Below are 115,343 nucleotides of genomic sequence, written 5' to 3'. Positions count from 1 at the left end.
AAAGGTGGAAACTACAGTCTGGATAAGATTAAACAAGATTTAAAATTACCCTATTTTGTAAAACCAAACAGTGGTGGCAGCAGCATCGGCATGAGCAAAGTGAAACATGCTGATGATCTTGAGGGTGCGATTGATAAAGCGTTTCAGGAAGATGACCAGATTTTAATCGAAGAATTTGTTAGCGGGAGAGAGTTTTCAATCGGCGTTTTTGGTGCCGAGGGTAATATCACGGTTTTACCTACAACGGAAGTAATCCCTCAGAATGAATTTTTTGATTTCGAAGCCAAATATACACCAGGATCTACTGAAGAAATTACCCCGGGGAGGATGAGCGATGAAGAACTGGTTCGCGTGCAACAGGTAGTTACAGCCGTTTACAAAAAGTTGAATTGCAGAGGTGTGGTAAGGGTTGATTATTTCCTGGAGCACGAAACTGGCAAGTTTTATTTTATTGAGATCAATACCATTCCAGGCCAAACCGCTACCAGTTTTATTCCTCAGCAAGTAGCTGCAATGGGCATTACATTAAAAGAATTTTATACACGTTTGATGAAAGAAACACTTGGCTAGTTTTGTTCGTTCGAAGTCATAAGCCTTATAGTTTGAAGATTAAAGCGAATAAGGAATTCAGAAATTCATAGATTAATCAAACTACTCAATGACATAATTTGTTGAAAGATTATGGCGGTATTATCGAAATTTCAAGCTTTTATACAATGTAAATGTCCACGCTGCCGTAAGGGAGATATCTTTAACGGGAGTGCCTATGCTTTTAAATTACAGAAAACAAATGTGCACTGCCCACATTGCAATTTAAAATTCGAGCGCGAACCTGGTTTTTTCTACGTGGCAATGTTTGTAAGTTACGCCATGAATGTTGCTGAAATTATCACCATCGGTGTTGCATCCTATGTTTTAGGTCTTGATTTGGTTTATGAAAACCTCTGGTATTATGTAGGTTTCATATTGGCCGGTGTTTTATTGCTCTCCCCAATTAATTATCGTTATTCGAGGGTTATTCTATTGCATTACCTCACACCTGGCTTGCATTATGTGCCCGGAAGTGGCGATTAAGTAGTATTTTGATAAGAAAAGCGACAAAATTTATCGTTTTACGTGCTATTTCTTAAGGATAAACGTTAAATATGTTTGGCTAAAGAATGCTTTCGTTTGGTTAAACCAGCAATTAAATTAATAATAGGTGAAAATTGAACAAGTATAAAGCCAGAAACTGCTACCATAATTTGTGTGTTGTAATGCTCGAAGTAATCAATCGAATTTTCATTTGTTAATTCTGCCAAAGCAAATAACTTACTCAACCGGTAACTCATAAATGATGCAGCAAAATATAGCGAAATTGATAGTATAATATGTATCCAGCTTAATGTGTTCCAGGCTAAATAGGGGCTCAGTAGTTTATATAACAAAGCGATAATAAATAAGAAAATAGCTAAATATCTTATACAATTGATGTTTGTAATTACATAATAAGTATCATATAGATTAATATCCAGATTGAATAAAGGAATGAAAAATGAAATAATTAGAAGCAAAACGGCTAAAAGCACAAGAAAGTTGTAAGTTTTAAAAAGTAATTTCATTTTTGGTCTTTGTGTATCAAATATATAAACATATTGTCAGCTTGAGCATAGTCGAAGACGGCTTAATTCATCGTCATCGTTTGTAACGAGGATGATCGAGAAAGGCGATTTTATCGCCATTAATCCTCATTACAAACGAAGACTATTTACATAATAATAAATTTGTCAGTCTGAGCGTAGTAGAAGATCTTATCAAATACCTCTTAAACGCTCAATACAACTTCCTTTTCTACTGCTTAGCTAACAACTTCATTTATACAATCAACCAAAGCCTTAACTTTTTTTTCTGAAGTGAGCTCGTATTGGTATTCATCTTCAATGCTACCCATTTTGGTTTCGGTGTTTCGGAACTTCATTTTGCTGGCTACAAATTCTTTCGCCGAAGCATGAAACTGCGTTGCACCCGTTAGTTCCATTAAGTTTTTAATGTTGTTTTCGTTTATGCCTGCGCCGGGCATAATGATGATGCGCCCATCTGCTTGTTTTACGAGTTGAGCAAGCTTTTCGGCACCAAGTATGGCAGAAGGAGCGCCTCCTGAAGTGAGCAACCGCTTAATTTTAAGTGAAATTAAATCTTCCAGAGCCTGATCCATATCATTACTCATATCAAACGCACGATGGAAAGCAACTTCCATCGGTTTCGCAAGTTCAATAAGTTCCGCACATCTCTCTATATCAATCGAACCGTTTTCTTTAAGTATTCCTATAACCACGCCTTCGCATTTTAATGACTTACAGATTTTTATATCCTCTTTCATTAACTCATACTCCATGTCGTCATATAAAAAATCGCCACCTCTCGGGCGGATAATTGGCCACACCTCGATTGATAAATTTTTCTTTGCCAAAGCAATCTGAGCATAACTTGGTGTAGTACCACCTTCGGCAAGGTTATCGCAAAACTCAACCCTTTTGGCACCACCATTTTGGGCAGCCAATGCCGAACGGTAAGAATTTGCACATACCTCCAAGCAACCAATTACTTTTTCACTCTTCATATTTCTGTTTAATTGATTAAGATTATTCCTTTGGTCCTGCCGGACCTAAAACCACCCATCCCTTTGGCGATTTGTAAGTATTAAGCAGTTGTACCGATTTTCCTCCGTCAGGGTACCAGCAAACCTCAGTAATCAGGTAATGGGTATCGTCGATTTTTTTACGTTCAGGAAAAGCATTTTGTACGGTAGAGAAATCTGGAAAACCATGTTCTTCGATGCTGTTTATGAAAGATAATTCGAGCACTTCAGCGGTTTCATTGATAATGTCATGGTCGATTTCCATATTCATTACCGAAAGCAGTGATTTAGCTTCCTCATAAAAATCTTTACAAACTAATGCTGCATTTAAATCTTGATTGATGTAAGCCTGTTCAATTGCCAGAATAGCACCTTCAGGTGTATCGAGATTTGCTTTAAAATGATCTATGCCTTCGTCAATGTATAAGCCTATGCTATTGTCAAAAGCTGCTTTATCTTTTTCCGGAACGCCGTCTCGTATCGCCCTTATGGTATATCCCCCTATTAAACGGCCATTTTCTATACTCATCCAGTCTGAGATCAAATTGCGGTTAATTCCAATTTTTTGATTCAAACGAACAGTTTTTACATCTACAGGTTCATTGCCAACTGTACCGAAAAGATTGCCTTCATCATCAAAATGCGGCTCTGTTAACCAAATATGTTCACTGTTTTTGCCATCGATAATATGAACCTTAACCGAGAAATAAGCATGGTGTGGTTGTGGGTTGGCAAGGCTTTCTTCGAAATACCAAAGTGTTAACCTGGCTTTTTCTATTGCCCATTTCATGCGTTCATCTTCGTTGGGGATGTAAACCAGATCAGGTTCACCCTTACGCTCCTCCACATTTTTTTTGCCGAAAATTTTAGATAATAATCCCATCGAGCGTTTTTTTTATATTTTTTGGGATGTTACTTAATAATAACTTTTACCTTTTATTAAAAGATCTTGTTTCTCTGCATTGCAAACCGCATAACTGAAACCTTGTTGAATGGCATAGGCACCATATTCGCCCTTTTTGTTGATGGCCAAAAAGCCCACCTGAATATTTTTGGCTGTTTCTGGTTTCTTTTTGATAATTCGCATAACTGCCTCTTTACAAGCTGCTTCTGGCGTATAACCCTGGCGCATTAATTCTACTACTAAGAATGAGCCAACATTTCGCACCACTTCCTCGCCAACACCTGTTGAAGTTGCTCCACCTACCTCATTGTCTACATATAAACCAGCCCCAATAATCGGACTATCGCCAATACGGCCATGAAGTTTGTAGGCCATGCCACTTGTAGTACATGCACCAGAAATATTTCCTTTGGCATCAATTGCCAACATGCCAATGGTATCGTGGTTGTACTGGTTACCTGGCAATTTTTGTGGAGCGGCTTTTTCGTAAAGTTTATTCTCGATATTCATTACCGGCGCATACTTCGCTGTTTTTAACCACTCTTTCCATGCCTTTTCGCTGGCAGGCGTAAGCAGGTTTTCTTTTTTAAAACCCTGTTCCAAGGCAAACTGTAATGCTCCATCACCAGCCAACATTACATGTGGTGTTTTCTCCATAACCTTGCGGGCTACTGAAATTGGATGTTTAATGTGCTCTAATGCCAAAACAGCGCCACAATTGCCCAGTTCGTCCATAATACAGGCATCAAGTGTTACATTACCATCGCGATCAGGCAAACCGCCATAACCAACTGATTGATTTTTTTCATCAGCCTCAGGCACCCAAACACCTTGTTCAACAGCATCTAAAGCTCGTCCGCCAGATGAAAGTACTTTCCAGGCATCGGCATTTGCCGCAATTCCGAAATCCCAGGTAGAAATTACAATAGGATAGTTTTTTTCCTTTGAATCTTTCTTAGGCACTATTTCGGCAATACTACTTTTATCAATAGCCAGTAATCCGGCAGATAGGGCAGATGTTTTAATGAATTTACGGCGGTTAAACATGTAGGTGGTTAATTGTTAGAATGGGGGTTAACTGGTTAAATTGTTGAAATTAGTTAATCGTTTAACTGATTGCTGGGTTTTTTAAGGCTAAATTATGAATTTGCTCATTGGTATTGTTCAAGCTGTTGATTAATTTTTTTGATCATCAGTTACTCAATGGTAAACCTGTCTGCATCTTTAAGAAAAGGGAATTGTCGTCTGATTTTTACCAGTTCCTCATAATTTATGCTAAAGGTATACAAATCTTCATCTTCAGGTTTGTAATAAACGGTATTGCCATAAGGATCTAAACACATGGATAATCCGCTGTGATAAATCTGGTTTCCATCATGACCAACGCGATTTACAGCAATTACATAACTTTGGTTTTCTATCGCCCTTGCCGGAATTAACGCCTTCCAGTGTGCGGAACGTTTATCAGGCCAGTTGGCAACCAAAAGCAGGATATCATATTCCTGGTCTACATTGCGCAACCATACAGGGAAACGGAGATCGTAACAAATGGCCAGCCTGATTTTCCATCCTTTAAGTTCAACAATCAATTTTTCTTTACCTGGGCTAAAATAATCGTCTTCATTGCCCATACCAAAAAGATGGCGTTTATCGTAATGCTGGTTTTTACCATCTGGTTCCATCCAGATTAATCTATTGTAATATTGGTTGTTTTCTTTTATAATTAAGCTGCCGGTAACCACACAATTGTATTGGTGGGCCATTTTTTGCATCCATTGCATGGTTTTTCCACCCATTTCTTCTGCCAGTGTTTCCGAATTCATACTGAAACCAGTATTAAACATCTCTGGCAAAATAATGATATCTGTTTTCTCCCGAACACCCATCGATAAACGTAGGGCCAGGTTTAACAGGTTTTTTTCTATGTTTTCCCAAAAAAGATAAGCTTGAAAGACAGTTACTTTCAGGTTTTCTATTTGAGTGTAAACAGGTGCTTCCATTTTTATTTATTTGGGATGGTTAAACATTTTTTAATTTCTCTGCAGCCAAAGCAAGCGTTGCATTTTCTTTGGCAAAGCAAAACCTGATAATTTTATGGTCGGTAGCTCTTTGATAAAATGCAGAAACCGGAATAGTAGCTACGCCAAATTCTTTAATGAGCCTCATACTGAAATCGGTATCTTTTTCATCACTGATATCGCTGTAACTAACGCATTGAAAATATGATCCGTTGCAGGGCAGGAGCTTAAATCTGCTATCTGCTAAAAGTGTTCTGAAATAGTCGCGCTTTTGCTGAAAGAAACCAGCGATTCCGTTATAATTTTCAGGTTCTTTAATGTAATTTGCAATAGCCTGCTGCATGGGACTATTAACGCTGAAAACATTAAATTGGTGTACTTTCCTAAATTCTTTCATCAGTTTCTCTGGCGCTAAACAATAACCCAGTTTCCAACCAGTGGCATGCAAAAGCTTGCCAAAAGAAGCTATAATGAAGCTGCGGAGTTTTAATTCAGGGTAGAGCATCACACTTTGATGTTTTTGTTCATCGTATATTAAATGCTCATAAACTTCGTCGCTTAAAATTAAAATATCGGTGCCAGTAACAAGTTTTATCAGCGATTTCATATCATCTGATGATAAAATACTACCTGTAGGGTTATGTGGGGTATTTAAAATAATCATCCTGGTATTGGCGGTAAAAAGTTTTTTTACCATGTCCCAATCTATGCCATAATTTGGTGGGGCAAGCTCATAAGTTTTAACCAAACCGCCTAAAAGTTTTACCGTGGGCGCATAACTATCGTAAGCTGGTTCGAAAATAATTACCTCGTCGCCAGCACTGATAATTGAGGCCAATGCCGTAAATATCGCTTGTGTACCGCCAGCGGTAACGGTTATTTCTGTTTCAGGATTATATTTTACATTGTAAAGTTTTTCAACTTTCTCAGCAATGGTTTCTTTCAAAAAGTTAGCTCCCGGCATTGGCGCATACTGATTAAAACCATCTTTCATGGCCTCATTTACCAAATTTATCAATTTTGGGTCGCAGGCATAGTCGGGAAATCCCTGTGATAAATTAATGGCATTGTGTTCTGCCGCAAGTTTGCTCATTACCGAAAAAATGGTAGTGCTTACACCAGGAAGTTTAGATTGTATATTCAGCATCGTATAAGCGAAAATAGGAAAAAAAAGCTTAAACCTTAAAAATAGGAGGTAAAAGCTGCTTAGAAATTGGCGCTGACTGGAAAAAGATAATCAAATTTTGAAAAAGTGGGTAAAAAAATTCTGAATTGTAATTAAACCCTTGATTGATATGGTGGTCAATAAATTTTAATAAGAGTAATTGATTTAACCCCTATAAAAACGAGCTGATTGTATTATTTAAAATATATTTTCATCTTATTTAAAATTATTCCAAATAAACTATTTTCTTTGTATTAAAAATCTCCAAATTATCCATAACATATGAAGTTTAGACATCTAGTCGCAGCCTTTTTAGTGGTAATAACTGCATCAGCGTTTGTTAACCCGAAAAAAACCTTAAGAACATACGTTTCCAACTATGAAAATGTATTGGGAACATCATTAGAATTAAAATTTAAAGCAAACAATCAGTCCGATGCAGATCTGGCAGAAGAAAATGCTTTGAATGAGATCGATCGTTTAGATAATATTTTAAGTGCCTATAAAACAACTAGTGAGTTTAATAAATGGATAAATAACGGAAAACAAACAACTAAAATCTCCGCCGAATTATTTGAAGTGTTGCAACAGTTCGAAAATTATAAAGGTTTAACCAATGGTGCACTCGATGCTTCCGCTGCTGTAATCGGTAACGTTTGGAAAAAAGCAGCCAGCGAAAATCATTTGCCATCTGCGCAATCGCTTCAAGTTGCGGTTAATCAGGTTAAACAACAACACTATGTGCTCGATGAAAAAAACAAAACCGTTACCCGATTGGATGATGTGCCTTTGGCATTAAATTCTTTCGCAAAAAGTTACATCATTAATAAAGCTGCTGAAAAGGCAATGCAAACCTCAGGCATCGAAAACGTTGTGGTAAACATTGGTGGCGATATGGTTATTAAAGGAAATCAGCCAGAAGCCATTGAAATTGCCAACCCTAAAGCCGACACTGAAAATGATGCTGCGCTAACAACCATCAAAGTTTCTAATATGGCTGTTGCTACCAGTGGTAATTACCGCAGGGGTTTTAGTGTAAATGGAAAGTGGTACTCGCATATTGTTGATCCGCGTACTGGAAATCCAGCTACAAACATTATCAGTGCTACTGTGATTGCAGCTAATGCAAGTGAAGCAGGTGCGCTGGCAACTTCATTCAATGTGCTCTCGGTTTCTGAAATCGAAAAACTAACCGCAAATAGGAAAGATATTGCCTATTTATTGGTTACCAAAGATGGAAAAGAGCTTAAAAGCAGGGAGTGGGCAAATTACGAAGTGGCCTTAAATAAACCTGCACTTGCCATAACCAAGGCAAATAAACCAGAAAAACCATGGAATACGAAATATGAATTGGTCGTTAATTTAGAGATTGCCAATATCGAATCAACTGATGGTAAGCGTGTTCGCCGTCCATTTGTTGCTGTTTGGGTTGAAGATGCTGCGAAAACACCAGTGCGTAATCTTGCAATCTGGTACAATAAACCACGTTGGTTGCCTGATTTAAAATCGTGGAGCCGTGCAAATGGCGACGAATTTAAAAAAGGAGCAGAAGGCAAATTAAGTTCTACAAGTTCGGCTACCCGTGGTCCTGGCAAATACAGCCTTTCATGGGATGGAAAAGATGATAGCGGCCAATTGGTAAAAGCCGGAACATATACCGTTTTCATCGAAGTAGCCCGCGAACATGGATCATACCAGGTAATTTCGAAAGAAATGAAATTTACCGGTTCAGCACAAAAAATAGAATTAACCCCAAATACAGAATTAGCATCAGCATCCCTTGACTACAGAAAAATCCCAAAAAAGTAATCCAATAGCCGTACCAAGTAGCCTTGGAAAAAAGCCGGTTAAAAAGGATAGCGGAAAAGGAAAAGGTAAGAAACGTTTAGCCGGACTATCTCGATGGCTGCATATTTATTTGTCGATGGTGAGTTTTACCATCCTGCTGTTTTTTGCAGTATCGGGTTTAACACTTAACCATGCAGACTGGTTTACTTCTGGAAAAGAAGTGGTAACCAAAGATTCTGGATCGGTTGATTTGAAGTGGGTGAACCAAGCAGATACCAATAAAATTAATAAGCTTCAGATTGTTGAGTTTTTTAGGAATAAGCACCAGGTTAAGGGTGCTTTGAGCGATTTTAGGATGGATGACAGAGAATTGAGCTTAACCTTTAATGGCCCGGGTTACCTGGCTGATTCTTTTATTGATCGCGAAACCGGTAAATATGAATTAACAACAACCAGATTCGGAGCTGTAGCTGTAATAAATGATTTACATAAAGGAAGAGATTCTGGTAAGGCCTGGTCGTGGATTATTGATATTTCGGCAGTGCTGATGACATTGGTGTCCATTTCAGGAATTATCTTAATCTGTTTTATTAAAAAGAAACGATTAAGTGGCTTTATCATTGCAGCAGTAGGTACACTTGTTTGCTATCTGATTTACAAGTTATTTGTACCATAATAAAAACCACAAAGGCACTTAGAAAATTGCCTTTGTGGTTAAAAAATTAATGCGCAACAACAGCCGAATCAGCAGAGGCTTCTACTTCAGTGGTTATAAATCTTCTGCCGATTAATAAACAACCTAAAGCAATAAATGCAGCAGCCGTCATTACCAATGGCATAGGCACAACAGAATGTTCGCTGAATAAACTTACCATTACAGATGCTAAAGCACCCAGGCCCATTTGCAGGGCACCCATTAATGCTGAGGCACTTCCTGCATTTTTGGTAAATGGTGCAAGTGATAAAGCGGCAGCATTTGGATTGATTAAACCTAAACAGGCTAGAAATAAAGCAATAAAGCCAATGGTTGAGTATAAATTTAACCAGTTGTTTAAAGCAAATATCAAAAATATCAGGCTAAAAATACATTGTGCAATAAGCGCATAGCTTACAATTTTTTTGCTCGTAAACCACCTCAATATTAAGCTGTTTACCTGGCTCGATCCAATAAAAGAAACAGAAAGCAATGCAAAAATCCACCCGTAACCCGTTTTGCTTACTTCATATATCCTCATAAAAACCTGAGGCGAAGAAGATACATAAGCAAATAACCCTGAAAAGGTAATCGAACTGATTAAGGCATAAGTGTAAAATTGAGGTTCTTTTAAAACCGTTAAGAAATTGGTTAAAATAGGCTTTGGCTTTAATGAATAGTTCGGATCAGGTTTGTAACTTTCTGGCAATTTAAAAATAGATGCCAAAAGCATCAATATGGCCATTAATCCTAAAAATACAAACACATATTTCCAACCTAAGGCCGAAATTAAATAGCCGCCAGCCGTTGGGGCCAGCATTGGCGAAACAGCAATAACCAGCATTAACGAAGCAAACACTTTTGGGCTTTCCTCAACAGAAAAAAGATCCCGTACAATCGCTACAGATGCCACAGCAGTTGCACAACTCCCAATAGCCTGTACAAAACGTAAAACAATCAGTTGGTTTACATCTGTTACAGCCAGGCATAAAAAGGAAGCAACAATGTAAAGGGCCAAACCAAAGTATAAAGGTTTTTTTCGGCCAAATTTATCCAATAGCGGACCATACAATAACTGCCCGGCAGAAATTCCGATAAAAAAGCTCGATAAGGAGAGTGCTACAGTAGATTCTGTGCTTTTTAAATCTTTTGCAATATCAACAAAACCAGGAAGGTACATGTCAATTGAGAAAGGGCCAAGTGCTGCCAATGAACCTAAAATGAGTATAAGATAGAAGTGTTGTTTTTTAGCCATGAAATTACCGGTTTTGAAGGCGCAAAGATTGCGAGATTTAATTGGTTAACCTATTTTTAAGGTCGAATGATTGTAAAAATCATATTTTTAGTTAAAATAGCTGATATATGCGTAATCTTTGTGTTATCTCTGTTAAAAATACATTAATCAATATACTAAATAGGCTATTTATTTCTAGATTTATAGTCTATGACTTTTAAAACGAAAGAAAGCCGTTTGCTCCTCATTCTGGGAAGCTTTTTTGTGGCAAATGCTATATTATCAGAATTTATCGGGGTTAAGTTGTTTAGTGTTGAAGAAACACTTGGGATTAAAAAGTTCGATATCAATCTGTTGGGGGTGCCCAATTTGTCATTTGTGATGTCTGCAGGCGTATTAACCTGGCCCATCATTTTTATCATGACAGATATAATAAATGAATATTTTGGCGTAAAACAAGTCCGTTTCCTCTCCATTATGACTTCGATTTTAATTGCTTTTGCTTTTTTGGTCGTATGGGGATCAATGCATTTGAGTGCTGCCGATTTTTGGGTGCATCAAAAAATCAATGGTGAAGATTTGAATATGAACAATGCCTTTGCCGGCATTTTCGGACAGGGAATGTGGATTATTGTAGGTTCAATCACCGCTTTTATAATCGGACAGCTGGCAGATGTGCTCATTTTCCACCGGATAAAAAAAATTACCGGAGAACGTGCCTTGTGGTTGCGCGCAACAGGATCAACGCTGGTTTCGCAGCTAATTGACAGTTTTGTGGTGATTTTTATTGCGTTTTACTTAAACCCGCAATACCATTACAGTTGGCAAATGGTTGCTGCAATTGGATTGGTTAATTATACCTATAAATTTGTGGTAGCCATTTTAATGACACCAATATTGTATGTGGTGCATACTATTATTGATGGCTATTTGGGGAAAGATCTTGCACACAAATTAATTAAGATGGCTGGGAGGGGATAATTTTAAGAATACTTATGAGATTAAATATTGTAATGTTACTTGCTGTGCTTACATTGGCCTCTTGTGCCAATAAAGATAATAGCAAAAAAGAGAATCTTGATATTCAAGGTACCTGGCAGTTATTTTCTGCTACAACCATCGAAAATGGAAAAAGCCAGACCACCGATTATTCAGGCGACTTAAAAATGATCAAAATGTTTAACAATACACATTTTGCATTTTTAAGACATAGCATTAACCCTAAAGACACAAGTAGTTTTGATGCTGGAGGGGGAACATTTACCTTAAACAAGGATGATTATACCGAACGCCTTGAATATTATAAAGATAAAAACTGGGAAGGCAAAACCTTTAAATTTAAACTGGCCGTTCATCAAGATACGCTGATTCAAAAAGGTATTGAAAAAGTAGAAAAAGCAGGGGTTGACCGGGTAATTATTGAAAAATATATCAAAATTAAGTAGAAATTAATTCGACCCCTGTTGTTTAATATCAGGTTCTCTGTAATGGGAATAATAAAAAATTTATGGGGTTGATTGCGTTGTTCTATAATCCATCATTATATTGTTTTATATTAAAACATTTGTATCTTTGGGTATGGGATACGAATTATCAAAAAAAGAAATCGGAGAAAGAATTGCTAAACTTCGATTAAATAAAGGCTTTTCTCAAGAAGATTTGGCTAAGAGTATCGCCATTTCAAGATCATCATTAACTCAGATAGAATTGGGCAATAGAGTGGTGAGCCTGAGCGAAATGCAGAAATTATCGATGGTGTTGGGCTTTTCTCTTGATGGTTTTATGGCTAAAGATTTTCTGATCTCCCAGGATTTAAATTTATCCGAAGAGCCAAACGAAGATGTTATTGAGGAACGTATTTCTGTTCCAACCCTGAATGTAAATAAATTCAAAAATGTTTTGCTTTACATTTTAGAACGTTGCGCAGGCAAGCCTAATGTTGGTGAAACTGTACTTTATAAATTGCTTTATTTCTCTGATTTTAATTACTATGAGTTATATGAAGAGCACTTAACAGGAGCAAAGTATAAAAAATTACCTTATGGCCCGGTTCCTCAAAAACTAGATGCAGTTATAAACCAAATGATTGATGCCAATATGCTCCAAAGGATTAAAACGGAGTTTAAGGGCTATCCACAGAAACGTTACTTACCATTAGAAAAAGCAGATTTAACCGTACTTAAAGCAAGTGAGAAGGATGTTATTGATAAAGTGATCGAACAAATGAGTGATTGGTCTGCCACGGCGATAAGTGATTATTCACATAAAGATTTACCTTGGGAAGTTACAGAAGAAGGCAAAGATATTAGTTACGAATTGGCCTTTTACCGGGAATTGCCATATTCTGTTAGGGTGTATGATGAAGATGATAATTAAATTATGCACTTCAATTCGCTCAATGAATTTAATAGAGATTTAAAGTTTTTATTAAAAAAATATAGAACATTAAACGACGACTTAGAAATGGTTAAGGCAATTATAAATGTCAGGCCAAGTCAGCAGCCACCATTTAGTTTTACCATAGATAATTTGGGTATTCAAACCTGTGTTATTAAAATAAAACGGATGGCTTGTAAATCTTTAAAAGGCCGGGGTGTAAATTCGGGATTGAGGTTAATATATGCCTACTTCGCCGAAGAAAAAAGATTGTTTTTATAGAGCTTTACCATAAAAACGACAAACAAAACGAAGATAAGCAACGCATTTTAGAAAATTTCAAATAAACGCAAAAGGTCGGAATCGCTCCGACCTTTGTACTTAACAACAAAACAAATAAAAAAAATAACCCTAAAATAAATTATAGGCTTGCCAGCTCCTGGGCAAAAACATTCTCACTTAATTGCTCTTGTTTGTAAATCTGCCTGCCGGTATATGCCACAAAAACAGATTTATCCAAAAGCAAGTCGCGGTTTTTAATTAAGCTTTCAAGCTTAACGGTTCCAACCACATATTTATAGCTGCTGGCAGCATAACGTTCGCTAATGGTATCAAATTCCAATAGCGTAATCAAATCTTCATCTGCATAACGCAAATAGATTTCCAATAAAATTTCTTCAGTATGTTTCACACCATTTTCCGAATGGTACTTTTTATATTCATAACGGTAATCATAGCGTAATGCTGCAATATCCGAAAGTACAGCTGCGCCAGTTGGATGGCCGCCAGCACCTTTACCATAAAAAAACTGTTTATCTGCAAAAGCAGCCTGAACAGCAACCGCGTTGTATTCATTCTCTACATTGTATAGAAAATCATCTTTAGCTACTAGTTTTGGCAATACATAAGTCACTATGTCCTTTGTGTTCACTTTACGTGCTGTAGGAACTAATTTGATTTTAAAATTCTTCTCACGTGCATATTTAATGTCGTATTGAGAAAGATTCTGTATTCCGATGTTCAATATAAAATCAGGATTTACAAATAATCCATAAGCGTGCGCTGTAGCGATAGCCAATTTGTATTTCGGATCGTAGCCTCCTACATCGAGGATTGGATCTGTTTCGGCGAAACCTAAATCCTGTGCTTCTTTTAAAGCAGAATCATAACTTTGGTTTTCGTTAAAAATTTTCGATAAAATGTAATTGGATGATCCATTAAAAATGCCGCTTAATGCATGGAAAAGCTCATTGTCGTAATATTCTTCCAGGTTTCGAATAATCGGAATACTACCACAAACAGCTCCTTCGTATAATAAAGATGTACCATGTTCCTGCTGCAAATCAACAAGTTCTTTCAAATGTGTAGCAATCATTTTTTTATTGGCCGATACTACATTTTTGCCATTTTTTAAGGCTGTAGTTACAATTTCGTAAGCTGCATCAGCATCATTGATTAACTCTACAATTGTATTGATCTCTGTATTGTTCAGTATTTCGTTACGATCGGTAGTAAACAGATTTTTATTTAGGGTACGTTTCTTTCTTGGATCTTTTATCGCAATTTTAATAATCTCCAAATTCAGGTTCTGGCTTTGGATAATATCCAATAAACCTTGTCCTACAACTCCGAAACCAAATAAACCGATTTTTAAATTCTTACTCATTATTGTATTTATGATTACGCAGATAGATGGTTTATTCCCACACTAACTGCTTTTATTTTGTGATTTGTTTTAACTTGTGGCATCTGGTTTAACCTTAAATCTTTACACCCTCAGCCTTCTAGATTTTTAAGCCGTATGCTGTAATTTGATTATCTTTTTATTACGGCTTTCTTTAATAAAATTCCCGATTACATTGGTAAGCGCATCGGTTTCAATTAGAAAACCGTCATGTCCATAATCAGAATGCAAAGCGATAAATTCTGCACCATCAATATGATCAGCTAAATATTTTTGTTCGGATAATGGAAACAAAACATCATTTTCTATTCCTATTACCAGCGTATTTGCCGTAATTAGTTTTAAAGCTTCGGCAATGCTTTTGCGGTTTCGGCCTACATTATGACTGTCCATAGCTTTAGTTAAATAATAGTAACTATATGCATTAAAGCGGTTGATCAGCTTTTCTCCCTGATAATTCTGGTAAGAAGACGACCTGAAATTATCGGTTTTATCGTTTACGCTTTCTACCTGGGTACTGCCATAAGCACTGTACGTTCTATAACTCAAAAGCGCAATACTACGTGCAGTTTTTAAACCTTTGCTGCCTCCGTTTGGCTGGTTGGCATAAAAAGTTCTGTCGGTTGTAATGGCTAAACGCTGACTTTCGTTAAAAGCAATTCCCCATGGTGAATGTGCAGCATTAGTTGCTATCAAGATCAGGTTTTCAATTTTGGCAGGTTCAGAAATACTCCATTCAACAGCTTGTTGCCCACCTAAAGAACCACCGATCAACAGTTTAATGTAATCAATACCCAAATGCGCAGCCAATAATTGATGAGCTGATACTAAATCTCTTATCGTAAACTGTGGAAAGGACAAGTAATAGGGCAGGCCATTTACAGGATTTGTACTTAATGGATTTGTACTTCCATAATGCGAACCCAAAACATTGGCACAAACGATATAATGATCTTCCGGATTAAATAAAGCATTGTCTCCAAATAGGCCTTCCCACCATTCAAAAACATCTGCATTGGCTGTAAGTGCATGGCAAACCCAGATTACGTTATCCTTATTCGCATTTAATTTGCCATAAGTTTGATAAGCAATCTGAAGGTTGCGGATCTTTTTCCCGCTTTCTAATTTGAATTGTTTATTGTAATTATATGTAGCACCGAAATTTCCCGAAGAAGATTTTGGAGTATTATCATTTTTAGCGTTATGCATTTTGTAATGTTGTTGTTTTAAATCGCTTAAGCAGGGTTGGGTTAAGCTTGTAAATGAGCTGCAGTAGTTAAATTATTGATACTCGCGAATGCCTGTTCGAAATCGGCTTTAATATCATCTATATGCTCAATACCGACCGAAACCCTTAATGCGTTTGGTTTTACGCCTGCCGCCAGCTGTTCTGTTTCACTTAACTGTTGATGGGTGGTTGCTGATGGCTGAATAATAAGCGTTTTCGCATCGCCCACATTTGCCAGGTGAGATACCAGTTTTAAATTATCAATAACCTGTGTTGCGTTTTCTTTGCTTCCGGCCAACTCAAAAGATAAAACCGCGCCAAAACCATTGCTTAAATATTTTTTAGCCAGATTGTTGTATTTACTACTCGCTAAGCCCGGATATTGAACTTCTTTAACCAGCGGATGGTTTTCTAACCAGGTGGCCAATTCCAATGCATTATCTACATGGCGTTGAACGCGGAGCGATAGCGTTTCTAATCCCTGCAACAAAAGAAAAGAATTAAAAGGTGATAGGGCAGGGCCAAGATCTCTTAATCCCTCAACCCTTGCACGGATGATAAACTGAATATTGCCAAATGGTCCACCGATGCCAAAAACATCGCTGAAAACCAGTCCATGGTATCCTTCAGCAGGTTCTGAGAACTGCGGAAATTTCCCGTTGCCCCAATTGTAGTTTCCACCATCAATAATAACACCTCCAATACTTGTACCATGACCACCAATCCACTTTGTTGCAGATTCTACAACAATGTTTGCGCCATGTTCTAATGGTTTAAATAGATAACCACCTGCGCCAAAAGTATTGTCTACAACCAAAGGAAGTTCATATTTTTTAGCAATTGAAGCAATTTTTTCAAAATCGGGGATACTAAAAGCAGGGTTGCCGATGGTTTCGAGGTAGAGCGCTTTGGTTTTATCCGTAATTTTATTTTCAAATTCTTCAGGCACATCCGGGTTGGCAAAATCAACATGTATGCCCAATCTTTTAAATGCTACTTTAAATTGGTTGTATGTTCCGCCATAAATATGAGAAGAGGAAACGATGCTATCTCCGGCTTCTAAAATATTGTTTAATGCAATAAACTGAGCCGCCTGACCAGATGCTACCGCTAGTGCTGCAACGCCACCTTCTAATGCAGCGATACGTTTTTCGAAAACATCATTTGTTGGATTCATAATCCTGGTATAGATATTTCCGAACTCTTTTAATGCAAATAAATTTGCGCCATGTTCTGCATTTTTAAACCCATACGATGTGGTTTGGTAAATAGGTACTGCTCTGGCACCTGTTGTTGGATCTATTTCCTGACCAGCATGTAATTGTAAGGTTTCAAATTTATATGAAGTTGACATAATTTCTTTTTTTTAATGTTGATTGATGAGCTACAGGTATAGCCTTAGCCTAATATTAACCTAACAGGGCGTATCCCGATTTCCCGGGACCTTCCAGTTTGAATGAAACAAAAAAGGAAGATTTTTAAACTACTGTATGCAACAGCACATACAAGTAACCTTACGCATGTAGCAACAAATAAAAGAAATAGAATTTTTTTCTGACTTTTTCAGGTTTGCAATGGGCTCGCTTAGCGATTGAAGATTTAATGTTTTCATCAGTTCTAATTTATATCTCCAAATAACACCTTGTTATCCGGTCAGGAATTGGCACCTTCTCTCTCTGAGGGTTGCCAGTGGGTCGTCGAGCCAGTCTCTCGCCACTTCTTTATAAATCAACCTGCGAAGATTGACTTTTATTTAGCTTTCCGCCAAATAATATTTCAAATGTCTGAATTTAATTTTAATTCACAAAATAAAATTCCGAATTAAAGTTAACTTTCTGAAAATGAGGTATGTATTTTGTGTTAAATTATTGGCTTAAAACTTTTAATATAAAATTAACGCTTAAAATTCTAAGTTTGTGTTACCTATCTAAATTTAATCATGATGAAAAATACAAAATCCCTATGTTTAGTGCTACTATTTGCCATAGGAAGTTTAAACAATGTAAGCGCTCAATTCGGAGGTTTAAAAGATAAATTATTAAAAGTAGGCACGGCCCAGGGTGCTAAAGCTTTAGGTGTAGATAGGTTTTTGAAACAACCAGCAGCCATTACAACTAATTTTGAAGATGTAAACAGAGCGGGCGAAAAACTTCCGGATTTTATCACCACTTTAAATTTAAAAGCACAACCTTTATATCTATTGCCGAAAAATCCTGATGGAGGATTTGTACTATGTGAAGGCCTTTACGAAATGACCAATAAAAGTTATTGCTTAAAAGCAGGAACTTTTGCTCCATCAAAAGGAGATGGTTATATGTTTGCGCCTGTTTTAGGCCCGAAAGAGGAAATTGTAGTATCTATTTTAAAAAGTGCTGAAAAACATCCAGATGTAGAACAACACGATATTCAGGCTTTATTATGGACAATAATTGCAAGAACTAAATTTGCTGATTATAACGGTCAGGTTAAATTAACTGCAATTAAATTATTAACACCAAAACAGCTTACTCAGCTGGAAGGTGGTGCATTAGGCGTGTTGCCATTTGATGTGATGGAAAAAGCAAAGGATCAATTGCCATCTGGTGTCAAGGCGGTTTTTGAAGCTGAAAATAATATCCGCCAATTGGTTGCTTCTGGAAATTATACCTATGCGGATCTTGAAAAATATGCAATTGTTGCGGGGATGGCTCCGCCAAGAAGTGATGTGCCAAGTGGCATCTGGACGAAACATCCTGATGGTTATTATGTACGTTATTTTCCTTCAGGATACTCAATTACCAAAGTACAGGTATACGTACCGAAAGAATTGTTAGCTAATGGAACCAAATTAATTTACGATGCAGCTGGAGATATTGCCTGTCCTGCCAATACAGGTTCGCAACGTTTGGCACAAACTAACGAACCATTGGAAGCAAACTATTCATTAAAGTTAACTACGGTTTGTAATCCAAAATAAATTTTAAGACCACGCAGGTTTTAAAACCTGCGTGGTTTACTTAAATTAACCCAGTGCCTGCGCTAAATCGGCTATAATATCATCTACATGCTCTAGGCCTACAGAAATTCGAAGTAAATTTTTAGGGGTTTTACTATCCGGTCCTTCTACTGAATAGCGGTGTTCTATTAAACTCTCCACGCCACCTAAACTGGTTGCCTGAGCAAATAACTGAACTTTGTTTACCACCTCACGGGCAGCTTCAACATCTCCTTTAACCAAAAACGACATCATTCCGCTAAAATCTTTCATTTGTTTTTTAGCAATTTCGTGCTGTGGGTGGCTTTCCAGTCCGGGGTAAAAAACAGCCTCAACTTTTTGATGGTTATTTAAATAATCGGCTACTATTTTTCCATTTTCGCAATGGCCTTTCATGCGATAAGCCAGGGTTTTGATGCTCCTGGTTAATAAAAAACAATCAAAAGGAGAGGGAACAGCCCCACCAGTTTGTTGAATATTTTTAATTCGCTCCCATAACTCATCTTTTTTTGCCGTAACTAAAATTCCACCAAGCACATCACTATGGCCACCAAGGTATTTAGTGCTGCTATGCATCACAATGTCGGCACCTAATAAAATCGGGTTTTGCAAAATTGGAGAGGCGAAAGTGCTATCGCAAACCAATGTTATGTGATTTGATTTGGCTATGTTAGCAATTGCTTCAATATCAGTTACTTTTAATAACGGATTTGATGGTGTTTCAATCCAGATCAGTTTGGTATTGGTTTTAATGCTCGATTGTATCAGATTTAAATCAGTTTGATCTACAAAATCGAATTCCAGGCTATCATTAAAAATGGTTAATAACTGTTTTTTAATTCCCCAGTACATATCATCGGGTGCAATAATATGACTACCCGGTTTCAGTACTTGGAACATGGCCAAACCGCAGGTGTTACCAGAAGAAAAAGCTGCTGCATCTTCGCCATACTCTAATTTAGCCACAGTGTTTTCTAAAGCAGACCGGTTTGGGTTACTTACCCTGCTATACATGTGCCCGCCGGGATAACCGCCATCTTCTCCACGAAAAAAAGTTGTTGATAGATTAATTGGAGGCGTTACATCACCTGTGGTACTTTTTACTAGATTAGAAGCGTGAATAGCAAGGGTTTCGGGTTTCATGATGATTTATATTTATCGAAATATTATTGGAATACAATTTAATAATTTGGTGCTAATTTAAGGTTCGTAATTGTTTTGGCAAGATTTATGTATAAAGTTTGACGAAAATTAAATTAAACAAAAATGAAAAGATTATTTATAGCTATCGCAATAGCATGTTCTACTTTAGTAATGTTACAAAGCTGTAATACCGCAAAAAGAGTAACTGCAGGTGTAACGGGTAGCAGGGGTACTGTTGTTCGTGAGTGGGTAGTGAGTAATGTTGCTTTGGAAGGTTTACCAGATGGTGCTGTTCAAGGATTATTTGGAGAAAAATCATACAAATGTTTTCAGGGAAGTACCTGGAATTTAACCAATAGCGGTAATGGTTCTTACACTTTACCAGCATCAAGTGCATGTGGTTCGGTAATGCAAACCATTTTCTGGTCGGCAGCACCTAAAGACCAGACTTTCCAGTTCAAGAAAATATTTGAAGGAGATAAAGCTAAAAATGTAACAGAAGGTTATCGTTTGGTATTAACTGATCTTTCTAGCACACAAATGATCTTAAAATCACCAATTGAATTCGGTGGTAAAACGGCAAACATCGTACTTACATTTGTACCTGCTGCAAGATAGTAGCTTAAACATATACCTGTGAAAAACATATAAGAGCACCTCTGTAAAGAGGTGCTTTTTTGTTTACCATCTTTTGGAGTTGCCACGGAAACACGGAGTTTCTTAGACTCTTTGTAGTAGGTTTTTAACCACAGATATAAATTAGAATCAGGTTTGGTCTTACATATCTTGCCATCACGCTGGGGAAACATCAATTTATACTAAAGTTTGACTGTTATTTTCCGTGACTTCCGTTTTTCCGTGGCTAATATTAACGCTACAGCTAAGCTCACCTAAAAAAGCAATCAATATCTGTGTTTATCCATTTTCATCTGTGGCTAATAATCAAGAACAACATTCAAAAATCGCGGTTTGTTACAAGAAAATGATTTTCAAATCGGCTCATTATTGTATTTTTGTTCAAAATAAATCAGGAATGAATACAACTGAGCAAGTTGAAAAAATATTAGCTGATACCAATTTATCAACTGAATTACAAAACATAGCACACAAAGTTCTTCACGGAGAACGGATTACATTTGATGAAGGTGTGCATCTTTACGAGCACGCCGAACTGGGTTACCTGGGTGTTCTCGCAAATTATATTCGCGAAAAAAAACACGGTGATAAAACATATTTTAATCGTAATTTCCACTTAGAACCAACAAATCTTTGCGTTTACGACTGTAAATTTTGTTCTTATTCTCGTTTAATCAAGCAAAAAGAGGAAGGTTGGGCATTAACCATGGAGCAAATGCTCGATATTGTTAAAAAATATGATGGCGAGCCTGTAACCGAAGTCCACATTGTAGGTGGTGTACTTCCTCAGTATGATGTAGCATTTTATTCTGCTTTATTTACCGCAATTAAGCAACACCGTCCTGATTTACATGTTAAAGCCTTAACACCTGTTGAGTATCATTATATTTTTAAGAAAGCCAAAATCGATTATGCAACAGGTATGCGTTTGATGAAAGAAGCCGGATTGGAATCGATACCAGGTGGTGGAGCGGAGATTTTTCACCCTGAAATAAGAGAGCAGATTGCCAAAGATAAATGTACCGGACAACAATGGTTGGATATACATGAAGAATGGCATAAACTTGGTATGCGCAGTAATGCAACGATGCTATACGGACATATCGAGAAATACTGGCATAGGGTAGATCATATGGAAAAACTGCGTGAGCTGCAAGATCGTACGGGTGGTTTCCAGACATTTATCCCATTGAAGTTTAGAAATCAGAATAACCAGATGAGTAATGTGGCTGAATCTTCAGTAATTGAAGATTTAAGAAATTATGCCATTGCCCGTATTTATATGGATAATTTCGACCACATTAAAGCCTATTGGGCAATGATCAGTCGTGAAACAGCGCAGCTATCTTTAAACTATGGCGTTGATGATATTGATGGCACTTTAGATGATACCACCAAAATTTATTCAATGGCCGGTGCAGAAGAACAAACCCCTGCTATGAGCACCAAAGAGTTGGTTAATTTAATTAAACAGGTAGGGCGAAAAGCAATTGAACGGGATACTTTATATAATGTGGTTACGGATTTCGAAAATGTAGTTTTTGAAGAAGAAAAAAAGCCACAGTATTATAAGTTACCTGTTGTGAATTAAGGATTGATTGAATTTAATAGGCAATTCCCATTAAATTATTCAAAATTCTCTAATTCAATAATTAATAACTCAACTATTCAAAATCAATCATTATTAATGAAGGAAATATACATCATACGCCACGGCGAAACGGAACTTAACAGGCAAGGCATAGTACAGGGCAGAGGTATAAATTCTGACTTAAATGATCTAGGTAGAGCACAAGCTGAAGCCTTTTATCAAACTTATAAAGATATTCCTTTCGAGAAGATTTATACTTCAGATTTAAAACGTACCTGGCAAACCGTTCAGAAGTTTATCGATTCGGGCTTGCCTTGGGAAAAACTTTCTGGGCTGGATGAGCTTGCCTGGGGTGTTTGGGAAGGAAAGCCGAATACTGAAGATGCACGTGATGCCTTTCGTGAGATGTTACAAAGCTGGCAGGATGGCAATTATACAGCTCATTTTGAGGGTGGCGAAAGTGTTCAGGATGTTTACGAACGTTTAAAACAGCCCATGGAAGTATTGATGAGCAGACCTGAAGAGAAAACAGTTTTAGTTTGCATGCACGGCAGGGCAATGCGTGTTTTCTTATGTTTATTGCTAGGAAAACCTTTAAGCGAAATGACTGAATTTCCACATCAAAATACAGTACTTTATAAAATGGGTTTCGAAGATGGGAAATTTTCTGTTCTCGAATTTAACAGTGCCGTTCACTTAAACGGCTTAGTAATTGAATAATACGCTTATTGCAAAACGCGAAGCGCAAAATATAATACCTTGAATAAGATTAAAATATCGGCTGTTGCCTATACCAATACCAAAGCTTTTATATACGGATTAACACATTCGGACATTATTAATAAAATTGATTTAAGTTTAGACATTCCTTCAGATTGTGCTGCCAAAGTGATTAACGGTGAGGCAGATCTTGGTTTAATGCCAGTAGCTGCAATCCCTTTGGTTCCGAATGCAAATATTGTGGCCGATTACTGTATTGGAAGCGATGGGGGAGTAAATTCGGTATTCATTTTTAGCGATGTAGCCGCAGAAGAGATTAAAACAGTGAGGTTGGATGCCCATTCGCGTACATCTAACAATTTAGCCAAAGTTTTACTGAAATTTTATTGGAAAAAGGAAGTGGAGTTTACTACAGATCCAACTGCAAAAACAGATGCATTCGTTTTAATCGGCGATAGAACTTTTGGTAAAAAAGACGATTTTACTTACGCTTATGATATGGGTGAAGAATGGAAAAACTTTACGGGATTACCATTTATGTATGCCGCCTGGGTGGCAAATAAAGAAATCTCAAAGGAATTTAAAGAAGAGTTTAATGCCGCTTTAAAATTTGGACTTGAGCATAGAAAAGAAGTTTTGCATGAACTACCAATAACGCCAAATTTTGATCTTGAGGATTATTTATACAACAAACTTCAGTTTGATGTTACAGAAGATCGTAAGAAAGCATTAAATCTATTTTTGGGTTATATTGAGCAGTTGTAGAATTTGATGTTTGAGAGAGCGTCATTCCCAACTTGATTGGGAATCTTAATGCGTTTGCTTTTAGTGCATTAAGATCCGCCTGTGCAGAGAATGACGTCCGTACTATAGTTATTTAGTGACTTTTCATTTTTCCAGCCACTTTTTCCAATGCGCTTTTCAATTTTGTTAATGCTCCGGTAATGGCTAAATCGTAAGTATTGCCTAAATTGGTAACAGCAACAGGTTCTTTGCCAGAAATTCTGGCCTCCAACAAGCATCTTTTATCGTCTAATCCTTCTTTGCTTCCGTTTTCATCTGATAAATGCACCTCCAAGCGTGTAATCAAATCACTATATCTACTCAAACCTTCATTAAGCTGAGTTTGAATTTTTTCGTCGTATTCCTGGTGGATGGTTAAATTTTTGTCGGTATTAAGTTGGATCGTCATAATTAAAAAATTAGGTTAAATTTATAATAGTTTAACATACAAGTAGGTGAATTGTTTAAATTGTTAAGGTTGCTTAATCTATTAATCTTTTATATCGGTTAACTGTAATATCCTACGATAAACCAATTCAAATGGTTAAACAAGCATTTTTTTTAACTTTTCAACAAAACAGTTGTAAAATGCTTATTCGTGTTATCTTTATGGCTTTTGTAAATTAATTTCAATTTTGGCTAAAGACACGAATAAAGAAACCCCGTTAATGCAGCAATACAACGCAATTAAAGCGAAGTATCCGGGCGCACTTTTACTATTTAGGGTTGGCGATTTTTATGAAACCTTTGGCGAAGATGCCATTAAAACGGCACAAATTTTAGGTATAGTACTCACCAGAAGGGGTACTGGCCCAAATGGCGGTGCATTGGAGCTGGCTGGCTTTCCGCATCATTCTTTGGATAACTACCTTTCCAAACTGGTAAGGGCTGGTCAAAGGGTAGCCATTTGTGATCAGCTCGAAGATCCAAAAACTACAAAAACCATTGTTAAACGTGGTGTAACAGAGTTGGTTACCCCTGGTGTAGCTTATGGTGATAATATTGTAAATCAAAAATCAAATAATTTCCTAGCCTGCGTTTTCTTCGATAAAACACAATTGGGAGTTTCTTTTTTAGATATCTCAACTGGTGAATTTTTAATTGCACAGGGCAACAGCGATTATATAGATAAACTTTTACAAGGATTTAAACCTACAGAAGTTATTTTTCAGAAATCAAAGCGACAAGTTTTTACAGAAAACTTCGGCGATCGTTTTTACACCTTTGGCCTGGATGAATGGCCATTTACTACTGATTTTGGGAACGAAACCCTGATGAAACATTTTGAAGTTTCTTCCTTAAAAGGTTTTGGTGTAGAGCGTTTGCAAAGCGGTGTTGTTGCTGCCGGGGTTATTTTACATTACTTAGGAGAAACTGAGCACCGCAACTTGCAGCATATCAGCTCAATAAGCCGTATCGAAGAAGACCGTTACATGTGGTTAGATCGTTTTACCATTCGTAACCTCGAACTGGTGAATTCGCCAAATGATAATGCGGTAACCTTATTCGATATTTTAGACGATACCTGTACCCCAATGGGTGCACGTTTGCTGCAAAAGTGGATTATTATGCCACTTAAAGAATTAAAACCAATCCAGGAACGTTTAGGAATGGTGGATTATTTTGTACAGCATGAAGAACTTCAAGGTGAGTTTATAAATAACATTAAACAAATAGGGGATCTGGAACGCCTGATTTCTAAAGTAGGTTTACAACGTGTTGGTCCCCGAGAATTGGTGGCTTTAAAACGTGCGTTATACCATATAGAAGCAGTTAAAAAACTGGCTGCTGATTCGAAAAATCCATTTCTGATCAAAATAGCTGATCAGTTAAATCCATGTTTGGCCATTAGAGAAAGAATTGAAAAAGAGTTACAGCCCGAGCCGCCAGCCTTACTGATTAAAGGAAATGTTATCGCGGATGGAATTGATGAAGATTTAGACCGCTTGCGTAAAATTGCTTTCGGAGGTAAAGATTACTTGGTTCAGATTCAGAAACGGGAGGCAGAAGCAACTGGTATTCCATCGTTAAAAATTGCTTTTAATAATGTTTTTGGTTATTATCTGGAAGTTACCCATACCCATAAAGATAAAGTACCCGAAGGTTGGATCCGGAAGCAAACCCTTGTAAATGCCGAGCGATACATTACCCCCGAACTTAAGGAATATGAAGACCAGATTTTAGGGGCGGAAGAAAAAATTCAGGCTATTGAAATCCGTTTATATAACGAACTGATGTATGAAACGGCCAATTACATCAAGCCAATTCAACTCGATTCCTTTTTAATTGCCCAGCTGGATTGTTTATTGTGTTTTGCGCAATTGGCAGTTAAAAACCATTACAATAAACCTAAAGTTACTACCGATAAAGTTCTGGATATTAAAGGTGGTCGCCACCCGGTAATAGAAAAGCAATTGCCTGTAGGCCAAGAGTATATTACAAACGATGTTTACCTGGATACCGAAAGTCAGCAGATTATCATGATTACCGGTCCCAATATGGCAGGTAAATCGGCTATTTTAAGGCAAACTGCTTTAATTGTGCTTATGGCGCAGATGGGCTCATTTGTTCCGGCGAAAGATGCAGAAGTGGGTATTGTAGATAAGATTTTTACCCGTGTTGGGGCTTCAGATAACATTTCTTCCGGAGAAAGTACGTTTATGGTTGAGATGAACGAAACGGCCAGTATTTTAAATAATATTTCTGATGACAGTTTGATTTTATTGGATGAGATTGGTAGGGGAACCAGTACTTATGATGGAATTTCAATTGCATGGGCCATTGCAGAATTTTTACATCAGCATCCTACCGCCAGACCGAAAACACTTTTCGCAACCCACTATCACGAATTGAATGAGCTGGCCAATACCATGCCGCGCATCAAAAACTTTAACGTTTCAGTAAAAGAAATGACCAATAAGGTAATCTTTTTAAGAAAGTTGATTCCTGGTGGAAGCGAGCACAGTTTTGGTATACATGTAGCGAAAATGGCGGGTATGCCATCCAAATTAATTGGGCGCGCAAATGAAATATTAAAGAAACTGGAAATAGACCGTACAGAAGGACAAAGCATTAAAGACAGTATTAAGAAAGTGCAAAATCAGGCTTACCAGTTGCAGATGTTTGCTATTGACGATCCTGTTTTGGTGAAGATTCGCGATACACTAAATAATTTAGATGTTAACGCATTAACCCCTGTAGAAGCATTATTAAAGCTGGATGAAATACAGCGATTGATAAAAAATTAACCAAAAATTCGAATGATGAATACAGCAGTTCATTAAAAGAGTTGAGTGAATGTTGATCAAGGAATTAAAAATTATGCTAAAATCTAAATATTCTTTTTCTATAATTTTAGTGCTCTCTATTTTTATAACTTCTTGTGGAACAAGGAAGTATACCGTTAAAAGTGATACAAAAGCTTCCAAAGCCGCCGATGCCATGGCGAATTTAAAAAGTAAACCACTTTACCGTTTTATCACCGATTGGACAGGGGTGAGGTACCGTTTTGGCGGACTGGATAAAAGTGGTATTGATTGCTCTGGTTTTGCTTTTTTATTGGAGAAAGAGATTTATGGCATTACGCTTCCACGCATATCACGCGATCAGGCCAATGCAGTAAGAAGAAAAGATATCGATAACTTAAAAGAGGGAGATCTGGTATTTTTCTCATTCGGTGGTAACGATGTAGATCATGTTGGTGTTTACCTTAATAACGGTTTTTTTGTGCATGCCAGTACCACAAGGGGGGTAATTGTTGATGATTTAATGTTGCCCGCCTATCAAAAGGTTTTGGTTAAATCAGGATCGGTGAACTAATCATTTTCGTAATTTCGACTGGAGTGCGCTTCCTATGAAAAATAGGTGACCTCAGTAGAAATGACTATCGCTTTCTAGGTTACAATCAATAAAACAAACCCTATCATTTTTCGTTATTCTTTTATGCGTATATTTTTTATAATCTGCTTATCTTTAGTTACTTATTCAGTTAATGCACAGGTTAAACTGCTTAAACTTGATGATTTGGATAAACGCATTGCCAACGGGAAAGATACTACCTATGTCATCAATTTCTGGGCAACGTGGTGTTCGCCATGTGTAGCCGAATTGCCAAATTTTGAAAAATTACGTTTAGCCAATTTAAAAAAGCCGGTTAAAGTACTCTTAGTGAGTTTAGATTTTAAATCAAAACTGCAAAAGGAAGTAACTCCATTTGTGAAAAGTAATAAAATTAATGCTGAAGTATTTCTTTTAAATGAGCCTGATCAACAACAATATATAGAAAGGATCGATAAGAAATGGTCTGGTGCTATTCCGGCTACTCTTTTTGTAAATAAGAAAATCAGGCGTTTTTATGAGCGGGAATTTACAGAAACAGAACTTAAAAATACTTTGTTAAACTTAAAATAGATGGCAATGAAAACAATTATTTTGATGGCATTTATGCTGATTTCACGATTCGCATTTGCACAAACTGAAGGCTATAAAGTGGGCGATGTAGTTAAAGATTTCTCGCTGAAGAATGTAGATAACAAAATGGTAACCTTGGCCGATTACAAGGATGCAAAAGGATATATTGTTGTTTTTACCTGTAATACCTGCCCTGTGGCTAAAGCTTATCAAAACCGTATCGCTGCTTTAAATGAAGTTTATGCGCCAAAGGGTTATCCAGTTATAGCGATTAATCCAAATGATGCTGGCACTGTTCCTGATGAAAGTTTCCAAAAAATGCAGGTGCTGGCCACAGAAAAGAAATTTAATTTTCCTTATCTCTTAGATCCTGACCATTTGGTAACCAAACAATTTGGTGCTTCAAGAACGCCACATGTTTTTGTGCTGAATAAAACCGACAAGGGTAATATAATTGAATATATCGGAGCGATTGATAATGACCCGGAAGAAGCCAGCCCAACAAAAATCGAATACGTAAAAAATGCCGTTAACGAATTATCTGCTGGTAAAAAACCTATAATATCATCCACTAAGGCTGTTGGTTGCAGCATAAAATGGAAAAAAGCTTAAACATAGCTTAACCACCACTGTTTGTGTGTTTCTTTGTATTTCTTAAACCATTTACATGGTAAATAAAGGGATGCTACTGCACAAAACCATATCAGGTATACAATAGGGAGATTAAAACCAAATGTTGCCGGCCTAAACCAGAACGGAATTTGTACAATTTCTTTATTGGTATGCCCTGTGGCAAAAAATACGATTACTAGTAGCGTATGCAGCAGATAAAAGTGTAGCACATAATAAAAAAATGGCACAGCACCATATACAGATGTGATTCTGGTAAACCAGTTGTTTATCTTTTCAGTAAAGGCCAAAATCAGCATTGCCGGGCCCAAAGTCATTGTTGCATATTGTAATGATGGCGGGTATTTATTGACGTTAAAAAAAGCAAGCAGGTTTTTAAATAGATCATGGTAATCTTTTCTCGGCACAGGATCGCCATATAAATTGATCAATCTTAATGCTATAAATGTAAAAAGAGTGAGTGACCCAACTATTAATAAATTACGTTTTCTACGGTCAATATTATAGTCTTTTTTGTACCACGCGCCAATGCCATAACCCACAAACATAATTCCCGTCCACGGGAGTATGGCATAAAAATCGCCGATAAGATGGTTATTGGATAAGGGAATTACAGTTCCTGAGGCCGTAAAAAACACTTTCAGAAATAAACCGCCATTGGCATCCGCTGTTGCAGGGAATACATTAAAAAGATTATGGCCAAAAACCAATACCAAACCAGTAATTAAAACCATTTTATAAGAAATACGGCTAAATAGTGCCAAAAAAATCATGCTAAAGCCAATAGCCCATATTACCTGAAGGATAATAAAATTGTAAAAAGGATTAAAGGTTAAACCAAGCGTAATCAATGCAATTTCTATTACAATTAGCCATAAGCCACGCTTCAATAAAAATGAGCTTGCTTGGGCTGGGGTTTTACTTTGGGCAGATAAGTATGCGGATAATCCGGATAAAAATACAAATGTGGGTGCGCAGAAATGAGTTATCCAACGGGTAAAGAACAAAATTCCGGTCGTGGTATCAGGATTTAATGGATCAGCAATCATTGCACCAATGTGGAAGAAATCTCTGGTATGGTCTAAAGCCATAATGATCATAACTAAGCCACGCAATATGTCAATGGATAATATGCGCTTTGATGGGGTACTGCTGTCGGCACTCATAGCAATTAGTTTGGTTGCTTAAAGATAACAATTCACAATTATTTATAAAGCCTTAATTTATTACCTTTAAATTTACCATATTGATCTTTACAGGTATTATAATGTATTGTTTAAGAAAATCGATTTAGGAATAGTTTAATTGCTGTTAATGATTTTGATGTTCCAAAAATTATAATAATATTTGTTAAGCGCTAACCGAATAATATCTTATCCTTAAATTGATCATAATCAATACCAGATGGATTTCGGTTATTTAAAATTGACCAAATTATCATAACACATCATAATGAAAAGAAGAACATTTATACAAAACACAGGCTTGTTGGGAGCAGGCGTAGTCGCATCGAAATTCTCCTTTGCGGCTAATCTCGCACCAGAATTTCCTGTGGTACGTGTGGCTGCTGCTAAACGACATTTCCAGAGTAAAGCTGTAGATGCAGCAATCAAAACTTTTCAGGCAAACGTAAAAAACCCTGAGCTTGCCTGGTTATTCGAAAATTGTTTCCCGAATACCCTAGATACTACCGTTTATCATTCTGAAAAAAATGGCAGACCAGATACTTATGTAATCACTGGTGATATTGATGCAATGTGGTTGCGCGATAGTTCTGCACAGGTTTGGCCTTATCTGCAATTTGTAAACGAAGATGAACCACTTAAAAAGGTAATCGCAGGGGTAATCATTCATCAAACACAATGTGTTTTGAAAGATCCTTATGCCAATGCATTTTACGGGGATGCTACTAAAGTTGGCGAATGGAAAACAGATAAAACCACCATGCAGCCCGGCGTACACGAGCGCAAATGGGAAATAGATTCTTTATGTTATCCTATCCGTTTAGCTTATCATTATTGGAAAAAAACAGGTGATAAAACCCCTTTTGATGCCGATTGGAAAAAAGGAATTGAAGCAACTTTGAAAACTTTCAAAGAGCAGCAGCGCAAAACAGACAAAGGTCCATACCATTTCCAGAGAGAAACTACCCAACCTACAGATTCGTTGCCAATGGCCGGTTATGGTTTCCCGGTAAATCCGGTGGGCTTAATCTGCTCTGCTTTCCGTCCGAGTGATGATGCCACAATTTTCCCTTTCCTGGTGCCTTCAAACTTTTTTGCAGTATCTAGCTTAAAACAAGCAGCAGAGATGATTAAAGCTTTGCAGCCTGATAAAACTTTGGAGAGCAATTTGTTAAATCTTGCCGATGAAGTTAATGCAGCCTTGCAAAAGCATGCAATAGTTAACCATCCAAAATACGGTAAAATTTACGCTTTTGAGGTTGATGGTTTTGGAAGTTCATACCTGATGGACGATTCGAACGTACCGAGTTTACTCGGCTTACCATATTTAGGAGCAATGAAAGTAGAAGATCCCATATACCAGAATACAAGGAAATTCGCCCTTTCAAAAGATAATCCTTACTTTTTTAAAGGTACAGCAGCAGAAGGTATTGGTGGTCCGCATGCCGGGCAAGATATGATCTGGCCAATGAGCATTACCATGCGTGCCTTAACCTCAAAAGATGATGCAGAAATTAAATACTGCATCGATACTTTACGTAAAACACATGCTGGTAAAGGTTTCATGCACGAATCTTTTAATAAAGACAATCCTGCTAATTTTACCAGGGCCTGGTTTGCATGGTCTAACACCTTATTTGGTGAGTTGCTTTGGAGAACTTATCATGAAAAACCAGCTTTATTGAAGGCTTAAAATCAAGACGGTATTTATTCAAAATCGATTGCCAATAAATACAGCGTGTTCATATAATTTTAGAGTGGAATTGAATTAATTCCACTCTTTTTGTTCGTGCGCCGGGCATGGCAATCGACTATAGGGTTCAAGTCCCGAACACGCTTAGCAGTAGGAAGTGTTAGCTCGAGACAAGGGTGTCGTGGGTGACTGCGAATCTGAAGGAAGTCCGCGGCAAATATGGGGGCTTACGAACAGAAACTGTATACGAGGCGGATTTAGTCCGGGTGATGTTGCGAAACAAACAGAAGCCCAATACTGCACGGGGACTATTACGCAGATACAGAGGCCACATCCATAGGAAGTAGATTGTCTTACCCCGGGAGATCTGAATGAGTTCTGTCAATTGTAAGCGCGATTACAGGAGAAGAAACATTTGGCAGAGATGTTAAATGCCTCAATCAGAAGTCAGCAGCGGTCGTAGTACTGCATTTTTCGGATGCAGAAAGGACCAAATGTTAGGATGGCAAAGGAAACAGGAAGTTTATGGCAGAGCGTTTACAGCGGAACCACATTAGAGAACTGCTTATATGAGGGTAGGACGGAATCCGAGAGTAAATTATAAGAGGAGCTGAGCCGAGCCGTGCAACCAATGTACACAATGCCTGGGAAGGAGTTTTTTTTTTTAGTATTATGCTTGAAGAAATATTAGACATCCGAAATGTACAAAGAGCCTTTAGGCAGGTTACTGCCAATAAGGGTGCTGGTGGTATTGATGGTATGCAGACCGATGAACTTCGCGACTACCTGAATGCTAACTGGCAGGCATTACGGAGTGATATTTTATCAGGCCATTACCGACCGAACGCTGTAAGAAAGGTAGAGATTCCCAAAGGCAGTGGTGGTAAGAGGATGCTTGGCATCCCAACGGTCATTGACCGGTTGATCCAGCAGGCCATCTCTCAATGGCTGAGCCCCAAGTACGAGGGCGACTTTTCCTCTGAGAGTCATGGTTTCCGGCCAGATCGCAATGCCCATCAGGCAGTGTTAAAGGCTCAGGAATATCTTAACACAGGTTACACCTGGATTGTGGAACTTGACCTGGACAAATTTTTTGACCGGGTAAACCATGATAAACTTATGCATCTGCTGTCAGTAAAGATAAAGGATAAGCGGACATTGAAGCTTATTCGTCTTTATTTGAGTGTGGGGATCATGGAGAATGGATTGGTCAGCCCAAGAAAAGAAGGAACGCCACAAGGCAGTCCATTAAGTCCGTTACTATCAAATGTTATCCTTCACGAACTCGATGTTAAGCTCGAGGAGCGTGGGCACAGGTTCGTGCGATATGCTGATGATTGCAGTATCTATCTAAGAAGCAGGAAATCAGGACACCGGGTAATGAGAAGTATTTCAGTATATCTGGAAGACTGCCTGAAACTGAAGGTTAACAGGGAAAAAAGTAAGGTTAGCAGGCCAAGCCAAAGTAGTCTGCTCGGGTTTTCATTCTATGGTAGCAAAGAGGGATGGAAGATGCGAATTTCATCCAAATCTCTAAGAGCGATCAAGGAGAAAATCCGGGAGCAAACTAAACGTAGCCAACCAGTTCCATTCCAAGAAAGAATATTAACGCTTAAGGAAATCATTCATGGTTGGGTTAATTATTTCTCTATTGCAGAAGCAAAGAGTCATATGACCAGACTGGACGAGTTGATGAGGACCAGACTGCGGATTGTTCTTTGGAAGCAATGGAAGAGTATAACGGGTAGAGCGCGGAATTTAATGAAGATGGGGTTGGTAAAATCAAGGGCCTATCAATTGGCCAATACCCGTAAGGGGTACTGTAGGACTGCAAACAGCCCGATATTACTTACAACCCTTGACAAGAAGTTCTTTTTGAGGCATGGACTTGATGGATTTACCAATTATTACTATTGGAAAACGACACACCAAACGAAGTTATTCTAACAAACCGCCGTATACCGAACGGTACGTACGGTGGTGTGAGGAGACAGCAGGGAAACTAATTCCCTGCTTCTTACTGGATTTATCTGATTCTGAATTTTTTTTGTTCTGATCGTTTTGAAGATGCAAAGTCCTGTTACGAATACTTTATATTTTCATATATTTTATATCCAAAATGTTACATTATTTGGTCGAATTGTGTTATTTTTATTCAACATGAATTGACCGTCTATCCGTTCACTGTAAATAGGTCTGCTTAATTTGTGATGACTTTAAACAGAAAAAGGGCGAACGTAAATAATGTTTGCCCTTTTTTGCGTTACAAATTGTTGCAGAAAGTATATTATTACATTGCAGTTCAATAATAGACCTTAAATAATACCATTTATAAGTTGATTGATACAATAATTTATCCTATTCGGGTTTTTACCTTTGGTAAACGAATTTCATTATGGAAAACACCATTAACAATCAATTCTCAGATTTAAAATTAAGTAATCAAAAACCTGCGGTTTCTCAATGGAGTGGTTTTATTCATTCAAAATGCCCAAGGTGTAGAATGGGATCGGTTTTTACCGGAGCAGTTTACGGACTTAAAATTCAAAAAATGAATGAAGTTTGTAAGGTGTGTGCATTAAAATTTGAACGTGAACCTGGTTATTTTTATGTATCAATGTTTGTGAGTTATGCCATGAATGTTGCAGAAATAATTTCGATTAGCGTTGCAGCCTATATTTTAGGTCTTGATATTGTTTATGAAAACCTGTGGTATTTCGTTTTGGTAATATTTACTGGGGTTGCTTTGCTTTCACCTTTTAATTACAGATATTCCAGAATGGTATTGTTGTATTGGCTTTCTCCGGGATTGCACTATGATCCAAGTCGTATTAATGAGCATACCGTAAAAAAATAATTTCTAATTGAAGCGCTTTCTTAAATGCATTACCTTCGCAATTGTTAAATTTGCGAATGAGAGACGTTATACCAATTCTGGATTCCTGTACATTAACTGATGGCAATCATGGTGATATTTTAGTAGATCACCTAAAGCATTATTTAGCGGTACACCAGAATCTGATCTTTCCACACCGCCACACTTTCTATCATTTCGTTATTTTTACCGCAGGCTCCGGCACTCATTCTATCGATTTTAATAAATATAAAGTTACGCCCTGGCAAATTTATTTTATGTCGCCAGGACAGGTGCATACCTGGAATTTTGATAATAAGGTAGATGGTTACATTTTCAATTTTGAAAAGGATTTTTTCCAGTCTTTTTTGTTGAAACCAGATTATTTGGAAGGTTTTTCTTTTTTTGCAGGGGCGGACCAAGGAAATGTGAAAGATTTACCGCCAGGAATTAGAAATGATGTAGAGGTACTATGTAATCAATTATATACCCAGGTAAACATAAATTCAAATAAGAATACTGATTTTCAAAGGGTGTTGCTACTTTCTCTTCTGCATTTGGTAGAACAGCAAACGGCTGTTACACAATTGCAGCAATTTCAAACCCATAACATGGTGGTATTGCGTAATTTTCAGAAACTGGTTGAAGAAAACTACTTGCTGAAAAGGATGCCAAAAGATTATGCCGAAATGCTGTTTATCACTCCAAACCATTTGAATGCAATTTGTAAAGAATTAATAGGAGCACAGGCAGGAGAGGTTATCAGGGAACGTATTCTACTTGAAGCTAAACGTTTGCTGGTGAGTGGTGAAGTGAATATTTCTCAAATCGCTAATGAACTTAACTTTAACGACAATTCTTATTTTACTAAATTCTTTAAAAAATACTCAGGTTTAACTCCAGAGCAATTTAAAAGGGATTACACCAAATAGGTTATTATTAGAAGGATGTTTTGAATAAAAAGCTATCCTCATCAAAATTATGCCAATATCAATAAGCTACCAGATCTATCTGAGCGCAATTTAACCGCCTTTTGTTAGCAGATTTATAGGCTCATTTTAAAGAAACCGCATTTATAAACATAAATAAGAAATTATTCAACCTCATTTTCAGTTGATTGATAAATTGCCCTTGTGGTTATGAGATAGGTTTTTATTTTTGCACACATGGTGGTTACGGTATTGGCTATCCTGGAAACTGATTTTGTTCCGGATAAGGCGCTTTCGAAGTTGATGAATGAACGGTTACAGCGGGCAGCAGAAGAATTGCGTGATAAACATCTTGAATTCCTATCCGATGTTGGAGAGCGTAATGCAGACCTTATTATCTATATCAGTTATAATCCTAAGTATAAAATACGTTTTCGCGTTGTAAATGATGTGCCTGCAAAAATTGAAGAGCAAGTAATCGAAATCTGTGGCAACCTGGGTTATCTGCATTGGCGAACAGGAGTACTAAACGTAGTCAGGAATCTTGGTGTTGCTTCCAACGATGATGAAGCAGGTTCGTAAAAATAAATTGTAAATCAAGACCAAAACCCCTTAATGCGGATATTGGCATGCCCTAAGCTTTTTAATAATTTGCGCAATTTCGTAACGAAATGGTGGTTACCAACAAGGTAAAACCAGGTGTGTGTTGTGCAATATCCTTGTTTTAACAGCCAATCTGTAATTTCTGTAACTGTGGTTAAGGTATTTAAGGATACAGAAAAATATTCAGATAGCAATTTCCCGCAATTTAGGTTTGGAAGCAGTACAGCACCCTCAAAACGGGCTTTTGGCATGGTGAGTTGTTGCAAAGCAAGCAGATGACCAAGGCTGCTGGAATCGCCCAATCCCACCACAAAATCTGTTGGATGTGGTGCCTGGCGCGTACTTTCCATTTTTAAATAGTGAATGGTATCACCGTTATGAAGTGCTTTTGCCCAACGACTCCCCGGACCGTCATGATCAGTATCAATCAATAGCGAGCAGGTTGCTGTTTCTACATCCCAGCCAAAAGGTGTATAGTCACGAAAAGTAAAATCATCCACACAAAGTTTGATGTATGGAATCTGGTTCCAATTTTGCATTTCTGCATAGGGAAGGTGGAGATCAATTTCAATCATATCAGAAGATTCCCAATACCGCACATCCAATACGCGTCCTGGTTTAAGCAATTGGCTTTCAATTATTCTTCCTGCCTTTTTTCTGATTTGTGTTAATATAGAGGTTTCCATTTCGTATGTTTTTACACTACAAAGAAACCTGGTTTTTAAGATGGATAAAATAGCCGAATCGTTGTAATGATAGGATTATTTCCGGTATTGCTGTCTAAACGCTATTGCTGGGGTTCCCGTTACCTTTCTAAATAAACGGCAAAAGTACGAGTGATCGTTATAACCTAAACTATGGGCAATTTCTTTAACTGTGAGTTCGCTGTAGTATAACAATCTTTTAGCTTCCATGATCACTTCCTGCTGTATCCAATAACTTGCATGAAAACCAGTATGCTTTTTAAGGGCTTCACTCAGATAAGATTCAGAAATATTTAAAAGCGAGGCATACGCTGCCGGACTTTTATTAGAATGCATTTCAGCACTCAGCAATTGTTTAAACTGCGAACTGATCTGCGCCGGACGTGACAAATTAAGGTTTAACCCAGTATGTTGACTGTAACAGCCTGCCGCCATCCCGATAAAGGATTGAAATAAAGAATGTACAATGGTGGTGTAAAACGGACTGTTGGTATCATCACTTTGCTTTTCGGTAAGAAGAAGCAATAGCTCGTGACATTGCCTCAGTTCGTTGGTATTGAGTGGGTAGGGCTGCTGAAGTGATAACTGCCCCTCAAAAACATTCCTGCATTCTCGTGGAATGAGGGAAGTATCTACAGCCACAAACCATCCTGTTGCAGCTTCATTCCGGATTCGGTGATGCACCTGAGCAGGTAAAACATAATATAGCATATTTCCCGACAAGTGCACTTCATTAAAATCAATCATTAATGATCCAATACCTTCTTCCAGCAGAAAGAAAATATAGTGGTCATCACGGTGCGCACCAAGTGTTATTGCATCATCATTCGGCAGCTCATCTTTATTAAAATGTTTAATCTGCAAGCCATGTGCAGTTCTGTCCTGTAACGAATGTACCGGGATGTAGTTCATGCCCAAAGTTACTTGTTTTGTACGCTAATTAATTTCTAATTAACTGAATTTGATTCCCCATATCGATTAACAAATTCACATTTTTGATTCTAAAACGATATAAACTTTAAGGTGAATTCACCACATATTGGCATGGTTTATGAATAAGTAAATGAAGAGCAAATAAACTTTATGAACAAATTGATCAGTGCAGAAAAACTACTTTTTGAATGCCTTATGGAACTTTCTTGCAAAGATGGGCACGAACAGCTTGAGGTAAGTAGTGCAATTAATGAGGCTGTTTTATGCGCCATGCACCGCCATACCGAGCAATTTCTTCTTCCTTTATCAAAGCTATTGAAAAAGTTTTCGAAGTTAAAATTGATGAAATCTAACTCAACCATCAAGGAGCTTGAACGCTTTCGGAAAAAGATTAAATCTTATCTTGGAGATAAAGATCCCAAAGAACAAAAGGCAGAATAAAGCTAATTGAATTCTGATAATCTGTTAAAGTCAGTCACAAATTATTTATGCAGTTCCAGGTTCAACAAAGTACAAAAAATCGCCGCTTTTAGCGGTTGTTAACAAAATATTAAATAGCAGTATATAATTTACATATTTTAATGCAAAAAAAGCATTCAGTTTAAATAACTTTGTTTTTGAATAAAGAATCGGGAAATCGATTTAGCTTGTTTTAAACCAAATAATTTAAAATGCTTTTAATTATCCTTAACATTATTTTTTGTATCTCGTTTTTAGGTTTTGCTTATGTAAACTTAAATGATAACGATGCTTTTCTTTGGGTTTCCATCTACTTAAGTGCCGCTATATCATGTGGATTGGCTGCTGCAGGTAAATTTTATCCTTTTGTATACCTTTTTTTAATCGCCTTTTACCTTATTTATGCCATCATTCTTTTTTTTGCAAAGGATGGGGTACGCGATTGGATTACAAAATACAGGCGCGAAAGTTTAGTGCAAAGCATGCAGGCAACAAAACCCTATATTGAGCAAACACGTGAATTTTTTGGCCTACTGATTATTGCAGGAGCTTTGCTGATCAATTATTTTGTTTCAGCCGGAATGACAAGTTAAAAAAGCGTTTATGATGATGAGAGCGGATGATAAGAAATTGATCGATGAAATTTTATCGGACATTGTAAAAAGTAACGTAAACGATGAGTGCAAAAACTGGCTTGAGGTAACCCTGCAATCAACCGATAGCAATGCACAGATTAGCAAGGCTTTTGTAATGGTGCCGCGAAAGACAGGGAAAGCCAGTATTAAAATTAATGATGCACAAAAAGTTTCGTTGGATAAAGCTGGAATCGGCTACATTGATACGTGGACAATTGATAGACTCAGCAGGGTATGGCTATTAAGTACTTTAAATTCAGAAAATCAGGATCAGTTATATTCCACCATAGATAGGTTGTTTTTATCGGCCGAGATGAATGAGGCCGTGGCATTATATTCAGCATTACCGTTTTTAGCTTATCCCGAAATTTGGGTAAAGCGTTGTGCAGAAGGAATCAGAAGCAATATCGGTTCTGTATTGGAAGCTATTATGGAAAACAATCCATATCCATCAGAAAACCTTAATGAAGCCGCCTGGAACCAATTGGTGCTAAAAGCCTTTTTTACCGAAAAAAATGTTAAACTGATTGTTGGTTTGCAAGAACGTGCTAATTTAGCACTGGCTTTAACGCTTACCGATTATGCAAAAGAACGTTGGGCAGCAGGGCGAGATGTAAACCCACAACTATGGCGCCTTGTGGGCAAATTTATCAATGCAGAAATTTTTGAGGCCTTAAAAATTGGTTTACAGCGTTATAATCAATCCGAACAACGTTCCATAGCGCTTGCAGTTGATGAATCTGAGTATCAACCTGCTAAGGATTATATAAATACTTTTCCGGAACTTAAAATCGCTCTTGCTGATGGGCAGTTAAACTGGAATTCATTTTAAAGATTAAAAAATCAAAATAGATAGTATATGTGTTGCAGTAGTTCAATTGAAAGAGATAAAGCATTAATGGGAACGCCTGAGGCTTTTGATATCAGTGCAGTTAAGGGGATGAAGTTTTTCGATCCGCATGTGCATATGACTTCTAGAACAACAGATGATTACCAGGCGATGGCCGATGCAGGAGTTGTTGCGCTGATAGAACCTGCATTTTGGTTAGGCCAGCCACGTACAGGATTGGATAGCTTTAGAGATTATTATAGTAGTTTAATTGGCTGGGAACGCTTCCGTTCATCACAGTTTGGCATTAAACATTATTGTACCATTGGCCTTAATTCAAGGGAAGCGAATAATGAAAGTTTAGCCGAGCAGGTGATGGAGATATTGCCTTTATTTATTTATAAAGAAGGTGTGGTAGGTATTGGTGAAATTGGTTTCGACGACCAAACCGCTGCCGAAGAAAAATATTACCGCCTGCAACTAGAACTGGCTAAAGAAGCTGGCTTGCCTGTGCAGGTACACACCCCTCACCGCGATAAGAAAAAAGGAACACAACGGAGTATGGATATTGCTTTGGAGCATGGCCTTGATCCTTACAGCATAATTATTGACCATAATAATGAAGAAACCGTAAAAGAAGTATTAGACAGAGGTTTTTTTGCTGCTTTTACCATTTACCCTTTTACCAAAATGGGAAATGAAAGGATGGTAGAAATTGTAAAACAATACGGAGCCGAACGCATTATGGTTAATTCTGCTGCCGATTGGGGCATCAGCGATCCATTGGCTGTGCCTAAAACAGCTGCCTTGATGAAAATGCGTGGTTTGAGCGATCAGGACATCGAGTTGGTTACTTACCGAAATGCGATTACTGCATTTGCTCAGAGCGGACAGATTGACGAAGCTGATTTTAATGCACAAAAAAATGTAGACCTAACCGAGAAATTTGAAGGTAATACCATTTTACGTGGCGGACAGCAACCAAAACCAGACAAATCTTCGATTATTATTAGTTAAGCGTATTGAAAAAAATAATTGTTTATCTGCGCATGATGCGCCCAGCCAATATTGTTACTTCAGTAGCCGATATTTTGGCCGGAATTGCTATTTCTGGCATTTTAAGTAACGGTTTATCCATTCCATGGCTATCCATTGTACTTTTGGCCGTATCTACAGCCTGTTTATATGGAGGTGGAATCGTTTTTAATGATGTTTTTGATGCCGATCTTGATAAAATAGAACGGCCCGAACGTGCAATTCCAAGCGGATTAATCAGCCTAAAAAAAGCTGCTGTTTTAGGGAGCTTTTTGTTGATAACTGGTATAGTTTTGGCTACATTAAATAGTGTTACATCGGGCATGTTTGCTGTTTTAGTCGCAGTTTTTGCTTTGCTTTATAATAAATTTGGCAAACACCATTCTTTTTTTGGTCCATTAAACATGGGATTATGCAGAGGCTTTAATTTACTTTTAGGCTTAAGCATTGTTCCGACTATGCTATACAGCCATTACTATTTGGCCATTATTCCGGTAATTTACATTTTTTCTATCACCATGACCAGTCGTGGAGAAGTGCATGGCGGCAATACTAAAAATTTGTATCTGGCTGCAGTTTTGTATGCCATTGTAATTTGTGCCATTACATATTTCGCTTTTGTAAACGACAGGCTGTTGTGGTCGCTATTGTTTTTGGTTCCTTTTACCTTTATGATTTTTAAGCCTCTTTTAAAAGCAATAAAACAGCCTGTTGGTAAAAATATAGGTGCTGCGGTGAAGGCAGGCGTAATATCCCTCATTTTAATGGATGCTGCCTGGGCAGTAACTTTTGATGCCCTTATTTTAGCTTTTATAATTGCTGCATTGTTGCCACTATCCATGTGGCTATCTAAATTATTCGCCGTTACTTAACAGAACATTACATTATCCAATAAAAATGGAACATTTACAACAATCTTTTACGGCACAGTACAATTACAATGTATTTTTTACTTCAGCACTTTTCTCACCTGAAAACGAGTTGCTGAACAGTTTCTTAGTGAACCTAAATCCAGCTGTTACCATAAAAAAAATCCTTTTTGTTATAGATGAAGGCGTAGCAAACACACACCCAAACCTAAATAATCAGCTTAAAGCATATTTTTCAAAATATGCTCAAACGCAGCTTATTCAGGATATTTTAGTAATTCCAGGCGGAGAGCTGGTGAAAAACGATACAAAGTATTTCGACCAGGTTTTGGAGGCGATCAATGTTCATGGTATAGACAGGCATTCTTTTGTGGCTGCAATTGGCGGCGGGGCTGTACTCGATATGGTGGGTTATGCTGCTACAGTTGCCCACAGAGGTATAAAACACATCAGGATACCAAGTACAGTGCTTTCGCAAAACGACTCTGGTGTAGGCGTAAAAAACGGCATTAATTATTTTAATAAAAAGAATTTCCTGGGCACATTTTCACCTCCGGTTGCTGTTTTTAATGATGAATTATTTTTGAAAACATTATCCGACCGCGATTGGCGTTCGGGCATTGCAGAAGCGATTAAGGTTGCATTGATAAAAGATGTCGAATTTTTCGAATGGCTTGAGGCCAATGCTGCTGCACTTGCGGCCCGCGATATGGCTGCAATGAATTATCAGATCTGGAAATGTGCCAAACTTCATATGGAACATATCCGTAGCGCCGATCCTTTTGAAAACGGTTCGGCAAGGCCGCTTGATTTTGGTCATTGGAGTGCCCATAAACTCGAATACTTAACCAATTTCGAAATCAGACATGGTGAAGCGGTTGCCATGGGTATTGCCTTAGACACTGTATATTCCAATTTATCAGGAAGGATCAGTGCTGAGGATGCACAAAGGGTAATTGCCTTAATTCAGGTGCTTGGTTTCGAATTAACCCATCCATTATTGCAGGTTACTGAAGGCAACAGTCCGATTTTGCAAGGATTGGAAGAATTCAGGGAGCATCTTGGTGGTGAGTTAACCATCACTTTGTTAACGGCATTGGGTAGTGGTGAAGAAGTACACGAAATAGATACCGAAATTTTGAAAAAGGCAGCCGGAATTTTAAATAATCAAGCACTATTTATCCAACAATAAATACATGAAATTAACTTCCGGACATTTAACTTTCTGTACCAATATTTATGCAGGCGAAAACTGGATGGCACATTTTGAAGTGTTAAGGGATAGTTTTTCCATATTAAAAGCACAAATATCGCCCGATTCACCCATGGGTATTGGTTTGCGCCTATCTAACCTGGCCAGCATAGAACTATTGCAGGAAGATCATTTAATCACCTTTAAGCAATGGCTTGATGTAGCGGGTGGTTACGTGTTTACCATGAATGGATTTCCGTATGGTGGTTTCCATAATACAAAGGTGAAAGATCAGGTACATGCACCCGATTGGACCACTAGAGCACGGGTAGATTATACACTTCGTTTGGCTGAAATCCTTACGCAGATACTTCCAGAAGGTATGGATGGTGGCATTTCTACCTCACCATTGAGCTATAAACCCTGGTTTAAAGATGATCAGGAAAGGCAGGCAGCAACAACTACTGCAACATCTAACATAGTAGAAGTTGCCACTGGTTTAGCAGTTTTGCATAAACAAACCGGTAAAATTATCCATTTGGATATTGAGCCAGAACCCGATGGTTTTTTAGAATCGGGAGCCGAATTTATCAACTGGTATCAAAATGAACTTTTACCCGCCAGTAAGGCTCATGATGGAGAAACGATAGTTAAAACACATATTTGTTTGTGTTATGATGTTTGTCATTTTGCCATTGGTTACGAACCGCATACCGCCATCATAAATGAGTTGAACGAAAAAGGCATAAAAATTGGGAAAATACAGATTAGTGCTGCCCTGAAAGCGAAGTTACCAGCAATTGTTTCTGAACGGACGGCAGTTTTGGATCAATTAAGGGGTTTTGATGAGCCAACTTATCTCCATCAGGTAATTGCCAAAAAGAAGGATGGTAATTTAGTGCGGTACCCCGATCTTCCCAATGCATTGCTTGAAGGAGGAGATACAACAGTAGAGGAGTGGAGAGCGCATTTTCATGTGCCGATTTTTGTTGAGGATATGGGATTGATCCAATCTACACAATCAGACATTACAGAGGTTTTAAATTTGCACAAAAGCAATCCCTTTACCAACCACCTGGAGGTAGAAACCTATACCTGGGAAGTTTTGCCTGCTGCTTTAAAAGCACCTTTAAACGATTCAATTATCAGGGAACTGGCCTGGGTGAAAAATTTATTAACATCTTAAAATCATGCACAAAACAGTTGTTATCGATATCGTAGGTTTATCTGCTTCCGTAATTGGAGCACATACACCTTTTATTCAAAAATACATTTCTGAAAATCATTTAACTCATATCGAACCTTTATTGCCAGCGGTTACAACAGCGGTTCAATCCAGTTATCTAACGGGTAAGTTTCCTGCTGAAAATGGCATTGTAGGCAACGGATGGTACGATCATGCAGATGCAGAAATTAAATTCTGGAAGCAATCCAATAAACTGGTAAATGCCGAAAAAATATGGGATCAGGCTAAAAAAGAAGATCCGGATTTTACCTGTGCCAATATGTTCTGGTGGTACAATATGTACTCTACTGCCGATTATTCGGTAACACCACGGCCAAATTACCTTGCTGATGGTCGTAAACTGCCTGATTGCTATTCACAACCTGCCGAACTCCGTGATCATTTACAAAATAAACTCGGGCAATTTCCATTGTTTCAGTTTTGGGGACCAGGTGCCAATATTAAATCTACTAAATGGATTGCTGATGCCTCAATGGAGACTGAAAAGCTTCATAATCCAACACTAACACTGATTTACCTGCCACATTTGGATTATTGCCTGCAAAAATTTGGTCCGGATTTGGAGAAGATCAGTACAGAACTCACAGAAATTGATCAGGTGGTAGAAGAGCTGGTGCGCTTTTACGAAAGCAGAGGTGCTAAAATTATGCTGCTTTCCGAGTATGGTATTTCACCAGTAAATAACCCGATCCATTTAAACAGTTTGTTGAGGGAAAATGGTTTACTACAGATCCGTGAAGAAAGAGGGTTAGAACTTCTGGATGCAGGGGCATCTAAAGCTTTTGTTGTGGCCGACCACCAGATTGCGCATGTGTACATTAACGATAAAAGTGTAACCGAAAAAGTGAAGTCGATATTAAAAGGTATTGCTGAGATTGAGTTGGTACTTGATAAGGAAGAACAGAAAAAACATCATATTAACCACGAACGTTCTGGCGATTTGGTGCTGGTAGCGAAGGAGGGGAGTTGGTTTACTTATTATTTCTGGTTGGATGATGCCAAAGCCCCTGATTATGCGAGGGTGGTAGATATTCATAAAAAACCAGGATATGATCCGGTAGAAATGTTTATGACCTCCAAACTCAGGGCAGGCTATAAACTGTTAAGAAAGAAAGCCGGATTCCGCTATGTGATGGACGTTATTCCGCTTGATGCTACCTTGGTTAAAGGATCTCACGGTCGTACAAATGTTGAAGATGCATTTAAACCTATTCTTGTGACTTCAAAAGCGGTAAATAAAAAGTTACAGGCACCCGATGTATATCAGGTAATTTGGGATAGTTTAATAAGATAATTAAATGTTTTATTATTTGCTTATGTTGGTGCTAAGCCTTAGCTACGGGCAAACTTAATTTACCACAGATAAAAAGAATGGACACAGGTGTAAGATCCGTGTTAATCTGTGACCATCCGTGGCTAAAAAATGCTTATTTGATTGGTGTTAGGCCCTAGCTACGGACAAATTTAGTTTAACCACAGATAAAAAGAATGGACACAGATATAATCCGTGTTTATCTGTGTCCATCCGTGGCTAAAAAAACACTTATTTAATCGCATTAGTGCCTCGCCAACCGAAACTTAGTTTTATTGTGGTTATATTTTAAGCTTGAGAGATTGCTTCACAGGCTGAAAAAGCCTTACAGCAATAACGACGCCTTGATGGGATTTGATCTATATGTTTGTGCTAAGCCTTAGCTACGGGCAAATTTAGTTTAACCACAGATAAAAAGAATGGACACAGATATAATCCGTGTAAATCTGTGTCCATCTGTGGTTAAAAAAATGCTTTTATTCTTTCTACCAAGATAATCCGCTTTATCATTTTAAGTTAAATAGTCATATTTGATTATGAAAACTAGTGATGAATACAATGGTTACAGGATACCAGTGCCAGCTGAATTTGACGAATTGATTTCACATTTCTACTTTGCCGAAAACAAATCAAGCAATCCCATCATCCATACCTTTTTGCCCACTTTCCAATCAATAATGGTATTTAACTTTGGTGCGGCAATTTCGCTTATTACAAAAGAAAAGGAAGAAATATCAATGGATAAATGCCTGGTTTTAGGACCCGTTAAGCAAGCTTTTACGTATGTGATGCCACCAGGAGGTGAAATGCTGGTAGTGAATTTTAAAGATGATGCTTTTTTCCGTTTTTTTGGTACAGCGTCACTAATTGAACATGTTCATCCGGATGATTTGTTAAATGATAATTGTTTCACCATGCTTTGGGAAAGCCTAAGTAAAATGGATCAGGTTAGTGATAAAGTTACGCAGTTGCTCCAATTTAGTAAACTTTACATCCAAAACCGGCATCCACTAACCGAACAAATTATTGCTTTTGGCAATAGTGCGGTTAGCCCTGTGAAACAAATCGCTGATCAGCAAAAAATATCAGAACGATCGGTACAAATGAAAGCAAAAAATCATCTGGGCTATTCATCTAAAGAGATTGGCCGTTACATGCGTTTTTTAAAAGCGGTTGAGCTTGTTCAGCAATTGACTGTAAATAACAATGACGTAAATTGGTTTGTAGTAATTGAGCGTTGTGGCTTTTACGATCAAAGTCAATTAATTCATGATTTTAAACATTACCTTGATTTAAGTCCATCCAGGTATTTAAAATTTCAACAAGGTATTTGTAATTCGAGGAGCTAATGCTGTTTTTACGTTATTCTTTCACAAATTTATAGCCGCATCCCTCAAAGCAGGGAGGATTTAGTTCCAATGCTTTTGCTGAAACTTTGTAACGATAAATAAGCGGCTTTTTATAGGTATTATTATAAACTTCCATTTGAACACTGTCTAAAATCTTAAAAGAAGATAAGTCTGGAAGAGCATCTCCCTGAAGTTTTCCTGATTTCTCAATTGTGAGGTATTTTGCATCGCCCATTACTTTTCTATATTTACCACTTCCATCACCGGGATCTTGATAAGTTTCTGTTAGTTTCCATTTGCCATAAACTTCACCAGGTCCGTCGGTACTATTTGTTTTTTTACAGGATAAATAAAGAGTGCAGGCAATTGCAAAGAGAGATAATAATATTTTTTTCATAAGGCATTAATTTAAAGCTTAAACGGTTGTGAAATGGAATACGCTACATAAGCACTAAACTTTTGTGAATATACATATTCTTTTATTCCTCCAAAGTTTGGAGAGGTTTAATGGTGGTTATAAATAAAGAATTTGTTGCAACCATAATTTTAAGCGTTTTTTCGTAACTATTGTTTCCTTTTAGCAGGTAATTACTTTCCATGGCGTTGCACCAGCCAGTAATGTGATCTATATGGTAAAACCCTGTAGAGTTTATTTCAGTAAGTTGATTCCCCGTTTTCTTAAGCCAATTATTGAAATCGGTGATATTCATGAGGTTTTCACATTCACCAGAAAAGGTAATCAAATGGCCTGTTGCTGAGGTTTGAAGTAGCCACTTCTCATTAAGTTTGATAGGGAATGGGCATAAACCATGTACTGTTCTTTTACAAGTAAAGGTATCTTGTTGAAAGACGGCATCATATACCGCCCTAAAATATTCGTTAAGCAATAAATCTTCCATAATATAATTTGTTATGGCTGCCCCCGGCAACATTTTCTGATCAATCTCTTTCAGCGCAAAATCAATCCAATTTCCAGTAAAGCTATCTGCCAGGTTAGCTCGTATAGCCAACCAATTTAACCAAAGTTCATTTTGTTGTTCAATACCTATTGGCATTCCATTATGACCTAATTTAAGGGTGATCTGATGTAGCGTTGTAGAAACCTGTTGCATAAATGCATCAGCAACATTATGGGCTAAATCATTTATTGAATTAAGTCTTCGAATTATTTTTACGCGCTGATTTCCTGTCCAAAAAGAAGTTTCATCTGGTAAAATATCTATTTCATAAAGCCTTGTTGTATTTTCAACCTTTAGAGGCGTTTTTTCAGAGATTTCTACATTAAAAAATAATTTTAGCGGGCTTAAAAAAGGTTTGTAGGAGATTCTATCCATTGCTACTCGTTGTTTAATATTATTATGCTAAAAATATCAAAGAAATTCCTTCAACGTCGGAGCTTGGATTTAACTTCTTGCTCTTCATATTACTTTGAATCATCTTCCTCAATACTTTTATCCTCAATAGATTCATATTCGCCATATACAACTTTGGTTCCGCTCTTTAATACCACTTCTTTGGCAGCATTAAAACTTATATTTCCATTTGTGGCTACCCATTTAATACTTCCTGCATTTTCGGTTATGGTTTTAGCAATATATTTAATAGTTCCCATTTTAAAACAGCTTTACTTTACTACCACTTTTGTTTGTAATCTCTTTAGAACTGTGAAATTCAATGTTCTCCTTAGTACTGTTTATATTAATTTCTTCGGCATTTTTTTCAATTTGAGTGGCAGTTTTACTAACGTTGTCATTCGCAACCATCATGATGTTTTGGGCCATTAATGAATAATTTTCGCCGGCATTACTCGCAATATTTTCTGCAGCATTGTTATAAATATGGTTTCCTGCTGATAATGAAATGTTTTGCTGGGCATTAATATCTATATTTTTAGCTTTAATACTAATGTTTTCAGGTGCAGATATCTCAATACTTGAGGCATTGGTATCAAACCTGATGATGTTCTTATTTTTATCCGTTATAGTAATGGTTTCAGCACCTGATGTATCGTTAAATTCCACCAAATGCCCACTTTTGGTCGAAATCGATTTTAAATGATTGTTTTCATAACCTCCAGCACCATTATTGCCATGAAAAATACTTCCCATTACAATTGGTCTGGCAATATTCCCTTCTTCAAAAGTTACCGCTACCTGGTCGCCCACTTCTGGAACAAAAACAAAGCCCCTGTTCGTATTTACATGTACGCTTCTGCCAGCATCTGGTGTTATAATTCTCAGCCATTCGGTAACATCATTGCTTAAACAATCCCATTTAAATTTCACTTTAATCCTGCCTTTCCCTAGTGGGTCATTATTATCTACCACATCAGCCAGATGCGTATCCGAATGAGGTTTTCGGAAATTTTTAACTGAAATACGTTCAGTTGTTGCCACTAAACCTTCAAATGTGTTGTGGTATTTACCCGCAACATTGATGTGGTGATTAATGCTTGTAATCAGAAATTTACCTAAACTTTCGTTCATGAAATCAGCATCTTGCTTAAAGCTCATTATAATTTCTGCAATACAACCAATGCCGAGTGCAGCATTATCACCTTTGGCATTTATTTTTAAAAGCTCCGAAACAGTCGCTTTTTCTAAATCATCTACATGGTTTTGTATTTCATTATGGTTATTTGCCCTAATTAATGATGATTGATTAAAGCTTTTGCTGAAAGTATTATTTGATGCCTGTATTGCATGAGCAAGATTTGGTAGATTATCACTTTCAATAGTACCTTCACTTTGCAACATTTCATCTTCGGTTGGATGGTAGGAAAAATGTTTTGATTTGATCGGGGCAACTTCCATGGCATATTGCAGCTGCTGCACATCGCGACCATAAAATAGAGAAACTTCCTTCAGTTCGTCTGGTTTGCCAAAATTAAGTTGCTTGCCATCATAAAAAAGCCATTCGTGGTACTCTCCAGATATACGGTTAAGAAATTCAAAATCACTTTCCTTATACTGGATAATATAATCTATAGGTGTTTTGCGCCGTGTATTGCAAACAATTTTAAGGTCATTAACAGGAGTATCCTTTGCAATTAAGACAGCAATTTCATTTAAATCTTTACCAAGATAGGAACCTAAATCTGCTCCGCGATCTATTAAAATGGTTGGACTATATCCACTTACAATCAATTCACCATGATAACCATGGCTTTGGCTGAGCTCCACCTTGGTAATGAGGCCTGCAAATTCCTGCATTTTCTCTGCATGATAACCAAATGAAATGGTAAGTGTTTTGCCAACATAATCCCGACTATTATCAAGGGTAATTAAACCGGGCAGGCCAATTTGGTTTGGCTTAAACCGAAGTTCGAAATGGTGGTGACTGTTAAATTGTTGTTTTAAATCAAAAGAATCGAAATGGGTAATGCGTTTGCCTTCAATATTAATTTCAGTAATGAGTTTATTTTCCATGAGCGTTAGTTAGAACAAATTAAGTTAGTGTGCATCATTTGCTAGCTATCTCTAAACAAACCTTTAACCAGTTTTGAAATCCGAAGGATATAAAACCGTTTTTGAAGCAAATTAGGCACTAAATTTCCAGTAAAATGTTCATTTGTTGTTCGCAAATGGTATTTATAGACTTTTGCTAAGACTATGAAAAAATAATAACATTGACATTTTTGCTTTTGAGATTTATTGCAAATGGAGCTGATTTTCCCCGATTGGGTTTGTAGTTGTGGAAATACTTCTACATGTTTTAATTATGGAATTGTATTATGACTAAAGTATTTTGGCTGTTGCAAAAAATTAGTCAATCGTTTGCGCTGTGATTTATGTTGTTTTGCTCATTTGCTTGTTCTACTTTTAAAAAATACAAATCAACAAAACCGAACAAATGCGTTATCGTTTGCTTAAAACATCTTTACACCGGTGCTATAATATAATTGATGCATTTCCGTATGACAGAAGCAATTCAGTCAACATGTTCAGGCTTAGTGATTATTAATATATGGAATAACCTGTGCGAAGTTAATTGTCAGAAAAAATGCTTCAGCAAGGAATGGATACAAGCTTAACTTACGCAATTGAAAGATTAAAATTATTGTAATGACGGATATTGCAAATGGAAGGTAAGATGTTAAAGGGAATACTTTAAAATAAACACCACTTAAAAAGAATTTAGCAGAATAAAAAGCGCGAAAGCAGAGTTAGTAAAACGTTTGTTCAGCACATTAAGGGATCAGTTAAAAAACTAAACAATAAATATTAAACAACACAAATGGAACGTAGAGATTTTATCAAAAATGGGGCATTTACGGCTGCTGGTTTAACCATCCTGCCAACCGGAAGTTTATTTGCTTCATCAGACAGTGGGAAAGTAAGATTGGGATATATCGGAGTAGGGGCCCGTGGAATGAGCCATATTTCTGAAGGTGCACTAAGAGATGATGTAGAAATTGTTGCAATTTGCGATACACAAGAAAGCTCACTTAAAGTTTGCCGTGCATTTATTGCCAAAAAAGGCAGACCAGCTGCAACCGAATATACAGGCGGTACCGATGCCTACAAAAAATTAATCGAGCGTAAAGATATTGATGCCGTAATTATTGCTACACCATGGCAGTTTCACCGCGACCAAGCCGTTGATGCCATGAAAGCAGGTAAATATGTAGGCTGCGAAGTTATTGCGGGTTTAACCGTACAAGATCATTGGGACATTGTAAATACATCCGAAAAAACCGGTATGCCTTACATGACTTTGGAAAATGTTTGTTACCGCAGAGATGTGATGGCAGCTTTAAATATGGTTAGACAAGGTCTTTTTGGCGAATTGGTACATTTAGAAGGTGGCTATCAGCATAATTTACGAAATGTTCTTTTTAACAATGGTAAAGATTATTATGGTGGTGGGGTAGAGTACGGACCTAAAGCACTCAGTGAGGCGCAATGGCGAACCCAGTTCAACATCGATCAGGATGGCGATTTATACCCAACACATGGGGTAGGGCCACTCATGCAATACGCCAACATTAACAGAGGTAACAGCTTTACCAGTTTGGTTTCATTCAGCTCTAAAGCAAAAGGTTTGGCTGCATATGTAGAAGAAATGTCGCCAGGCCACCCAAATGCCAAAATCAATTATAAAAATGGTGATGTAACCACTACAATGATCAATTGTGCAAATGGAGAAACCGTTTTATTAAGTCACGATACCCATTTACCGCGGCCATATTCTATTGGTTTCAGGGTTCAGGGCACAAAAGGTTTATGGATGGATGTAAACAAATCTGTTTATATCGACCACAAATCGAAAAAGGATGATGTTTGGGATCCGGCTCAGGAATGGTTTGCTAAATATGACCATCCACTTTGGAAAAAATACGAATCAGAAGCTGTGGGTGCCGGGCATGGCGGTATGGACTGGTTTGTGTTTAATGGATTTATCCAGGCGGTTAAACAGAAAAAACAAACGCCAATTGATGTTTACGACTCGGTTACCATGAGTGTAATTATGCCACTTTCTACAAAATCGTTGAAAGAAGGAAATATGCCACAGAAATTCCCTGATTTTACAAAGGGAAAATGGAAAGACAGAAAAAATACTTTCGCTTTAGACGATAGCGGCTTTTAGTCTCGTTTGCGGGCAATGCTTCAGGGCTTGCCCGCACTTTTTAACAAGAAACTTTATCCAGTTACCTGGAACTATTTTTATATAAATATATCACCATCTTATGTTTCAAGCAGTATTAGGTGCTTATGGACTTAACGCAGAACAATTTAAAATTGAACCTTTCGGCTCGGGTTTAATTAACCATACCTGGAAAGTTTACAACGAACAGCAGGCCTACATTTTGCAAGAGGTTAATACGGAGGTTTTTCGTGAACCTCAGCACATTGCACATAATATAGAAACCATCAAAAAATATCTTGATCAAACCGCACCAAAATATTTATTTGTTGCACCAATCGAAGCAACAAATGGCGGTGATTTTATTGTGATTGATGATCACTTTTACAGGATTTTCCCTTTTGTTGAAAACTCTTGCTCCATTGATTTCGTGCACCATCCTGAGCAGGCTTACCACGCTGCAAAGCAGTTTGGTAAATTTACAAGGATGCTTTGTGCTTTTAATGTGAAAAAGTTAAAAGCCACCATCGAAGATTTTCATAACCTGCCGCTGCGGGTTGAGCAATTTAAAAAGGCTTTGGAGCAGGCTAGTAATGAAAGGATTAGTAAAGCAAAATTTGCCATCGAAGAAATTATCAAACATTACCACATTGAGGAACAATATGTGCACATGGTTGATAGTGGCGCATTGAACCTGCGTGTAATACACCACGATACCAAAATTAGCAATGTACTTTTACAGGTAAAAACAGGTTTGGGTTTGTGCGTAATTGATTTGGATACGGTAATGCCTGGCTATTTTATTAGCGATGTAGGTGATATGATGCGTACTTATTTATCAGAAGCGAATGAGGAGGAAAGGGATTTTAACAAAATAGCCATCAGAACAGATGTATTTGCAGCCATCCATAAAGGTTATATGGAAGAAATGGACCAGGTTTTGGGTTTTGCCGAGAAACAGTTCTTCATTTATGCTGGTAATTTTATGATTTATATGCAAGCTGTACGGTTTATTGCCGATTTTTTGAATGGTGATATTTACTACAAAACCACATATCCTGAACACAACCTGGTAAGGGGTTTAAACCAGATCGATTTATTGAATAAATACATTGCTAAAGAACCGGAATTTGAAGAAATCATTAAAAAGATTAACGAAGATAGACTTAGCGATTCTAAAACAATATTAAATTAATAAGGTAATTTAAGGTGTTCAGTTTTTTATGCTTCATCGTTTGAGCTGGACATCCTTTTGCCTTTTTTAGCTAATTATTTCGATTTTTTGCATCAAAATCAAGTTCTTATACTCAATATTCTTGCTTTTAAGATTCATTCATCAAGCGAAAAATCTGCTCAATAATTACGTCATTTCGATAACAATCATTTGCTACGTATTTAACATAAGCTAATGGTTTGAAAAAAGCGCAAACGTTTGATGGGGCTAAATTATGTGTACTGAAGAGGGTAGAAGCATATATTAAGCCCTTTGTTTTTCGCCAAGCTGCTCATAATAATCTTCTTCGTCAGCCTCATAATCGCTGAATTTATTGATCTTGAATACCCAATATTTCATTAACGGATAATTAAATCCATAAGAAACCACGCTATCAATTAAAAGTCTGCCGATTTTATAATCCACATTTAAAGTTTGCTGGAGCAGGTAAGTTCCACCGGATTTTAATGAGATACTTCCTAAAACCACGGTAAAAAATCGAATCAACTGTCCGCTTGTAGAACTGCAATAGCCCTCATTGCTTTTAAATGCCCAGAAACGGTTGATGCAGAAATTAACAATGCCTCCCATCGTTCCTGAAATTAAAATGGAAATAGTAAAATGAATGTGCAACCATTCTGTGAGCAAAATCATTAAGCCATAATCGGTTACACCACCAGAAAAAGCCGATACTTGTGCCTTGAGGAAAAGTTTAACTGAAGCCCAGGTCATGATATTTTCTCCTCTTTATCTTTAGCATCGCCAGCTTTTAAAAGCTTAAACGTATCGCTAATATTGATAACCAGTAAAAGTGCTACCATAGCAATTGCAAAATAAGTAATGGAACCTGTAAACAAGGTTTCGGCAATTAAGACAAGTGAAATAATTACCCGCAATTCCGTCGGACCTAAAGCACCTGCATCGATTTGATAAAAGCCTGTAATTTTATAACGAAGTTGAGAAATAATCATCGACCAGCCGTATAATACCACAAAGAGAAACGCAAAAATCTGTGTGCCGCCATCGGCATAATAATAGTAGCCTAAACCAATCAAGATAATGCTCAGCCAATCCATCACAATATCGAGGGCAAAGCCATACCATTTTCTAGGAATTTTACGAAAATAAGCCAATCGGCCATCAAGCGAATCGCCAAGCCAATTAATCACAAAGCCTAAAATTCCGATTAATAAACAGCTTTTTGCATAAAAACTTGCCAAAATAAAGCTTAAAAACACAATCAGTGAGCCAAATATGCCAATTCCGGTCATTATATTTGGCGTAATCCACGCAGGAACCCTTTGAAGCAAAAATAAAATCAGTGCTTGTTCACCTTTGCGTAAAACATTCGTTCTTTCGCGGTCTGCAAATACCCTTTTGCCATCTAGATGGTCTTTTTTTAGTTTAATAATAGCCTCCAATTTAAGTGCCAACCAAAAATACACCAAAGAGGATGGCTGTTTCCGGTCGGTAAAATTTTAAACTGATCTTCTTAGGAATTCCTTTAGAATAATCAGTTATTCGCTTTAGCTTCCCCGATCTGACCAGGTAAGTAAACAATAGGGCAAATAACATAAAATTATTTTACAATTCCGGCGAAGCGCTGATAAAATACTGTTGGACTATTCTCATTTTTTGGGGCATATTTACCAGCAATGATCGGTACATAAATTACACGTCTTCTACTTTCTTCACCACGTATTGCAGATTCTGCAACCCTGTGCCATAACCTTCCATCATGAATGGTTAAATCACCTGCTTCTGGTAAAATCGATACTTCTTCAGCATCTGGTTTATTATCCAGGAAATATTTTTTGCGGAAAAGCATCTGGTAAATACTTTGTTTGTGTGTGCCCGGAATAATCTTCAATCCGCCATTTTCTGGCTTTAAAGTACTCAGGTGGATTCCAACATTCAACATTGGGTTCAGTTTTGCGCCATAAAAAATATCCCTTAAACCATCTGTATGCCAGCCCATTTTACTGAATTTGCTATCTGGTCCGTTAATGTAATGGTTAAAAACCATACCGTCTTTTTCTTCGGTACCCAGGCGTGCACCATCACCAGCCAATTGCAATAAGGCATTAAAGCGTGGGTCTAACAGCAATCCGCTTAAAGTTTGATGTTGTTGATTAATAAAAGCGAAACGTTGTACAATTGCTGAGCCATCAAGATCTTTTCCATACTTAATCGGTACGCCATTTATTTTTTTAATATCTTGTTCAATCCATTTTTGCTCTACCTGTTTAGAGGCATCAATAATGGATGATACAGTTTCTGGTTTAATGAAATTTTTGAAATGGATAAACCCATGTGTGTTAAAAAAATCGAGCTGCTCTGCTGTTAATTGTTCAGATAAGGTGAAGGTTGGATACGATGTGGCCATGTGTAAAAAGTTAAAAGATTAAAGGAAATAATAGATAGAAAATAGAATTATGCGCAGCAACAGCACATTCGCATTCGCAAGTGGTTCGGTACTGAAGGAAAATAAAACAGGGTTGTTTTATCCGACATAGTCTATAGAATTAGTAGTGTTTAATACAAACGTAACATAATTTTAATATTCCAAAGAATTTTATTTAAAATATTTTAAAAATAATTTCTTCTTGATTGAAGTGATGGCCAAACGATAGTTGCTTTAGGGCACGATGATAATCGAATAATTGATTTTATGGATACCTTTAAACTTAGACTATTTGTCATGAAGGTAACATCTTGCAGCACGAAATCTCGACTTGACTTATGTACCCACACAAGCCAAACTTGCAACTCTTTACATCCAACTAGCAGTGTTTTATGTCTTATATATTCTTGCGGCCATTTTTTCTATAAACCCTTTTGGTAAAATCCTGTTGGCATACACACTAACGATATTGGTGAAACCTGGAATAATTTCTGATTTTTTAGCGAACATACCATTTAAGGCAATTTCGGCTACATCATCCGGTTTCATGTTAAATTTCTCGGCCATTTTACTAAAAGCATCCAAGCCTGCGCGGTGTGCAAAACCAGTATCAACAGGGCCAGGACTCAAACAACTAACCGAAACAGGTCCATCTTTAAGTTCAAATCTTAATGCCCTTGTAAAGGATAAAACATATGCTTTAGTTGCCGAATAAATGGCTAATGTTGGCACCGCCTGATAAGCTGCAGTGCTTGAAATATTAAGGATATAAGCTTCATGGTGTTGTGTAAGTGCAGGAAGAAATAAATGAGACATTGAGGTAACGGTATTCATATTTAACTGACACATTTCTAGCTGGCTGGCCAAACTAAGCTCGCCGAATTTGCCCCACAAACCATAACCGGCATTGTTAATCAAAATATCAACAGCATATCCTTTTTCCGTTACCCAGTTTGATACGAGCTGTGGTGAATCTGGTAGACTAAGGTCTGTTGGTAAAATATCTACCTGAACGCCATATTGCGCAATAATGTCTGTTTTGAGCGCATTTAATTCATCAGCTGAACGGGCAATAAGCAACAAATTTCTTTTTCTTTTGGCCAGGGCAATGGCCATCGCTTTGCCAATGCCTTTACTAGCTCCGGTTACCAGTGCATACTTAATTTCTGTTTTCAACATCCTTCTTAAATCAATATGGTTGATGCACAAATATCAAATAAATAAAATCTTATGCCTTATTTATTTTCAAATGTTGTGCAATTACTTTTGATCTTTTTTAACTTATTATTTTTAACCAGTCTAAATAATGTTAGCTTTGCCGAAAATTCCAACTTCATGAAGCACTTATACCTCCGATTTTTATCTATATCGCTTTTCACATTATTGTCGATTACCTTATTTGCACAAACACAACAGGGAGCAATTAGCGGTAAGGTGGTTGATTCGTTAGGAAACAACATTCCCTTTGCCAACGTACAGATCAAAAAGCAGAATTTAAAAACCACTTCAAACAAAGCAGGAGCTTTTAAATTAGCCGCTGTGCCTGCCGGATATCAGGAGGTTAGGGTTTCGATAACCGGATACGATCAGTTTGAGCAGCGTGTTATGGTTGTTGCAAATGATACCGCCCAGGTTACTTTTATTTTAAAAGAGCAGCATTCAGAACTGAACGATGTAATTGTTTCTGCAAGCAGGCGACCTGAATCTTTATCGCAAACACCATCATCAGTAACGGTGCTTACGGCAAAAGAACTTAACACTCAATCTACCATCAGTCCTAATTTAGCCAATATACTTTCTTACAGCGTACCGGGTTTGGGTTTTTCTACCAACCAAACAGGTAACTCTGGTCAAACTTTACGTGGCCGGAATGTTTTGGTATTGATTGATGGTATTCCACAATCTACACCTTTAAGGGCAGGAGGGAGAGATATCCGCAGTATTGATCCTTCGGTTATTGAGCGGGTTGAAGTAATTAAGGGCGCAACTGCCATTTATGGCAATGGTGCAGAAGGTGGTTTGATCAATTATATCACCAAGAAAGCAGATAACGGCAAATCATTTGGTGGATATACACAGGCCGGTATCACCGGAAACTTAAAAGGCGATAGCACTATAGGGTACCGTTTTTCTCAGCAATTATATGGCAAGGAGGGTAAATTTGATTACCTGGTAAGTGGTATGTTCGAAAAAACGGGCGTTTTCCGTGATGCAGATGGTTTGGTACTTTCACCTGAGTATGGTTTAGGCGAAACCAAATCATACAATGGTTTTGTAAAGCTGGGCTTTAATTTTACGCCAAAACAACGCTTACAGGTAATGTACAATTATTTTAGCTCGAGGCAGCATTCTAAATATGTTACCAAAGATGGTGTTTATGGTCAATCGCCTGCCATTGGTATTTACGGTACGCGTTTGGGCGAAGATGAAGGTACAAGGTTTAACCACAATGCCAATTTACAGTACACCAACCAGCAAATTTTTGGCAAAACCGATTTAACGGCCAATGTATATTATCAGGATTTTTATACCATTTATTCCAATTCTGCATCATTTTTTGGAAGCGGTCAATCGGCCATTACCTCCACTAAAAAGGGAGCAAGGGTAAACTTAAATACACCATTTAACATTACCCCACAGGTACCAATGCAGTTAAATTACGGTTTGGATTTAATGAACGATAAAACAGCTCAAAGTTTAACTGATGGCCGTTTATGGGTTCCCAACATGAATATGATAAACTTTGCACCTTATTTACAGGCTTCGGCAACTTTAATAAACGATTTAACAATTAAAGGTGGTTTAAGGGTAGAAAATATCAATATTGATGTAGATGATTTTAATACGCTTGCAACTGGTGCAAATGGCGCAGGAAGCATTGCTGTGCAAGGTGGTAAATTAAACTACAATGCTTTGGTATTTAATGCTGGTGCGCGTTATTCTAAATTCAAGTTTTTTAACCCTTTTATCAGTTATGCACAGTCGTTTTCGGTGTTTGAGCTGGGCAGGGTTTTAAGGGCTGCAAAAAGTAATACTTTATCTCAATTGGAAACCAAACCGATTATTGTAAACAATTACGAGGCTGGTTTTAGCAGTACAATAGGCAAATTAAATTTTAGTGCCGCATACTATTACAGTACTTCTAAATTGGGTGCAAACTTGTTGGAAGTTAACGGAACATACATTTCTCAACGGATACCTGAACGTGTTTATGGATTTGAAATTCAGGCAGATTACCAAATTTTACGCGATTTAAGCATTGGTGGTAATTACGCCCAGGTAGAGGGTAAAGGTGATGTAGATAATGATGGCAAATTTGATGGCGATAAAGATGTGTACCTGAATACCACAAGGATCCCACCATCTAAAACCACAGTATACCTTAAATATTCGGGCATTAAAAACTTAAGTGTGGATGTAAACTGGATGCGTGTAGGCAACCGCGACCGTTTTAAAACCAATGCTGCGGGTAAATACTTAATTGGAGAAGGACCGGTAAAGGCCTTTAACTTATTTAATGTTGCTGCGGTTTACCAGGTAACGCAACCTTTAAAACTATCTTTAGGGGTAGAAAACTTATTAAATAAAGTTTATTATCCTGCTATATCTCAATTTTATGGCAGCAATGTAAATTATGTACGCGGAAATGGCCGGAGGTTTAACCTTTCTGCCGGCTATGCTTTTTAAGCAATGAAAAACAAGAAATTTAAAAATGCCATCAGGAACATTCACCTTTGGCTTGGCCTCGTTACTGGCCTGGTGGTTGTTATTATTAGTATAACGGGAGCGCTTTACATCTTTGAAGAAGAAATCAGGGAAGCTACCCAAAAAGATTTCCGATATGTAAAAGCTCAGCCGAAACCTTTTATAGGCTTGGATAAAGTTATTTGGAGTTTCGATAAACTTTCGCCTAAAGATCCCCTAAGGTTGATCAGGATTGAGGATGCTTTGCCAAATGCTACGGTAGAGCTAACGAGTAAAAAGGGTAAGGTTTATTATTTTAATCCTTACAATGCCGCTTTGGTAAAAAAGGGAAGTGAAGATTGGCTGGAAACTGTTGAGCATATTCATACTTCGCTATTATTGGGTAAAACCGGGCAATTTATTATGCAGTGGTCGGTGGTTATTTTTGTGCTGATGCTGATAACGGGGCTCATACTTTGGTTCCCCGGGCAAATGCGTTTGCTAAAACAATCTTTAACCATTAAAAGGAAAGCCTCTTTTAAAAGGCTCAATTACGATTTGCATAATGTGCTGGGTTTTTATGCATCTGTAATACTATTGGTAACTGCTTTAAGTGGTTTATATTTTGCCTTTAAGGGTGTAAAAAATGCAGCAAGTTTTTTTACAGGCAGTAAATTAAGTCAGGGGAAGGCTATTGTTGCTGCCAAACCCCTACAAATTGATCCGATACCTGTACGGTACAATAAAATTTATACTGATGCTAAAGCCAAGTATCCAGGTGCGGTTTCTACCAGTTTTTCGCTGCGTGGTAAAGGTGAATTGCGGTTAAGAATGGTTTATCCTTATCGATGGGCACGAAACCAAAATACCTTTTTTTACGAAGAAGCTACGGGTGCTATGACTAGGGCCAAACTCTATAAGGATTTTAACGGTGCCGACTTGATAGAGGCTACCAATTATGATCTGCACACTGGCAGGCTCCTTGGATTGCCGAATAAAATACTTTCCTTTTTGGCTGCTTTAATTGCAGCTAGTTTACCCATTACAGGTTTTATCATCTGGTTAAAAAAGAGAAAGAAAACTAAAAAGAAGCCTGTTATAGTTGCTCAGCATAAGCTTTAAGCTGATTAAGCCCCGACTGGCAAAATTCCTGTTGCATTTTAAGATCAAGATTTGCAACGGGTTCAAAAATCTCGGTAAGTGTTACCAGGTTATTCCCTTCAAAAATGATCAGGCTTTTTCTATGATCATCCAATGTATAGGCAATGCGCTGATGTTCAATAATCTCAGTATAGGTGCCTCTGAATTCGAAATTTTCACTGCCATCTTTTTTGGCCATAACGTACAAAAAGCATCCGCCCAGGCTGAGGTTATTTTCAATGCTCTTGTTTACCCACTCGTAAGCAGGTGCATTCCATTTGGCAATGTGCTCTGGTTCATTCCATACTTTCCATACCAGATCGATTGGTTGGTTTATGGTAATGCTTGCTGTTAAGGTATCTCTGTTCATATTGAAAAAATATGTCCTAAATTACATGCTATCGTTTTAATTTTGATGGTCATTACAGACAAATAAGGGGTTGTTTGGGTAAACTTATTTAATTTTATTGCCTTGCTTTACCGCTTGGTTAAAATGATATTCCTTTTGGTTGTATGTTGAGTATTATTTTTATTGGTTTTCTTTCATTAAAGGCATCAATCTATATTTTAGCTGTGTAATGCTTCAATAAAGGTAATTTTAATCGGCTTTACGCCAAATGCCAATTTAGTTGGCAGTATAATTGTTGAGAAATGAAATCTTCTGCTTTCCCTGAGCATTGGATTTCCTTCAAAAAGATAGTCAGAAATGTCAGATAAAAGAAACTATGATGCAGAGTTCTGCGGAAATTTACCTATTCACCACATCAATTCTATCCAGGATTATGGATACCTCCTCGTATTGGATAATAAAACATTAAATCTTATTCAACTGAGTGAAAACCTAGTCGAAGTTACCAACCAGGTACCGGCACAAATGGTGAATAAGCATTTGTCATCATGGTTTAGCCAACAGGATGTAGATCAGATTGCGAAATTGATTAGGGGTGATGCCAAGGATAGGATTCCAATTACACTAAGCTCGGATATTGAAGGCAAACAACTGCGTTTTGACGGTTTGATTCACATAAAAAAAGATTTTACCTTATTGGAAATAGAAGCGGCTTCAACGGATGGACAAAAAAGTTTTTCGGATGTTTTTCAAGAAGTAAGGCAGTTTATATCGGCGATGGAAAGTGCAGCTACGCTTGAGGAAGTGTGTAGTGTTGCCATTAAGCAATTGCGTAAAGTTTCGGGCTTTGATGGCATAAGAATGTATCAGTTTGATGCTGCCTGGAACGGGACGGTAATTGCGGAGGAAATTTCTGGTGAGCTGGAAAGTTATCTTGGGCAAACTTTTCCAGCTTCTGATGTACCAAAGCAGGCGAGGGCCCTTTACCTTAAAAACCCCTTCAGGCTAATTTCCAACAGGGCATATAAAGCCTTTAGGTTATTCCCGGTTATCAACCCTATATCCAATGCATTTATCGATTTATCTGATTGCAACCTGCGTGGTGTGGCATCAGTGCATCTGGAGTATATGCAAAATATGAATGTTAGCGCGTCAATGTCTATCAGGGTGCTGCGTGATGGTAAACTTTGGGGCTTAATTTCCTGCCACCACATCGAACCAAAACATCCAAATGTGGATATGCGTTATATTTTTGAATGGCTTTCGGTAGAAATTTCCAACCGGATTACCGCTATCATAAACCAGGAAGATTATCAGGAATCGGCATTGAGACTTGAGAAAAGAACTTCAGTTACGGATCTTATTTATGCTAAAGATGATATTATTGAAGGTTTGCTGGAAGATGAAAACCTAAACATTCTTTCTTTGTTTAGTGCAGGTGGCGTTGTGGTAAAAATCGGTAACCGGATCGAATCGCGTGGCGATATACCCGATAAAAGTGAGGTTTATAACCTGATGCTCTGGCTTGAAGGAAAAGGAATTGAAAAAGTGTATTTCAGCGATCAGCTGAGCGGCCAATATGAAGAGGCAAAAGCTTACGAAAAACTGGGAAGCGGGATTCTCGTAATCCCTATTGATGGCAGAAATGGCGATTATATAATCTGTTTCAGGCCGGAGGTTATCCAGCAGATCAAGTGGGGCGGCGATCCTGAACAGGTAATTAATTTTGATAAAGATGGTAAAAACTATCATCCAAGAAATTCGTTTAACCTCTGGCTGCAAACTGTATATGGCCAATCATTACCATGGCATAATAATGAGCTGGAAATAGCAGAATCGTTGAGGAATTTTATATTTGAATTTAGAACAAAGCAACTTTATAATTAGCTTAATGGACAACAAGCAGGAAAAGGAAAAGCAAGAACTGGTATTAAATAAGCGTTACGACAAATATATTGTTGCCATTGGCGCATCGGCCGGGGGCTTGGAAGCTATTCACGAATTCTTTGATCACATGCCGGCAAATTCGAGTTTCTCGTTTGTCGTAATCCAACACCTTTCTTCAGATTATAAAAGTTTACTGGTTGAGCTTGTAGGTAAACACACCCATATGAAGGTGTTCGAAGCTGCAAATGATATGGCTATTCAACAGGATTGTGTGTATATCATTCCAAATAATAAACTAATGACTTTGGTTAAGGGTAGGCTCAGACTTGCAGAGAAATCGCAGATTAAAGCTCCTAATACCGCTATTGATCATTTTTTACATACCCTCGCAAAAGATAAAAAAGAGAAAGCCATTGCCATAATCCTTTCAGGTACAGGTACTGATGGCACAAAAGGCATACAAAGTATAAAAGAAAACGGAGGGATGGTTATCGTTCAGGATCCATCTTCTGCCAAATTTGATGGCATGCCTAATTCTGCCATCGCATCAGGCAATACCGATCATGTAATGATCCCTTCGCGGATGCAGGAAGAACTTTTTAGCTATGTAAATGAAGAGCCTGTTAAGGTGCTCGAAAACGGCAAAATTAATGAAGAACTGCTTGATGAGGTGTTTAAACTTGTGCATAACAGTAGCGGCAATGATTTTAACCTTTACAAAACCCCAACCATCATCAGGCGTATTGGCCGGAGAATGAATGAACGGGGCATAAAAAAGCTCGATCGTTATGTTGATTTTTTGCGCAGCAATGCTGAAGAAGTAAAAATTTTAGCTCAGGATTTTCTTATTGGTGTAACTAAATTTTTTAGAGATGACCAGGCTTTTGCGCAACTTAATGAATTTGCCATTCAGGATATCGTTAACCGTAAGGAAGATGGTGATGTAATTAAAATCTGGGTTTGTGCCTGTAGTACCGGGCAGGAAGCATATTCTATTGCTGCTCTTGTAAACGATTGCGTAGAGCGATCGGGTAAAAAGATTGATATTAAAATATTTGCTTCTGATATTGACGAGAAAAGCATCGAAATTGCTTCGAAAGGACAATACCCGATTTCGGTAAAGAAAGAGATACCGGCTAAACTTTTTAAAAAGTATTTTATACAGGAAGGAAAATTTGTTAGCGTAGTGGCCAGCTTGCGTAAACAGGTGGTTTTTGCCAAACATGACGTAATTAAATCGCCTCCTTTTATTAAAAATGACCTGGTTACCTGCAGAAATATGCTAATTTATGTAAATAGCATCCTTCAGGAAAAAATACTTTCGATTTTCCATTTCTCCCTCTTACCAAACGGATACCTTTTTCTTGGATCGAGTGAAACGGCTTCTTCTATGAAGGCCGGCTTAACAGAAGTTTCGAGTAAATCAAAAATTTATAAGAAAACCGGAAAAATCAACTATTCTACGTATAATACTTACAATACGGGTGCTAAAACTGCCCTGGGCCAGGAGCGTAAAAAAGGAAGTATTACCGAAGCAATTCAAAGTCCATTGGAAAAACGTTTGGCCGATTTTCTTTCATCAGATCTTGGTTATGTTGCGGTATTTATTGATAAAGGGTACATAATGCAGGATGCCGTTGGCGACTACCGCAAATATTTATCCTTGCCTGAGCAAAGTATCGAACTTAATATTTTAAAAATGGTACCGCGTGAGGTATCTATTGTAATCAATACGGGTTTAAGAAAAGTTTGGAAAGAAAACATTAAAATAGAGTTAAAAAAGATTCGCTTTAAGCAGGGTGCTGAAGATGTTTTTGTGGATATTTCCATAGTGCCTGCATCCACAGATCATACCAATGGTTTCACGATGGTTGTTTTTGCAGAGCATCTTTTAGAAATTGTTGCCGACAGGGATGAATCTGCCGTGCCTGGTTTCCATGATGCAACGCATTCTGAATATGTATTTGAGCTCGAAGCGGAACTGAACGAAACCCGCTCTAACCTACAGATGGCTGTAGAAGAGATGGAAACCACAAATGAGGAACTCCAATCGAGCAACGAAGAACTGCTTTCTGCCAATGAAGAACTGCAATCGAGCAATGAGGAACTGCAATCATTAAACGAAGAACTGCATACCTTAAATACTGAACACCAGTTAAAAATCAAAGAACTGATTGAGCTAAATGATGATTTGGACAATTATTTCAGGAGTACTGATATCGGACAGATTTTTCTGGATTCAGGCATGTTTATCCGCAAATTTAACCCTGCGGCAATAAGTATGGTAAACCTTATTGAGGCTGATATAGGCCGTTCGATAGAGCATATTTCGAATAACATTAAAGCTGAAAACCTTACCGGCGACATTAGAAAGGTGTTGCTGAACGGGCATGTGATTGAAAAGGAGGTGCAACTGAAAAACAATACACGCTGCCTGATGCGGGTGATGCCTTATTTAAGAAAAGATAAGCGGGCAGATGGTGTGGTGATTTCTTTTGTGGATATTTCTAAAATTACCGAGCTTAACAACATCATCAGCGGTGTTTTTAATGCAAGTTTGAATGGTATTTTAGCATTTAAAGCGGTTAGGGATGCCAAACATTTCATTATCGATTTTGAGTGCAGCACCTTCAACGATTCTGCTTTAACTATTTTAAAGAAAACAAAATCAGAGCTAACTGGTGCAAGGATAATGAAATTGATTCCTGAGCTTACGGTTAGTAATCTTTTTAACAAATATGTTGGAGTGGTAGAAAACGGTAAGGTGCTCGAAATAGAGCTTCAGTTTTCTAAAGAGCAATGGTGCCAGTTAATTGCCGTAAAAATGTCTGATGGTTTTGTAGCGACAATAACCGATATCAGTCAGCAAAAGTTGGCCGAACATAAGCTGAAAAAGAATTATAACGAACTTTTAGGTACGCGGGAAAACCTGCGCCAACTTAACACCGATCTCGAATTGAAGGTGAAGGAGCGTACAATGAAACTTTCAGAAAGTGAAGAACGTTTCAATCTTGTATCACATGCCACCAACGATACCATTTGGGATTGGAACCTGGCACATAATACCATGTGGCGCAGCGATAATTTTACTTTAATGTTTGGTTATCCGAAAGAGCTGCAAACGGAAAGTGTTGCATTTTGGTTTGATAAAATTCATCCGGAAGATAGGGAACGTGTTAAAAATAGTGTTTACGATGCTATAAACCACAACGAAACCCAGTGGACAGCCCAATACCGCCTTGAAAAAGCTGATGGAAGTTATGCTACATTGCTTGATCGTGGGAGTATTTTGCTCGATGATCTGCAAACGCCTTATCGTATGGTGGGCTCTATAGTAGATATTTCAAAACTGGTTGATACAGAGGTGAAATTGAATTCTACAGAACGTAAATTCAGGAAAATTTTCGAATCAAATGTGATTGGCATTTTGTTCAGCGATATTGAAACCGGAAGAATTGAAGATGCAAACGATATTTTCTTGAAGCTATTGGGTTATTCGCGGTCTGATTTCGAAGATGGAAATATCGATTGGAGGCAAATCACACCTGAATCTTTCTTACCGATTAGTAATATATCAGCTAAATTGTTAAAGGAAGAGGGCTTTTGTCCGCCGTTCGAAAAACAATACCTCACTAAATCAGGCACCCCTGTTGATGTTTTGGTTGGTTCGGCTTTATTGGATGAAGAAGTTGTGAATGGTGCAGTAACCTATGTAATCGATATCACGAAACAAAAACATACAGAGAAAAAACGGAGTGAACTGCAAAAGCTGATCAAAAAACAGCAAGATGAGTTTTACAGTATCTTTAAAAATGCTCCGGCATTAATTACCATCCGTAGGGGAAAGATCTTAAGTACGAATTTGTTAACGAAGCTTTTAAAACCTTTGATGGCGGTACCGATTATATCGGGAGATCAAGAATTGGAAGTGGTTCTAAATTCGAATCGCCTGAGTTGTTGGAAATAGAGAAAAACGTATTGGAAACCGGCGAAACTTATGTGGCTAACGCTTACCGGATTGAACAGGTAAACAATGCAACAGGTAATGTAGTAGAAAAATGGTTTGACATTATTTTAAACCCGGTTTTTTCTGATCATGGGGTAATTGACGGGATCGCTTTCTTTGGGTTTGAAGTAACCGATTTAATGAAAGCGCAACAGGCTACCAAAGAACTGATGCACCGTAAGGATGAGTTTATGAGTATTGCCAGTCATGAATTAAAAACACCGATTACGAGCATTAAAGGCTTTTTGCAGTTTGCTTTGCGAATGGCTGAACAACAGAAGTTTGAGAAAATTTATGAGTTTGTAGATAAAGCAAACCGCCAGATTGGAAAACTGACTGCCCTTGTTGAGGATTTATTGGATGTAACTAAAATACAGGCTGGTAAAATGACTTTCAATTTCTCTGATTTTAACATTGCGGGTGTTATTGAAGATGCTATTGATGGTTTACAGGAAAGTATGCATGGACATAACATTATTCAGGATATTACTGATGTTGAGGTGCATGCGGACCGAAACCGTATTGAGCAGGTGCTAAGCAATTTTATGTCTAACGCGATTAAATATTCGCCAGATGCTGATAAAATTATTGTGCAGGCCAAAACAGAAGGTAATTACCTGATGATTTCGGTACAGGATTTTGGAATTGGTATCCCTCAGGATAAATCGCAGTTTGTGTTCGATCGTTTTTTCCGTGTGGAAGCTTCTTCTTATAGTTTTTCTGGTCTTGGTTTAGGATTATATATTTCAGCAGAAATTGTAGAGCGCCATGGAGGTCAAATTGGGGTAAACAGTAAAGAAGGTGAGGGCTCTGTATTCTGGTTTAAGATTCCATTAAAAGATAAATAAGCGTGTATTTATTTTCAGACCAACGATGTATGATGATCTAGATGAAGCAAACAAAAAGTGCTTAATAAATGTAATTATAATTCCTCTAACACGGGAGTAATTAGAAAGGGGTAACTATGGATATGGTTACCCTTTTCTATTTTGACAACAGTTTATGTAAGCAGTTGTTTAGTTCATTTTGTTCAGTTATCAGTCTAGCTTACCCTCTCAGGTTGTATATAATTCTCAACTATTCATTAATAGTGGTGTTGTTTAGGTATGGACGACAGGGCAAATTTAATTTTAGGGATTATATTTTTATTGGCAGGTATATTTGTTTTCTATATTATTTTTAAGCCTGATCGAGAGAAGAGGAGGTGATGGTTTGGTATTGAAGGGTTTTATAGTATGACTTTTTTGGTAGTCATATCCGCGCATGCGGGAATCGTAATATGATGACCATGTTTTAAATATTTTTTTGCCCCTATTCCCAAGGCGATCGTCATGCTGATCCGATAGCTATCGGATTTATTTCAGCACTTTTTATGCTGTGTTTAAAACGTGAAGGGGACGTATAAATTCGTCATTGCGAGAAGGCTTTTTCAGCCGACGAAGCAATCTTTGTTGTAAATTTCTAACACGGCCGTCATTCTCGCGCATGCGGGAATCGTAATGCTTTCGCTATGTTTTCGCTCCGCTCGGGCTTGCCTCGGTTAGCCACCGAAGGGCTCTTACTTTTGGCTTGGCCCAAAAGTAACAAAAGTCCAAGGCTTGGAACTGATGTCGGATAAATTCGTTAAAGCTTTTTGGTCGTCAGCACAAGTTCCGCCGAAGGGGCGGAAAGTGTGTGCTGCCTCAAATTCAACGATGTAATTAAAGGTAATGATAAAGCTTTAACGCTTTCTCCTTCCATCATTTCCTATGCCGGAAGCAGGGAGCATATAGCGAGGTTCAAATAGCGAGGTGCAAATAGCATGATGCAGGAAATGCGTTAAATCCGTCATTGCGAGGCTGGGAGAGAGCGAGCTTAAGCAATCTTTGTTGTAATGTTTCTAACTGGATATTCCGACCCATACTACACCACCCATTCCGAGGCATAGTACACCAGTCATTCCGAGCCAAAGTACACCAGTTTTTGTTTGAGGTAATAAAATATTCCGAGGCAAAGTGCACCATTTTTGGTTCATTTCAGGATTATTTTTCTCTGCCATTCCGACACATACTGCACCACTATATTTAACCATATCACGCAATTGGGCATAGTTTAACCCGTCAATTATATAGGTTTGGTAAGCATCAAGCTTACCCCTTTAGATATGGCGAACAAACTGCTCAGCATGAATAAGATTAGACAGATACTCATTTTCCTGGATCAGGGTGTCTCCCAACGGAAAATAGAGAAAGAGGTACGGGTCAACAGGCGTACGATCGCGAGTTACCTGGAAAAGTTCAGATCGACGGGTTTGACCTTTGATGGCTTGCTAAAGCTCTCCGATAGGGATATCGATGAGATTCTTGGCCTTGTAAAGGAAGAGGTAATGGAGGATGCTGACCCCAGGCGGGTTCATTTTCTTGAACATCTGGAATATCACAATGAACAGCTCGCCTCCAAAGAAGGCGTAACCAGGTTATTGCTGTGGGAAGAGTATATTACCAATTATCCGGAAGGGTTTCAATATTCCAGATTCTGTGATCTGCTGCAGGAACATAACCGTGCCTCGAAGGCCGTTATGCATTTTGAGCATAAGCCAGCTGAGATGATGCAGGTAGATTTTGCCGGTGCGCCACTGCATTATCTGGATACTTCTACAGGAGAACTCGTTAGCTGTCCGGTTTTTCTTGCCATTCTTCCCTTTAGCGGTTACGGTTATGTGGAAGCGCTTGTGGATGCGAAGTTACCCCAGGTTGTATCAGCATTGAACAAAGCACTCATCTATATCGGTGGTGTGCCCAAAGGCGTAAAATCGGATAACATGAGGCAGTGGGTATCCAAAAGCTCAAAGTATGAACCTGTCTTTACCGAGATGCTGGAGCAATGGGCCAACCATAATAAGATTGCGCTTTTTGCTGCACGCCCGTACAAGCCAAAGGATAAACCAAGCATAGAGAACTTTGTGAGGATAGCTTATATGCGCATCTATGCGAAACTTAGGAACCAGACCTTCTACAGCCTTAAGGAATTGAATGAGGCAATCAGGATTAAGCTCAATGAACATCACCAGCTTAGTTTTCAACGCAAGAGTTTCAGCCGCTATGAGCTATTCCACAATAATGAGTCCGCACTTTTACAACCACTTCCCGAATCATCTTTCTTTATCCAGCACTATACCAAGGCAAAAGTTCAGAAGAACTATCATGTTGTTGTAGGTGAAGACTGGCACTATTACAGCGTTCCCTTCAGGTATATCGGCAAAGAGGTCAGGATATCATATTCTATGGACAGCGTTGAGATCTTCCATAATTGCACGCGGATTGCCATACACGTCCGGAGTTTCAGAAAACACCATTTTACCACGGTAAGGGAACATATGCCTGAAGCTCACCAATCTTTCTCAGATGAAAAGGGATGGGACCCTGAATATTATCTGAAACAGGCTGAAAAAGCGGGTCAGAACACTTATGACTTTATTCAAAAGCTGATGCAGAGCAATCCCGTCATCCATCAATCATATGCTGGCTGCGCTGGACTGATGCGGCTCTTGAAAGCCTACGGGGCGGCAAGAATGGAAGCTGCCTGCAAAAGAGCACTCACCGGGCACAGGTTTAAATACACTGTAATAAAAAACATCCTTGACAATAATATGGACATGGTCAAGGAAACAGAACAGAAAGAATATAAGACACCACTACACCAGAACGTGAGAGGAGCCGAAGCATACAAAACCAATTAATAAAGATCAATATGAATACACAGAACACAGCAGAGCAGATGAAAAGCCTAAGGCTCAGCGGAATGGCCAGGCGCTATGAGGCAACACTACAATTGCCAGTACACGAAATCCAAGACCCACATTCAATGCTCGCTATGCTTATCCAGGCAGAAATCGAGTACCGTGAGCATGCAAGAACAGAAAAATATCTCAGGTTCAGTAAGCTCAGGTATCATGCACTTCCCGAAGATATACTCTGTACCTCCGAGCGTGGCATTACCCGTGAACAGGTACTAAGACTATCGGACGGCACTTTTATTGAACGTGGTGAAAATGTGCTAATTACGGGCGCTACCGGGTGCGGCAAAAGTTTCCTCGCCTGTGCACTGGGACGCAGTTCCTGCCTACTTGGATTCCGTACACTATATTTCAGTATGAATAAGTTTCTGGATGCTCTTGCCCAGGCAAGGCTCGATGGAACTTACCTCCGATGGATTAAGGGGATATCCTCAAACAGGCTACTGATATTAGACGACTTCGGGCTTAAGCCCCTGAGCAATGATGCCAGGATTGCAATACTCGATATTCTGGAGGATAGATATGGCAACGGTGCGACAATAATAACCTCGCAGCTGCCAGTGGATAACTGGTATAACTTTATAGATGAACCCACACTTGCAGATGCAATTATGGACAGACTGTCAGCATCTGCTCACAGAATTGCACTTACGGGCAAATCCATGAGAAATAAAAAAAATCATTAAGTTTACAGAATATCGCTTTGTCCAAAAGTGATATGGTTTAAAGTTAGTGCTAAAGCCAGAACCAAACTGGTGCACTATGCCTCGGAATGTGGTGTACTTTGTTCGGAATAATCATCTAACACGGCCGTCATTCTCGCGCATGCGGGAATCGTAATGCTTTCGCTATGTTTTCGCTCCGCTTGGGCTTGCCTCGGTTAGCCACCGAAGGGCTCTTACTTTTGGCTTGGCCCAAAAGTAACAAAAGTCCAAGGCTTGGAACTGATGTCGGATAAATTCGTTAAAGCTTTTTGGTCGTCAGCACAAGTTCCGCCGAAGGGGGCGGAAAGTGTGTGCTGCCTCAATTCAGTGATGAAATAAAAGCTAACGATAAAGCTTTTAATGTTTTATCCTTCCATCATTTCCTATGCCGGATAGCATGGAGGAGATAGCATAATTCAAATAGCGAGGTTCAATAGCATGATGCAGGGAATGCGTTAAATTCGTCATTGCGAAGCTGGGAGAGAGCGAGCTGAAGCAATCTTTGTTGTAATGTTTCTAACACGGTCGTCATTCTCGCGCATGCGGGAATCGTAATGCTTTCGCTCCGCTCGGGCTTGCCTCGGTTGGCCACCGAAGAGCTTTTACTTTTGGCTTGGCCCAAAAGTAACAAACCTGAGCGCAGCGAAAGCATGACTACCTATAAAAACAACAAACACCAAGGCATAAACCCAAGGCTTGGAACTGATGTCGGATAAATTCGTTAAAGCTTTTTGGTCGTCAGCACAAGTCCCGCCGAAGGGAGCGGAAAGTGTGTGCTGCCTCAATTCAACGATAGAAGGAAAGGTAATGATAAAGCTTTAACGTTTTCTCCTTCCATCATTTCCTATGCCGGATAGCAGGGAGCAGGGAGGAGATAGCGAGGTTCAAATGGCGAAGCGCAGATTCGGGCATCCGTAAATTGATTCTTTTCAAACTATTAGAGAACGCATTCATCCGTCATCTCGACCGTAGTGGAGAGATCTTTGGATTTACTATCTATATAAATTCGTCATTGCGAGGCAGGGAGAGAGCGAGCCGAAGCAATCTTTGTTGTAATGTTTCTAACACGGTCGTCATTCTCGCGCATGCGGGAATCGTAATGCGGTCGCTATTTTGGCCACTTTGCTATATTTTCGCTCCGCTCGGGCTTGCCTCGGCTCACCGCCGCCGAGGGGGCTCTTACTTTTGGCTTGGCCCAAAAGTAACAAACCTGAGCGCAGCGAAAGCATGACTACCTATAAAAATAACAACTACCAATACATAAACCCAAGGCTTGGAACTGATGTCTGATAAATTCGTTAAAGCTTTTTGGTCGTCAGCACAAGTTCCGCCGAAGGGGGCGGAAAGTGTGTGCTGCCTCAATGCAACTATGGAAGGAAAGGTATTGATAAAGCTTTAACGTTTTCTCCTTCCATCATTTCCTATGCCGGATAGCAGGGAGCATATAGCGAGGTTCAAATGGCGAAGCGCAGATTCAGGCATCCGTAAGTTGATTCTTTTCAAACTATGAGGGGACGCATTCATCCGTCATCTCGACCGTAGTGGAGAGATCTTTGGATTAGCTATCACCAAGTTTCTACAACGGCCGCAGTAGCTAGTTCTATACTCGCAGTAGATAGTTCTGAAGTCGCAGTAGATAGTTCTGAAGTCGCAGTAGATAGTTCTGAAGTCGCAGTAGGTAGTTCTGAAGTCGCAGTAGGTAGTTCTGAAGTCGCAGTAGATAGTTCTGAAGTCGCAGTTGATAGTTCTGAAGTCGCAGTAGATAGTTCTGAAGTCGCAGTAGATAGTTCTGAAGTCGCAGTAGATAGTTCTGAAGTCGCAGTAGATAGTTCTGAAGTCGCAGTAGGTAGTTCTGAAGTCGCAGTAGATAGTTCTGAAGTCGCAGTAGGTAGTTCTGAAGTCGCAGTAGATAGTTCTGAAGTCGCAGTTGATAGTTCTGAAGTCGCAGTAGATAGTTCTGAAGTCGCAGTAGGTAGTTCGGGTCTGTTCAATAAACTGTGTCAAAAAGAAAATTAATAGTTTTATACTTGCAGTCCCTTCCAATTTACCTCTTTCACCATTTTTTGTAACTTGTGTAAAAATACTACAATGGAAAAACCACTCATCAGTATCACTTATTGCCCTAAATGCGGGTGGATGTTACGTTCGGCATATATGGCACAGGAAATTTTAACCACTTTTGTTGATGAGGTAAAGGGAGTGGTTTTAATGCCAAGCGAAACATCTGGTGTTTTTACTGTATTGGTTGGCGAAAAGCTCATCTTCGATAGGAAAGAAATGCAGCGATTCCCCGAAATTAAAGAGCTGAAACAGCTTATCCGCGATGAGGTAAATCCTTCAAAGCATCTCGGTCATTCGGATATTAAATAGCCCATGTTTAATGCATCAGCTTATTCAGCACCACTTTATAATCATTTACTTTATTAAGCGATCCTGATTATAAACTTAAGAAATACCGTCTCAAATACTCCTTGTAGGAGAAATTTCATGGTTTTTACTATTAAATCCTAAATAAACGTCCATGTAACAGTTTTAGGAAAATATGTATATTCGTTTCATACCAAGTATATGCCAGTACTGTTCTCCTATGTTTAACCTAAAAAAGATTTCCGTATGTTTTATGCTTATCGCATGGATGTATGGAGGTATGTGTTTTGCCCAGCCTTCAACTATTCCGATTAAATATCTGGGGGTAGAAAACGGACTGTCTAATAACGTGGTAAACTCCTTATACCTTGATCGTTTTGGCTTTATGTGGATGGGTACCTACGATGGCTTGAACCGTTACGATGGTTACCATTTTAAAGTTTTCAGAAATGGTTGGGGCGACGAGCATTCTTTGGTAAACAACCACATTACGGTACTTAACGGCGATGCGGAAAACCGGGTATGGGTAGGTACACAAAAGGGAATTTCATACTATGATTATGCCGATTCTAAATTTCATCAGCTTATTTATGAAGAAAAAGGGAAAAAAAACGAGGTAAGTTATGCCATCACTTCTATTGCGGTTAGTAAGGCTACAGTGGTTTACGTTGCTACGGATGAAAAGGGATTGTTTATGCTTAAAAAAGACAGTGAAATTGCTCAGCGCATTCCTTTCGGAAAAAACAGCGACTTCTCTGTTAAAGCCTTGTATGTTGATGAAGCGCAAACGCTTTGGCTTTTTATTAAAGATGTAGGCTTGTGCCGGTTCGATCCTGGCAAAAATACCCTCCGTTTGGTAAATGCGGCACTGCGTTCGGTAACCAGTATTACAAAAGGCGATAAGCAAAATATATGGGTTGGAACGGAGCGCGGCCTTTATCAATTTGAAACCGTTAATGGAACTTTAACCCGCTTTAACCAGCATCTTGGCAATGAGAACATCATGAACCTTTTGGTTGATAAACAACAAAAGTTATGGATTTCTACAGACGGGGGTGGAATTACGGTTTATGATACAAAAACCCATAAAATCAATTATTTATCGGCCGGTAAAGAAAAAAGTTTATTAAGCAGCAACTCCATTGCGCAGGTATATGAAGACCGTGAATCGAGAAAATGGATTGCTACTTTACGCGGTGGGGTAAACATCATTGATCAGGAAAGCGAGCAGTTTAGTACTATCAAACATGATCCTTTAAAAAGCAATTCGCTCATTAACAATTTCGTACTTTCATTCAGTGAGGATGAATACAATAACATTTGGATAGGCACTGATGGCGGCGGTTTAAGTGTTTGGAACAAGAAGCTGAATACCTTTACCAATTATGCAAAAAACAGCGATCCCAATTCTTTAACAAGTAATTTTGTAACGAGTATTTTAAGCGATTCGGATCGGAATACCTGGGTGGCTACCTTTAGCGGCGGGATAGACCGTTTTGATAAAACCACCAAAAAATTTGTTCATTACAACTGTTACAATACTTTTAAGGGGGTTGATGATATCAACATCTGGAAACTTTATCAGGATAAACAGCAAAACATCTGGGCAGGTACTACCAAAGGTGGCGCACTGTACCGATACAATAAAAGCACTGATAAATTCGAGCTTTTTGATCATCAGCTAAAAGATATACATACATTATTCCAGGATGCCAAAGGCAGGCTTTGGGCTGGTAACTATACACAACTGATTAAAATTGATCCTGTAAATAGGAAGCACGAGTATACCAAGATCAATTTTGCAATCCGGGCCATTCAGGAAGATTTTAACCACCAGATCTGGATCGGAACTGAGGGTGGTGGCTTATTGCTTTTCAACCCTGAAAACAAAAAAATAAAACGCTATATCCAAAGCGACGGACTACCGAGCAATTCGGTGCTTAATATTCTGCAGGATGGGGCTGGTAATTTATGGTGCAGTACCTATAATGGGCTATCTAAATTTGATGTAAAACACCATACCTTTAAAAATTATTATGCTACCGATGGTTTGCAAAGCAACCAGTTTAATTATAATGCAGCTTTAAAGCTTGCCAATGGCAACTTTTTGTTTGGTGGCATTGGCGGTTTCAACCTCTTCTCGCCAGATCACATTAAAAAGAATAAACGCACACCCAAAATGGTGCTTACCGATTTTAGGATCAACAATATTCCCCTCGATCAGGATTCTGGATACAAAAACATATCGGTGGTAAACTTAGCGAAGATAGAGATACCTTACAGTGCCGCAGTAATTTCTGTGGATTATGCGGCGATCGAATTTTCGTTTCAGGAGCAGATTTCTTATGCCTACTACCTGGAAGGATGGGATAGGGATTGGAATTATGTAAATAAATTGAGTACGGCCTATTACTCCAGGTTAAATGAAGGGCAGTATAAATTGCACATTAAAAGTACCGATACGGAAGGGGCCTGGAGCGATAACGAAAAGGTGGTAATCATCAAAATTTTACCGCCATGGTACCGCACCTGGTGGGCTTATACCTTCTACGTTATTTTGGGTTCTTCTTTGTTTTACCTTTTTCAAACTTACCGCAACCGCCAGCGGAGATTAAAACATGAGGTAGAAATAACCAACCTTAAAATGGAGCGGGAGAAGGATTTAAACGAGAAAAAGCTGAATTTTTTTACCAATATTTCTCATGAACTCCGAACTCCCTTAACCTTAATTGTGAACCCGATTAAAGATATTATTACTAAAAAGGATGCCGGGCCGGAGAAAAATGATTTGAATGTGGTTTACCGCAACTCCAGGCGTTTACTCAGTTTGGTAGATCAGTTATTGCTTTTTAGAAAAACGGAAAGCGAAAACGATGTGTTAAAAATTGTACGGATTAACCTCTACAAGTTTACCCACGAAATTTTTCTCTGTTTTAATTACCTGGCCAAGCAAAACCACATCGATTATACTTTTGAATGTGATGAATTGGAGCTTGATATTTTTGCCGATAAGGATAAACTTGAAATTGTATTTTTCAATCTGCTTTCTAATGCATTGAAATTTACACCAAAAGGCGGTTTTGTAAAGTTTAGTGTTAAAACGGTGGGCATGCGCGTGCAGGTTGAGGTAAGCGATAGCGGGCCGGGCATTCCTGTACATGTTGGAGAAAAGTTATTCGATAAGTTTTATAAGGTAATGTCTAACGAATCGTTAAAAATGGGTTTTGGAATTGGTTTATACCTGGCCAAAAACTTTGTGGAGCTGCATAAGGGAAAAATATCGTTCCGCTCCAACCAGGGCAAAGGAACCATATTTTTGATTGATATTCCGGTGGGTGAGCCTAACCTGCAACAGGGGGTAGTTTTTCAAAACGAATTAACCTACGTAAACGAATTGATTGCCCAGGAGGAGGAGGCCGAAAGTAGCGACAGTGAAAATGTAGGCAATCTGGAACTGTTGATTTCTGATCTGCATTCGATTTTAATTATTGATGATAACCCTGAGATTATCGATTACATTAAACATATCTTTCAGGATAACTTTAAAATATACCGTGCCGCAAATGGTACCGAAGGATTAAAACTTTGCAAAGAATATTTACCTGATATTGTAATTTCTGATGTAAACATGGATGGATTAAATGGTATAGAACTCTGCAAAGCAATTAAAGAAGATTCGGCTTTAAGCCACATCCCGGTAATATTGTTAACAGGAGACCCTAGTCCTGAAGTAAAACTCCGCGGAATTGAAGTGGGTGCTTATGATTTTATTACCAAACCTTTCGATAAAGATTTGTTTACGGCAAAAATTAACAGCATTATTAAAAACAGAACCAATCTTCAATCTTATTTTTATAATGAAATTACTTTAAAATCCGATGCCCATAAGGTTTCTCAGGAGGATAAAGGTTTCCTTCAAAAATGCATCACTTTGATTGAGGAAAACCTGATGGAAGATAGTTTTAATGTTAAAATATTAGCATCTGAACTTGGTATGAGCCATTCTAACCTTTACAAAAGAGTTAAGGCAACCTCAGGCCAGTCTATTAACGGTTTTATCCGTTTTATCAGGTTAAGAAAGGCTGCCGAATTGCTGATCAATACCAACCTGAACATTAATGAGGCTGCCTTTAGGGTAGGTATTAACGACAGTAAATATTTTAGGGAGCAGTTTCAAAAACTGTTTAAACTTACCCCATCTGAGTTTATTAAAAAGCACCGCAAAAGTTTTCATAAATATTATAATATTAATGCTACCACATAAAAGTTACGCTATTTTAGGCTATAAAGGGCACTTATGCTAATACGCCCCCTGCAAAGTATGATTTAACCCCCTGTAAAAAATTTAAAAATTTCGGTACTTCGGCATTACCAAATGTAAAAAACCGAGCATCCCCAAACCATATAATGTATCCATCCCTCACCAAAAGTGTATTTTTAATTTGCGTTTTTATAGGCATAAACTTCATCAGTGTTGCGCAAAATGCACAACTCAGTACCATTGCCGGTAACGGGTGGGCCAACAACTCGGTTAATACCGTTATATTCCGTAAAAATGCTTTGGTCACTTTTAAAGGTTTTCAATATGCTGCTTACTACGATAGCGCACAACATGTTGTTTTGGCGAAACGGAAAAGTGGCACTGCCAATTGGATTACGCAAACCACACTTTATAAAGGCGATGCTACTGATGCGCATAAATCAATCAGTATTATGGTTGATGGTGATGGTTTTTTACATATTGCCTGGGGCCAGCACAACAACAATCTAAATTACGCCAAATCGGTTTCTGCGGGCTCGCTCACTTTAGGCAATAAACAACCGATGCTTTCGGTTAAAGAAAATAAAGTGAGTTACCCTGAGTTTTACAAACTGGCCAATGGCGATTTGTTGTTCTTTTACCGTGATGGCGGATCGGGCAATGGAAACCTGATGATTAACCGGTATAGTTTGCAAACCAAAAAGTGGACGAGGGTACAGGATGGGATGATTAACGGAGAAGGGGAGCGCAATGCATACTGGCAGGTTGCTGTAGATGTGGTTGGTACAATCCATTTATCGTGGGTTTGGCGCGAAAGTCCTGATGTGGCGAGCAACCATGATTTGTGTTATGCAAAATCTACCGATGGTGGCTTAACATGGTTAAAATCTACTGGCGAAAAGTATGCTATGCCCATTACAGCAGCCAATGCAGAATATGCACTTAAAATTCCGCAAAAAAGCGAACTCATTAACCAAACATCAATGTTTGCTGATGCAAAAGGCAATGTATTTATTGCTGGTTACTGGCATGATGTGAATGAAAGCGTACCACAATATCACCTGGTTTTTAAAACCGGAGACGATTGGAAGGTGAGCAACCTCAAATTTAGAAAAACAGCATTCAGTTTAAGTGGTACGGGTACTAAAAAGATTCCGATTTCGAGGCCACAGATTGTAGTTTGGTCAAAAGGGAAACAATATGCTGCGGGTTTACTTTTTAGGGATGCTGAGCGCGGCAACAAAGTTTCTGTTGCTATAAATGAAGCACTTGGATCAGATAATTGGAGCATTAAAGACCTTTCTCAAACAAGCATGGGTGAATGGGAACCCACATACGATACCGAATTATGGAAAAGTAAAAAGATACTGAGCCTGTTTCTGCAAAATGTTACCCAGGTTGATGGTGAAGGAAAAGCCGATCAGGCACCAACAAATGTGCAGGTATTGGATTGGAAACCTAATTATAAATAGCAAAATAGCCCGTTAAATGAAATATCCCCATATAAATAATAAACTCGCTCTGCTGGCGGTTACGTTGCTGTTATCAGTACAACTGCTACAGGCGCAAACCAAAAACACCGCATATTTATTTGCGTATTTTACCGGAAATACCAAAGCAGAAGAGGCCATCCGTTTTGCGGTAAGTACCGATGGATATCGTTTCAGGGCCTTAAATAACAATAATCCAATTGTTTCATCTGCGCAAATTAGCAGTACAGGCGGTGTGCGCGATCCACATATTTTACGTGGCGAAGATGGCAAAACCTTTTATATGGTGGCAACGGATATGGTTTCGGCAAGTGGCTGGGATTCGAACCGGGCCATGGTATTGTTAAAATCCACTGATCTGATTAAATGGACTTCGGCCGTGGTAAATATTCAAAAACGCTTTCCTGATAACGAAGATTTGTTACGGGTTTGGGCACCGCAAACCATTTACGATAAAGCCACAAAAAAATACATGGTTTATTGGTCGATGAAACATGGTAATGCACCTGATAAAATTTATTATGCTTATGCCAATGCCGATTTTACCGACCTTGAAACAACACCAAAACAACTCTTTTATAGTCCAACCAACGGCTCTTGTATTGATGGCGACATTATCTACGACAATGGAAAATACAACCTGTTTTTTAAAACAGAAGGCAATGGTAACGGCATAAAAAAAGCAGTTTCTACCAGCTTAACTGAGGGTTATGTATTACAGGATCAATACCTGCAACAAACTAAAGATGCGGTAGAGGGTGCTGGCGTTTTTAAATTGAACAATGGTGCAGGATATATTTTGATGTATGATGTGTACATGAAAGGCCGCTACCAGTTTACTAAAAGTAAAGATCTGGAGCATTTTAGCGTGGTGGATCAGGATATTTCGATGGATTTTCATCCCAGGCATGGAACGGTTATGCCGATTAAACAGGAGGAGTTAAACCGCCTGTTAAGCAAATGGTACAGCGCAGAAGCAGTTTTGCAAAACCCATTAAATGCATCCATCAATCAGAACAATATTGTTTTGGATAGTACAAATCAAAAACTGTATCTACCGGTAAATTATGGAACTGATTTGAAGGCTTTTGATCCGCAGTTTGGTCAGTTTAATCAGATCGGTGTTAATCCAAAAGGTAAACTGGATTTTTCTAAAGGTCCGCAAAAAATTAAAGTAACAATTCCCAATCAGGAGTCAAAAACTTACACGGTAAGCGTTGCTGTGGCCAATAACCCTGTGTTAAAGGGCTATTATGCCGATCCGGAAGTGTTATATTCCAATAAAACCGGTAAGTATTACATTTACCCCACCAGCGATGGTTTTAACAACTGGAGTGGTACCTATTTTAAATGTTTCTCCTCAACCGACCTGGTAAACTGGAAGGATGAAGGAAAGATATTAGACCTGGAGAAAGATGTTTCTTGGGCGAAAAGGAATGCCTGGGCACCTACCATTACCGAGAAAAAGGTAAATGGCGTGTATAAGTATTTCTATTATTTTACAGCGGCACAAAAAATCGGTGTAGCGGTTGCCGATGCCCCTACTGGTCCGTTTAAAGATAGTGGCAAGGCATTGATTTCGGGTAAGCCTAAAGGAATTAAAGGTGGCCAGGAGATAGATCCTGATGTATTTAACGATCCTAAAACAAATAAAAGCTACCTGTATTGGGGAAATGGATACATGGCTGTAGCACCTTTAAATGATGATATGATTTCGATTGATACCAATGCGGTTAAAATCATTACACCAAACAAGGGCTTTAGAGAAGGAACCGAGGTTTTTTACCGCGCGGGTAAATATTATTTTTTATGGTCGGAAGATGATACCCGGAGCGAAAATTACCGGGTGCGTTATGGCTTTTCTGATTCTCCTACAGGTAAAATAACAATCCCGGAGCATAACCTCATCCTGGCGAAAGATGCTGCACAGGGCATTTATGGTACGGGGCACAACAGTGTAATTAAGGTTAACGGGAAAGATGAATGGTATATGGTTTACCACCGGTTTACCCGGCCAAAAGGGATTTCGATGGGCCAGGCCGCAGGTTATAACCGCGAAGTGTGCATTGATAAGATGGAATTTAATCCCGATGGCACCATTAAACCTGTAATACCAACCGTTAATGGCATTAAACCAATACGCTAATGAAAATAAAATTATATAAATATCTTTTTTTGCTGCTTTTCTTATCCACTATCGCTGCTAAAGCGCAAAATAAGGTAAATAAAGAAGAAGTACTTGAAATGCTCAACAGGGCAAATGTATACTGGCAAAGCAATAATAAACCAGAGGTTCGCGCTTTTTGGGATCATGCTGCCTACCATACCGGAAACATGGAAGCTTATGCACTTACCAAAAATGAGGCCTATCGTAAATATTCTGAAGATTGGGCTGAATATAATAAATGGATGGGGGCAAAATCTAAAGATCAATCGAAATGGAAATATACATATGGCGAAACGGATGACCATGTACTTTTTGGCGATTGGCAAATCTGCTTTCAAACCTATATAGACCTCTATCACTTAAAACCGGAAGACTATAAAATTGCAAGGGCCAAAGCGGTAATGGAGTACGAAATGAGTACCCCAAATAACGATTACTGGTGGTGGGCTGATGGTTTGTATATGGTAATGCCTGTAATGACCAAACTGTATAAAGTTACCGGCGATCAAAAGTATCTTGATAAACTGTACGGGTATTTTATGTACGCCAATAGCATTATGTACGATAAAAAGGAAAAACTTTACTACCGCGATGCCAAGTATGTTTACCCAAAACACAAAAGTACCAATGGTAAAAAAGATTTTTGGGCTAGGGGCGATGGGTGGGTTTTTGCAGGGCTGGCAAAGGTGTTAAAAGATCTTCCTGCCAATGATGTACACCGTGATGAATACTTAAGCAAATACCTAAACATGGCAAAGGCAATTGTTAAAAGCCAGCAGCCCGAGGGGTATTGGACCAGGAGTATCCTCGATGCGCAGCACGCACCCGGACCTGAAACCAGTGGTACAGCATTTTTTACTTATGGCTTGCTTTGGGGCATTAACAATGGTTATTTAAAGGAAAAAACATACCTGCCGGCCGCAAAAAAAGCCTGGGGCTATTTAACTAAAACAGCATTGCAACCCAATGGAAAATTGGGGTATGTGCAGCCAATAGGTGAGAAAGCTATTCCGGGCCAGGTGGTTGATGCAAATTCTACAGCAAACTTTGGTGTGGGAGCTTTTTTACTTGCGGGATGTGAAATGTACCGCCACTTATCAAACAACAATTAAACGTTAACACAAAAATGAACTTAAAAAATAGCTGCATTTGCCTTTTACTGATTGTTTCGGTCGGGGGATCTGCCTTTGCTCAAAAAAAGACTAAAAACACCAAAAACGTAGTGTTAAACGACCGTCAGTTTTGGTTGCAGCAAATGGATAAGATGGTTAAGCCTGTATTGTACAATCTGGCAAAAGATAGTCTCCGCATTGCAATGCCGAAAGTTACCTCAATTCATATTGATAATAAAGAACACCGCATTAAGGTGCAGTATGTAGAGGTTTTAGGAAGGGTTTTAAGTGGCATTGCGCCATGGTTACAGTTAGAAGGTGGTTCGGCAGAGGAAGTAGCCCTCAGGAAACAGTATCGCGAATGGGCGATTCAGGGATTAAAAAATGCGCTTGACTCTAATGCCAAAGATTTTATGAATTTCGATATCGGCGGCCAACAATTGGTAGATGCTTCTTACGTAGCCCTGGCGTTAGTACGTGCACCATGGCTTTGGGAAAACCTGGATAAAAAAAATCAACAGCTGATGATGGAATCTATTGTAACTACCAGAAAATTTAAACCTGTGTTTTCTAACTGGTTATTGTTTTCGGCCATGAACGAAGCTTTTTTGGCCAGGTTCGGTTACAACTGGGACCCTATGCGTGTTGATTATGCCCTGCAACAAATGGAACAATGGTATACTGGTGATGGCATGTACACTGATGGCACATCTTTCGCATTTGATTATTACAACAGCTATGTAATTCATCCTTACCTGGCTACACTGGCCAACATTATAGGTGCCAAAACGAACAGTTATAAAGAGATGTTCGAAAAGATTAAAAAACGCAATGAGCGTTATGCAATTATACAGGAAAGGTTAATCAATGCCGATGGTTCTTACCCTGCCACAGGCCGCTCCATCATTTATCGTGGTGCTGCCTTTCATCATTTAGCCGATATGGCCTGGCGGAAAGCTTTACCAAAACAACTGAGTGCCGCCCAGGTACGTTGCGCTTTAACTGCCGTGATTAAAAAAACTTTAAAGAGCCCAACCACTTATAAAAATGGTTGGCTAACGATTGGTTTATATGGAGATCAACCAAATCTGGGCGATTTTTACAACAATCAGGGTAGCCCATACATTGCTTCCAATATCTTTTTGCCCTTGGGATTACCTGAAAATGATCCATTTTGGGCCAATCCGGCTGAGAAATGGAGTGCGCAAAGAATATGGAGTGGCGAAAATTTCGAAAACGACCACAGTGCAAGTTTAAAATAGTTAAATACAGCCAACTGTATAAATAAGGATAGTTGATTGAAATAAAGTTTATATAACGTTAAAATTATTAATTAAATGATGAACAAGAGAATCAGTTTTATTTTGAGATTTATCGTCTTCGGTTTATTACTGAACACCCATGTATCGGCGCAGCAAGCTTATACCTCTTTCAATCCGGGTAAAATATGGAAAGATGATAAAGGTGTTCACATTAACGCACATGGTGGCGGTATTGTAGAATATAAAGGAACCTATTACTGGTTTGGAGAGCATAAAATAGAAGGCGAAAAAGGAAATAGTGCGCAGGTTGGCGTGCATTGCTATTCATCTAAAGATTTATACAACTGGAAGGATGAGGGCATTGCGTTGCCGGTTTCAGATGATCTGAAGAGTGATATTGCCAGGGGATCTATTCTGGAACGGCCTAAAGTGGTTTACAACAAGAAAACCAAAAAATTTGTAATGTGGTTCCACCTGGAGTTGTTGGGGAAAGGTTACGCGGCAGCACGATCGGGCGTTGCAGTGGCCGATAAACCAACCGGGCCATATACTTTTATTAAGAGTTATCGGCCAAATGCTGGCAAAATGCCATTTTATGCAGCCGGAACTCCTGAAAAAGATCAGGTAAACTGCGAAAAGCCAGCAAATAAAAGTGATGGCTTTTTCTGTAGAGATTTACCTGGTGGCCAGATGGCAAGAGATATGACCGTTTTTGTAGATGATGATGGGAAAGCCTATCATGTGTTTTCATCGGAAGAGAATTTTACGCTTCATTTAGCAGAGCTGACTCCAGATTACCTGAGTCATACCGGAAAATTTATCAGAATTTATGTCGGACAGCAAACTGAAGCTCCAGCTTTATTTAAGAAAAATGGAATATACTATATGATTGGTTCTGGCTGTACAGGTTGGGCACCAAACCCTGCAAGGTGGTTTAAAGCAACATCAATTTGGGGACCGTGGACATACATGGGCAATCCGTGCGAGGGAGAGGGTGCTAAATTAACTTATGGCGGTCAAAGTACTCATGTATTGCCTGCACCGGGTAAAAAAGGGCAATTCATTTTTATGGCAGATAAATGGGAACCAAAAAATGCGATCGATGGTCGTTATTTATGGCTGCCTATCAAATTTGATAACGATAAAATTTCAATTAACTGGATGGATCAATGGGATCTGAGCGTATTTAAAAAGTAAAGAAAAAACACATTTAATATAATAAACCGGGATTGATGGATTGCGTAGAAATGCGCAAATTGGATTCTTTTTGCCTGATTAAAGCCAATCATCTCATAAAAAAATTTAAAAATGAAAATAAGATTAGTATGGCTGGCGGCACTATGTTTCTCCTTATCGGCTTTTGGTCAGCAAGCCAAACACAGTTTTAAGTTAGGGGATAACAGTTTTCTGTTGGATGAAAAGCCTTTTCAAATTATTTCCGGGGAGTTACATTATCCGCGTGTACCAAAAGAAGCCTGGCGCGCCCGTATGAAAATGGCCAAAGCCATGGGCCTTAATACCATTGGCACTTATGTTTTCTGGAACCTGCATGAGCCACAGAAAGGTAAATTCGATTTTGCTGGCAACAACAACATTGCCGAATTTGTAAAAATTGCACAGCAGGAAGGTTTGTGGGTTATTTTAAGGCCCAGCCCGTATGTATGTGCCGAATGGGAATTTGGTGGATATCCGTATTGGCTGCAAACAGAAAAAGGCCTTGTTGTACGCAGTACGGAAAAACAGTACCTGGCCGAATATAAAAAATATATATTGGAGGTGGGCAAACTGCTTGCTCCATTGCAGATTAACCATGGTGGCAACATTATAATGGTACAGGTAGAAAACGAATATGGTTCTTATGCCGCCGATAAAAACTATTTAGATATTAACAGGAAGCTGTTTATTGAAGCTGGTTTTGACGGATTGCTTTACACTTGTGACCCTGCGGCAGATGTGAAAGATGGCCATTTAGACGGCTTATTGCCCGCCGTAAACGGAATCGATAATCCGGCAAAAATCAGGCAGCTTGTAAATGAGAACCATAATGGTAAAGGGCCATATTTTATTGCCGAATGGTATCCTGCCTGGTTCGATTGGTGGGGAACGCCTCATCATACTGTTCCGGCGGAGCATTATACCAAAAAACTAGATTCGGTATTGGCAGCAGGCATTTCGATTAACATGTACATGTTTCATGGTGGTACCACCCGCGATTTTATGAATGGTGCCAATTATAAAGACATTTCACCTTATGAACCACAAACCAGCAGCTACGATTATGATGCGCCTTTAAACGAAGCAGGTAATGTAACTGAAAAATTTAAAGCTTTTAGAAGTGTAATAGAAAAATATCTACCTGCCGGGCAAAGTTTACCACCTATACCGGCTGCTAAACCGAGTATTGCTGTTGCACCTTTTAAACTGAGCAGCAAGGTGGCTTTGTTTAATGTGCTTCCTCAACCCGTAAAAAATATTAACCCGCTTACTTTTGAAGCACTAGGCCAGGATTATGGTTATGTATTGTACCGTACCACTATTAAAGGTGGTAAAAAAGGCGAATTGCAATTGAAGCAACTCCGTGATTATGCTTTGGTTTTTATCAATCAGAAACGGGCAGGCATTTTAGACCGCAGGCTTAACCAGAATACCTTAACACTAAACCTTCCGGCAGGTGATGTACAGCTCGATATTTTTGTTGAAAACATGGGTAGGGTAAACTTTGGTAAATACTTACTGGAAAACAAAAAAGGCATTACCGAGCAGGTAACTTTTGCAGGTGCAGAGGTTAAAAACTGGTTAATGTATGGTTTCCCTTTCAGTAACGACCGCTTAACTGCTAAAACAACAGCCAAGGCAAATGGAAACGGACCAACTTTACAAAAGGGATCTTTCGAGATTCCGACGGTAGCCGATACTTATTTAGACATGAGCGATTGGGGTAAGGGTGTGGTTTGGATTAACGGACACAACTTAGGGAAGTACTGGGCTATTGGGCCGCAACAAACCTTATATGTTCCGCAAGAGTGGTTAAAAAAAGGGAAGAATGAGGTTGCTGTTTTAGAACTGATCAAACCTGATCAAAATATGTTAAAGGCAATTGACGAGCCAATTTTAAATACGCTCAAAAAGTTAACCGTAAATTAAACGTTTAAAAATCTTAAAAATAGGGGTTAAAGGCTAAAATCAAGCAAAAAGTAACGATTTAACCCCTATTTATTACCGTATTACCCCTCAATAGAGGGGTTTTTTAATAGTTACTTTGCCATAACCAAATCCCTATTCATGAGTAACTTTCACAGCAGATCAGACTAAGCGGTTGTACCGCATTAATTTCCCCCCTCTATTTTATCCCTAATCCCAAACTATTAATCATATGAAAAAAGATTTACTACTGCGCTAATCGGTTGTAATTATCATCTCTAACAATTTTACCAATTGTTACCGGGTGATTAAATACGCTAAACCAATATGGCTATAGTCATTTTGGTGCCTAATTTTTATCAACACTGTTTGCGAAATCCCTAATTCGAAACCGCTGCAAGCTGTGTAACCAACTAACTAATATAAAATTATGAGTGAAAAAAGAATACTCAAACTCCTGGGCTTCGTCCTTGTATCCTGGGCATTTCTGAATTTTGGCAACCTGAGTTATGGCAATTCGGTAAATTCAATCCTCCGTCAGGATACTTCGCAGCTTAAGCGCATCACATTTGCCATCCTTGATGAGAATGATTTCCCATTAATAGGGGCTGATGTAATCAATGTCCGTTTAAATAATGCCATTAAAACAGATAGTACCGGAACAGCAAAGTTAAATGCTGAGAATAATGATGTTATACGCATCCAATATAAAGGTAAACTGTTAAAAGAGTATACGGCTAACGGCAATGTAAATCAAATTATCAGAATTGATGGTAACAATACTCTTGTTAAGTTACAAAAGCAAGTGGTATTAACCAATGCTATTAAACTGGGAGCAAATTTAACAACATCATCTACGCAGGCTGTTTACAATAACGATCTGATAAAATCAACAGTTACAAGTGTTAAAAATGCACTTACAGGTCGTTTGGCAGGTTTATACACCAATCAAAGCAGCGGTCGCCCCGGGCTTGATGAGGTATCTGTATTGTTGAGGGGGCAGAATCCGATTGTACTTATTGATGGAATACCAAGAGATCTTACGATGATCGATTTGGAAGAAATTGAATCTGTAACTGTACTTAAAGATGCTGTTTCTACTGCAATGTTAGGTCTTCGATCATCTGGTGGTGCAATTGCAATTACAACAAAGAAAGGTTTTATCGGTGCGCAGCAAATTTCACTAACCGCACAGGCTGGTATTCAAAGTCCACTTAAATTACCCAAAACATTAGGTGCTTTTGATTATGCTAACTTATATAACGAAGCGAGGCGAAATAGTGGCGACCAGCCGGTTTACACACAATCTGACCTTGATGCATTTAGAACCGGATCTGATCCTATTGGGCATCCGGATGTAAATTGGCAAGATCAGGTTTTAAAAGATAAATCTACATTTAGCCGTTACGATCTTAATTTCAGAGGCGGTGGTAATACTGCACGGTACTATGTTGGCTTGGAATACCAGAATCAAAAAGGCCAGTTTAACGAAAGTGATTTAAACGAATACTCTACCAATACAAGCTTTAGCAATTATACTGTACGCTCTAATGTAGATATTAATCTTACGCCAAAAATGACACTCGGACTTCATCTTTTTGGAAGGATTGGTAATTACACACAACCTGGAAACACCGCAGCCACCATTTTTAATTCTATATTGAATACTCCAAATAATGCATATCCTATTTACAATGAGAATGGTAGTTATGGAGGCAACACACAATTCCAAAATAATATTTATGCGCAAACTGTTAACTCTGGTTACCGCTTAAATTACAGACGGGATATTATTACAGACTTAACTTTGAGACGGAATTTAGATGATATTGTACCTGGTTTATGGGTACAGGCATTGGTATCATTTTACTCGGGTTTATCAGAAAATACGGATAGAAGCAAATCATTTGCGGTTTATAAACAGAATGGTTCAGGTTCTACAGCTTCGTATCAGCTTTTTGGAACAAACGGAACTCAGAACAACAATACCTCTACCGATTACCAAAACAGGCAATCATACATTGAAGGCGCAGTTGGTTATAAGAGAAATTTTGGTCTGCACCAGATTGATGCACAAATTAGGGCCACCAGCGATAATGTTAATAATGGGGGAGACCTTGGTCTGAATTATTATGGAGGATCGGGCCGGGCGGCTTATAGTTTTGATGAGCGTTATACCGCTGAGGTAGCGTTTGGATTAAATAAAACCAACAGGTATCCAAAAGATTCTCCGATGGGATTTTTTCCTGCTGTGGGTTTAAGCTGGACATTAACCAAGGAAAAATTTATGCCTCAGCTGGAATGGTTAAATGATTTGAAATTATTTGCAAGTTATGGCCGTACGGGTAATGATGCGGCAGGTTATTTTGTTTTCCAACAGTTTTATGTAGGCAGTCCGAGTTCGTATTTCTTTGGTACAAGTGCTTCAAGTAGTTCTGCCTTACGCCAGGATGTATTGGCCAACCCTAATGTTACCTGGGAAAAAGGCGATAAACTGAATCTGGGTTTAAAAACTACCTTATTTAAGAACAAATTATTTATGCAGGCAGAATATTTTAACAACAAATATTCAGATCTGCTTACCTCGCCAAATTTATCTACCATTGTGGGTACAACATTAAGAAACCTGAATGTAGGTATCAATAGGTATAGCGGTGTAGAACTGCAATTAAACTGGCATCAATCTTTTGGAGATTTTAGTTATTTCATAGCGGGTAATGCAAGTACGTTAAAATCAAAAGTAATTTATCAAAACGAGGTTTATAGAGCATACAGTTACCAAAGCCGTACCGGCCAGCCGGTTGGGCAGCAGTTTGGTTACATTGCCGACGGGCTTTTTCAATCGCAGGCAGAAATAAATTCAGCTGCTAAAATTGCAGGATATAATCCAGTTCCGGGAGATATCCGCTATAAAGATCTTAATAGTGATGGCGTAATCGATCAGTTTGATCAAGGCAAAATAGGCACCGATAAGCCTTTGGTTTATTATGGCGCAAACATTGGTTTTTCTTATTCTGGCTTCGATTTTAGTGTGTTGCTGCAAGGAGTTACAAACAGGAACTTATTGTTAACGGGCAACAGTGAATGGGAATTTCAGAACGGCGGGTTTGGGCAAGCTTATGAGCATAATTTGGAGCGTTGGACGCCAACAACGGCTGCAACAGCCACCTATCCCAGAGTTACTGTTGGCAATAACTTCAATAACAATATTGTTTCTTCATTCTGGATGCACAGTGGCAATTATTTGCGGTTAAAAAACATCGAACTGGGTTATACCATTTCATCGCGGTTTACCAATAAAATAAAAGTTTCGAGCATCAGATTATTTGTAAACGGTACAAATTTGTTTACAAGTGCCTCGTTTGATCGGGTTGATCCGGAAACCAATGGTGGAGTATATCCCATTCAGAGGGTAATTAATGGCGGTTTAAGCGTTAAATTTTAATCTCATCACAGATGAATACGAGAATAATACTTTTCATGATTGCGCTAGTAGCCATGGCATCATGTAAAAAATATGAAGAAACCCCATTACAGGGAATTAATAAGGGCAATGTTTACGATCCTTTGGATAAAAATGGCGATTATGCCAGGCAGGTACTGTCGGATTTATATACTTCACTTCCTGATGGTTTCAACAGGATTAGCGGTGATGGTACCGTTGGTGATTTTCTTGATGCCGGCAGTGATGATGCAATTCCATCAAGACCAAATAAAGTTGTAGAATATTTCACCAATGGCAGGCTTAATTCAACCAATAATCCGGATAATAACTGGGAAAATGCTTACCGGGCAATTCGTGCCGCAAACGATTTTTTAGCCAATATAGATGTTGTTCCTGTTGATGCTAATGCACCTAAAACGCTTCAATATTGGAAAGCTGAAGCACGTTTTATCAGAGCGATTAATTATTTCGAAATGATTAAAAGATATGGTGGCGTACCGTTAATAGGTGATAAAGTATTATCTCCTGACGATAATTTACAGATACCACGTAATACTTTTGAGCAATGTGTAACGTATCTGGTAAGCGAATGCGATGCCATTAAAGGCTTATTGCGAGTAGAGCCGGTTGCAGATTCTGACTTAGGCAGAATTACACGGGGTGCAGCTTATGCACTAAAAGCAAGAGTATTGCTATATGCGGCAAGTCCACTTTTTAATGGTGGAGGAATTGCAGCTGATGCAACCAGAAAAGCACTGGCAGGTTACCCAACATATGATGCCGGAAGATGGACTTTGGCTTTAAATGCACTGCAAGATTTAATCAATTTAAATGCTTATCAGCTTACATCAACATTTAATGCTGCATTTATTGGCAGAAAAAATACAGAGGTAATATTGGCCAAACAAAGAGCTAAAACTTTCGATCTGGAAACCAACAATGCACCTATAGGTTATACCACACCACTGAGTAATGGCTTTACGAGTCCGACGCAAGAACTTGTAGATGCATTTCCGATGCTGAACGGGTTGAGTATTACAGATCCGGCTTCTGGTTATGTGGCTGCTAACCCATATGCAGGAAGGGATAAAAGATTGGATAATACTGTTTTTTATAACGGAATTAGGTGGTTGAGCCGTAATGTAGAAACTTTTGATGGTGGTAAAGATAAACCTGGAGGGGTGGCTGTACAAACCAGAACAGGCTATTACCTAAAGAAATACATGGCAGATTTTTCTGCTGCAACGGCCTATGCTACGCAGGATCATAACTTTATTATTTTTCGCTACGGTGGCATATTGCTCGATTATGCAGAATGTTTAAATGAGGTAGGGCGAACGGCAGATGCCTATGCACCGTTAAGATCACTGCGTTTAAGGGCTGGAATTACAGCTGGTACAGGTGCAGATGCCTATGGAATTAAAGCCGGAATGTCTCAAACAGATATGCGTGCTTTTATCCAAAATGAAAGAAGGGTGGAGATGGCTTTTGAAGAACAGCGCTTCTGGGACATCAGACGTTGGAAAATTGCAGGCCAGGTGTTAAATGGTTCACTCCATGGTACACAAATAACAAAAGCAGCAATTGGTACTTTAACCTATACACCTTTTACGGTAAGCAATACCACATTTAATCAGCGGTTTTACCTAATGCCTATCCCATATTCAGAGGTAATTACAAACAGAAGCCTGATACAGAACGAGGGTTGGTAATTAATAACAATTAAGTTAAAACTGAAAGCATTTATGAGAAAATATATATTCTTTTTAGCATTTACCATTTTGTCGAAGTTACTCTTTGCGCAAAATGTTAATATACAAGGCCAGGTTAGTGATAAGGATGGCGGAATTCCTGGAGCGAGCATTATTGAGAAAGATTTTCCGGGTAACGGGGCATCTACCGGAACGGATGGTAAGTTCAGAATTACCTTACGGGGTAAAAGCCGGATATTGGTGGTTAATGCTATCGGTTATCTTGCAAAAGAGGTAACAGTTGGCCAGTCGGCTACCATTAACATAGCTTTAGAATCTGATGTAAAAGGTTTAGAAGAAGTGGTTGTGGTAGGATACGGAACCACTAAAAAAGCCACCTTAACAGGAGCAATTAGTTCGGTATCAGGGCAGGATATCAGAAGAAACCCATCGGCAAGTTTGCAAAATACATTGGCTGGTAGATTGCCAGGTTTCAGTTCACAACAAACCAGTGGCCAGCCAGGATCGGATGGAGCAACATTTTTTATCCGTGGAACAGGCTCTTACACGGGCTCTAACCAACCGCTAATCATTGTTGATGATATTGAATTTACTTATGCCCAGTTTGCACGCCTTGATGCAAATGAGATTGAAAGCCTAAGTATTTTAAAGGATGCATCAACAACGGCTGTTTATGGTATTAAAGGGGCAAATGGCGTTGTTTTGGTAACTACCAGGCGTGGGGTAGTTGGGCCGCCCAACATAACCTTCCGTACTGAATATGCACTGTCTCAACCAACAAGATTGCCTAAATTTCTGAATGCTTACGAATCTGCCAAGCTGTTTAACCAGGCACGGATAAATGATGGTCTTGCCGTACAATATACCGATGCCGACCTTGAACACTGGAGAACGGGTGATGATCCATACGGGCACCCGGATGTGGATTGGAAAGAAGTTCTTTTTCGCAAATTTAGTTACCAATGGCGCAATAATTTCGACATTAGCGGCGGTAACGATGTGGTTAAGTATTTTGCATCATTAGGAATGGTTACGCAAAATGGTATTTTAAACGATTTTGGGAAAGGTGAAGATGTAAATAACAATTTCTATTACAAACGGTATAATTACCGCTCTAACATTGATATTAAGGCAACCAAAACCTTAAACGTTAAGCTGGATCTGTTTGGTAATATTGGTGAACGGAATAATCCGGTAATTCCAAATATTAATGGCATTCAGAACATCTTTTATTTTTATAACAGTTATTTAACACTGGCTCCTTTTGCTTACCCCATTAATAACCCCGATGGAAGTTATGGTTACAGCTATGCGCAACCAAACCGTTATTCATCACCCAACATTGTACAGGCATTAACGCTGGGCGGATACAGCAGAGATTTCGAAAACAATATGAATATCAATGCCGCCGCAACACAAAAGCTTGATTTTATTACACAAGGCTTATCATTAAGAGGGGCTATTGCATATGGCAGTACATACACCTATTCAAGAGGATTATCGAGAGGAACTTTTCCTGCCTTCATTTATAATCCAGTTGATGGAAGTTATACACCAAAGGATCCAAATGTGTTCAGGGTGGGTACTTATTCACTAAATTATAGTCCAGGTTCAACCACAAGAACAATTAACCCTCAAGCCTCCTTAAATTACGATCGTACTTTTGGTGCACACCACATTTCAGGTTTGGCATTATATAACAACAGGAGTTTTTTCGGCTATCGTGATCCTGCCAACACCAATAGGATTTTAAACTTTATCCCTATTCCAACAAGTGGTTTTTCAGGTCGTGTGGGTTACGATTATAAAGGGAAATACCTGGCCGAATTTAATGCTGGCTACAATAAATCAGAGGTTTTTGCTTCAGGTAAAAAATATGGCTTTTTCCCTGCCGGATCAATTGGTTACAACATCTCAGAAGAAAAGTTTTTTAAAGATAACATCAAATTTGTAGATCGGTTAAAATTCAGGGCTTCTTATGGTCTTGTTGGTACCGATGATATTGGTAACTATGCATATGCATACCTACAAACCTACAATAACAGTGGTAACGTATCTTTTGGAACATCGCACAATGCATACAATGCCATATTTGAAGGGCGTTTAGCCAACTCGGATGTGACCTGGGAAAAGGTTAAGAAGTTAAATATCGGTATGGATTTAAGCATGTTTAAAGGTCGTGTAACCTCAACATTAGATGTGTTTAACGATAACAGGTACGATATTTTAACCAATAGAGGAACAGTATCCTATGTATTTGGTCAATCTTTGCCTCCCGTTAACTTAGGAAAAACAAATAACAGAGGTTTTGAACTCGAAATTGCGTATAATGATAAGATCGGTAAAGATTTTAATTACCGTGTTGGTGGCAATATCTCTGTGGCAAAAAATAAAATTGTTTTTCAGGATGAAGCTTTACCATTGTTCCCATATCAGCAATATACCGGTAACCCGATTAACACACCAAGGCAGTTTAAATTCTTAGGTTTTTATCAGGATGCAGCAGATGTTGCCAGCAGTGCCAAACCTTTAACCGGTGTAAAACCTGGCGATATTAAATATGCTGATTTAAATGGCGACGGTGCAATTACCGATGCCGATCAATCTTACTTTGGTTACTCAAATACGCCTAATACAATTGTAGGTTTTAATTTAAGCGCAAATTACAAAACGCTGAGTTTGAATGTACTTTTTCAGGGAGCATTAAATTTTAACGTTGCGGGTATCCGTGAATCCATCCAGGCATTTGGTTCTAATTTACAGGCCATCCACCAACAAAGCTGGACACCAGAACTTGGTCAGAATGCCAAATATCCAATTTTATCAACGTCTCCAAATGCGATTTCTATTCCTACAGCACCTTCAGACTTCTGGAATGTAAGAGGAGATTATTTACGTCTTAAATCGATTGAACTGAGTTATGGAATTCCACAGAGTTGGGTAAATAAAGTTCGTTTAAAAGGGGCAAGAATCTATGTTAATGGTACAAACTTAATTACCTGGACAAAGCTCGGCTCGTTATATGAGTACGATCCAGAAATATCGAGTAACAATACCAACACCAACTATCCGCCACAAAGGCTATACAATATGGGTTTATCGGTAACATTTTAAGTTTTAACCATGAAAAGATATATTTTATTTGTTTTAATATTGGTAGGATTAGCATCCTGCAAAAAAGCAACCAGTTATCTCGATCAGCAAAATGCTGGTCAGGATGCCACAGTTGTGTTTAGCGATAGTGTAAGAACACTGGGTTTTTTAAACGGTATTTATCAGGGCAGGGGCTTCTCCTTTAATAAAGGCCGTTGGGATAGCCATGGCAACCTTGAGGAAGCTACAGATGATGCTGAATACCGGTACAGTGGCTCAGGCCAATATGCTGTAATTCTGTATTCGGGCAACGTAAACCCACTCAATGTTGTAAAAGGTACAACGACTGATTTTTATGTACAGCCATATCTGCAGATACGTGCAGTAAATTTATTTCTATCTAAATTGCCAACAACGCCTTTAGCCCCTTCAACACAGAAAAGGGTTGCTGCTGAAGCCAGATTTTTGCGTGCATGGTATTACCATTATTTGGTTAAATCTTTTGGTGGCATAGCTCTTTTAGGCGATAAATTGTTTGATAAAGATGACATTATCGATATTCCAAGAAACACATATGAAGATTGTGTAAATTACATTGTAAGCGAATGTGATGCTGCGGCTGCAAACCTTCCGTTAGATCAATTGGATCAAGACTATGGCAGAATTACCAAAGGAATGTGCCTTGCATTAAAATCAAGGGTGTTGCTTACGGCTGCCAGTCCGTTATTTAATGGAGGGGGCATAGTTAAAACAGGTGCAATTGCCAATATAATTGCATACCCAACTTATGATGCAGGCCGATGGGCAAAAGCGGTACAGGCTGCAAAAGAGGTAATAGACATGAATAAATACGAGCTTGTTGTAGATAACACTACTGCGCCGGGTTTTGGTTTTTATAAAACGTTTATCAGCCGCGCCAACAATGAAATGATTTTTACTTTTACGCAAGCTCCAAATAAAGATTTTGAAGGTCATTTTTTACCGCCATCGCGCAGTGGAGGATTTTACTCTACACCTACGCAAAATTTAGTCGATCAGTTTGATATGCGTAATGGTAAACAAATTACAGATCCAACTTCCGGTTACAATGCTGCAAATCCGTACATCAACCGCGATCCAAGGTTTGGATACACTGTTATTTACAACGGTTCTGCTTATGCAAACAACAGCGGTGCCCAAACGCCAGTTTTTTCTTATGTTAACGCACCAAGTGATGGTAACGGAATAGGAACAACTTCAGGGTATTACGGCCGTAAAATGTGCGATGTAAATGTAAGTTATGGAGGCAGTGCCAACGCAGATAGGGGTTATCCGTTAATGCGTTACGCAGAAATATTGCTTAATTACGCTGAGGCCCTTAACGAAACTGGACAAAGCAATGATGCCCTTGTTTATATTTTTAAAATAAGAGAACGTGCAGGTATTTTACCTGGAGCTGATGCAAGGTTTGGCATAAAGGCGAATATCAGCCAATCAGAACTCAGAGATTTGATTATTAAGGAACGCCGTACCGAAATGGCTTTTGAAGATATGCGTTTTTATGATGAGAGAAGATGGAAAATTGCCGAAGTAACGGAGAATGCTTTTAACAAGGTAATGTTGATTACTCCTAAAACCGGCACCACGTCTACATCTACCGATGGTACCTCTTATAACTATCAAATTGCCAACTCGATAAGAAGACACAACTTCCGGCCGGCAAATTATCTTCTTCCTATTCCGCAAAGTGAAATTTTGAAACTTCCTTCATATTTGCAAAATCCGGGTTATTGAGCGACATGAATGATTTGCGCGAGCAAATCAGTGCTGTCTGATTGATGAGGGTAGGCCCCTCGGTATCGGCTTACAGGAGCAGGTACCAAACCGCCTCTGAGCTGCTTGGATTAAGTGTCCTGGTGGTGAGCGTCAGAGGAAAAGGCATCTTAAAGGTGTCAGGTAAGTATAAAGAAGATGAATGCAAATGAACTGCCGAAGAGGCGTCGAAAGGATTAGATGATGTCAAAACTAAAGTACAGTAACACTTTATTATCAGCAGGGAGGACGACCTGTTTACCGTCTCTGTGGCATCCGGCGTATAGGCAGCATGAGCTTTATACAGGCAATCAGATGGAACTTGTGAACCTGTCGGAAGGATGTGAAGGGAAAAGTCCAAGCGGAGGAACCCGTAAGGTCGAAAGTACCGATGCCATCCACGGGGGCAGAGCCACCTGTAGTAGTGATGATAGTCTTGGAAACTTGACTGGAACGAAGGAGTGGCATTATCAGGCGCTGTACATTGATAGAAACTGTTCAAGGTTAATACTACAGGAGGTATAGAGGATGTACAGGCCAAAACCATATTGTATTTCAAGAAAGTCGGTCCAGGAAGCCTACTTGAAGATCAAAGCCAACAAAGGCGCAGCGGGTGTAGACAAGATGAGTATGGAAGCATTTGACATGCAATCCCAAAAGCATCTTTACAAGTTATGGAACCAGATGAGTTCTGGTAGCTATGTACCACCCGCCATCAAGTTGGTAGAGATCCCCAAGAAAGATGGCGGTAAAAGGCCATTGGGTATTCCCACGACAACCGACCGGATTGGACAGGCAGTGGTAGCAGTAAGACTGGGAGAAGTGGTCGACAACTTATTCCACGAAGATTCTTACGGTTATCGCCCAAAGAAATCAGCATTACAGGCAGTTGCCAAGGCACGTGAAAGGTGCTGGGCATACAACTGGTTACTGGATGTCGATATTAAAGGGTTCTTCGACAATATTCCGCATGACTTGCTGATGTTAGCCGTTGAAAAGCACACAGAAGAAGATTGGATGGTTCTTTAAATCAAAAGATGGCTGGTAGCATCTTTACAACTGGAAGATGGAACAGTAGTTGCAAGGAGTAAAGGAGTACCTCAAGGCTCTGTTATTGGTCCGGTTCTTTCAAATCTTTATCTGCATTATGCAATGGATGTGTGGCTAAAAGCCAACTATCCGGATCATGCTTTTGAGCGTTATGCAGATGACGCAGTCATTCACTGCAAAACAGAGGAACAGGCCATCCACTTGAAGGAATCATTAGGACAACGGCTAAAGGATTGTGGACTGGAGATGCATGAAGAGAAAACTAAGATTGTCTATTGCAAGGACAGCAACCGCAGGGGAGAAACAGAGAAGGCGGTATCGTTTGACTTTCTTGGTTATACATTCAAGCCCAGACAGGCATTGAACACCAAGAGGCATGTCAGTTTTACCAACTTTCTTCCCGCAGTAAGTATGAAAGCAATGAAAGCAATGAATGAAAAGCTCAACAAGTTGCCGATACTACGAATTGCAGGTATTGAGATAGAATCTGTTGCCAAAGAAATGAATCCGGTATTGCAGGGTTTGATCAACTATTACGGAAAATTCTATAGCACAAAGTTGAAAGGCTTTTTGCGTAGGGTTAACGCGAAGCTGGCCAACTGGGCAATCAGAAAATACAAAGGGTTAAGGGTTAGTTTGACCAGTGCGATGAAATGGATAAGGCGTTTACATAAACGAAAGCCAAACTTATTTGCACATTGGACATTTGGCTCGAAACCTACTATGGAATTACGATAATAAGAGCCGTATGATGGGAGACCATCACGTACGGTTCTGTGAGAATCTCAGGTTGAGATACCTGGGTTTACTTGATAATTTGATATCAATTTTCAATCGGGCTGTCTTTGTTGATAGTCCGATTTTTTTTTAAATTAGCTTATAAAGCTGATTTTTATGAGAGCTAAAATTTACGTATATGCCGTTTTCAATCTAATACTAATCCAATCCTGTGCGCTAAAAAAAGCTCAAAATTTTTCTAACGCCTACTCCACCGAAGGTTACAAACTCGTTTGGAGTGATGAGTTTGAAAAAGATGGAAAACCCAACCCTGCCAATTGGGATTATGAGAAAGGTTTTGTGCGCAACGAAGAGTTACAATGGTATCAACCAGAAAATACTTTTTGCAAGGGCGGTAAACTGATTATCGAAGCCCGAAAAGAAGAAAAACCTAATCCCTTGTATGCTGAAGGAAGTAACGATTGGCGTAAAAAACCAAAAAACATCCAGTATACTTCTGCCTGTATCATTACCAAAGGTTTGCAAAGCTGGCAATATGGCCGGTTCGAAATGAGGGGGAAGATTGATATTTCTGATGGTCTTTGGCCGGCATTTTGGACGCTGGGAGTGAAAGGCCACTGGCCTGCCAATGGAGAAATTGATATTATGGAATATTACAAAGGTAAATTACTGGCCAATATTGCAAGCTTGGGTGCCAATAAGAAAGCAAAATGGTATAGCAATACCAAACCAGTTAGCGAACTCGGTGGTAAAAAATGGGCTGCAGCATTTCATACATGGCGTATGGATTGGGATAGTGAAGCAATCAGCCTTTTTGTAGATGGAATGCTTTTGAACAAAACTTTGTTAAGCGACCTAAAAAACGACGACGGATCAGATTTTCATCCCTTTAAACAACCCCATTATATATTATTTGATTTGGCAATGGGTGGTATGAACGGTGGCCCCTTGAACGATACCAAATTTCCCAATCGTATGGAGATAGATTACGTTAGGGTGTACCAAAAATAAATATTGTTTAATACGTTACCCTGAGCGTAGTCGAAGGGCTTATAACTTAAAGACCTCGCAGGTTTTCAAAACCTGCGAGGTCTAAATAAAACTACTTCTAATACTTGTATCGTCATTTCTGCAAGGCTTTTTCAACCGAGGAAGCAATCTTGTAACGATCGCTACTCAAACTTGATTAGATGTTTCGTACTTCGCAATACCGATCCATCTACTCATCTTTTACCCTAAATGTAGTGGAAGGGCTTATAACTTAAAGACCTCGCAGGTTTTTAAAACCTGCGAGGTCTAAATAATTACTTCTAATACTTGTATCGTCATTGCGAGAAGGCTTTTTCAGCCGACGAAGCAATCTTACAACGATCGCTACTCAAACGTGCTTAGATGTTTCGTACTTCGCAATACCGATTATTCTACTGTAGTCTATTACCCTGAGCGTAGTGTAAAGGCTTATAACTTAAAGACCTCGCAGGTTTTTAAAACCTGCGAGGTCTAAATAAAATTACTTCTGAACTTTAATTTCTGTCCTTCTGTTCACCATTCGGCCTTCCTCACTGTCGTTTGAGCTGATTGGTTCCTTTTCTCCATGCCCAACAACAGTAAAGTTGCTGCCATTTAAACCTGCATTAATAAAATACGATTTTACTGCATTTGCACGGTCTATGGAAAGTTGCATATTGTGATCAGGTGTACCTTCAGCAGAGGAGTGGCCATTAAGAATAAATTTGGTGGTTGGCGATTTTTTCATTTCAGCAACGGCCTTATCTAAAATAGCGAATGAAGAAGTTTTAAGTACAAACGAATTAAATTCGAACTGAATATTATCTAAATTAAAGTTTGGTTTTTCCTCAGGAGCCGGAGCTTCTTCTTTTTCAGGAGCCGGAGCTGGTTTTTTCTCTTCAACCGGTGGTGCTGGCTTTGCAACAGGCGCAGCCGGTTTTGCTGCCAGTTTTTTTGTTTTACAAGAATACATGGTGAGTGTAAACAATGCAATAAGCGTGGTAAATAAAAGGTCTTTGGTAATGTTCATGTTTTAAAATTAATTTAAGTTTATTGTGTGTTTGTTGCCCAAACATACTAATAAATGATTACAGCTATAACGATCTTTTTTTGCAGAACTTATATTTTTACATTTTATCCTAAAAAAATGAAGTCTGTTTTTCGTATTGTTTTCACTTAATTTATTTTCAGTCAGGACTTTTTTTAATGCTATTTCTTCAAACATATTCCTTGAAATTTACTTTATCTATTATAATATTCTGATATGAACCGATTTGAAAACAAAGTAGCTTTAGTTACTGGAAGTAGCCAGGGCATTGGTGCAGCATGTGCCTTAAGATTGGCTAAAGATGGCTGTGATATTATTTTAAACGGCCATAAATTTGATGAAAGAGGAGAAAAACTTATTGCTGAAATTGAAGGGATGGGAAGAAAAGCAGCCTTTTTTGTAGCCGATTTAAGTAAAGCAAAAGAAGCCATTAAACTCGTTACCGACGCTGTTGATACATTTGGCCATTTAGATGTTTTGGTAAATAATGCCGGAGTAGAAAAAAATGCAAACTTTTGGGAAGTAACAGAAGAAGATTATGATCTGGTACTGGACACCAATTTAAAAGGGGTTTTCTTCGGAATCCAGTCGTTTGTAAATTATTGTAGAAAAAATAAAGTGGAAGGAGCGGTAATTAACATGAGTTCCGTTCATGAAGAGATTGTATTTCCACATTTTGCAGCCTATTGTGCCAGTAAAGGCGGTTTAAGAATGCTAACCAGAAATTTGGCCACAGAATTAGCTCCTTTTAACATTAGGATTAATAATGTAGCACCTGGCGCGGTATCAACACCAATTAACCAGGATTTACTCGAAGACAAAGCGCAATTGGAAAAAGTGCTGCAAAATATTCCATTAAGAAGAATGGGAAAAGTAGAAGATGTAGCCGGTGTAGTGGCTTTTCTCGCTTCTGATGATGCCGCCTACGTAACCGGATCTACTTATTTTGTTGATGGTGGTTTAACCTACCATTACGAAGAGCAGTAAGTAAACTTAACTGGTTTCACGATTAAGCTGTTTATTTAGTTCAACGGCAGCACTGATTAATGCCAGGTGCGTAAAAGCCTGCGGAAAATTTCCCAGGTGTTCACCTTTACGGCCAAGTTCTTCACTAAACAATAAAAGATGGTTGGAATAACTGATCATCTTTTCAAAATTTTCTACTGCACGTTCCAGTTCTCCACTTTTGGCCAATGCCTCAATAAACCAAAACGAACACATGTTAAAAGTGCCTTCTTCGCCTTCCAAGCCATCAATTTTAGTCATTCCGTTTATATAGCGGTAAACCAGAACATCAAGCACCAGTTCTTCATCAATCTTTTTCATGGTCGAAAGCCACCGTGGTTCAAGGGGAGATATAAAATGTGTCAAAGGCATCAGTAATGCGCTTGCATCAACATGTTCTGCGCCTTTATATTGTACCCAGGCACCGAGTTTTTCATTCCAGAAATTGTGGTAAATATCTTTGTAAATTTCGCTGCGGATGCTGTGCCATTCATTTTCAGGGTAGGGGAATGATCGGTTTTCTGCAATTTTTATAGCCCTATCCATGGCCACCCAGCACATTAAACGCGTATGTAAAAATTCTTTTTTATCGTTCCTGATTTCCCAGATACCATGATCGGGTTTTTTCCACTGTTTAATTACACATTCCACCTGTTTTTCTATCAATGTCCAAAATTCATAAGTAATCGGTTTGTGCGATTTGTTATAAATATAAACCGTATCAATCAATTCGCCATAAATATCTATCTGCAACTGTTGAGCAGCTTCGTTGCCAATGCGTACTGGTTTAGAATTCTGGTAACCTTCAAGTTGGTCCAGCTCAACTTCCCTAATTTTTGGATTGCCATCAATTTGATATACCAATTGTAAATCTATTTTGTGGCATAAATTAAATATCCATTCCATAAAGGCCGTAGCTTCATCAAAAAAGCCAAGCCTTAAAAACGCATACATGGTAAACGCAGCATCCCTGATCCATGTAAAACGGTAGTCCCAGTTGCGGTTGCCGCCAATGGTTTCCGGTAAACCGAAAGTTGGTGCAGCCACTACAGATCCAAATTCAGCAGATGTTAATAATTTCAATGTTATAGCCGATCTTCTGATAATTTCATCATAGCGGCCTTTATAAGTAGTTTGATTAATCCAGCTTCTCCAGTAATCAATTGTCTTGCGGTAACCGTGCTCAGTATAATGGTTTAATTGAGCGTCTGCCTTTTCCGCCTCAATAATTTCCATAACAATATGAACCGTTTTCGATTCCTGAAGGGTAAATTCAGCGTAACCACTTCCTTTTTTGATGTGTAAAGGCACATCCGCTTTCAATTTGATGGTCAGTTTTTCTGCTTCAGAAAAAAATACAAGTTCATTGTTTTCATGCTTGGTACTGTGCTCACTTTCGGTATAACCAAAACTCGGCACACAAAATACTTTGAAAGTAATATCGCCCCTAACTGATTTTATTTGTCGCACTATTGCACTCGGAAAATCAGTTTCTTTCGAAAGTGGCATATAATCGGTAAGTTCGGCAATGCCTTGCTCAGCAAAAAAGCGCGTTAATAAAACCGCTGTCCCGGGCAGGTAAAGCTGTTTGCTGGTGTAATTTTCCAATTGTGGCTCCACAGAAAAATAACCACCTTTTTTCGAATCCAGCATGGTGGCAAAAACAGTGGGCGAATCGAACCTGGGTGCGCACAAAAAATCTATTGAGCCTTGTAGCGAAACTAACGCAACAGTTTTCAGGTTGCCGATAACACCATAGTTTTCTATCGGCTGGAATGTTCTTTTCTCGTGGTTGGCCATATTAAAGTATATCCTACCAAAGGAATGAAACCGTGGTTTTGTTTTACCTATTATAGCACCAGAAGCGCTGAAGATACAGCATATGGCTAACTCTTTAAATTGGGCATTAAGTTTAAAAAGGCCTGGGCATTAGCAGCATATTTCTTTTTATCCAGTTTAAAATAAAAAGCACCTTTTTTAGATCCTGTTTTATCTTTTTCTGCCAACTTAATCAATAAACCCGTTGAAGTAATTTTACGGCTGAAGTTGCGCGTATCTATTTTAGTATCGTTAACCTCCTCAAAAAGAATGTGCAATTGCGGAATGGTAAACTTTTTAGGCAGCATTTCGAACAGAATAGGATGGAGCGCAGCCTTATACCTTAGTTTTGTTCGCGCATCGGCAACCATTTGGTTATGGTCGAATATGAGTTTAGGCCGTTCGTTAATCAAAAACCATTCCGCCTCATAATCATCATTTAACTGCGCCTCATATTTATGGATGTCGATTAAAGCAAAATAACCTACAGAAAGTGTACGCTCTATAGGATCGCGGGTGGGCTCGCCATAAATTTGCATCTGCTCCAAGTAAACGCCTTCTAAACCAGTCATTTTTTTGAGTACCCTGTTCGCTGCATCATCCGGACTTTCATCTGCACCAACAAAACCGCCCATTAAACTCCATTTGTTTATTTCGGGCTCTAAACCACGTTTAACCAACAGAATTTTTAGGTGTTCGCCATCAAATCCAAATACAATGCAATCAACAGCAACAAGATAATGCGGCTGCCTGGAATATTCAATCATTTTTTGTCAGAGGTTTTAAAGGGCTTAATATGTTCAAATTTTTACGAATATAAAAATTAATATTAATTGTCGTTTTGACAATTAATATTAATTTTATAATTTGGCGGCTTAGATGGGTTAAGCTAAGTGGCTTTCTTTTTTCTAACCAATTGAAAAATATAAAATGAACCAAACATTCGAACTCGATAGTAACCCGCATACCAGGTTAAATATATTAACTGGCGAAAGGGTATTAGTATCTCCACACCGCACTAAAAGACCATGGCAGGGTAAGGTTGAAGACATTACGCCTGATAACCGCCCAGAATATGATCCTAAATGTTATTTATGCCCGGGCAATGGCAGGGCAGATGGCGATAGCAATCCTGATTATACTGAAAGCTTTGTTTTTAACAATGATTTTGCTGCCCTGCTCGAAGATACTCCCGAAGGCAGGATGAATGAAGATGATTTGTTGGTAGCCACTAACCAGCGCGGCCTTTGCAGGGTAATCAGCTTTAGCCCTAAACATAACTTAACGCTCCCAGAAATGAGTGTAGAGGCGATAACTGCCGTGGTAAATGTTTGGCAGAATGAATTTAATAGCCTGGCAGAACATGAATGGATAAAATACATTCAGATTTTTGAAAATAAAGGCGAAATAATGGGTTGCAGTAATCCTCATCCACATGGCCAGATTTGGTCGCAGAGTGATATCCCTTTAGAAATTGCCAAAGAAACTGAGCGTCAGAAAACTTATTACGCCATCCATAGGAGGAGTTTGCTGGCCGACTATTTAAAGCTGGAGCAAAAGAAAAATGAGCGCATTATATTCGAAAATGATCATTTTGCAGTATTGGTGCCTTTTTGGGCAGTTTGGCCATACGAAACCATGATTATCAGTAAACGTCACGTTAACAGCATTAAGCTTTTCACTGCTGACGAAAAGAAATCACTGGCCGAAGCAATTAAAATATTAACAACCAAATACGACAACCTTTTCGAAACCTCTTTCCCTTACTCGGCAGGTATGCACCAGGCACCTGTAAATAACGGTTATTACCCCGAATGGCACTGGCACATGCATTTTTATCCACCATTATTACGCTCGGCATCTGTTAAAAAATTTATGGTAGGTTATGAAATGCTGGCTAATCCACAGCGTGATATCACCCCCGAGTTTGCCGCCAACCGTTTAAAAGAAATGTCTACAATCCACTATAAAATCAGCAAGGCTGAAGACTAAAATTTATTAAATAATGAATGCACAACATTTAAAAAGTACATTTAAAAAACTTTTCAATGCCGAACCGATTTTGGTACGTTCGCCGGGAAGGATCAATATTATCGGTGAGCATACTGATTACAATGGCGGGTTTGTGATGCCGGCTGCGATTGATAAAGCCATTTATGTAGCCATATCTAAAAGAGAAGATGATGAAATCCATTTATTTTCAGAAAGTTACCAGGAATTTGATATTTCATCTGTAAAAAACCTGAAAAAATCCGAAAATAGCTGGGCCAATTATATCTTAGGGGTTGCCGATCAATTAAAAGAAAGAGGTTACCAGTTGGGTGGCTTTAACTATTACATTGATGGAGATGTGCCGCTGGGAGCAGGTTTATCCTCATCTGCTGCTGTAGAGTGTGCTACAGGATTTGCACTCGATCAGCTTTTTTCGCTTAACGTTCCGAAAATGGACATTGCTTTAATTGCACAAAAGGCAGAACAAACCTTTGCAGGCGTAAATTGTGGCATTATGGATCAGTTTGCATCTGTATTTGGCAAAAAAGACCAGGCCATTATGCTCGATTGCAGATCGATGAAACACATTTACATTCCACTAAAATTAGATGGATATAAGCTTTTGCTCTTAAATACCAATGTAAAACATGCGCTTGCAGATTCTGCATACAATAAAAGAAGAGCACAATGCGAGCAGGGGGTGGCCTGGGTTAGGGAGCAATACCCAAATGTAAATACCTTAAGGGATGTTGATTTGAGCATGCTGGAAACACTTGTAAAACCAAAAGATTTAGAAGTGTATACCAAATGCAGTTTCGTGGTTAAAGAAATCGGCCGTTTGCTTACCGCTGCAGAACAGCTCGAAAACGGTAATTTAAAAGGTTTGGGTAACCTGATGTTTGAAACACATGAAGGTTTAAGCAAAGATTATGAAGTAAGCTGCAAAGAATTGGATTTTCTGGTAGAGGCTGTTAAACCGCTCGATTATGTGTTGGGTGCCAGGATGATGGGCGGCGGTTTTGGTGGTTGTACCATTAATATTGTTAAAGAAGAAAAAATTGACGAGCTTACGGAAGAACTAGCCGCTAAATATTTGTTGCAGTTTGGTTTAAAGCTTGATGCTTATACCGTACAAACCGATAATGGAACCAGTTTATACAATTAAATATAAAATTACTCAAGGTATACTAACCAAAATAAATCAATGAAAAACAATTTATTAGACACGAAAGATTACATTGTATTTGCAGTCTATTTCGTTATTGTAGCGGCTTACGGGCTCTACATTTACAATAAGAAAAAATCAGAATCCACAGGTTCCAAAGATTATTTTCTTGCAGAAGGCTCTTTAACATGGTGGGCCATTGGTGCATCGTTAATTGCATCAAATATCTCTGCAGAGCAGTTTATCGGAATGAGCGGTTCAGGCTTTAAAATGGGTTTGGCCATTGCCACTTACGAATGGATGGGCGCACTAACCTTAGTGGTGGTTGCGGTATTTTTCATTCCCGTATACCTCAAAAACAAAATTGCCACCATGCCGCAGTTTCTGCATCAGCGTTATAACGGTACCGTGGCTATGATTATGGCTGTGTTCTGGTTATTGCTGTATGTGGTGGTTAACCTTACCTCAATCCTTTATTTAGGTGCATTGGCAGTAAGCAGTATTTCTGGTTTCGACCTTAACTTCTGTATGTATGCAATTGCAATTTTTGCCATTATCATTACCCTTGGAGGGATGAAAGTAATTGGTTATACAGATGTAATACAGGTGTTTTTCTTGATTTTAGGCGGCTTGGCAACAACTTACCTGGCTTTAAACCTTGTATCTACCCATTATGGCACAACTGGTATTTTTGAAGGTTATAGTTTAATGACTTCTAAAGCATCAGAACATTTTCACATGATTTTAAAGCCTGATAATGAGAATTATATAGATTTACCAGGATTAAGCGTATTGGTTGGCGGTATGTGGATTGTAAACCTGAATTATTGGGGCTGTAACCAGTACATCACACAGCGTGCTTTAGGTGCCAATTTGGAAACCGCACGCGGCGGTATTCTTTTTGCCGCTTTCTTAAAACTGTTAATGCCAATTATTGTGGTATTGCCAGGTATTGCAGCATATGTTTTATATAAAGATGGTGCATTTCAATCCGAAATGATTCAGGGCGGTTCTGTAAATCCGGATCGTGCTTACCCGGTATTGTTAAACTTGCTTCCTGCCGGATTAAAAGGACTTTCGTTCGCTGCATTAACAGCTGCCGTTGTGGCTTCATTAGCTGGTAAGGCAAATAGTATTGCCACCATTTTTACTTTGGATATTTATAAAAAAGTTTTAAATGTAGAAGCTTCAGAAAAAAACCTGGTAACAACAGGAAAAATTTCTATTGTTGTGGCTATGTTTCTTGGTGTAATCATTGCACCATTTTTAGGGATTGATAAAAAAGGTGGTTTTCAATACATTCAGGAATATACAGGTTTTGTATCACCTGGTATTTTTGCCATGTTTATTTTAGGTTTCTTCTGGAAAAGAGCAACATCAGGTGCTGCATTGTTTGCAACCATTGGTGGTTTCGGCTTATCTATTTTCCTTAAATTCCTCCCTAACATGGCCGATCTTTCTTGGTTGTCGAAATCAGGTTTCTCTGTTAAAAATGCAGCCGGCGTATACGAAATTCCATTTTTAGATCGTATGGGCTTCGTATTTATTTTCTGTATTGCAGGTATGTTCATCATCAGTATGGCCAGTAATAAAGCTAAAGCAGAAGAAAAAGGACTTGCAATTGATGCCAAAATGTTCAAAACATCAACCAGCTTTGCAGTAGGTGCACTATTGATTGTTGGTTTATTGGTTGCACTTTACAGTGTGTACTGGTAAACAATTGCTTAATATTTAGAAAAGGGATAAAGTCGGAAGATTTTATCCCTTTTTATTTATGATCTTTCCGTAAGATGCTGAAATAGCTTTACAGTGAAATTTGAACTTGCCAGTTAATTATAATTTAGATTGTTAACAGCAATTACTTTTCCTCATCAGTAGCCAGCTTTTTAACCAACCAGGGTAAAGTAAGTCCTTGCCCAATTAGTGTAAAAAGTACCACCACCACCGATATAAATATAATGGCATTACGTTGCGGAAAAGCACTTCCATCAGCTAATGTTGCAGGTAATCCAATTGCAATAGCTAATGATACTATTCCGCGCATACCCGACCAGCTGATGATTAAACTATTTTTAAAATCCAATAATGCATCTTCGGTAATCCGGTGTTTCCCTTTCTGAAAAGCTTTTTGCAGATTAAACCTTTGCAGAAAAACACGGGCCATTCTCAATAGTAAAGCCACAACGGTAATTACCAGCGAATAGCCGATATAAGGTAATATATCTCCACTGTTTATGTTTTTATATACATAAGGAAACTGCAACCCGATTAAGATAAAAATGAGTCCGTTCAATAAAAAGATAATGATGTCCCATATATTTTTCGATTGGTTTTTAAGCGCTTCAGGAAATACCATATTACTGAATCTCGATATGCCCAAACCCAGCATCACCACGGCAATTACTCCGGAAACATGTATTTCTTCTGCAATTAAATAGGTTACAAAAGGCATTAACAATAAAAAGCTAATGGTTGCCAGTCGGTTATCATGTATTCTTTCAATAATAAAAGCCAGTATTCTTGCCATTACTACACCCACTAAAAAGCCTCCAACCATTAAAATGGCAAATTCGAGCGATGCTTTCCAGAAAACGAAAGCGGTGCCGGTTACAGCAGCTACCGCAAAACGATATGCTACCAATGCAGAAGCATCATTTACCAAACTTTCGCCCTCCAGTATCGTATTCGTTTTGTGCGATAAGCCTAAGCCCTTGGTGATGCTCATGGCCGCAACAGCATCTGTAGCCGATAAAATAGCACCCAATACAAAAGATATCGGCCAGCTCATCCCAGGGATCATGTAATGTGCAACCACAGCAATCCCAATAGCGGTTATAAAAACCAGTGTTATGGCCAGCGCAAATATGGTATTGATATTCGTTTTAAATTCCTTAAACGAAATGTTAAAAGCAGCATCGTAAAGCAATGGAGGTAAAAAAATCAGAAAAATAATTTCAGGATTAATATCAATAGGCGGTAAAGAAGGCATAAAACCAACGGCAATACCGGCAACAATCAATAAAATAGGATAGGGGATTTTAATGCGATCGGCAATGGATGAGAGGCCAATCATTACCGCTAAAATAAATATTACAATGGCGTAATTTTCCATATCTGTTTATGTCGGTTGTTTAATCAGTATCAAAACAACAGGCACAAAATATACGTTTAGTATGGCATTACAAAGTTTTGAGTCAAAAACTAATCAATAGAAGCAAATAAAAATCAGGAACTTCTATATTATAGATGAAGAAATTTAAAATGACAACATGAAAAAAGATTAACGCTGTAACCTTGGCCTTTTACTTTTAAATGGTTGACTGCCTTGTGGTTTTGCTGTTTTGGCAGGAGTTTCTTCTTCAGAAATTTTAACTGTAATCACATTGCCTTTAAAAGTTTCCCCATTTAAGGTAGAAACAATATTTTTAGCATCGGGCAGGCTGTATATTTCAAGAAAAGCATAGCCCTTGCACTTTCCCGTTGATCTATCGCGAACAATTTTAATCGTTTCTACTCTACCGTGGAGGCTGGCCAATATTGCCAAATCCATTTCTTGGATATTGTCCGGAAGGCCACCTATAAAAATCTTAACCATTTATGCTTTAATTTGAGAGAACGTCCGGTAGAATTGATCTTAAATCCAGAGCTGTTCTTTTAGACCTGCAAAATAAGCAAAATGATATTCTTACCCAAACTAATTGAATGAATTTTGATTCATTTTTATCATAAATCAATGATCAGCAGATATATGTATTGATGTTGAGCCACAGAAAATGTACATTCGCTTTCTAATCATCAAAAAATAGGTAAAATATGAGCAACTATAGGTTAAAATCTGTAATTCTAATCGCGTTTCTAGTATTCAGTTCACAGTTTATACAAGCTAAAATTTTATTGCCTTCGGTTTTCAGTAATAATATGGTTTTGCAGCAAAAAACGAATGCAGCCATTTGGGGTAAAGCCACTGCTGGTAAAGCTGTTAAAATAAATGTATCATGGAATAAAGTAAATTATGGAACCATAACCGATGCCAACGGCAACTGGAAAATTAAAGTTGCAACGCCCGCTTACGGTGGCCCATACACCATCACCATTTCTGATGGCGAATTACTTGTGCTTAATAACGTACTAATTGGTGATGTTTGGATTTGCTCAGGCCAGTCTAATATGGAAATGCCACTTGCAGGATGGGGTAAAATTCTTAATTATGAAAAAGAAATTGCCGATGCTAAATACCCAAATATCCGTTTGTTACAGGCAGAGCACATTACCAGTAATGTTCCTTTGACTGATGCTAAAGTCGCAAATAATGGCTGGCAGGAATGTAGCCCTAAATACATTGCCGAATTTTCTTCTACGGCTTATTTCTTTGCCAGGGAAGTTTACGAAAAAACAAAAATTCCGATCGGATTGATTCATACCTCCTGGGGAGGAACAATTGCCGAAGCCTGGACGAGTGCCGGATCACTTAAAAAAATGACCGATTTTTCTGCCGCAGTGGATAAGATTAAAGCAGAAGCTACAAATCCTTCAACTGTTTCTTACGAGGAAAAATTACAAAACTGGATTAAAATAACCATCGATAAAGATTCGGGATACCAGGCCGGACAGTTAAAATGGGCCACCGCAGAAACCACAAATTGGAAAAACATGAATTTGCCAACCTTATGGGAAGATGCAGCACTTAAAAATTTCGATGGTATCGTATGGTTTAGCAAAACGATTACCATCCCTCAAAATTGGAAAACAAGTGGCATCAAATTGAGTTTAGGTGCCATTGATGATAATGATATCACCTTTGTTAATGGTGTAAAAGTTGGCGAAACAGCAGGATGGAACCTCGCCCGTACCTATGCTATTCCTGCAGATTTACTTAAACCAGGCGAGAATATTATAACCGTAAGGGTTTTTGATAGCAGTGGTGGCGGTGGTATATATGGTGAAGCCAAAGAATTAAATTTAACCAATAATGCAGGAGATAAAATATCATTAACCGGCGATTGGAAATATAAAGTTGGCCTTGATTTTAAAAATATAGCAGCAAAACCCTATGAAGACAATGGCCCTAACCGACCAACCGTTTTGTATAACGCCATGTTGCACCCTTATCTCCAGTTGTCAATAAAAGGTGCCATTTGGTATCAGGGAGAAAGCAATGCCGATAGAGCTTATCAATACCGTGATTTGTTTCCTACAATGATTAAAGATTGGCGTCAGAAATGGGGGCAAGGCGATTTTCCATTTTATTTTGTGCAACTGGCTAATTTTATGCAGGTAGATAACACTCCGGTAGAATCGGCATGGGCCGAATTGAGAGAAGCACAGCAAAAAACACTGGCATTACCAAATACAGGTATGGCAACCATTATCGATATTGGCGAAGCAAAAGATATTCACCCTAAAAATAAGCAGGAAGTAGGCAGAAGATTGGGGTTAATTGCGCTTGCTAAAACTTACGGACAAAAAAATAACTATTCAGGTCCTGTTTACCAAAGCAGTAAAACCGAGGGGAAACAGATTCGATTGTCTTTTTTAAATACGCAAAACGGATTAAAGGCCGGAGGTGATAAAGAATTAACAGGTTTTGCCATTGCAGGGGCTGATAAAAAGTTTTATTGGGCAAAAGCAAGCATTCAAAGCAATCAGGTAGTAGTAAGTAGCAGCCAGGTGGCAAATCCTGTTGCCGTCCGCTACGCCTGGGGAAATAATCCGATATGCAATCTTGTTAGTAACGATGGTTTGCCAGCTTCGCCATTTAGAACCGATACCTGGCAGGGCATTACCTTCGGAAAGAAATAATTTACCTAAAATTTGTGCAATTTGTGTGTGCAAATCCGTGTAATGCAGGCAATATTTAAAGATCCATAATTCTTTGTGGCTTACTTTATACTTTTACTGCCTAACCGGAAATTATGCCAAACACTTTATCCGATCAGCAAACAATTCTTCTGATTGCCGAGCTTGAAGAAAAATTACTAGATGGGTTTAAAAAAACAGATCTGCCAACACTCGATTTGTTGTTTGCCGATGGAATGCTTTTTCATGATCAATATGGTAACGTACTGGATAAGGAAATGGATATGGAGGCTTATCGAACCGGTATGGTAAGGATCAATAAAATCGATGTATCCAGGCGCGAGATACGTGTTTTCGAATCCATAGTTATTGTTTCGGCATGCCTGTTTATAAAAGGAAGTTATTCGGATATTTTACTCAACGGCAAATACCAGTGGTTACGTGTTTGGGGGAAAGTACGCGAAGAATGGAAAGTAATTTCGGCCAGCTGCACCAGCATTCCTGTATAAAAGATTAGCTAAAAAATAAGAACGGGGAATAACCAATGGCTACCCCCCGATTCTAAATTAACGCTCTCTAAATCTAATATAAAACTAATCTCATCTTTTACCAAACTCAGGGTCAGCTGGCACTAAAATTAGCCCATAACCAAGACGTAAAATTGATGAATAAAGCATAATAGTTGTAAAATACTACCTAACTAACTGTGCAATTTATTTATTTAACCAATTGCGGTAATGAGCTGTTCAGCAAGGTTTTCAAGATCAGTATTTGATTAAGATTATTTCAAAGCTAGTTTAGTAAAACGTTTTATTATTCGTTCATAATGATTAGTTTTATGGCATAATGATCTAACCAATAATCCCTTTATGAAAAAAGTAGTAACCTCAATTTGTTTCTTGGTTTCCTGTATATCCATTAATACCTTAAAAGCGCAAAATTTAACCGAATTTAATAAAACACCATTAAAACAAGGCGTTTATGTACAATTGCCAATAGGCAGCATAAAAGCCAAAGGATGGTTGTTAAAACAGCTTGAGCAACAAAGGGATGGGGCAACTGGTATGGCAGAAGAACTCTATCCGGAAAAAGATAATTTAGGAAAAGATTCTGATTGGCTCGGCGGAGATGGTAATGGATGGGAGCGTGTACCATATTACGTTAAAGGTTTGGTGGCTTTAGCTTACACCTTAGATGATGCTGCCCTTAAAGCAAAGGCTCAAAAATATATCGAATGGACTTTAAACAGTCAGCAGGCCAATGGATTGTTCGGCCCGCCAAAAATGAAAGATTGGTGGCCACGCATGCCAATGATGTATGCGCTGCAAAGTTATTACGAAGCTACAAGCGATAAAAGGGTAATTCCTTTTTTATCTAAATATTTTAAATACGAACTGGCAAATCTCGATGCCGATCCATTAAAAGAGTGGGGAAAATCTAGAGCTGGTGATAACATGGAAATTGCCATTTGGCTTTACAATAAAACAGGAGATCAGGACCTGTTAAAATTGGTAGAAAAATTAAAGCAGCAGGCTTACCCCTGGATCGATATTTACACCAATAATGAGTTTTACTTTTATGGTGATGATTTTCAGCCAAAACATATGGTAAATGTTGCTCAGGCATTAAAATTTCCGGTTGTTTACGCACAATTAGAGGATAATTTAACAAACCGGGATGCACTGGCCAAAGGCATAAAACACATTATGCACGATCATGGTCAACCAGAAGGCTTAGGTTCGGGAACAGAATTTTTAGCAGGCACCAGTAGTGTAGAAGGTGTAGAAACCTGCACAGTGGTAGAATGGATGCAAAGTTTGGAAACAGCTGCAAAAGTGCTTCATGATGCAAACATTGGCGATCAGTTGGAAAAAGTAGCTTTTAATGCCTTACCCGCTCAGTTTAGTAGAGATTTTAAAAATCATTCCTATTACACCATGCCAAATCAGGTACAAAGCGTGCATGGCGAACATGGTTTTAATCAGGATTATAGTTCCGGTATTGTTTCCAGTCCCTATTCCGGTTATGGCTGTTGCCGTTATAATATGCACATGGGCTGGCCATACTTTGTTAAAAGTAGCGTGGTAGCAACACCCGATCATGGCCTTGCAATAATTACTTACGGACCAATGGAGATTGAAACGTTGGTTGCCGGAAATAAAATAGTAAAAATTAGCGAAGAAACAAATTATCCTTTTGAAGAACAGATCAAACTAAAAATTAATCTTCAAACTTCAACAGCATTCCCGCTTATCTTAAGAATTCCTTCATGGAGTGTAAAACCAACAATTTCCTTAAATGGAAAGATACTAACTGGTGTAAAAGCTGGAGAAATGTTTACAATTAACCGCCAATGGAAAGATCAGGATCAATTGACACTTGATTTTCCGATGGAAATCGCCACGCAAAAACAGGTAAATAACTCGGTAAGTATCACACGTGGCCCTATTGTGTATGCACTCGAAATAAAAGCTTCAAATAAAATTACTAAAACGCATCCTGTTCCTGGTTTTACAGATTATGAAATACGGCCGGAATCGGCATGGAATTATGGCTTATCTTTAAATAACGGCAACCTCAATCATGCAGTTAAAGTGGTAAAATCAACCATGACTGAAAATCCTTTCATTGCAACAAATTCTCCTGTAAAATTAAAAGTGATGGGTAAAAAAATTCCATCCTGGGGCATGGGTTACAATAAGGTTTCAGCCTT

91 protein-coding genes, 1 pseudogene and 1 riboswitch (2 of these 93 running past the window's edge) are annotated in these 115,343 nt (G+C 38.5%); of the genes and pseudogenes, 62 read left to right on the top strand and 30 right to left on the bottom strand.

The window, feature by feature from the left end:
- Both ACZZZW_RS18590 and ACZZZW_RS18585 read left to right on the top strand, forming a co-directional pair.
- A protein-coding gene (locus ACZZZW_RS18590; protein ID WP_463495633.1) for a D-alanine--D-alanine ligase crosses the window boundary here: on the top strand, positions 1 to 570 show its 3' portion. It extends 417 nt beyond the left edge of the window; 570 of the gene's 987 nt are visible here — the last part of the coding sequence; its start codon lies beyond the left edge, outside the window; it ends in the stop codon at positions 568 to 570.
- Positions 571 to 681: 111 nt separating this feature from the next.
- A complete protein-coding gene (locus ACZZZW_RS18585) occupies positions 682 to 1,074 on the top strand; it encodes a DUF983 domain-containing protein (protein WP_463495631.1) in 393 nt (130 codons plus the stop codon).
- A 65-nt stretch (positions 1,075 to 1,139) separates the two neighbouring features.
- On the opposite strand, the gene ACZZZW_RS18580 is transcribed toward ACZZZW_RS18585, so the two are convergent.
- The 6 genes from ACZZZW_RS18580 to ACZZZW_RS18555 all read right to left on the bottom strand — a co-directional run bounded on the left by ACZZZW_RS18580 (position 1,140) and on the right by ACZZZW_RS18555 (position 6,686).
- Positions 1,140 to 1,601, bottom strand: coding sequence for a hypothetical protein (locus ACZZZW_RS18580; RefSeq protein WP_463495629.1), 462 nt, complete (start codon positions 1,599 to 1,601; stop codon positions 1,140 to 1,142).
- Between the two features lie 236 nt (positions 1,602 to 1,837).
- Entirely contained in the window at positions 1,838 to 2,599 is a 762-nt protein-coding gene (locus tag ACZZZW_RS18575; protein ID WP_463495627.1) for a copper homeostasis protein CutC, read from the bottom strand.
- A gap of 22 nt (positions 2,600 to 2,621) precedes the next feature.
- Positions 2,622 to 3,500 (bottom strand): YegJ family protein, encoded by an 879-nt coding sequence (locus ACZZZW_RS18570; RefSeq protein ID WP_463495625.1) that lies wholly within the window; start codon positions 3,498 to 3,500, stop codon positions 2,622 to 2,624.
- A gap of 33 nt (positions 3,501 to 3,533) precedes the next feature.
- Positions 3,534 to 4,568, bottom strand: coding sequence for a N(4)-(beta-N-acetylglucosaminyl)-L-asparaginase (locus ACZZZW_RS18565; RefSeq protein ID WP_055907777.1), 1,035 nt, complete (start codon positions 4,566 to 4,568; stop codon positions 3,534 to 3,536).
- Positions 4,569 to 4,717: 149 nt separating this feature from the next.
- Complete coding sequence (locus ACZZZW_RS18560; RefSeq protein ID WP_463495622.1) at positions 4,718 to 5,521, bottom strand: nitrilase family protein; 804 nt, start codon at positions 5,519 to 5,521, stop codon at positions 4,718 to 4,720.
- Between the two features lie 19 nt (positions 5,522 to 5,540).
- Positions 5,541 to 6,686 (bottom strand): methionine aminotransferase, encoded by a 1,146-nt coding sequence (locus ACZZZW_RS18555; RefSeq protein WP_463495620.1) that lies wholly within the window; start codon positions 6,684 to 6,686, stop codon positions 5,541 to 5,543.
- Between the two features lie 300 nt (positions 6,687 to 6,986).
- On the opposite strand from ACZZZW_RS18555, the gene ACZZZW_RS18550 reads away from it, so the two are divergent.
- A complete protein-coding gene (locus tag ACZZZW_RS18550) occupies positions 6,987 to 8,513 on the top strand; it encodes a DUF2271 domain-containing protein (protein ID WP_463495618.1) in 1,527 nt (508 codons plus the stop codon).
- Positions 8,485 to 9,168, top strand: a complete 684-nt coding sequence (locus ACZZZW_RS18545; RefSeq protein WP_463495616.1) for a PepSY-associated TM helix domain-containing protein — start codon at positions 8,485 to 8,487, stop codon at positions 9,166 to 9,168. The genes ACZZZW_RS18550 and ACZZZW_RS18545 overlap by 29 nt, the downstream gene beginning before the upstream one ends.
- Positions 9,169 to 9,214: 46 nt before the next feature.
- On the opposite strand, the gene ACZZZW_RS18540 is transcribed toward ACZZZW_RS18545, so the two are convergent.
- The gene (locus tag ACZZZW_RS18540) at positions 9,215 to 10,441 is read right to left on the bottom strand and encodes a multidrug effflux MFS transporter (protein ID WP_463495614.1); all 1,227 of its coding nucleotides are present in this window, start codon (positions 10,439 to 10,441) and stop codon (positions 9,215 to 9,217) included.
- Positions 10,442 to 10,630: 189 nt separating this feature from the next.
- Between ACZZZW_RS18540 and ACZZZW_RS18535 the strand changes: the two genes are divergently transcribed.
- From ACZZZW_RS18535 to ACZZZW_RS18520, 4 genes are all read left to right on the top strand, one after another.
- Positions 10,631 to 11,401: a queuosine precursor transporter gene (locus ACZZZW_RS18535; protein WP_463495612.1), complete on the top strand. Its 771-nt coding sequence runs from the start codon at positions 10,631 to 10,633 to the stop codon at positions 11,399 to 11,401.
- 14 nt (positions 11,402 to 11,415) lie between these two features.
- Complete coding sequence (locus ACZZZW_RS18530; protein WP_463495610.1) at positions 11,416 to 11,865, top strand: hypothetical protein; 450 nt, start codon at positions 11,416 to 11,418, stop codon at positions 11,863 to 11,865.
- A 133-nt stretch (positions 11,866 to 11,998) separates the two neighbouring features.
- Complete coding sequence (locus ACZZZW_RS18525) at positions 11,999 to 12,796, top strand: type II toxin-antitoxin system antitoxin SocA domain-containing protein (RefSeq protein WP_463495608.1); 798 nt, start codon at positions 11,999 to 12,001, stop codon at positions 12,794 to 12,796.
- 3 nt (positions 12,797 to 12,799) lie between these two features.
- Positions 12,800 to 13,078, top strand: a complete 279-nt coding sequence (locus ACZZZW_RS18520; RefSeq protein ID WP_463495606.1) for a hypothetical protein — start codon at positions 12,800 to 12,802, stop codon at positions 13,076 to 13,078.
- Positions 13,079 to 13,217: 139 nt separating this feature from the next.
- Here the strand turns inward: ACZZZW_RS18520 and ACZZZW_RS18515 are convergent, their stop codons facing one another.
- The 3 genes from ACZZZW_RS18515 to ACZZZW_RS18505 form a co-directional block, all read right to left on the bottom strand.
- The gene (locus ACZZZW_RS18515; protein ID WP_463495604.1) at positions 13,218 to 14,462 is read right to left on the bottom strand and encodes a homoserine dehydrogenase; all 1,245 of its coding nucleotides are present in this window, start codon (positions 14,460 to 14,462) and stop codon (positions 13,218 to 13,220) included.
- A gap of 126 nt (positions 14,463 to 14,588) precedes the next feature.
- Positions 14,589 to 15,689, bottom strand: coding sequence for a homoserine O-acetyltransferase family protein (locus ACZZZW_RS18510; protein ID WP_463495602.1), 1,101 nt, complete (start codon positions 15,687 to 15,689; stop codon positions 14,589 to 14,591).
- Positions 15,690 to 15,730: 41 nt separating this feature from the next.
- Positions 15,731 to 17,062, bottom strand: a complete 1,332-nt coding sequence (locus ACZZZW_RS18505) for an O-acetylhomoserine aminocarboxypropyltransferase/cysteine synthase family protein (RefSeq protein WP_463495599.1) — start codon at positions 17,060 to 17,062, stop codon at positions 15,731 to 15,733.
- 265 nt (positions 17,063 to 17,327) lie between these two features.
- Positions 17,328 to 17,438: riboswitch (SAM riboswitch) on the bottom strand.
- A gap of 209 nt (positions 17,439 to 17,647) precedes the next feature.
- Between ACZZZW_RS18505 and ACZZZW_RS18500 the strand changes: the two genes are divergently transcribed.
- On the top strand, positions 17,648 to 18,664 hold the full coding sequence (locus ACZZZW_RS18500; RefSeq protein ID WP_463495597.1) for a hypothetical protein: 1,017 nt from the start codon (positions 17,648 to 17,650) through the stop codon (positions 18,662 to 18,664).
- 45 nt (positions 18,665 to 18,709) lie between these two features.
- Here the strand turns inward: ACZZZW_RS18500 and ACZZZW_RS18495 are convergent, their stop codons facing one another.
- Positions 18,710 to 19,825, bottom strand: a complete 1,116-nt coding sequence (locus tag ACZZZW_RS18495) for a trans-sulfuration enzyme family protein (protein ID WP_463495595.1) — start codon at positions 19,823 to 19,825, stop codon at positions 18,710 to 18,712.
- 123 nt (positions 19,826 to 19,948) lie between these two features.
- On the opposite strand from ACZZZW_RS18495, the gene ACZZZW_RS18490 reads away from it, so the two are divergent.
- From ACZZZW_RS18490 to ACZZZW_RS18475, 4 genes are all read left to right on the top strand, one after another.
- Entirely contained in the window at positions 19,949 to 20,443 is a 495-nt protein-coding gene (locus tag ACZZZW_RS18490) for a hypothetical protein (protein ID WP_055907819.1), read from the top strand.
- A gap of 415 nt (positions 20,444 to 20,858) precedes the next feature.
- Positions 20,859 to 22,052 (top strand): aminofutalosine synthase MqnE, encoded by a 1,194-nt coding sequence (gene mqnE, locus ACZZZW_RS18485; RefSeq protein WP_055907853.1) that lies wholly within the window; start codon positions 20,859 to 20,861, stop codon positions 22,050 to 22,052.
- 96 nt (positions 22,053 to 22,148) lie between these two features.
- Complete coding sequence (locus ACZZZW_RS18480) at positions 22,149 to 22,772, top strand: histidine phosphatase family protein (RefSeq protein WP_055907823.1); 624 nt, start codon at positions 22,149 to 22,151, stop codon at positions 22,770 to 22,772.
- A gap of 39 nt (positions 22,773 to 22,811) precedes the next feature.
- The gene (locus ACZZZW_RS18475) at positions 22,812 to 23,537 is read left to right on the top strand and encodes a menaquinone biosynthetic enzyme MqnA/MqnD family protein (protein ID WP_055907826.1); all 726 of its coding nucleotides are present in this window, start codon (positions 22,812 to 22,814) and stop codon (positions 23,535 to 23,537) included.
- A 112-nt stretch (positions 23,538 to 23,649) separates the two neighbouring features.
- On the opposite strand, the gene ACZZZW_RS18470 is transcribed toward ACZZZW_RS18475, so the two are convergent.
- Positions 23,650 to 23,964, bottom strand: a complete 315-nt coding sequence (locus ACZZZW_RS18470) for an HPF/RaiA family ribosome-associated protein (RefSeq protein WP_055907827.1) — start codon at positions 23,962 to 23,964, stop codon at positions 23,650 to 23,652.
- A 226-nt stretch (positions 23,965 to 24,190) separates the two neighbouring features.
- On the opposite strand from ACZZZW_RS18470, the gene mutS reads away from it, so the two are divergent.
- From mutS to ACZZZW_RS18450, 4 genes are all read left to right on the top strand, one after another.
- Complete coding sequence (mutS, locus tag ACZZZW_RS18465; RefSeq protein ID WP_055907832.1) at positions 24,191 to 26,803, top strand: DNA mismatch repair protein MutS; 2,613 nt, start codon at positions 24,191 to 24,193, stop codon at positions 26,801 to 26,803.
- A gap of 73 nt (positions 26,804 to 26,876) precedes the next feature.
- Entirely contained in the window at positions 26,877 to 27,374 is a 498-nt protein-coding gene (locus ACZZZW_RS18460) for a C40 family peptidase (protein WP_082458727.1), read from the top strand.
- Between the two features lie 123 nt (positions 27,375 to 27,497).
- Complete coding sequence (locus ACZZZW_RS18455; RefSeq protein WP_055907836.1) at positions 27,498 to 27,965, top strand: TlpA disulfide reductase family protein; 468 nt, start codon at positions 27,498 to 27,500, stop codon at positions 27,963 to 27,965.
- Positions 27,966 to 27,971: 6 nt separating this feature from the next.
- Positions 27,972 to 28,577 carry a thioredoxin family protein gene (locus ACZZZW_RS18450; RefSeq protein ID WP_055907857.1) on the top strand — a complete coding sequence of 202 codons (606 nt, stop codon included), beginning with the start codon at positions 27,972 to 27,974 and terminating at the stop codon, positions 28,575 to 28,577.
- On the opposite strand, the gene ACZZZW_RS18445 is transcribed toward ACZZZW_RS18450, so the two are convergent.
- Positions 28,574 to 29,761 carry an acetyltransferase domain-containing protein gene (locus ACZZZW_RS18445; RefSeq protein WP_055907839.1) on the bottom strand — a complete coding sequence of 396 codons (1,188 nt, stop codon included), beginning with the start codon at positions 29,759 to 29,761 and terminating at the stop codon, positions 28,574 to 28,576. The two genes, ACZZZW_RS18450 and ACZZZW_RS18445, sit on opposite strands and share 4 nt — an antisense overlap.
- Before the next feature lie 286 nt (positions 29,762 to 30,047).
- On the opposite strand from ACZZZW_RS18445, the gene ACZZZW_RS18440 reads away from it, so the two are divergent.
- From ACZZZW_RS18440 to ACZZZW_RS18420, 5 genes are all read left to right on the top strand, one after another.
- A complete protein-coding gene (locus ACZZZW_RS18440) occupies positions 30,048 to 31,472 on the top strand; it encodes a glycoside hydrolase family 125 protein (RefSeq protein WP_055907841.1) in 1,425 nt (474 codons plus the stop codon).
- Positions 31,473 to 32,144: 672 nt separating this feature from the next.
- Positions 32,145 to 33,419 (top strand): group II intron reverse transcriptase/maturase, encoded by a 1,275-nt coding sequence (gene ltrA / locus ACZZZW_RS18435; RefSeq protein ID WP_463495586.1) that lies wholly within the window; start codon positions 32,145 to 32,147, stop codon positions 33,417 to 33,419.
- A gap of 448 nt (positions 33,420 to 33,867) precedes the next feature.
- Positions 33,868 to 34,329: a hypothetical protein gene (locus ACZZZW_RS18430; protein WP_055910821.1), complete on the top strand. Its 462-nt coding sequence runs from the start codon at positions 33,868 to 33,870 to the stop codon at positions 34,327 to 34,329.
- Positions 34,330 to 34,385: 56 nt separating this feature from the next.
- The gene (locus ACZZZW_RS18425; protein WP_055910819.1) at positions 34,386 to 35,258 is read left to right on the top strand and encodes an AraC family transcriptional regulator; all 873 of its coding nucleotides are present in this window, start codon (positions 34,386 to 34,388) and stop codon (positions 35,256 to 35,258) included.
- Positions 35,259 to 35,492: 234 nt separating this feature from the next.
- Positions 35,493 to 35,837 (top strand): hypothetical protein, encoded by a 345-nt coding sequence (locus ACZZZW_RS18420; RefSeq protein WP_055910816.1) that lies wholly within the window; start codon positions 35,493 to 35,495, stop codon positions 35,835 to 35,837.
- A 14-nt stretch (positions 35,838 to 35,851) separates the two neighbouring features.
- Here the strand turns inward: ACZZZW_RS18420 and ACZZZW_RS18415 are convergent, their stop codons facing one another.
- Together ACZZZW_RS18415 and ACZZZW_RS18410 are read right to left on the bottom strand one after the other, a co-directional pair.
- Entirely contained in the window at positions 35,852 to 36,544 is a 693-nt protein-coding gene (locus ACZZZW_RS18415) for a ferredoxin reductase domain-containing protein (protein ID WP_055910814.1), read from the bottom strand.
- A gap of 75 nt (positions 36,545 to 36,619) precedes the next feature.
- Positions 36,620 to 37,474: a helix-turn-helix domain-containing protein gene (locus ACZZZW_RS18410; protein WP_055910812.1), complete on the bottom strand. Its 855-nt coding sequence runs from the start codon at positions 37,472 to 37,474 to the stop codon at positions 36,620 to 36,622.
- A 171-nt stretch (positions 37,475 to 37,645) separates the two neighbouring features.
- Here ACZZZW_RS18410 and ACZZZW_RS18405 point away from each other — a divergent pair, with 171 nt between their 5' ends.
- The 9 genes from ACZZZW_RS18405 to ACZZZW_RS18365 all read left to right on the top strand — a co-directional run bounded on the left by ACZZZW_RS18405 (position 37,646) and on the right by ACZZZW_RS18365 (position 46,421).
- Positions 37,646 to 37,936 carry a hypothetical protein gene (locus ACZZZW_RS18405; RefSeq protein WP_055910810.1) on the top strand — a complete coding sequence of 97 codons (291 nt, stop codon included), beginning with the start codon at positions 37,646 to 37,648 and terminating at the stop codon, positions 37,934 to 37,936.
- 230 nt (positions 37,937 to 38,166) lie between these two features.
- Positions 38,167 to 38,547, top strand: a complete 381-nt coding sequence (locus ACZZZW_RS18400; RefSeq protein WP_055910808.1) for a transmembrane 220 family protein — start codon at positions 38,167 to 38,169, stop codon at positions 38,545 to 38,547.
- 10 nt (positions 38,548 to 38,557) lie between these two features.
- The gene (locus ACZZZW_RS18395; RefSeq protein ID WP_463495580.1) at positions 38,558 to 39,421 is read left to right on the top strand and encodes an EboA domain-containing protein; all 864 of its coding nucleotides are present in this window, start codon (positions 38,558 to 38,560) and stop codon (positions 39,419 to 39,421) included.
- Positions 39,422 to 39,487: 66 nt separating this feature from the next.
- Positions 39,488 to 40,435 (top strand): TatD family hydrolase, encoded by a 948-nt coding sequence (locus ACZZZW_RS18390; protein WP_463495578.1) that lies wholly within the window; start codon positions 39,488 to 39,490, stop codon positions 40,433 to 40,435.
- A 5-nt stretch (positions 40,436 to 40,440) separates the two neighbouring features.
- Positions 40,441 to 41,325 carry a UbiA-like protein EboC gene (gene eboC / locus ACZZZW_RS18385; protein ID WP_235526106.1) on the top strand — a complete coding sequence of 295 codons (885 nt, stop codon included), beginning with the start codon at positions 40,441 to 40,443 and terminating at the stop codon, positions 41,323 to 41,325.
- Complete coding sequence (locus tag ACZZZW_RS18380) at positions 41,270 to 42,514, top strand: 3-dehydroquinate synthase (RefSeq protein WP_463495575.1); 1,245 nt, start codon at positions 41,270 to 41,272, stop codon at positions 42,512 to 42,514. The genes eboC and ACZZZW_RS18380 overlap by 56 nt, the downstream gene beginning before the upstream one ends.
- 4 nt (positions 42,515 to 42,518) lie before the next feature.
- Positions 42,519 to 43,700 (top strand): metabolite traffic protein EboE, encoded by a 1,182-nt coding sequence (gene eboE / locus ACZZZW_RS18375; protein WP_463495573.1) that lies wholly within the window; start codon positions 42,519 to 42,521, stop codon positions 43,698 to 43,700.
- A 4-nt stretch (positions 43,701 to 43,704) separates the two neighbouring features.
- On the top strand, positions 43,705 to 45,054 hold the full coding sequence (locus ACZZZW_RS18370) for an alkaline phosphatase family protein (RefSeq protein ID WP_055910801.1): 1,350 nt from the start codon (positions 43,705 to 43,707) through the stop codon (positions 45,052 to 45,054).
- A gap of 554 nt (positions 45,055 to 45,608) precedes the next feature.
- The gene (locus tag ACZZZW_RS18365) at positions 45,609 to 46,421 is read left to right on the top strand and encodes a DUF6597 domain-containing transcriptional factor (RefSeq protein ID WP_463495570.1); all 813 of its coding nucleotides are present in this window, start codon (positions 45,609 to 45,611) and stop codon (positions 46,419 to 46,421) included.
- Between the two features lie 13 nt (positions 46,422 to 46,434).
- Here the strand turns inward: ACZZZW_RS18365 and ACZZZW_RS18360 are convergent, their stop codons facing one another.
- The 4 genes from ACZZZW_RS18360 to ACZZZW_RS18345 all read right to left on the bottom strand — a co-directional run bounded on the left by ACZZZW_RS18360 (position 46,435) and on the right by ACZZZW_RS18345 (position 49,849).
- A complete protein-coding gene (locus ACZZZW_RS18360; RefSeq protein ID WP_055910796.1) occupies positions 46,435 to 46,818 on the bottom strand; it encodes a hypothetical protein in 384 nt (127 codons plus the stop codon).
- Between the two features lie 82 nt (positions 46,819 to 46,900).
- Positions 46,901 to 47,755 carry a hypothetical protein gene (locus ACZZZW_RS18355; protein ID WP_463495568.1) on the bottom strand — a complete coding sequence of 285 codons (855 nt, stop codon included), beginning with the start codon at positions 47,753 to 47,755 and terminating at the stop codon, positions 46,901 to 46,903.
- An 89-nt stretch (positions 47,756 to 47,844) separates the two neighbouring features.
- A complete protein-coding gene (locus ACZZZW_RS18350) occupies positions 47,845 to 48,033 on the bottom strand; it encodes a hypothetical protein (protein WP_055910793.1) in 189 nt (62 codons plus the stop codon).
- 1 nt (position 48,034) lies between these two features.
- The gene (locus ACZZZW_RS18345) at positions 48,035 to 49,849 is read right to left on the bottom strand and encodes a type VI secretion system Vgr family protein (RefSeq protein ID WP_463495565.1); all 1,815 of its coding nucleotides are present in this window, start codon (positions 49,847 to 49,849) and stop codon (positions 48,035 to 48,037) included.
- 808 nt (positions 49,850 to 50,657) lie between these two features.
- On the opposite strand from ACZZZW_RS18345, the gene ACZZZW_RS18340 reads away from it, so the two are divergent.
- Positions 50,658 to 52,010 carry a Gfo/Idh/MocA family protein gene (locus ACZZZW_RS18340; RefSeq protein ID WP_055910789.1) on the top strand — a complete coding sequence of 451 codons (1,353 nt, stop codon included), beginning with the start codon at positions 50,658 to 50,660 and terminating at the stop codon, positions 52,008 to 52,010.
- A 100-nt stretch (positions 52,011 to 52,110) separates the two neighbouring features.
- The gene (locus ACZZZW_RS18335; RefSeq protein WP_055910787.1) at positions 52,111 to 53,202 is read left to right on the top strand and encodes a phosphotransferase enzyme family protein; all 1,092 of its coding nucleotides are present in this window, start codon (positions 52,111 to 52,113) and stop codon (positions 53,200 to 53,202) included.
- Between the two features lie 282 nt (positions 53,203 to 53,484).
- Here ACZZZW_RS18335 and ACZZZW_RS18330 read toward each other — a convergent pair whose 3' ends face one another.
- From ACZZZW_RS18330 to ACZZZW_RS18315, 4 genes are all read right to left on the bottom strand, one after another.
- Complete coding sequence (locus tag ACZZZW_RS18330; RefSeq protein WP_055910785.1) at positions 53,485 to 53,952, bottom strand: GtrA family protein; 468 nt, start codon at positions 53,950 to 53,952, stop codon at positions 53,485 to 53,487.
- Positions 53,949 to 54,641, bottom strand: a complete 693-nt coding sequence (locus ACZZZW_RS18325; RefSeq protein WP_200912312.1) for a CDP-alcohol phosphatidyltransferase family protein — start codon at positions 54,639 to 54,641, stop codon at positions 53,949 to 53,951. The genes ACZZZW_RS18330 and ACZZZW_RS18325 overlap by 4 nt, the downstream gene beginning before the upstream one ends.
- Before the next feature lie 158 nt (positions 54,642 to 54,799).
- Positions 54,800 to 55,606 (bottom strand): phytanoyl-CoA dioxygenase family protein, encoded by an 807-nt coding sequence (locus tag ACZZZW_RS18320; RefSeq protein ID WP_055910783.1) that lies wholly within the window; start codon positions 55,604 to 55,606, stop codon positions 54,800 to 54,802.
- 408 nt (positions 55,607 to 56,014) lie between these two features.
- Positions 56,015 to 56,803 carry an SDR family NAD(P)-dependent oxidoreductase gene (locus tag ACZZZW_RS18315; protein ID WP_463495562.1) on the bottom strand — a complete coding sequence of 263 codons (789 nt, stop codon included), beginning with the start codon at positions 56,801 to 56,803 and terminating at the stop codon, positions 56,015 to 56,017.
- A gap of 156 nt (positions 56,804 to 56,959) precedes the next feature.
- Between ACZZZW_RS18315 and ACZZZW_RS18310 the strand changes: the two genes are divergently transcribed.
- A complete protein-coding gene (locus ACZZZW_RS18310) occupies positions 56,960 to 59,311 on the top strand; it encodes a TonB-dependent receptor (RefSeq protein ID WP_055910823.1) in 2,352 nt (783 codons plus the stop codon).
- Between the two features lie 3 nt (positions 59,312 to 59,314).
- Entirely contained in the window at positions 59,315 to 60,430 is a 1,116-nt protein-coding gene (locus tag ACZZZW_RS18305; protein ID WP_463495559.1) for a PepSY-associated TM helix domain-containing protein, read from the top strand.
- Here ACZZZW_RS18305 and ACZZZW_RS18300 read toward each other — a convergent pair.
- Positions 60,405 to 60,818 carry an SRPBCC domain-containing protein gene (locus tag ACZZZW_RS18300; protein WP_055910778.1) on the bottom strand — a complete coding sequence of 138 codons (414 nt, stop codon included), beginning with the start codon at positions 60,816 to 60,818 and terminating at the stop codon, positions 60,405 to 60,407. The genes ACZZZW_RS18305 and ACZZZW_RS18300 overlap by 26 nt on opposite strands.
- Before the next feature lie 336 nt (positions 60,819 to 61,154).
- Between ACZZZW_RS18300 and ACZZZW_RS18295 the strand changes: the two genes are divergently transcribed.
- The 5 genes from ACZZZW_RS18295 to istB all read left to right on the top strand — a co-directional run bounded on the left by ACZZZW_RS18295 (position 61,155) and on the right by istB (position 71,151).
- Positions 61,155 to 62,684, top strand: coding sequence for a GAF domain-containing protein (locus tag ACZZZW_RS18295; protein ID WP_055910776.1), 1,530 nt, complete (start codon positions 61,155 to 61,157; stop codon positions 62,682 to 62,684).
- A 4-nt stretch (positions 62,685 to 62,688) separates the two neighbouring features.
- A complete protein-coding gene (locus ACZZZW_RS18290; protein WP_463495556.1) occupies positions 62,689 to 66,651 on the top strand; it encodes a chemotaxis protein CheB in 3,963 nt (1,320 codons plus the stop codon).
- Positions 66,642 to 67,538 (top strand): sensor histidine kinase, encoded by an 897-nt coding sequence (locus ACZZZW_RS18285; protein ID WP_463495554.1) that lies wholly within the window; start codon positions 66,642 to 66,644, stop codon positions 67,536 to 67,538. Before ACZZZW_RS18290 ends, ACZZZW_RS18285 begins: the two co-directional genes overlap by 10 nt.
- Before the next feature lie 1,295 nt (positions 67,539 to 68,833).
- Entirely contained in the window at positions 68,834 to 70,408 is a 1,575-nt protein-coding gene (gene istA, locus ACZZZW_RS18280; RefSeq protein WP_463495552.1) for an IS21 family transposase, read from the top strand.
- 11 nt (positions 70,409 to 70,419) lie between these two features.
- Complete coding sequence (gene istB, locus ACZZZW_RS18275) at positions 70,420 to 71,151, top strand: IS21-like element helper ATPase IstB (protein ID WP_463495550.1); 732 nt, start codon at positions 70,420 to 70,422, stop codon at positions 71,149 to 71,151.
- A gap of 1,583 nt (positions 71,152 to 72,734) precedes the next feature.
- Here istB and ACZZZW_RS18270 read toward each other — a convergent pair.
- Positions 72,735 to 73,160: a hypothetical protein gene (locus ACZZZW_RS18270; protein WP_463495548.1), complete on the bottom strand. Its 426-nt coding sequence runs from the start codon at positions 73,158 to 73,160 to the stop codon at positions 72,735 to 72,737.
- A gap of 97 nt (positions 73,161 to 73,257) precedes the next feature.
- Between ACZZZW_RS18270 and ACZZZW_RS18265 the strand changes: the two genes are divergently transcribed.
- The 15 genes and pseudogenes from ACZZZW_RS18265 (at position 73,258) to ACZZZW_RS18195 (ending at position 99,809) form a co-directional block, all read left to right on the top strand.
- On the top strand, positions 73,258 to 73,539 hold the full coding sequence (locus tag ACZZZW_RS18265; protein ID WP_463495546.1) for an Rdx family protein: 282 nt from the start codon (positions 73,258 to 73,260) through the stop codon (positions 73,537 to 73,539).
- Between the two features lie 250 nt (positions 73,540 to 73,789).
- Complete coding sequence (locus ACZZZW_RS18260; RefSeq protein ID WP_463495544.1) at positions 73,790 to 77,800, top strand: two-component regulator propeller domain-containing protein; 4,011 nt, start codon at positions 73,790 to 73,792, stop codon at positions 77,798 to 77,800.
- A 143-nt stretch (positions 77,801 to 77,943) separates the two neighbouring features.
- A complete protein-coding gene (locus ACZZZW_RS18255; protein WP_463495542.1) occupies positions 77,944 to 79,269 on the top strand; it encodes a BNR repeat-containing protein in 1,326 nt (441 codons plus the stop codon).
- Between the two features lie 16 nt (positions 79,270 to 79,285).
- A complete protein-coding gene (locus ACZZZW_RS18250; protein WP_463495539.1) occupies positions 79,286 to 81,433 on the top strand; it encodes a family 43 glycosylhydrolase in 2,148 nt (715 codons plus the stop codon).
- Entirely contained in the window at positions 81,433 to 82,566 is a 1,134-nt protein-coding gene (locus ACZZZW_RS18245) for a glycoside hydrolase family 88/105 protein (RefSeq protein ID WP_463495537.1), read from the top strand. The genes ACZZZW_RS18250 and ACZZZW_RS18245 overlap by 1 nt, the downstream gene beginning before the upstream one ends.
- Before the next feature lie 14 nt (positions 82,567 to 82,580).
- Positions 82,581 to 83,828 (top strand): DUF2264 domain-containing protein, encoded by a 1,248-nt coding sequence (locus tag ACZZZW_RS18240; protein WP_463495535.1) that lies wholly within the window; start codon positions 82,581 to 82,583, stop codon positions 83,826 to 83,828.
- Positions 83,829 to 83,903: 75 nt separating this feature from the next.
- Positions 83,904 to 85,025, top strand: a complete 1,122-nt coding sequence (locus tag ACZZZW_RS18235) for a glycoside hydrolase family 43 protein (RefSeq protein WP_463495533.1) — start codon at positions 83,904 to 83,906, stop codon at positions 85,023 to 85,025.
- A 111-nt stretch (positions 85,026 to 85,136) separates the two neighbouring features.
- Positions 85,137 to 86,972 carry a beta-galactosidase gene (locus ACZZZW_RS18230; protein ID WP_463495531.1) on the top strand — a complete coding sequence of 612 codons (1,836 nt, stop codon included), beginning with the start codon at positions 85,137 to 85,139 and terminating at the stop codon, positions 86,970 to 86,972.
- 427 nt (positions 86,973 to 87,399) lie between these two features.
- Entirely contained in the window at positions 87,400 to 90,414 is a 3,015-nt protein-coding gene (locus ACZZZW_RS18225) for a SusC/RagA family TonB-linked outer membrane protein (RefSeq protein ID WP_463495529.1), read from the top strand.
- 11 nt (positions 90,415 to 90,425) lie between these two features.
- Positions 90,426 to 92,126, top strand: coding sequence for a RagB/SusD family nutrient uptake outer membrane protein (locus tag ACZZZW_RS18220; protein WP_463495527.1), 1,701 nt, complete (start codon positions 90,426 to 90,428; stop codon positions 92,124 to 92,126).
- Between the two features lie 33 nt (positions 92,127 to 92,159).
- Entirely contained in the window at positions 92,160 to 95,240 is a 3,081-nt protein-coding gene (locus tag ACZZZW_RS18215) for a SusC/RagA family TonB-linked outer membrane protein (RefSeq protein ID WP_463495524.1), read from the top strand.
- A gap of 9 nt (positions 95,241 to 95,249) precedes the next feature.
- Entirely contained in the window at positions 95,250 to 96,992 is a 1,743-nt protein-coding gene (locus ACZZZW_RS18210) for a RagB/SusD family nutrient uptake outer membrane protein (protein ID WP_463495522.1), read from the top strand.
- 546 nt (positions 96,993 to 97,538) lie between these two features.
- Positions 97,539 to 98,411 (top strand): annotated as a pseudogene (gene ltrA / locus ACZZZW_RS18205) (group II intron reverse transcriptase/maturase); the annotation flags it as partial.
- A gap of 60 nt (positions 98,412 to 98,471) precedes the next feature.
- Positions 98,472 to 98,798 (top strand): group II intron maturase-specific domain-containing protein, encoded by a 327-nt coding sequence (locus tag ACZZZW_RS18200; protein ID WP_463497779.1) that lies wholly within the window; start codon positions 98,472 to 98,474, stop codon positions 98,796 to 98,798.
- Positions 98,799 to 98,954: 156 nt separating this feature from the next.
- On the top strand, positions 98,955 to 99,809 hold the full coding sequence (locus tag ACZZZW_RS18195) for a glycoside hydrolase family 16 protein (protein ID WP_463495520.1): 855 nt from the start codon (positions 98,955 to 98,957) through the stop codon (positions 99,807 to 99,809).
- 499 nt (positions 99,810 to 100,308) lie between these two features.
- On the opposite strand, the gene ACZZZW_RS18190 is transcribed toward ACZZZW_RS18195, so the two are convergent.
- Positions 100,309 to 100,836, bottom strand: coding sequence for an OmpA family protein (locus ACZZZW_RS18190; RefSeq protein WP_463495518.1), 528 nt, complete (start codon positions 100,834 to 100,836; stop codon positions 100,309 to 100,311).
- 234 nt (positions 100,837 to 101,070) lie between these two features.
- Here ACZZZW_RS18190 and ACZZZW_RS18185 point away from each other — a divergent pair, with 234 nt between their 5' ends.
- Positions 101,071 to 101,841 (top strand): SDR family NAD(P)-dependent oxidoreductase, encoded by a 771-nt coding sequence (locus tag ACZZZW_RS18185; protein ID WP_463495516.1) that lies wholly within the window; start codon positions 101,071 to 101,073, stop codon positions 101,839 to 101,841.
- 6 nt (positions 101,842 to 101,847) lie between these two features.
- Here ACZZZW_RS18185 and ACZZZW_RS18180 read toward each other — a convergent pair whose 3' ends face one another.
- Both ACZZZW_RS18180 and ACZZZW_RS18175 read right to left on the bottom strand, forming a co-directional pair.
- Positions 101,848 to 103,659, bottom strand: coding sequence for a glycoside hydrolase family 15 protein (locus tag ACZZZW_RS18180; protein WP_463495514.1), 1,812 nt, complete (start codon positions 103,657 to 103,659; stop codon positions 101,848 to 101,850).
- A gap of 86 nt (positions 103,660 to 103,745) precedes the next feature.
- Complete coding sequence (locus tag ACZZZW_RS18175; protein WP_055905458.1) at positions 103,746 to 104,444, bottom strand: NUDIX hydrolase; 699 nt, start codon at positions 104,442 to 104,444, stop codon at positions 103,746 to 103,748.
- Between the two features lie 163 nt (positions 104,445 to 104,607).
- Here ACZZZW_RS18175 and ACZZZW_RS18170 point away from each other — a divergent pair, with 163 nt between their 5' ends.
- The 3 genes from ACZZZW_RS18170 to ACZZZW_RS18160 are packed head-to-tail and all read left to right on the top strand — an operon-like array spanning position 104,608 to position 108,550.
- Positions 104,608 to 105,669, top strand: a complete 1,062-nt coding sequence (locus ACZZZW_RS18170) for a UDP-glucose--hexose-1-phosphate uridylyltransferase (protein WP_463495512.1) — start codon at positions 104,608 to 104,610, stop codon at positions 105,667 to 105,669.
- Positions 105,670 to 105,682: 13 nt separating this feature from the next.
- Positions 105,683 to 106,834, top strand: coding sequence for a galactokinase (locus ACZZZW_RS18165; protein ID WP_055905456.1), 1,152 nt, complete (start codon positions 105,683 to 105,685; stop codon positions 106,832 to 106,834).
- Between the two features lie 39 nt (positions 106,835 to 106,873).
- Entirely contained in the window at positions 106,874 to 108,550 is a 1,677-nt protein-coding gene (locus ACZZZW_RS18160) for a sodium/sugar symporter (protein ID WP_055905454.1), read from the top strand.
- 142 nt (positions 108,551 to 108,692) lie between these two features.
- On the opposite strand, the gene ACZZZW_RS18155 is transcribed toward ACZZZW_RS18160, so the two are convergent.
- Both ACZZZW_RS18155 and ACZZZW_RS18150 read right to left on the bottom strand, forming a co-directional pair.
- Positions 108,693 to 109,946: a Na+/H+ antiporter gene (locus tag ACZZZW_RS18155; RefSeq protein ID WP_463495510.1), complete on the bottom strand. Its 1,254-nt coding sequence runs from the start codon at positions 109,944 to 109,946 to the stop codon at positions 108,693 to 108,695.
- Between the two features lie 168 nt (positions 109,947 to 110,114).
- On the bottom strand, positions 110,115 to 110,429 hold the full coding sequence (locus ACZZZW_RS18150; RefSeq protein ID WP_055905448.1) for an RNA recognition motif domain-containing protein: 315 nt from the start codon (positions 110,427 to 110,429) through the stop codon (positions 110,115 to 110,117).
- Between the two features lie 218 nt (positions 110,430 to 110,647).
- Here ACZZZW_RS18150 and ACZZZW_RS18145 point away from each other — a divergent pair, with 218 nt between their 5' ends.
- From ACZZZW_RS18145 to ACZZZW_RS18135, 3 genes are all read left to right on the top strand, one after another.
- Positions 110,648 to 112,633 (top strand): sialate O-acetylesterase, encoded by a 1,986-nt coding sequence (locus tag ACZZZW_RS18145; protein WP_463495507.1) that lies wholly within the window; start codon positions 110,648 to 110,650, stop codon positions 112,631 to 112,633.
- A 113-nt stretch (positions 112,634 to 112,746) separates the two neighbouring features.
- Entirely contained in the window at positions 112,747 to 113,139 is a 393-nt protein-coding gene (locus ACZZZW_RS18140) for a nuclear transport factor 2 family protein (protein ID WP_463495505.1), read from the top strand.
- 360 nt (positions 113,140 to 113,499) lie between these two features.
- Positions 113,500 to 115,343, top strand: the 5' portion of a protein-coding gene (locus tag ACZZZW_RS18135) for a beta-L-arabinofuranosidase domain-containing protein (RefSeq protein ID WP_463495503.1). It continues 670 nt past the right edge of the window; the window shows 1,844 of its 2,514 coding nt (coding positions 1-1,844); the start codon lies at positions 113,500 to 113,502; its stop codon lies beyond the right edge, outside the window.

This window comes from Pedobacter sp. AC379 (assembly GCF_979258145.1).
The sequence above is the reverse complement of the archived record's forward strand: the minus strand, read 5'-3'. Positions and strand labels throughout refer to the sequence as shown.

Bases quoted from the DNA above. Each gene is read 5' to 3' on its own strand.
- ACZZZW_RS18585 (WP_463495631.1), top strand. From the start codon at position 682: ATGGCGGTATTATCGAAATTTCAAGCTTTTATACAATGTAAATGTCCA.
- ACZZZW_RS18580 (WP_463495629.1), bottom strand. From the start codon at position 1,601: ATGAAATTACTTTTTAAAACTTACAACTTTCTTGTGCTTTTAGCCGTT.
- ACZZZW_RS18575 (WP_463495627.1), bottom strand. From the start codon at position 2,599: ATGAAGAGTGAAAAAGTAATTGGTTGCTTGGAGGTATGTGCAAATTCT.
- ACZZZW_RS18570 (WP_463495625.1), bottom strand. From the start codon at position 3,500: ATGGGATTATTATCTAAAATTTTCGGCAAAAAAAATGTGGAGGAGCGT.
- ACZZZW_RS18565 (WP_055907777.1), bottom strand. From the start codon at position 4,568: ATGTTTAACCGCCGTAAATTCATTAAAACATCTGCCCTATCTGCCGGA.
- ACZZZW_RS18560 (WP_463495622.1), bottom strand. From the start codon at position 5,521: ATGGAAGCACCTGTTTACACTCAAATAGAAAACCTGAAAGTAACTGTC.
- ACZZZW_RS18555 (WP_463495620.1), bottom strand. From the start codon at position 6,686: ATGCTGAATATACAATCTAAACTTCCTGGTGTAAGCACTACCATTTTT.
- ACZZZW_RS18550 (WP_463495618.1), top strand. From the start codon at position 6,987: ATGAAGTTTAGACATCTAGTCGCAGCCTTTTTAGTGGTAATAACTGCA.
- ACZZZW_RS18540 (WP_463495614.1), bottom strand. From the start codon at position 10,441: ATGGCTAAAAAACAACACTTCTATCTTATACTCATTTTAGGTTCATTG.
- ACZZZW_RS18535 (WP_463495612.1), top strand. From the start codon at position 10,631: ATGACTTTTAAAACGAAAGAAAGCCGTTTGCTCCTCATTCTGGGAAGC.
- ACZZZW_RS18530 (WP_463495610.1), top strand. From the start codon at position 11,416: ATGAGATTAAATATTGTAATGTTACTTGCTGTGCTTACATTGGCCTCT.
- ACZZZW_RS18525 (WP_463495608.1), top strand. From the start codon at position 11,999: ATGGGATACGAATTATCAAAAAAAGAAATCGGAGAAAGAATTGCTAAA.
- ACZZZW_RS18520 (WP_463495606.1), top strand. From the start codon at position 12,800: ATGCACTTCAATTCGCTCAATGAATTTAATAGAGATTTAAAGTTTTTA.
- ACZZZW_RS18515 (WP_463495604.1), bottom strand. From the start codon at position 14,462: ATGAGTAAGAATTTAAAAATCGGTTTATTTGGTTTCGGAGTTGTAGGA.
- ACZZZW_RS18510 (WP_463495602.1), bottom strand. From the start codon at position 15,689: ATGCATAACGCTAAAAATGATAATACTCCAAAATCTTCTTCGGGAAAT.
- ACZZZW_RS18505 (WP_463495599.1), bottom strand. From the start codon at position 17,062: ATGTCAACTTCATATAAATTTGAAACCTTACAATTACATGCTGGTCAG.
- ACZZZW_RS18500 (WP_463495597.1), top strand. From the start codon at position 17,648: ATGATGAAAAATACAAAATCCCTATGTTTAGTGCTACTATTTGCCATA.
- ACZZZW_RS18495 (WP_463495595.1), bottom strand. From the start codon at position 19,825: ATGAAACCCGAAACCCTTGCTATTCACGCTTCTAATCTAGTAAAAAGT.
- ACZZZW_RS18490 (WP_055907819.1), top strand. From the start codon at position 19,949: ATGAAAAGATTATTTATAGCTATCGCAATAGCATGTTCTACTTTAGTA.
- mqnE (WP_055907853.1), top strand. From the start codon at position 20,859: ATGAATACAACTGAGCAAGTTGAAAAAATATTAGCTGATACCAATTTA.
- ACZZZW_RS18480 (WP_055907823.1), top strand. From the start codon at position 22,149: ATGAAGGAAATATACATCATACGCCACGGCGAAACGGAACTTAACAGG.
- ACZZZW_RS18470 (WP_055907827.1), bottom strand. From the start codon at position 23,964: ATGACGATCCAACTTAATACCGACAAAAATTTAACCATCCACCAGGAA.
- ACZZZW_RS18460 (WP_082458727.1), top strand. From the start codon at position 26,877: ATGCTAAAATCTAAATATTCTTTTTCTATAATTTTAGTGCTCTCTATT.
- ACZZZW_RS18455 (WP_055907836.1), top strand. From the start codon at position 27,498: ATGCGTATATTTTTTATAATCTGCTTATCTTTAGTTACTTATTCAGTT.
- ACZZZW_RS18450 (WP_055907857.1), top strand. From the start codon at position 27,972: ATGAAAACAATTATTTTGATGGCATTTATGCTGATTTCACGATTCGCA.
- ACZZZW_RS18445 (WP_055907839.1), bottom strand. From the start codon at position 29,761: ATGAGTGCCGACAGCAGTACCCCATCAAAGCGCATATTATCCATTGAC.
- ACZZZW_RS18440 (WP_055907841.1), top strand. From the start codon at position 30,048: ATGAAAAGAAGAACATTTATACAAAACACAGGCTTGTTGGGAGCAGGC.
- ltrA (WP_463495586.1), top strand. From the start codon at position 32,145: ATGCTTGAAGAAATATTAGACATCCGAAATGTACAAAGAGCCTTTAGG.
- ACZZZW_RS18430 (WP_055910821.1), top strand. From the start codon at position 33,868: ATGGAAAACACCATTAACAATCAATTCTCAGATTTAAAATTAAGTAAT.
- ACZZZW_RS18425 (WP_055910819.1), top strand. From the start codon at position 34,386: ATGAGAGACGTTATACCAATTCTGGATTCCTGTACATTAACTGATGGC.
- ACZZZW_RS18420 (WP_055910816.1), top strand. From the start codon at position 35,493: ATGGTGGTTACGGTATTGGCTATCCTGGAAACTGATTTTGTTCCGGAT.
- ACZZZW_RS18415 (WP_055910814.1), bottom strand. From the start codon at position 36,544: ATGGAAACCTCTATATTAACACAAATCAGAAAAAAGGCAGGAAGAATA.
- ACZZZW_RS18410 (WP_055910812.1), bottom strand. From the start codon at position 37,474: ATGAACTACATCCCGGTACATTCGTTACAGGACAGAACTGCACATGGC.
- ACZZZW_RS18405 (WP_055910810.1), top strand. From the start codon at position 37,646: ATGAACAAATTGATCAGTGCAGAAAAACTACTTTTTGAATGCCTTATG.
- ACZZZW_RS18400 (WP_055910808.1), top strand. From the start codon at position 38,167: ATGCTTTTAATTATCCTTAACATTATTTTTTGTATCTCGTTTTTAGGT.
- ACZZZW_RS18395 (WP_463495580.1), top strand. From the start codon at position 38,558: ATGATGATGAGAGCGGATGATAAGAAATTGATCGATGAAATTTTATCG.
- ACZZZW_RS18390 (WP_463495578.1), top strand. From the start codon at position 39,488: ATGGGAACGCCTGAGGCTTTTGATATCAGTGCAGTTAAGGGGATGAAG.
- eboE (WP_463495573.1), top strand. From the start codon at position 42,519: ATGAAATTAACTTCCGGACATTTAACTTTCTGTACCAATATTTATGCA.
- ACZZZW_RS18370 (WP_055910801.1), top strand. From the start codon at position 43,705: ATGCACAAAACAGTTGTTATCGATATCGTAGGTTTATCTGCTTCCGTA.
- ACZZZW_RS18365 (WP_463495570.1), top strand. From the start codon at position 45,609: ATGAAAACTAGTGATGAATACAATGGTTACAGGATACCAGTGCCAGCT.
- ACZZZW_RS18360 (WP_055910796.1), bottom strand. From the start codon at position 46,818: ATGAAAAAAATATTATTATCTCTCTTTGCAATTGCCTGCACTCTTTAT.
- ACZZZW_RS18355 (WP_463495568.1), bottom strand. From the start codon at position 47,755: ATGGATAGAATCTCCTACAAACCTTTTTTAAGCCCGCTAAAATTATTT.
- ACZZZW_RS18350 (WP_055910793.1), bottom strand. From the start codon at position 48,033: ATGGGAACTATTAAATATATTGCTAAAACCATAACCGAAAATGCAGGA.
- ACZZZW_RS18345 (WP_463495565.1), bottom strand. From the start codon at position 49,849: ATGGAAAATAAACTCATTACTGAAATTAATATTGAAGGCAAACGCATT.
- ACZZZW_RS18340 (WP_055910789.1), top strand. From the start codon at position 50,658: ATGGAACGTAGAGATTTTATCAAAAATGGGGCATTTACGGCTGCTGGT.
- ACZZZW_RS18335 (WP_055910787.1), top strand. From the start codon at position 52,111: ATGTTTCAAGCAGTATTAGGTGCTTATGGACTTAACGCAGAACAATTT.
- ACZZZW_RS18330 (WP_055910785.1), bottom strand. From the start codon at position 53,952: ATGACCTGGGCTTCAGTTAAACTTTTCCTCAAGGCACAAGTATCGGCT.
- ACZZZW_RS18320 (WP_055910783.1), bottom strand. From the start codon at position 55,606: ATGGCCACATCGTATCCAACCTTCACCTTATCTGAACAATTAACAGCA.
- ACZZZW_RS18315 (WP_463495562.1), bottom strand. From the start codon at position 56,803: ATGTTGAAAACAGAAATTAAGTATGCACTGGTAACCGGAGCTAGTAAA.
- ACZZZW_RS18310 (WP_055910823.1), top strand. From the start codon at position 56,960: ATGAAGCACTTATACCTCCGATTTTTATCTATATCGCTTTTCACATTA.
- ACZZZW_RS18305 (WP_463495559.1), top strand. From the start codon at position 59,315: ATGAAAAACAAGAAATTTAAAAATGCCATCAGGAACATTCACCTTTGG.
- ACZZZW_RS18300 (WP_055910778.1), bottom strand. From the start codon at position 60,818: ATGAACAGAGATACCTTAACAGCAAGCATTACCATAAACCAACCAATC.
- ACZZZW_RS18295 (WP_055910776.1), top strand. From the start codon at position 61,155: ATGTCAGATAAAAGAAACTATGATGCAGAGTTCTGCGGAAATTTACCT.
- ACZZZW_RS18290 (WP_463495556.1), top strand. From the start codon at position 62,689: ATGGACAACAAGCAGGAAAAGGAAAAGCAAGAACTGGTATTAAATAAG.
- istA (WP_463495552.1), top strand. From the start codon at position 68,834: ATGGCGAACAAACTGCTCAGCATGAATAAGATTAGACAGATACTCATT.
- istB (WP_463495550.1), top strand. From the start codon at position 70,420: ATGAATACACAGAACACAGCAGAGCAGATGAAAAGCCTAAGGCTCAGC.
- ACZZZW_RS18265 (WP_463495546.1), top strand. From the start codon at position 73,258: ATGGAAAAACCACTCATCAGTATCACTTATTGCCCTAAATGCGGGTGG.
- ACZZZW_RS18260 (WP_463495544.1), top strand. From the start codon at position 73,790: ATGCTTATCGCATGGATGTATGGAGGTATGTGTTTTGCCCAGCCTTCA.
- ACZZZW_RS18255 (WP_463495542.1), top strand. From the start codon at position 77,944: ATGTATCCATCCCTCACCAAAAGTGTATTTTTAATTTGCGTTTTTATA.
- ACZZZW_RS18250 (WP_463495539.1), top strand. From the start codon at position 79,286: ATGAAATATCCCCATATAAATAATAAACTCGCTCTGCTGGCGGTTACG.
- ACZZZW_RS18245 (WP_463495537.1), top strand. From the start codon at position 81,433: ATGAAAATAAAATTATATAAATATCTTTTTTTGCTGCTTTTCTTATCC.
- ACZZZW_RS18240 (WP_463495535.1), top strand. From the start codon at position 82,581: ATGAACTTAAAAAATAGCTGCATTTGCCTTTTACTGATTGTTTCGGTC.
- ACZZZW_RS18235 (WP_463495533.1), top strand. From the start codon at position 83,904: ATGATGAACAAGAGAATCAGTTTTATTTTGAGATTTATCGTCTTCGGT.
- ACZZZW_RS18230 (WP_463495531.1), top strand. From the start codon at position 85,137: ATGAAAATAAGATTAGTATGGCTGGCGGCACTATGTTTCTCCTTATCG.
- ACZZZW_RS18225 (WP_463495529.1), top strand. From the start codon at position 87,400: ATGAGTGAAAAAAGAATACTCAAACTCCTGGGCTTCGTCCTTGTATCC.
- ACZZZW_RS18220 (WP_463495527.1), top strand. From the start codon at position 90,426: ATGAATACGAGAATAATACTTTTCATGATTGCGCTAGTAGCCATGGCA.
- ACZZZW_RS18215 (WP_463495524.1), top strand. From the start codon at position 92,160: ATGAGAAAATATATATTCTTTTTAGCATTTACCATTTTGTCGAAGTTA.
- ACZZZW_RS18210 (WP_463495522.1), top strand. From the start codon at position 95,250: ATGAAAAGATATATTTTATTTGTTTTAATATTGGTAGGATTAGCATCC.
- ACZZZW_RS18200 (WP_463497779.1), top strand. From the start codon at position 98,472: ATGAAAGCAATGAAAGCAATGAATGAAAAGCTCAACAAGTTGCCGATA.
- ACZZZW_RS18195 (WP_463495520.1), top strand. From the start codon at position 98,955: ATGAGAGCTAAAATTTACGTATATGCCGTTTTCAATCTAATACTAATC.
- ACZZZW_RS18190 (WP_463495518.1), bottom strand. From the start codon at position 100,836: ATGAACATTACCAAAGACCTTTTATTTACCACGCTTATTGCATTGTTT.
- ACZZZW_RS18185 (WP_463495516.1), top strand. From the start codon at position 101,071: ATGAACCGATTTGAAAACAAAGTAGCTTTAGTTACTGGAAGTAGCCAG.
- ACZZZW_RS18180 (WP_463495514.1), bottom strand. From the start codon at position 103,659: ATGGCCAACCACGAGAAAAGAACATTCCAGCCGATAGAAAACTATGGT.
- ACZZZW_RS18175 (WP_055905458.1), bottom strand. From the start codon at position 104,444: ATGATTGAATATTCCAGGCAGCCGCATTATCTTGTTGCTGTTGATTGC.
- ACZZZW_RS18170 (WP_463495512.1), top strand. From the start codon at position 104,608: ATGAACCAAACATTCGAACTCGATAGTAACCCGCATACCAGGTTAAAT.
- ACZZZW_RS18165 (WP_055905456.1), top strand. From the start codon at position 105,683: ATGAATGCACAACATTTAAAAAGTACATTTAAAAAACTTTTCAATGCC.
- ACZZZW_RS18160 (WP_055905454.1), top strand. From the start codon at position 106,874: ATGAAAAACAATTTATTAGACACGAAAGATTACATTGTATTTGCAGTC.
- ACZZZW_RS18155 (WP_463495510.1), bottom strand. From the start codon at position 109,946: ATGGAAAATTACGCCATTGTAATATTTATTTTAGCGGTAATGATTGGC.
- ACZZZW_RS18150 (WP_055905448.1), bottom strand. From the start codon at position 110,429: ATGGTTAAGATTTTTATAGGTGGCCTTCCGGACAATATCCAAGAAATG.
- ACZZZW_RS18145 (WP_463495507.1), top strand. From the start codon at position 110,648: ATGAGCAACTATAGGTTAAAATCTGTAATTCTAATCGCGTTTCTAGTA.
- ACZZZW_RS18140 (WP_463495505.1), top strand. From the start codon at position 112,747: ATGCCAAACACTTTATCCGATCAGCAAACAATTCTTCTGATTGCCGAG.